Annotated in this window: 105 protein-coding genes, 1 pseudogene and 2 riboswitches (2 of these 108 only partly in view); of the genes and pseudogenes, 42 read left to right on the top strand and 64 right to left on the bottom strand. The window is 64.1% G+C overall.

The features are described 5' to 3' along the window. On the top strand, positions 1–312 hold the final stretch of the coding sequence (mmsB, locus tag ACF3ND_RS09465; protein ID WP_394059833.1) for a 3-hydroxyisobutyrate dehydrogenase. 579 nt of this gene lie to the left of the window's left edge; the window shows 312 of its 891 coding nt (coding positions 580–891); the start codon falls outside the window, past its left edge; the stop codon is at positions 310–312. Here mmsB and ACF3ND_RS09460 read toward each other — a convergent pair. Then, complete coding sequence (locus ACF3ND_RS09460; RefSeq protein ID WP_394059832.1) at positions 287–1,204, bottom strand: YgfZ/GcvT domain-containing protein; 918 nt, start codon at positions 1,202–1,204, stop codon at positions 287–289. The two genes, mmsB and ACF3ND_RS09460, sit on opposite strands and share 26 nt — an antisense overlap. 181 nt (positions 1,205–1,385) lie before the next feature. On the opposite strand from ACF3ND_RS09460, the gene mltG reads away from it, so the two are divergent. The 3 genes from mltG to ACF3ND_RS09445 all read left to right on the top strand — a co-directional run bounded on the left by mltG (position 1,386) and on the right by ACF3ND_RS09445 (position 3,831). Then, the gene (mltG, locus tag ACF3ND_RS09455) at positions 1,386–2,393 is read left to right on the top strand and encodes an endolytic transglycosylase MltG (protein ID WP_394059831.1); all 1,008 of its coding nucleotides are present in this window, start codon (positions 1,386–1,388) and stop codon (positions 2,391–2,393) included. Between the two features lie 110 nt (positions 2,394–2,503). Further along, a complete protein-coding gene (locus ACF3ND_RS09450; RefSeq protein WP_394059830.1) occupies positions 2,504–3,166 on the top strand; it encodes a hypothetical protein in 663 nt (220 codons plus the stop codon). Positions 3,167–3,177: 11 nt separating this feature from the next. Next, positions 3,178–3,831 (top strand): RES family NAD+ phosphorylase, encoded by a 654-nt coding sequence (locus ACF3ND_RS09445; RefSeq protein WP_394059829.1) that lies wholly within the window; start codon positions 3,178–3,180, stop codon positions 3,829–3,831. A 30-nt stretch (positions 3,832–3,861) separates the two neighbouring features. Here the strand turns inward: ACF3ND_RS09445 and ACF3ND_RS09440 are convergent, their stop codons facing one another. After that, positions 3,862–4,653: a deoxynucleotide monophosphate kinase gene (locus tag ACF3ND_RS09440; protein WP_394065812.1), complete on the bottom strand. Its 792-nt coding sequence runs from the start codon at positions 4,651–4,653 to the stop codon at positions 3,862–3,864. A gap of 123 nt (positions 4,654–4,776) precedes the next feature. Here ACF3ND_RS09440 and holB point away from each other — a divergent pair, with 123 nt between their 5' ends. The 3 genes from holB (at position 4,777) to ACF3ND_RS09425 (ending at position 7,618) form a co-directional block, all read left to right on the top strand. Next, positions 4,777–5,850 (top strand): DNA polymerase III subunit delta', encoded by a 1,074-nt coding sequence (gene holB / locus ACF3ND_RS09435; protein ID WP_394059828.1) that lies wholly within the window; start codon positions 4,777–4,779, stop codon positions 5,848–5,850. A 16-nt stretch (positions 5,851–5,866) separates the two neighbouring features. Continuing rightward, positions 5,867–6,637: a TatD family hydrolase gene (locus ACF3ND_RS09430; RefSeq protein WP_394059827.1), complete on the top strand. Its 771-nt coding sequence runs from the start codon at positions 5,867–5,869 to the stop codon at positions 6,635–6,637. A gap of 114 nt (positions 6,638–6,751) precedes the next feature. Continuing rightward, positions 6,752–7,618, top strand: a complete 867-nt coding sequence (locus ACF3ND_RS09425) for an ankyrin repeat domain-containing protein (protein ID WP_394059826.1) — start codon at positions 6,752–6,754, stop codon at positions 7,616–7,618. A gap of 65 nt (positions 7,619–7,683) precedes the next feature. Here the strand turns inward: ACF3ND_RS09425 and ACF3ND_RS09420 are convergent, their stop codons facing one another. Genes ACF3ND_RS09420 through ACF3ND_RS09410 form a run of 3 tightly spaced genes read right to left on the bottom strand, consistent with a single transcriptional unit; the run spans position 7,684 to position 9,693 of the window. Continuing rightward, on the bottom strand, positions 7,684–8,139 hold the full coding sequence (locus ACF3ND_RS09420; RefSeq protein ID WP_394059825.1) for a hypothetical protein: 456 nt from the start codon (positions 8,137–8,139) through the stop codon (positions 7,684–7,686). Between the two features lie 48 nt (positions 8,140–8,187). Continuing rightward, positions 8,188–8,982 (bottom strand): RsiV family protein, encoded by a 795-nt coding sequence (locus ACF3ND_RS09415; protein WP_394059824.1) that lies wholly within the window; start codon positions 8,980–8,982, stop codon positions 8,188–8,190. 12 nt (positions 8,983–8,994) lie between these two features. After that, positions 8,995–9,693, bottom strand: a complete 699-nt coding sequence (locus ACF3ND_RS09410; protein ID WP_394059823.1) for a glutathione binding-like protein — start codon at positions 9,691–9,693, stop codon at positions 8,995–8,997. 110 nt (positions 9,694–9,803) lie between these two features. Here ACF3ND_RS09410 and arsC point away from each other — a divergent pair, with 110 nt between their 5' ends. Continuing rightward, positions 9,804–10,148, top strand: coding sequence for an arsenate reductase (glutaredoxin) (gene arsC, locus ACF3ND_RS09405; RefSeq protein WP_394059822.1), 345 nt, complete (start codon positions 9,804–9,806; stop codon positions 10,146–10,148). 38 nt (positions 10,149–10,186) lie between these two features. Here the strand turns inward: arsC and ACF3ND_RS09400 are convergent, their stop codons facing one another. The 3 genes from ACF3ND_RS09400 to ACF3ND_RS09390 all read right to left on the bottom strand — a co-directional run bounded on the left by ACF3ND_RS09400 (position 10,187) and on the right by ACF3ND_RS09390 (position 11,947). Beyond that, positions 10,187–10,759 carry a YceI family protein gene (locus ACF3ND_RS09400; RefSeq protein ID WP_394059821.1) on the bottom strand — a complete coding sequence of 191 codons (573 nt, stop codon included), beginning with the start codon at positions 10,757–10,759 and terminating at the stop codon, positions 10,187–10,189. A gap of 61 nt (positions 10,760–10,820) precedes the next feature. After that, positions 10,821–11,384 carry a YceI family protein gene (locus tag ACF3ND_RS09395; RefSeq protein WP_394059820.1) on the bottom strand — a complete coding sequence of 188 codons (564 nt, stop codon included), beginning with the start codon at positions 11,382–11,384 and terminating at the stop codon, positions 10,821–10,823. Continuing rightward, on the bottom strand, positions 11,381–11,947 hold the full coding sequence (locus ACF3ND_RS09390) for a cytochrome b (RefSeq protein ID WP_394059819.1): 567 nt from the start codon (positions 11,945–11,947) through the stop codon (positions 11,381–11,383). The genes ACF3ND_RS09395 and ACF3ND_RS09390 overlap by 4 nt, the downstream gene beginning before the upstream one ends. Before the next feature lie 208 nt (positions 11,948–12,155). Between ACF3ND_RS09390 and ACF3ND_RS09385 the strand changes: the two genes are divergently transcribed. Further along, positions 12,156–12,737 (top strand): hypothetical protein, encoded by a 582-nt coding sequence (locus tag ACF3ND_RS09385; RefSeq protein WP_394059818.1) that lies wholly within the window; start codon positions 12,156–12,158, stop codon positions 12,735–12,737. On the opposite strand, the gene ACF3ND_RS09380 is transcribed toward ACF3ND_RS09385, so the two are convergent. After that, positions 12,730–13,113 carry a ligand-binding protein SH3 gene (locus ACF3ND_RS09380; RefSeq protein WP_394059817.1) on the bottom strand — a complete coding sequence of 128 codons (384 nt, stop codon included), beginning with the start codon at positions 13,111–13,113 and terminating at the stop codon, positions 12,730–12,732. The genes ACF3ND_RS09385 and ACF3ND_RS09380 overlap by 8 nt on opposite strands. 156 nt (positions 13,114–13,269) lie before the next feature. Between ACF3ND_RS09380 and xerC the strand changes: the two genes are divergently transcribed. The 5 genes from xerC (at position 13,270) to pap (ending at position 18,874) form a co-directional block, all read left to right on the top strand. Then, the gene (gene xerC, locus ACF3ND_RS09375; protein ID WP_394059816.1) at positions 13,270–14,379 is read left to right on the top strand and encodes a tyrosine recombinase XerC; all 1,110 of its coding nucleotides are present in this window, start codon (positions 13,270–13,272) and stop codon (positions 14,377–14,379) included. A gap of 81 nt (positions 14,380–14,460) precedes the next feature. Next, positions 14,461–14,919: a GNAT family N-acetyltransferase gene (locus ACF3ND_RS09370; RefSeq protein ID WP_394059815.1), complete on the top strand. Its 459-nt coding sequence runs from the start codon at positions 14,461–14,463 to the stop codon at positions 14,917–14,919. 391 nt (positions 14,920–15,310) lie between these two features. After that, complete coding sequence (gene sicP / locus ACF3ND_RS09365; protein ID WP_394059814.1) at positions 15,311–15,772, top strand: chaperone SicP; 462 nt, start codon at positions 15,311–15,313, stop codon at positions 15,770–15,772. Positions 15,773–15,811: 39 nt separating this feature from the next. Next, positions 15,812–17,233, top strand: a complete 1,422-nt coding sequence (locus ACF3ND_RS09360) for a type III secretion system effector BopA family protein (RefSeq protein WP_394059813.1) — start codon at positions 15,812–15,814, stop codon at positions 17,231–17,233. Positions 17,234–17,344: 111 nt separating this feature from the next. Further along, positions 17,345–18,874, top strand: coding sequence for a polyphosphate:AMP phosphotransferase (gene pap, locus ACF3ND_RS09355; RefSeq protein ID WP_394059812.1), 1,530 nt, complete (start codon positions 17,345–17,347; stop codon positions 18,872–18,874). 12 nt (positions 18,875–18,886) lie between these two features. Here pap and ACF3ND_RS09350 read toward each other — a convergent pair whose 3' ends face one another. The 5 genes from ACF3ND_RS09350 to ACF3ND_RS09330 all read right to left on the bottom strand — a co-directional run bounded on the left by ACF3ND_RS09350 (position 18,887) and on the right by ACF3ND_RS09330 (position 23,956). Continuing rightward, positions 18,887–19,345 (bottom strand): hypothetical protein, encoded by a 459-nt coding sequence (locus ACF3ND_RS09350; RefSeq protein ID WP_394059811.1) that lies wholly within the window; start codon positions 19,343–19,345, stop codon positions 18,887–18,889. Positions 19,346–19,359: 14 nt separating this feature from the next. Then, positions 19,360–20,562 carry a formate-dependent phosphoribosylglycinamide formyltransferase gene (purT, locus tag ACF3ND_RS09345; RefSeq protein WP_394059810.1) on the bottom strand — a complete coding sequence of 401 codons (1,203 nt, stop codon included), beginning with the start codon at positions 20,560–20,562 and terminating at the stop codon, positions 19,360–19,362. A gap of 210 nt (positions 20,563–20,772) precedes the next feature. Continuing rightward, on the bottom strand, positions 20,773–22,335 hold the full coding sequence (locus ACF3ND_RS09340; protein ID WP_394059809.1) for a multicopper oxidase family protein: 1,563 nt from the start codon (positions 22,333–22,335) through the stop codon (positions 20,773–20,775). Positions 22,336–22,453: 118 nt separating this feature from the next. After that, on the bottom strand, positions 22,454–22,795 hold the full coding sequence (locus tag ACF3ND_RS09335; protein ID WP_394059808.1) for a hypothetical protein: 342 nt from the start codon (positions 22,793–22,795) through the stop codon (positions 22,454–22,456). Positions 22,796–22,891: 96 nt separating this feature from the next. After that, a complete protein-coding gene (locus tag ACF3ND_RS09330) occupies positions 22,892–23,956 on the bottom strand; it encodes a DNA-binding protein (RefSeq protein WP_394059807.1) in 1,065 nt (354 codons plus the stop codon). Positions 23,957–24,175: 219 nt separating this feature from the next. Between ACF3ND_RS09330 and ACF3ND_RS09325 the strand changes: the two genes are divergently transcribed. Then, positions 24,176–25,366, top strand: a complete 1,191-nt coding sequence (locus ACF3ND_RS09325) for a tyrosine-type recombinase/integrase (RefSeq protein ID WP_394059806.1) — start codon at positions 24,176–24,178, stop codon at positions 25,364–25,366. A gap of 120 nt (positions 25,367–25,486) precedes the next feature. Beyond that, the gene (locus ACF3ND_RS09320) at positions 25,487–25,927 is read left to right on the top strand and encodes a YtoQ family protein (protein ID WP_394059805.1); all 441 of its coding nucleotides are present in this window, start codon (positions 25,487–25,489) and stop codon (positions 25,925–25,927) included. A gap of 94 nt (positions 25,928–26,021) precedes the next feature. Here ACF3ND_RS09320 and ACF3ND_RS09315 read toward each other — a convergent pair whose 3' ends face one another. The 4 genes from ACF3ND_RS09315 to ACF3ND_RS09300 form a co-directional block, all read right to left on the bottom strand. Next, a complete protein-coding gene (locus ACF3ND_RS09315; RefSeq protein ID WP_394059804.1) occupies positions 26,022–27,917 on the bottom strand; it encodes a bifunctional metallophosphatase/5'-nucleotidase in 1,896 nt (631 codons plus the stop codon). A 219-nt stretch (positions 27,918–28,136) separates the two neighbouring features. Further along, entirely contained in the window at positions 28,137–30,599 is a 2,463-nt protein-coding gene (locus ACF3ND_RS09310; protein WP_394059803.1) for a heavy metal translocating P-type ATPase, read from the bottom strand. Positions 30,600–30,768: 169 nt separating this feature from the next. Further along, positions 30,769–31,083 (bottom strand): DUF4148 domain-containing protein, encoded by a 315-nt coding sequence (locus ACF3ND_RS09305; RefSeq protein ID WP_394059802.1) that lies wholly within the window; start codon positions 31,081–31,083, stop codon positions 30,769–30,771. A gap of 168 nt (positions 31,084–31,251) precedes the next feature. Continuing rightward, positions 31,252–31,560, bottom strand: coding sequence for a DUF4148 domain-containing protein (locus tag ACF3ND_RS09300; protein ID WP_394059801.1), 309 nt, complete (start codon positions 31,558–31,560; stop codon positions 31,252–31,254). Positions 31,561–31,702: 142 nt separating this feature from the next. Between ACF3ND_RS09300 and ACF3ND_RS09295 the strand changes: the two genes are divergently transcribed. From ACF3ND_RS09295 to ACF3ND_RS09285, 3 genes are all read left to right on the top strand, one after another. After that, complete coding sequence (locus tag ACF3ND_RS09295; RefSeq protein ID WP_394059800.1) at positions 31,703–32,656, top strand: LysR substrate-binding domain-containing protein; 954 nt, start codon at positions 31,703–31,705, stop codon at positions 32,654–32,656. A 100-nt stretch (positions 32,657–32,756) separates the two neighbouring features. After that, positions 32,757–33,431, top strand: coding sequence for an ankyrin repeat domain-containing protein (locus tag ACF3ND_RS09290; RefSeq protein ID WP_394059799.1), 675 nt, complete (start codon positions 32,757–32,759; stop codon positions 33,429–33,431). A 51-nt stretch (positions 33,432–33,482) separates the two neighbouring features. Next, positions 33,483–34,679 carry a cyanate transporter gene (locus ACF3ND_RS09285; protein ID WP_394059798.1) on the top strand — a complete coding sequence of 399 codons (1,197 nt, stop codon included), beginning with the start codon at positions 33,483–33,485 and terminating at the stop codon, positions 34,677–34,679. A gap of 64 nt (positions 34,680–34,743) precedes the next feature. Here the strand turns inward: ACF3ND_RS09285 and ACF3ND_RS09280 are convergent, their stop codons facing one another. After that, positions 34,744–35,079, bottom strand: a complete 336-nt coding sequence (locus ACF3ND_RS09280) for a c-type cytochrome (protein WP_394059797.1) — start codon at positions 35,077–35,079, stop codon at positions 34,744–34,746. 251 nt (positions 35,080–35,330) lie between these two features. On the opposite strand from ACF3ND_RS09280, the gene ACF3ND_RS09275 reads away from it, so the two are divergent. After that, complete coding sequence (locus ACF3ND_RS09275) at positions 35,331–35,756, top strand: universal stress protein (protein ID WP_394059796.1); 426 nt, start codon at positions 35,331–35,333, stop codon at positions 35,754–35,756. A 174-nt stretch (positions 35,757–35,930) separates the two neighbouring features. Here the strand turns inward: ACF3ND_RS09275 and ACF3ND_RS09270 are convergent, their stop codons facing one another. The 7 genes from ACF3ND_RS09270 to ACF3ND_RS09240 are packed head-to-tail and all read right to left on the bottom strand — an operon-like array spanning position 35,931 to position 42,724. Further along, positions 35,931–37,112, bottom strand: a complete 1,182-nt coding sequence (locus ACF3ND_RS09270) for a PQQ-dependent sugar dehydrogenase (protein WP_394059795.1) — start codon at positions 37,110–37,112, stop codon at positions 35,931–35,933. Positions 37,113–37,116: 4 nt separating this feature from the next. Further along, a complete protein-coding gene (locus ACF3ND_RS09265) occupies positions 37,117–37,941 on the bottom strand; it encodes a slipin family protein (protein WP_394059794.1) in 825 nt (274 codons plus the stop codon). Positions 37,942–37,958: 17 nt separating this feature from the next. After that, positions 37,959–38,417, bottom strand: a complete 459-nt coding sequence (locus ACF3ND_RS09260; RefSeq protein WP_394059793.1) for an NfeD family protein — start codon at positions 38,415–38,417, stop codon at positions 37,959–37,961. Positions 38,418–38,456: 39 nt separating this feature from the next. Then, complete coding sequence (gene fumC / locus ACF3ND_RS09255) at positions 38,457–39,854, bottom strand: class II fumarate hydratase (protein WP_394059792.1); 1,398 nt, start codon at positions 39,852–39,854, stop codon at positions 38,457–38,459. A 51-nt stretch (positions 39,855–39,905) separates the two neighbouring features. Next, entirely contained in the window at positions 39,906–40,949 is a 1,044-nt protein-coding gene (locus ACF3ND_RS09250; RefSeq protein WP_394059791.1) for a type I glyceraldehyde-3-phosphate dehydrogenase, read from the bottom strand. 12 nt (positions 40,950–40,961) lie between these two features. Beyond that, entirely contained in the window at positions 40,962–41,750 is a 789-nt protein-coding gene (locus ACF3ND_RS09245) for an SDR family oxidoreductase (protein ID WP_394059790.1), read from the bottom strand. A 2-nt stretch (positions 41,751–41,752) separates the two neighbouring features. Continuing rightward, positions 41,753–42,724 (bottom strand): D-2-hydroxyacid dehydrogenase, encoded by a 972-nt coding sequence (locus tag ACF3ND_RS09240; RefSeq protein ID WP_394059789.1) that lies wholly within the window; start codon positions 42,722–42,724, stop codon positions 41,753–41,755. Between the two features lie 160 nt (positions 42,725–42,884). On the opposite strand from ACF3ND_RS09240, the gene ACF3ND_RS09235 reads away from it, so the two are divergent. Together ACF3ND_RS09235 and ACF3ND_RS09230 are read left to right on the top strand one after the other, a co-directional pair. Then, positions 42,885–44,825, top strand: coding sequence for an alpha/beta hydrolase family protein (locus tag ACF3ND_RS09235; RefSeq protein WP_394059788.1), 1,941 nt, complete (start codon positions 42,885–42,887; stop codon positions 44,823–44,825). Between the two features lie 72 nt (positions 44,826–44,897). Beyond that, on the top strand, positions 44,898–45,512 hold the full coding sequence (locus ACF3ND_RS09230; RefSeq protein WP_394059787.1) for a glutathione S-transferase family protein: 615 nt from the start codon (positions 44,898–44,900) through the stop codon (positions 45,510–45,512). 42 nt (positions 45,513–45,554) lie between these two features. On the opposite strand, the pseudogene ACF3ND_RS09225 reads toward ACF3ND_RS09230, so the two are convergent. The 7 genes and pseudogenes from ACF3ND_RS09225 to proC all read right to left on the bottom strand — a co-directional run. Next, positions 45,555–45,701: pseudogene (locus ACF3ND_RS09225) on the bottom strand (DNA-binding protein); the annotation flags it as partial. A 52-nt stretch (positions 45,702–45,753) separates the two neighbouring features. After that, the gene (locus ACF3ND_RS09220; protein ID WP_394059786.1) at positions 45,754–46,455 is read right to left on the bottom strand and encodes an ABC transporter ATP-binding protein; all 702 of its coding nucleotides are present in this window, start codon (positions 46,453–46,455) and stop codon (positions 45,754–45,756) included. Further along, positions 46,456–47,220 carry a high-affinity branched-chain amino acid ABC transporter ATP-binding protein LivG gene (livG, locus tag ACF3ND_RS09215; RefSeq protein ID WP_394059785.1) on the bottom strand — a complete coding sequence of 255 codons (765 nt, stop codon included), beginning with the start codon at positions 47,218–47,220 and terminating at the stop codon, positions 46,456–46,458. Then, the gene (gene livM / locus ACF3ND_RS09210) at positions 47,217–48,440 is read right to left on the bottom strand and encodes a high-affinity branched-chain amino acid ABC transporter permease LivM (RefSeq protein WP_394059784.1); all 1,224 of its coding nucleotides are present in this window, start codon (positions 48,438–48,440) and stop codon (positions 47,217–47,219) included. Before livM ends, livG begins: the two co-directional genes overlap by 4 nt. Next, entirely contained in the window at positions 48,440–49,369 is a 930-nt protein-coding gene (gene livH / locus ACF3ND_RS09205; RefSeq protein ID WP_394059783.1) for a high-affinity branched-chain amino acid ABC transporter permease LivH, read from the bottom strand. Before livH ends, livM begins: the two co-directional genes overlap by 1 nt. Positions 49,370–49,475: 106 nt before the next feature. Further along, positions 49,476–50,597, bottom strand: coding sequence for a high-affinity branched-chain amino acid ABC transporter substrate-binding protein (locus ACF3ND_RS09200; RefSeq protein WP_394059782.1), 1,122 nt, complete (start codon positions 50,595–50,597; stop codon positions 49,476–49,478). 419 nt (positions 50,598–51,016) lie between these two features. Next, positions 51,017–51,859, bottom strand: a complete 843-nt coding sequence (proC, locus tag ACF3ND_RS09195; RefSeq protein WP_394059781.1) for a pyrroline-5-carboxylate reductase — start codon at positions 51,857–51,859, stop codon at positions 51,017–51,019. A gap of 172 nt (positions 51,860–52,031) precedes the next feature. On the opposite strand from proC, the gene ugpB reads away from it, so the two are divergent. The 4 genes from ugpB to ACF3ND_RS09175 all read left to right on the top strand — a co-directional run bounded on the left by ugpB (position 52,032) and on the right by ACF3ND_RS09175 (position 56,381). Further along, positions 52,032–53,339 carry a sn-glycerol-3-phosphate ABC transporter substrate-binding protein UgpB gene (gene ugpB, locus ACF3ND_RS09190; RefSeq protein WP_394059780.1) on the top strand — a complete coding sequence of 436 codons (1,308 nt, stop codon included), beginning with the start codon at positions 52,032–52,034 and terminating at the stop codon, positions 53,337–53,339. A gap of 187 nt (positions 53,340–53,526) precedes the next feature. Then, positions 53,527–54,411 carry a sn-glycerol-3-phosphate ABC transporter permease UgpA gene (gene ugpA, locus ACF3ND_RS09185; RefSeq protein WP_394059779.1) on the top strand — a complete coding sequence of 295 codons (885 nt, stop codon included), beginning with the start codon at positions 53,527–53,529 and terminating at the stop codon, positions 54,409–54,411. Between the two features lie 21 nt (positions 54,412–54,432). Next, positions 54,433–55,275 (top strand): sn-glycerol-3-phosphate ABC transporter permease UgpE, encoded by an 843-nt coding sequence (ugpE, locus tag ACF3ND_RS09180; RefSeq protein WP_394059778.1) that lies wholly within the window; start codon positions 54,433–54,435, stop codon positions 55,273–55,275. Between the two features lie 20 nt (positions 55,276–55,295). Next, positions 55,296–56,381, top strand: coding sequence for a sn-glycerol-3-phosphate import ATP-binding protein UgpC (locus ACF3ND_RS09175; RefSeq protein WP_394059777.1), 1,086 nt, complete (start codon positions 55,296–55,298; stop codon positions 56,379–56,381). A gap of 79 nt (positions 56,382–56,460) precedes the next feature. Here ACF3ND_RS09175 and ACF3ND_RS09170 read toward each other — a convergent pair whose 3' ends face one another. The 6 genes from ACF3ND_RS09170 to ACF3ND_RS09145 form a co-directional block, all read right to left on the bottom strand. After that, positions 56,461–57,585: a branched-chain amino acid ABC transporter substrate-binding protein gene (locus ACF3ND_RS09170; protein WP_394059776.1), complete on the bottom strand. Its 1,125-nt coding sequence runs from the start codon at positions 57,583–57,585 to the stop codon at positions 56,461–56,463. Positions 57,586–57,709: 124 nt separating this feature from the next. Continuing rightward, a complete protein-coding gene (locus ACF3ND_RS09165) occupies positions 57,710–58,258 on the bottom strand; it encodes a Dps family protein (RefSeq protein WP_394065811.1) in 549 nt (182 codons plus the stop codon). 227 nt (positions 58,259–58,485) lie between these two features. Continuing rightward, positions 58,486–59,451, bottom strand: coding sequence for a LysR substrate-binding domain-containing protein (locus ACF3ND_RS09160; RefSeq protein WP_394059775.1), 966 nt, complete (start codon positions 59,449–59,451; stop codon positions 58,486–58,488). A 32-nt stretch (positions 59,452–59,483) separates the two neighbouring features. Then, positions 59,484–61,565: an ATP-dependent DNA helicase RecG gene (gene recG / locus ACF3ND_RS09155; protein WP_394059774.1), complete on the bottom strand. Its 2,082-nt coding sequence runs from the start codon at positions 61,563–61,565 to the stop codon at positions 59,484–59,486. Between the two features lie 13 nt (positions 61,566–61,578). After that, the gene (locus tag ACF3ND_RS09150) at positions 61,579–61,965 is read right to left on the bottom strand and encodes a Rid family detoxifying hydrolase (protein WP_394059773.1); all 387 of its coding nucleotides are present in this window, start codon (positions 61,963–61,965) and stop codon (positions 61,579–61,581) included. A 75-nt stretch (positions 61,966–62,040) separates the two neighbouring features. After that, positions 62,041–62,817, bottom strand: a complete 777-nt coding sequence (locus ACF3ND_RS09145; RefSeq protein ID WP_394059772.1) for a ferredoxin--NADP reductase — start codon at positions 62,815–62,817, stop codon at positions 62,041–62,043. 314 nt (positions 62,818–63,131) lie between these two features. Between ACF3ND_RS09145 and ACF3ND_RS09140 the strand changes: the two genes are divergently transcribed. The 3 genes from ACF3ND_RS09140 to ACF3ND_RS09130 all read left to right on the top strand — a co-directional run bounded on the left by ACF3ND_RS09140 (position 63,132) and on the right by ACF3ND_RS09130 (position 66,737). After that, positions 63,132–64,178: a Fe(3+) ABC transporter substrate-binding protein gene (locus ACF3ND_RS09140; protein WP_394059771.1), complete on the top strand. Its 1,047-nt coding sequence runs from the start codon at positions 63,132–63,134 to the stop codon at positions 64,176–64,178. Positions 64,179–64,272: 94 nt separating this feature from the next. Next, on the top strand, positions 64,273–65,931 hold the full coding sequence (locus ACF3ND_RS09135; protein ID WP_394059770.1) for an ABC transporter permease: 1,659 nt from the start codon (positions 64,273–64,275) through the stop codon (positions 65,929–65,931). Between the two features lie 2 nt (positions 65,932–65,933). Next, positions 65,934–66,737, top strand: a complete 804-nt coding sequence (locus tag ACF3ND_RS09130; RefSeq protein ID WP_394059769.1) for an ABC transporter ATP-binding protein — start codon at positions 65,934–65,936, stop codon at positions 66,735–66,737. Between the two features lie 4 nt (positions 66,738–66,741). On the opposite strand, the gene ACF3ND_RS09125 is transcribed toward ACF3ND_RS09130, so the two are convergent. From ACF3ND_RS09125 to ACF3ND_RS09090, 8 genes are all read right to left on the bottom strand, one after another. Further along, complete coding sequence (locus tag ACF3ND_RS09125; RefSeq protein WP_394059768.1) at positions 66,742–67,494, bottom strand: glutaredoxin family protein; 753 nt, start codon at positions 67,492–67,494, stop codon at positions 66,742–66,744. A gap of 146 nt (positions 67,495–67,640) precedes the next feature. Then, positions 67,641–68,228 carry a hypothetical protein gene (locus tag ACF3ND_RS09120; protein ID WP_394059767.1) on the bottom strand — a complete coding sequence of 196 codons (588 nt, stop codon included), beginning with the start codon at positions 68,226–68,228 and terminating at the stop codon, positions 67,641–67,643. Between the two features lie 343 nt (positions 68,229–68,571). Then, positions 68,572–69,984, bottom strand: coding sequence for a type I glutamate--ammonia ligase (gene glnA / locus ACF3ND_RS09115; protein ID WP_394059766.1), 1,413 nt, complete (start codon positions 69,982–69,984; stop codon positions 68,572–68,574). 225 nt (positions 69,985–70,209) lie between these two features. Continuing rightward, positions 70,210–71,424 carry a radical SAM family heme chaperone HemW gene (gene hemW, locus ACF3ND_RS09110; protein WP_394065810.1) on the bottom strand — a complete coding sequence of 405 codons (1,215 nt, stop codon included), beginning with the start codon at positions 71,422–71,424 and terminating at the stop codon, positions 70,210–70,212. A gap of 5 nt (positions 71,425–71,429) precedes the next feature. Beyond that, complete coding sequence (gene rdgB / locus ACF3ND_RS09105) at positions 71,430–72,041, bottom strand: RdgB/HAM1 family non-canonical purine NTP pyrophosphatase (RefSeq protein WP_394059765.1); 612 nt, start codon at positions 72,039–72,041, stop codon at positions 71,430–71,432. A 43-nt stretch (positions 72,042–72,084) separates the two neighbouring features. After that, positions 72,085–72,822: a ribonuclease PH gene (gene rph, locus ACF3ND_RS09100; protein ID WP_394065755.1), complete on the bottom strand. Its 738-nt coding sequence runs from the start codon at positions 72,820–72,822 to the stop codon at positions 72,085–72,087. Between the two features lie 33 nt (positions 72,823–72,855). Continuing rightward, complete coding sequence (locus ACF3ND_RS09095; protein WP_394065754.1) at positions 72,856–75,474, bottom strand: AAA family ATPase; 2,619 nt, start codon at positions 75,472–75,474, stop codon at positions 72,856–72,858. Continuing rightward, positions 75,464–76,582: an exonuclease SbcCD subunit D gene (locus ACF3ND_RS09090; protein ID WP_394065753.1), complete on the bottom strand. Its 1,119-nt coding sequence runs from the start codon at positions 76,580–76,582 to the stop codon at positions 75,464–75,466. Before ACF3ND_RS09090 ends, ACF3ND_RS09095 begins: the two co-directional genes overlap by 11 nt. Positions 76,583–76,718: 136 nt before the next feature. Between ACF3ND_RS09090 and ACF3ND_RS09085 the strand changes: the two genes are divergently transcribed. Then, on the top strand, positions 76,719–77,651 hold the full coding sequence (locus ACF3ND_RS09085) for a YicC/YloC family endoribonuclease (protein ID WP_394065752.1): 933 nt from the start codon (positions 76,719–76,721) through the stop codon (positions 77,649–77,651). A 54-nt stretch (positions 77,652–77,705) separates the two neighbouring features. Next, a complete protein-coding gene (gene nudC, locus ACF3ND_RS09080) occupies positions 77,706–78,476 on the top strand; it encodes an NAD(+) diphosphatase (RefSeq protein ID WP_394065751.1) in 771 nt (256 codons plus the stop codon). A 20-nt stretch (positions 78,477–78,496) separates the two neighbouring features. On the opposite strand, the gene ACF3ND_RS09075 is transcribed toward nudC, so the two are convergent. The 6 genes from ACF3ND_RS09075 to ACF3ND_RS09050 form a co-directional block, all read right to left on the bottom strand. Then, positions 78,497–78,952 (bottom strand): MarR family winged helix-turn-helix transcriptional regulator, encoded by a 456-nt coding sequence (locus tag ACF3ND_RS09075; protein ID WP_394065750.1) that lies wholly within the window; start codon positions 78,950–78,952, stop codon positions 78,497–78,499. A gap of 88 nt (positions 78,953–79,040) precedes the next feature. Continuing rightward, on the bottom strand, positions 79,041–80,183 hold the full coding sequence (locus tag ACF3ND_RS09070) for an FAD-dependent oxidoreductase (RefSeq protein ID WP_394065749.1): 1,143 nt from the start codon (positions 80,181–80,183) through the stop codon (positions 79,041–79,043). A gap of 11 nt (positions 80,184–80,194) precedes the next feature. Next, positions 80,195–81,193: a VOC family protein gene (locus ACF3ND_RS09065; RefSeq protein WP_394065748.1), complete on the bottom strand. Its 999-nt coding sequence runs from the start codon at positions 81,191–81,193 to the stop codon at positions 80,195–80,197. After that, positions 81,190–82,053, bottom strand: a complete 864-nt coding sequence (locus ACF3ND_RS09060) for an alpha/beta hydrolase (protein WP_394065747.1) — start codon at positions 82,051–82,053, stop codon at positions 81,190–81,192. Before ACF3ND_RS09060 ends, ACF3ND_RS09065 begins: the two co-directional genes overlap by 4 nt. Positions 82,054–82,057: 4 nt before the next feature. After that, positions 82,058–83,263 carry a nitrate/nitrite transporter gene (locus ACF3ND_RS09055; RefSeq protein WP_394065746.1) on the bottom strand — a complete coding sequence of 402 codons (1,206 nt, stop codon included), beginning with the start codon at positions 83,261–83,263 and terminating at the stop codon, positions 82,058–82,060. Positions 83,264–83,449: 186 nt separating this feature from the next. Further along, positions 83,450–84,586, bottom strand: a complete 1,137-nt coding sequence (locus tag ACF3ND_RS09050) for an MFS transporter (protein WP_394065745.1) — start codon at positions 84,584–84,586, stop codon at positions 83,450–83,452. Between the two features lie 96 nt (positions 84,587–84,682). On the opposite strand from ACF3ND_RS09050, the gene ACF3ND_RS09045 reads away from it, so the two are divergent. Together ACF3ND_RS09045 and ACF3ND_RS09040 are read left to right on the top strand one after the other, a co-directional pair. Next, a complete protein-coding gene (locus ACF3ND_RS09045) occupies positions 84,683–85,519 on the top strand; it encodes an AraC family transcriptional regulator (protein WP_394065744.1) in 837 nt (278 codons plus the stop codon). A gap of 18 nt (positions 85,520–85,537) precedes the next feature. Further along, positions 85,538–86,854 (top strand): M20 family metallopeptidase, encoded by a 1,317-nt coding sequence (locus ACF3ND_RS09040; RefSeq protein WP_394065743.1) that lies wholly within the window; start codon positions 85,538–85,540, stop codon positions 86,852–86,854. 126 nt (positions 86,855–86,980) lie between these two features. Here the strand turns inward: ACF3ND_RS09040 and ACF3ND_RS09035 are convergent, their stop codons facing one another. From ACF3ND_RS09035 to ACF3ND_RS09025, 3 genes are all read right to left on the bottom strand, one after another. After that, entirely contained in the window at positions 86,981–87,430 is a 450-nt protein-coding gene (locus tag ACF3ND_RS09035; protein WP_394065742.1) for an Hsp20/alpha crystallin family protein, read from the bottom strand. 169 nt (positions 87,431–87,599) lie between these two features. After that, on the bottom strand, positions 87,600–89,129 hold the full coding sequence (locus ACF3ND_RS09030) for a nucleobase:cation symporter-2 family protein (protein ID WP_394065741.1): 1,530 nt from the start codon (positions 89,127–89,129) through the stop codon (positions 87,600–87,602). 56 nt (positions 89,130–89,185) lie between these two features. Beyond that, positions 89,186–90,559, bottom strand: coding sequence for an 8-oxoguanine deaminase (locus ACF3ND_RS09025; protein ID WP_394065740.1), 1,374 nt, complete (start codon positions 90,557–90,559; stop codon positions 89,186–89,188). Between the two features lie 453 nt (positions 90,560–91,012). On the opposite strand from ACF3ND_RS09025, the gene fmdA reads away from it, so the two are divergent. From fmdA to ACF3ND_RS08995, 6 genes are all read left to right on the top strand, one after another. After that, positions 91,013–92,212: a formamidase gene (gene fmdA, locus ACF3ND_RS09020; protein ID WP_394065739.1), complete on the top strand. Its 1,200-nt coding sequence runs from the start codon at positions 91,013–91,015 to the stop codon at positions 92,210–92,212. Positions 92,213–92,271: 59 nt separating this feature from the next. Beyond that, a complete protein-coding gene (locus ACF3ND_RS09015) occupies positions 92,272–92,559 on the top strand; it encodes an FmdB family zinc ribbon protein (protein WP_394065738.1) in 288 nt (95 codons plus the stop codon). A 183-nt stretch (positions 92,560–92,742) separates the two neighbouring features. After that, positions 92,743–95,040: a TonB-dependent siderophore receptor gene (locus tag ACF3ND_RS09010; RefSeq protein WP_394065737.1), complete on the top strand. Its 2,298-nt coding sequence runs from the start codon at positions 92,743–92,745 to the stop codon at positions 95,038–95,040. A 220-nt stretch (positions 95,041–95,260) separates the two neighbouring features. Beyond that, positions 95,261–96,019: a sulfate reduction electron transfer complex DsrMKJOP subunit DsrO gene (gene dsrO / locus ACF3ND_RS09005; RefSeq protein WP_394065736.1), complete on the top strand. Its 759-nt coding sequence runs from the start codon at positions 95,261–95,263 to the stop codon at positions 96,017–96,019. A gap of 9 nt (positions 96,020–96,028) precedes the next feature. Then, on the top strand, positions 96,029–97,060 hold the full coding sequence (nrfD, locus tag ACF3ND_RS09000; protein WP_394065735.1) for an NrfD/PsrC family molybdoenzyme membrane anchor subunit: 1,032 nt from the start codon (positions 96,029–96,031) through the stop codon (positions 97,058–97,060). A gap of 35 nt (positions 97,061–97,095) precedes the next feature. After that, positions 97,096–100,221 (top strand): molybdopterin dinucleotide binding domain-containing protein, encoded by a 3,126-nt coding sequence (locus ACF3ND_RS08995; protein WP_394065734.1) that lies wholly within the window; start codon positions 97,096–97,098, stop codon positions 100,219–100,221. A gap of 90 nt (positions 100,222–100,311) precedes the next feature. Here the strand turns inward: ACF3ND_RS08995 and ACF3ND_RS08990 are convergent, their stop codons facing one another. The 4 genes from ACF3ND_RS08990 to ACF3ND_RS08975 form a co-directional block, all read right to left on the bottom strand. Continuing rightward, positions 100,312–100,827: a DUF6622 family protein gene (locus ACF3ND_RS08990; protein ID WP_394065733.1), complete on the bottom strand. Its 516-nt coding sequence runs from the start codon at positions 100,825–100,827 to the stop codon at positions 100,312–100,314. A 340-nt stretch (positions 100,828–101,167) separates the two neighbouring features. Continuing rightward, positions 101,168–101,917, bottom strand: a complete 750-nt coding sequence (locus ACF3ND_RS08985; protein WP_394065732.1) for an SDR family NAD(P)-dependent oxidoreductase — start codon at positions 101,915–101,917, stop codon at positions 101,168–101,170. Positions 101,918–101,996: 79 nt separating this feature from the next. After that, a complete protein-coding gene (locus ACF3ND_RS08980; RefSeq protein ID WP_394065731.1) occupies positions 101,997–103,292 on the bottom strand; it encodes an LLM class flavin-dependent oxidoreductase in 1,296 nt (431 codons plus the stop codon). Continuing rightward, positions 103,289–104,071 (bottom strand): 3-oxoacyl-ACP reductase, encoded by a 783-nt coding sequence (locus ACF3ND_RS08975; protein ID WP_394065730.1) that lies wholly within the window; start codon positions 104,069–104,071, stop codon positions 103,289–103,291. Before ACF3ND_RS08975 ends, ACF3ND_RS08980 begins: the two co-directional genes overlap by 4 nt. Positions 104,072–104,121: 50 nt before the next feature. Then, a riboswitch (TPP riboswitch) is annotated at positions 104,122–104,218 on the bottom strand. Positions 104,219–104,284: 66 nt separating this feature from the next. Beyond that, positions 104,285–104,484: riboswitch (TPP riboswitch) on the top strand. A 137-nt stretch (positions 104,485–104,621) separates the two neighbouring features. Between ACF3ND_RS08975 and ACF3ND_RS08970 the strand changes: the two genes are divergently transcribed. Next, positions 104,622–106,067 carry a sodium:solute symporter family protein gene (locus tag ACF3ND_RS08970; RefSeq protein WP_394065729.1) on the top strand — a complete coding sequence of 482 codons (1,446 nt, stop codon included), beginning with the start codon at positions 104,622–104,624 and terminating at the stop codon, positions 106,065–106,067. 64 nt (positions 106,068–106,131) lie between these two features. Here ACF3ND_RS08970 and ACF3ND_RS08965 read toward each other — a convergent pair whose 3' ends face one another. From ACF3ND_RS08965 to ACF3ND_RS08955, 3 genes are all read right to left on the bottom strand, one after another. Then, entirely contained in the window at positions 106,132–106,965 is an 834-nt protein-coding gene (locus ACF3ND_RS08965; protein ID WP_394065728.1) for a flagellar motor protein MotB, read from the bottom strand. A gap of 5 nt (positions 106,966–106,970) precedes the next feature. After that, positions 106,971–107,786, bottom strand: coding sequence for a motility protein A (locus ACF3ND_RS08960; protein WP_394065727.1), 816 nt, complete (start codon positions 107,784–107,786; stop codon positions 106,971–106,973). 88 nt (positions 107,787–107,874) lie between these two features. Beyond that, positions 107,875–108,261, bottom strand: coding sequence for a hypothetical protein (locus ACF3ND_RS08955; protein WP_394065726.1), 387 nt, complete (start codon positions 108,259–108,261; stop codon positions 107,875–107,877). 295 nt (positions 108,262–108,556) lie between these two features. Between ACF3ND_RS08955 and pbpG the strand changes: the two genes are divergently transcribed. Beyond that, positions 108,557–109,513, top strand: coding sequence for a D-alanyl-D-alanine endopeptidase (gene pbpG / locus ACF3ND_RS08950; RefSeq protein WP_394065725.1), 957 nt, complete (start codon positions 108,557–108,559; stop codon positions 109,511–109,513). Positions 109,514–109,979: 466 nt separating this feature from the next. Here the strand turns inward: pbpG and ACF3ND_RS08945 are convergent, their stop codons facing one another. Further along, entirely contained in the window at positions 109,980–110,528 is a 549-nt protein-coding gene (locus ACF3ND_RS08945) for a YdeI/OmpD-associated family protein (protein ID WP_394065724.1), read from the bottom strand. 166 nt (positions 110,529–110,694) lie between these two features. Between ACF3ND_RS08945 and ACF3ND_RS08940 the strand changes: the two genes are divergently transcribed. Then, positions 110,695–110,877, top strand: the beginning of a protein-coding gene (locus tag ACF3ND_RS08940) for an NRDE family protein (RefSeq protein ID WP_394065723.1). 675 nt of this gene lie beyond the right edge of the window; the window shows 183 of its 858 coding nt (coding positions 1–183); it begins with the start codon at positions 110,695–110,697; its stop codon lies off the right edge, out of view.

The raw sequence follows: 110,877 nt of genomic DNA, 5'->3' as shown, positions 1-110,877 counted from the left end.
GCCCATGGCCTGGATCCGCAGGTGCTGTCATCCATCATTGCGCGTAGCTCGGGGCGCAACTGGGCCACGGAGCTGTACAACCCCTGGCCGGGCGTCATGCCCGATGCGCCGGCTTCGCGTGAGTACGAGGGTGGCTTCGGCACGGCCTTGATGCTCAAGGACCTGGGCCTGGCCACGGATGCGGCCGTACGCCAGCACAGCGCCACGCCGCTGGGCGAGCTGGCGCGCAATCTGTATGCCCTGCATGCCGCGCAGGGCAATGAAAAGCTGGATTTCTCCAGCATTCTCAAGCTGTACCGGAATCGCTCCTGAGCTCGGGCAGCGGATAGGGCGGCGCCTGCAGATGCAGCACCTGCCCGTCTGGCAGGCAATAGGCGTCCCGGTCCAGGTCGGCCAGCTGCACTTCCAGCAGCACGTACAGGCGCGACTGGTCCGCCCGCCAGGCCCGGTTGACGATGCGGGCGGCCGGCGCGTCGTCCTGGCCGGACAGCAGGACGTCGGCGCCCTCCGCGGCGGACGGTTCCACCGCGAGCGCCGGGGTGGCGGCCGCCATCATGCGGCGCTTGAGCGTGCCCCGGTAATGACTGCGCGCCACCACCTCCTGCCCCGGATAGCAGCCCTTGCGGAAATTGATGGCGCCGATCAGGTCCAGGTTCAGGGTTTGCGGTATGAACAGATCCTGGGCGGCGGCGCCTATCCAAGGCAGGCCGGCCAGGATGTCCGCGCTTTCCCAGCGGCCTTGCGAGGCCAGGGCCTCCTGGCGCGCGGCGGCAATGCGCCATTGGCGCGTTGCGCCGTCCAGCAGGCCGGGCGCCTGGATCAGGGTGGCGCCGTCTTGCTGAATCACGTCCCAGTCGGCTCCGGCGCCGGCAGGGCCGCTGATGCCCTGCACGTGCAGTTCGCTCAGCGTGATGACGACCTGGCTGCGCAGCACGAACATGCGCAGGCGTTTGATCAGGCTCTCGGCCAGGTCGCGCCGCACCAGCGCCAGCACCATGTCGGCCTGGGGGCGCCAGAGCAGCAAAGTGGCCAGGGTCCGGCCCTTGGCGGTGCAGTAGGCGGCCGGGCAGGCGCGGCCTTCGGGCAGATGCTCCAGGTCGTTGGTGATCTGGGCGTGCAGGAAGGAGACGGCGTCGGCTCCCTGAAACTGGAGCACCGCCAGTTCAGGCAGATCAAAACATAGAGATGCAGGCGTTCCGGTCATGGTTGAACGAATAGAAAGAGACAAACTCTAATGATACTGCCGTGCGCGCCGCCGGGCCGGGATACCCTCAGTCCGGCCAGGGGATGGGCGGCGGCCCGCCAAACCCTGTTACCACTTGCACGACCATGGTCTTGCGATATTGCCCGACGGGCGGGCCCATTCTGTTTACAATACGCCTCGCATGAACAAGACCTTGAAAATTCTCTCCATTCTGGCCGGACTGGCCGTGGCGGCGGCCGGCGCGGCCGCCGGCGGCGCCTGGTACTGGGCCAAGAAGCAGCCGGTGCCCATGGAGGCCGAGCGCATCGATTACGTCGTGGAGGCCGGCGCGGGCCCGCGCGCCATCGCGCGCAGCATGAAGCAGGCCGGCATACATATCAACGAAGAGGCCTTCGTCTGGATGGCGCGCCTGTCCGAGCTGGACAAGTCCCTGCAGGCGGGTGCCTATGAGGCCGTGCGGGGCGACACGCCCTGGGTGGTGATGGAGCGCATGTCCAGCGGCAACATGCTGCAGACTCGCCTGACCATCCCGGAAGGCTGGACCTACAAGCGCATCCGGGAAGTGCTGGCCGCCAACGACAAGGTTCGCCAGACCCTGGCGGAAGTCAGCGACCAGGACCTGCTCAAGCGCCTGGGCGCCGAGCAGGAGCATCCGGAAGGCCTGTTCTACCCGGATACCTATGTATTCGTGCCGGGAACCGCGGATGTGGACATCTTGCGGCGCGGTTTCCAGGCGCAGCGGGAGCTGCTGGAGCAGCTCTGGGCCGACCGGGACGCGGACCTGCCCCTGAAGACGCCCTACGAGGCCCTGATCATGGCCTCCATCGTGGAACGCGAGACGGGCCACAGCCAGGACAGGGCGCGGGTGGCGGGCGTATTCATGAACCGCCTGCGGGCGGGCATGCCTTTGCAGACCGATCCGACCGTCATCTACGGCATGGGCGAGGCCTACACGGGCCGGATCCGCAAGCGCGACCTGACGACCGACACGCCCTGGAACACCTACACGCGCAATGGCTTGCCGCCCACGCCCATCGCCAGTCCCGGCAAGGCCTCGCTGCTGGCCACCCTGCATCCTGAAAAACACGACTTTTATTACTTCGTGTCGCGCGGCGACGGCACCAGCGAGTTTTCCACCAATTTGTCGGCCCATAATCGCGCCGTGGCCAAGTACATCCTGAATCGCTGAGGCGGACCCTGGGCCGCGTGGGGCAAAGCCTGTCCCTGTCCGGCCTTGAAATTGACCCTTTTGATCGACTGATTTAATATCTAATCAAATAGAGTCGCAGGAGGTGCGTCATGGGCAAGTCCGAAACCCTTACCTTGCAGGGCGAAGTGCTGACCGTGCAGCCTTATCGGGAAGGTCGCAGTCGGGCCGGCGGCCGGGCGTTCGTGCTCGAAGTGAGCAACGAAGCGGCCTCGGGCACCTTGCTGGCCTCCTTGTCCCTGCTCGATCGGCTGTTGTCGGAAAAGATCACGGCCGTGCGCGAACGGTGCCTGGAAGAAATGATCGATTTCATGGCGGCGCGCATGGTGGTCCCCAGCCAGGCCGAAACAGAGATGGCGCAGCGGCTGGCCGTCCGGCATGCCCGTGTGCTCAATGAATTCGGCTATTTCACCGCCGGGCAATTGGCCGACATGAACCATTCCCGTTCAGGCAACCGTTCGGCCTTGGCAGACAATTGGCGCAAGCGCCGCCAAGTCTTCGCCGTGCCTCACCCGGACCGCTCGGCGCGCGAGCGCGATGTCTTTCCCGCATTCCAGTTCGACCACGGCAAGCCGATCAAGCTTGTCCAGACGGTGCTGGAGATTTTCGACGGCCGCAAGACGCCCTGGAAACTGGCTTTGTGGTTCACGTCGAACAATGGCTGGCTGCCTGGCAACGCTCGGCCGGTCGATCTGCTGCAGGCCGATCCTCAGGCCGTCGCGCAGGCGGCGCGCCGGGAAGTCGAAGACGCCTAGCTTTGCTTGCCATGTCAGGCTTGTGCCGCGTCCCGCCCCAGGACCTGAACCCGCTGTTCGATGTGTGGCCGGCAGGGCGCGCGATCCACGTCCTTCACGATGCGGCCTATCCGCCGGAGAGCTTCAACCCGGGCGTGGACGGACAGGGGCGCTTGCGCAAGCCGACCCGTTTTGCGCCCATACGCGATGGCGCCGGCCGGGTCGTGCCTTATCTTTACGGCGGTTCGTCCCTGGACTGCGCCATTTTCGAGACCGTATTCCATGACGTGCCGCTCGATGCGGCGGACAAGTTCGTCGACCTGAGCCTTCATGCGCACCGCGGGCATGGGCAGGTCGTGCCCCGGCGCGACCTCAAGCTCGTGGACCTGACCAGCGAAGGGCTGCATCGCCTGAAGGTTCCCAAAAGCGAACTGATCGCCAGCCCGGCGCGAGCATACGAGTCGACGGCGCTCTGGGCGCAGGCCCTGCACCATCATTGTTCGGATGCGGACGGGCTGTTGTGGATGTCTCGCCAGCGCGACCGGGACCATGCCTTGCTGCTGTTCGGCGACCGCCTTGCCGGCATGTTGAGCGGTACGCGAATGGGCGGCGTCCTGGGGACGGATCCGGCCTTGCGCGATGCCGTGTTCACGGCCGGCTTGCGCGCGGGCATCGAGGTGGCTTGAGCCTGAGCGGCCGAGCGGAAACGGCCGTGTTCAAAGCAACCCGCGGCGCTCGCAGAATGCGCGCCATTGCGCGGCGACCCGCCGGGCCAGGTGATCCAGTCCGGCATCATTCAGAATCACATGGTCTTCCGGACGGCGGGCAATGCCCCATTCGGAGGAATGATCGCTGATGACGGGGTTGCCGGGCCGTTCTATGTGCCAGATCTCGCCGCCGTGGCGGCGGATGAAGTCGGCTTCGTTCTCGTAGCGCACGTCCTTGATCAACAGGCAGCGGGCCCGGCTCATGTCGGGCAGTTCATGGGTGGGCGGAGCCAGGGGGCGCTGGCGGCGGCGCCGTTCGAAATCCGGATAGGCGGCCAAGGCCAGGGCGCGCAGATGCTGGGCGGCCTGCCGGGGGCTGATGCCCCAGAAGGGGTCGATCTGATCGGCGCGCGCATCGCGCAGGGATGCAGGGTCCATGCCGTACAAAGGGGCCAGGGCCAGTTCCCAGACGCTGCCGGTCCGGATCCCGGCAGGCTCGGCCGGGCCGAACTCCAGCAGGTGCCGGGCGCGGCGCAGCCAGTGGTCGGGATCGCGCGCGCGCATCCAGTCCGTGCCCATCAATTGGAAGCACTGGCGCGGCGAGCGTCCCCACAGGGCGATGGGCGTCTCCTTCAGGCTGTCGTCCGTCCAGGCTTCGGCCCGCGTCAGGCCGAATACGACTTCGCAGGCCATCTTGACCGGATCGGCCAGGGCATAGGCGGCCAGCAGCGGGCTCTGGGCCAGCAGCAGGCCGGCGACCGTGTCTTTGCCCGAACGCGCCCGGGCGGCCAGGCCTATCATCAAACTCACGTCATCATCCTTTGGGGTGGAGGCGGCATTTTAACCGTTCATATTACAATGTGATGAGGCCTGCCTTCCTGATCGGTCCAGAAGTCCGGATCGGAAGGCGGGAGGTTTTTTGCAGTGCATTCCCGAGGCGACGACGACGTGTCCGATTGGCTGACTTTCCTTCCCTGGCAGACGAGCGCTGCGCAATCCTGGCTGGCCCGGCGGGAGCGCTTTGCCCACGCGTGGCTGATCCACGGCCTGCCCGGCACGGGCAAGACGCACTTCGCCCGCGCCGCCGCCGCCAGCCTGTTGTGCGAACAGCCGGTGCAGGGCCTGGCCTGCGGACAGTGCCAGGCCTGCCAGTGGGTGCGCGGCGGCAACCATCCCGATCTGCGCCTGTTGCGGCCCGAAGCCGTGGCGCTGGAGGAGGATGGCGCAACCGGTCAGGAGGGCGATACGGCCTCCGAGGCCGCGGCGCGCAAGAATCCTTCGCGCGAGATCCGGGTGGAGCAGTTGCGCCAGTTGCAGCACTGGTTCAATACCGCCACGCACCGCGGGGGATGGCGGGTGGCCGTGCTGTATCCAGCCGACGCCCTGAACCTGATTTCCGCCAACGCCTTGCTGAAGGTGCTGGAAGAGCCGCCTGCGCATACTGTGTTCCTGCTGGTGGCCGATGCGCCGGACCGGCTCCTGCCCACCCTGGTATCCCGCTGCCGGCGCTTGCCGCTGCCGGCGCCCTCCGCCGGGCAGGCGCGCGACTGGCTGGCGCAGCAGGGAGTCGAGCAGGCGGACCAATGGCTGCATGCCTGGGGCGGGGCGCCGCTCAAGGCCTTGCGCGCCAGCCAGAATATGGACGCCCCGTATCCGTCCTGGCTGACGGCCTGGCTGGACGGCGTCCTGCAGGCAGGCAGGCAGGCGGATCTGTCCCTGGCCGATGAGTTGGAGAAACTTCCTTCCCAGGGTTGGATCGAACATTGGCAGCGCCTGTTCATCGATCTGCAACTGGGCGGATTCGGCCAGCCGGCGCGTTACTATCCGTCCCTGCAGGGGCGCATCGACGAGCTGGCCGCCCAGGCCGGCCCGGCGGCGGTGGCGGAAACCTTGAAGTGGCTGGGCCAGCAAAAGGCCTTGGGCAACCATCCGCTGAACGCCAAGCTTTATATCCATCATGCGCTGGACAGGCTGCATCAGGCCTGCCGGCGCGCTTGAACATCGTATTCAAATCATGTTTGTCGATTCGCATTGTCATATCAACTTTCCTGAACTGGCCCAGAACCTGGACGAGATCCTGGCCAAGATGCGCCGGAATCAGGTGGGCCATGCGCTGGTGGTCAGCGTGAACATGGATGACTGGCCGGGCCTGATGGATCTGGTCCGCCCGCATCCCCATCTGTTCGCGTCCGTGGGCGTGCATCCGGATTACGAGGACGTGGTCGAACCTACCGTGCAGGATCTGCTGGACCGAGCCGCCGACCCCAAGGTCGTGGCCATAGGCGAGACCGGCCTGGATTACTATCGCCTGCAGGAGCCGCTGGACTGGCAGCGCGCGCGCTTTCGCACGCACATTCGCGCCAGCCGGGAATCGGGCCTGCCGCTCATCATCCATACGCGCTCGGCCAGCCAGGACACGCTGGCCATCATGGCCGAAGAAGACGCCGCCCTGGCAGGCGGCGTCATGCACTGCTTCACCGAAAGCTGGGAAGTCGCCCAGGCCGCCATGGCCATGAATTTCTATATCTCGTTTTCCGGCATCGTCACGTTCAAAAGCGCCGCGGAGCTGCAGGACGTGGCCCGCAAGGTGCCGCTGGATCGATTGCTGATCGAGACCGACTCCCCGTATCTGGCGCCGGTGCCGTTCCGGGGCAAGATGAACGACCCGTCGCTGGTGGTTCACGTGGCGGAAAAGATAGCCGAGCTCAAAGGAATTTCCGTCAAGGAGGTCGAAGAGGCCAGCACGGAAAATTTCTTCAATCTTTTCAAGAAAGTATTGGCCTGAGTTAATGTTGTTTATGCAATTTTTTCAGGGCTGGCGCCAAATGTCTGAGTTACGGCTCAAAGTTAAAGCAAAATTTCAATTAAAGGTTTTAACTGCATGATTATAAATAAAAAAATGTTTGGTTCTTCTGTGCTGTCCCTGGCCCTGGCGTGTACGGTGGTCTGGCCGCTTGCCGGCCAGGCCCAGCAGCAGGAACAGGAGAGCCGCAACTGGTATCTGGCCCTGGAAAACGACAGGTCGAACATCACGCAGCAGGAATTGGCTCGCGGGGCCGATCCGAATGCACGCGACGCGCAGGGCAATCCGTCGCTGATGCTGGCGATCCGCAACCAGTCCTGGAAGGTGGTCGATACCTTGCTGGCGAATCGGCGCACGGACGTCAACATCGAGAATGCCAGCCGCGAGACCCCCATGATGTACCTGGCCCTGATGGGGCAGACGCAGCGTCTGAAGGATCTGCAGGCCAGGGGCGGGCAGATCAACCGGGTGGGCTGGAGCCCTCTGCATTACGCGGCATCCAAGGGGCAGGTGGACACGGTGCGCTACCTGCTGTCGCAGAAGGCCATCGTGAATGCGCCCGCGCCGGACGGCACAAGCCCCCTGATGATGGCGGCGCTGTCGGGCAGCCGGCCGGTGGTGGATATGCTGTTGCAGGCCGGTGCGGATCCGCTCATGCAGAATGCGCAAGGGCTCAGCGCGGCGTCGTGGGCACGTTCCGCCAATCATGATCAGCTGGCGGACTACCTGGAGCAATTGGCTGCGACGCGCTCGGCCAGGGCGGGCGGACCGGTATCGGCGCCGGGCGTGCAGACGTTCGGCGTGCCCGAGTCGGCGGCGCCGGAGGATCCGGACCATGTTCATACGCTGATTCTGGAAAATGACAAGGAGCTCGAACCCGCTCCGGCGCCCAAGCCCGCCGTGAAGGGCGGCAATAGCGGCTACTTCGATCTGGAGCGTTTCGACCGTCCGGCCGAGCCTTGAAGGGCTCGTGTTCCTGGCATCAAAAAACCGGCTCAAGAGGCCGGTTTTTTGATGAAGTCGCATCGTCAGCGGGGATTGGTGGGCGTCACATTCAAACTGGACACGCTGCCGCGCAAGGTGGCCGGAAGGCAGGCGATATCGGCTATCTGTTCTCCATTCCGATGCACCATCACTCCGCCGTAGGTTTCGGGATGGTTCACCTCTTTTTCCGTCATGGGTTTCTGGCTCCCCTGATAGACCTCATAGGTGATGTCTTTGTTGGGGAACTCCACGGTGTCCGTCATATAGCGGCCAAATCCGTCCCAGACAACGCCGTTCAAGCCCTTGCGGGCGGCGCTGAGCGCCATTTCCGGCCGGGCTCCCGGCTTGCCGAAAGTGTAGTAGGCGGTGTCCGGGTCCGCGCAGATCCGGATCTCCTTCTTGCTCTTGGTGGCGCAGTAAAAGATTTCCTGACCGATCTCGCAGGCGAAAGTGCTGGATAGAGGCGCGGAGGCCGCGAAGGCCGACAGCAGCAGTGTCATCGTGTGTTTCATGGGAATGCGTTCCAGAAGCAGGGCGGGGCGCTCGGTTCAGCTTGCCGGCAGATAGTCCGGACGCAGAATGCCGCGCAGTTGCGCATAGGGGAGCAGCAATTCGGGCTGGCCCAGGGAATAGGGCGCGATCTCGTAGGCGTTGTACTTGACGACCACGCCCTTGTCGGTCAGCGCCGCATTGCTGGCCGGCTGGAAGGGCCACATGCGGGCCCAGCCCTGCGGGTCCTGCTGCGCATCGGGCAGGGTCTGCACCCAGGCTGCATGCGCCTGCCGGACCAATTCCTGGAATTGCCCCTGGCGGCCCGGCACCAGCAGGCGGTCCAGCGGCAGCGCCATCTGCAGGCGGTTGTCCCAATTCAGGAACTGGCTGGCGGCAATGCTGTGGGCGGCGCCGGTCATGTACAGCCAGGAGCCCAGCTCCACGACGGTCAGGTCGCGATTGCGGTAGCGGGTGCGCGCCGTCAGCTGCACCTTGTCCTTGCCGTTGGCGGTGGCCCAGTAGTAGTTCTCGAATTCTTTCAAGCCGCGGTAGCCGGGCTCGCGCTCGCCAAGAATGGTCATCTGCGCCAGGCTCCGGTCCACCAGCGCGGTCAGGGCCTGGTTGCCGGGGAAGATCAGGGATTTCACGTCCAGGCTGGGGCATTCGCCCGTGCAGCCCGGCTTGACGTGCTGGTAGTTCAGCGGCTGTGTGAAGACGCCGTCCTTCTGGGTCTGGTCCTCTGTCTGCGCAGGGATCAGAGAGATATCCGACCTGGGGGCGCTGGAACAGGCGGACAGCGCCAGCACGGCCAGGGGCAGCAGCAGAAAGCGGGAAGGGCGATTCAGGGTCATGGGCGCTCCGGCTTACTTGATGGTCTTGGCGTCCTGGCCGAACAGGATCTTGCGGGCCTGCTCATCGTGGGCGGCGGTGCTTGGATTGATGCTGTCCACCAGCGCGTAGGCGCGTTGCGTGGCCGGGCGGGCGGCAATGCGTTCGAACCAGCGCTTCAGGTGCGGGAAGTCGTTCAGATCCTGGCGCTGGCGCTCGTGGGGCACGATCCAGGGGTAGCAGGCCATGTCGGCGATGGAATAGTCGTCCGCGATGTAGTCGCGATCCGCCAGCTGCTTGTTCAACACGCCGTACAGGCGGCCGGTCTCGCGCACGTAGCGGTCGATGGCGTAGGGGATGGGCTCGGGGGCGTAGACGCTGAAGTGGTGGTTCTGGCCGGCCATGGGCCCCAGGCCGGCCATCTGCCAGTAGAGCCATTGCAAGGTTTCCGTGCGCCGGCGCAGGTCCTGGGACAGGAACCGGCCAGTCTTCTCGGCCAGGTACTGCAGGATGGCGCCGGACTCGAAAACGGAGATGGGCGTGCCGCCATCCCGGGGCGACTGGTCCACGATGGCCGGGATGCGGTTGTTGGGCGCGATGCGCAGGAATTCAGGCTGGAACTGATCGCCTTTGCCGATATTGATGGGGTGCACGGTATAGGGCAGGCCGGTTTCTTCCAGAAACAGGGTGATCTTGTGTCCGTTAGGCGTGGTCCAGTAATACAGGTCTATCATGCGGTGTCCTTTGGCGTTGGATAGGCCCCTGGCGGAGCCGTTGGCGCGTCGGCGGGCGCTCGGCTACTATAGCCTGCCCGAACATGCTTTACAGGAGGTCAGGTACTGACATGAGCAAAATCTATCATAATCCCCGCTGCAGCACGTCCCGCAATGCCCTGGCGCTGATGCAGGGAAAGGGGCTGGAGCCCGAGGTCATCGAGTACCTGAAGACGCCGCTGTCGCGCGGCGAGCTCAAGTCCCTGATTGCCGCCGCCGGCCTGCAGGTCCGCCAGGCCATGCGCGCCAAGGAAGCGGTGTATGCCGAATTGGGGCTGGATGATCCCGCCCTGACTGACGAGGACCTGCTGGCCGCCATCGAGGCCAATCCGGTGCTGCTGAACCGCCCCTTCGTGGTGACGGAAAAAGGGACGCGCCTGGCGCGTCCCCTGGAGGCCTTGAACGACATACTGTGATGCCGGCGCCCCGCCGTCCGGCGGGGGCGTGTCCAGGCTTACTGCTGGATGGCTTCCAGCGCGATGCTGATGGTGACCTCGTCGCCCACGTAGGGGACATTGGCGCCCATGTTGAACTCGGAACGCTTGACTTGCGTCTGGGCGTCGGCGCCCAGGGCGGGCTTGCCCAGCATGGGGTGCTTGGGCATGGTCAGGAAGGAGTCGATGGTCAGGGTGACGGGCTTGGTGACGCCCTTGATGGTCAGTTCGCCCTTGGCGGCCACGGGTTTGTCGCCTTCGAAGACAATGTCGGAGGACTTGAAGGTGGCCGTGGGGAACTGGGCGGTGTCGAAATGGTCCTTGCCCTGGATGTGTTCGTTGAACAGGGGAAAGCCCGTGTCCACGGAACGCGTGTCCACCGTCATGTCGATCTTGCCCGTCTTGGCTTCCTGGTCCAGCACCACCGTGCCCTGGATGGCGTCGAAGCGGTGCAGTTGCGTGCTCAGGCCCAGGTGCTTGTAGGCAAAGCGCACGAACGTATGGCTGGGCTCGACCTGGTAGGTCACGGGAGCGGCCTGGACGGCGAAGCTTGCGGCCAGCGTGGCGGACAGAACGATGAGCGGCTTGAACATGGTGTGTTTCCTTTGAAGCAATGATGGGCTTGGTCGGCCCGGAAGAATGCCGGAAGGCGCTTTAGCGCGTGGTCATCCGGAAATTGACGGTGATTTCATTGGCGACGACGTCATAGCTGGACCAGGACCCTTCGCCGATGGCGAAGTCGCCCCGCTTGATCTCGAAGCTGCCGGTGAAGACGGCGCTGTCGCCCTGCGGCTGCAGCGTGGCGCGGATCTGGACGGGCTGCTTGCGGCCCTTGATCTGCAACGTGCCCGCGACTTCGTATTGCTGCGGGCCTACCTCGCGTATCGCGCTGGAGGTGAACACCGCCTGTGGATGGGCATCTATGTCGAACCAGCGCACGTCCTGCAGCTCGTCGTCGGCTTCGGGCGAACCCGTATCCACGCTGTCCAGCGCGACCTTGAGCACGACCTTGGATTGATCCAGCGCAGCGGGATCGAAGTTCAGTTCGCCGTCGAAGCGATTGAACTGGCCATCGAGCTTGACGCCCATCTGGGAATACTCAAAGGCAATCTGGCTGTTGGCGGCATCCAGGGTCTGGTAGGCGGCGGCCTTGGCGCTCAGGCTGGCCGACAGGCCCAGGGTTCCGGCCAGCACGGCGGCGAGCAGGGTTTTGGTCATGCTTTTTCCTTGGTAGAGACGAAAGTGATGCGGCGCAGCAAGCCGTCGCGATCGATGAAGTGATGCTTGAGCGCAGCCAGGATGTGGAGGGCGACCAGCGCGATCAGCACATAGTTCAGGATGATGTGGACCTGCACCAGGGCTTCGCCCAGCGGTTTGTTCTTGGCCACCAGGTCGGGCAGGGGCAGCACGCCGAACCAGACTGTCTGGAATCCTTTGGCCGAGCTCATCAGCCAGCCGCTCAGGGGGATGGCGACCATCACCGCATACAGGGCGGCATGGCCGGCATGCGCCAGGCCGCGCGTCAACGTGGACATGGAGGCGGGCAGGGAGGGGGGGCGGTTGAGCAGGCGCCACGCCAATCGGATGATCACCAGGGCCAGCAGGGTGATGCCTATCCATTTGTGCCAGGAATAGACTTGCAGCTTCAGGGGCGACAGGGGCAGGGTCTTCATGGTGTAGCCCAGGATCACCATGCCGATCAGGGCCAGGGCCATCAGCCAGTGCAGCAGGCGGGCGACGACGGTGTAGGAGGCCGTGTCGGGGCGAGAGGAAATGCTCATTGATAATGCCTTTCATTTACGCAGCCAGAGAACTTTAACCTGTTTGTAAGCATCGACAAAGACCCCATGGTGCAACGCACTATTGCAGCGATGAAGGTAATCCTGGAGCGAGCGGACACATGTGCGTACAGGATGCCAATGCGGGGGCGGCTACACTAAGAGCTTGAACAGGTTCTAAGGTGTGCTTGAGGTATTGAAGGATGCGAGCATGAGAAATGCGGGATTGGCGCTGGTGATGGCAGTACTGCTGGCGGCCTGCCAGGATCCCAGGCAGGCCAACGAGGCCAATTTCGGCGCGGCGATCCAGTCCTACCTGGATACGCGGGACGGCCTGTGCGTGGGAGTGCCGGGCCGCCAGTATCCCTATCAGGCCGAACACGATTCCGAACTGGCTGTGCAGGACAGGCAGCGCCTGGCGGCTTTGGCCGAAGCGGGATTGTTGCGCGAGGTGGGCACGGTTGCCGCGCCGCGCTACGAGCTCAGCAGCGCGGGCGAGCCGTACCTGGTTCGAGGCGATGCGCAACGCCAGGGCCTGCATGACGCCTTTTGTACGGGGCGTCTGGTGCTGGACAGCGTGACCTCCTTCACGGAGCCTGCCGAGGCCGGCGGCCTGAAGGTGAGCCGGGTGAACTATGTCTACCATCTGCAGGACGCCGCCGCCTGGCTGCAGTGGTCCTCAGTGCAGAAAACCTATCCCGAATTGGCGCCTTTCATGGCGCCTGCCGTGCAAGGGCAAGCCTTGCTGATTCTGACCAGCAAAGGGTGGGTGCATCAGAATCAGTTCAGGTAGAGCAGGATTCTGCAGGCGTATGGTCGGGGAGGGGAGCCAGATTGGCCAGGGGGACCCAGCCGCTGGCGCCATCCAGGGGGCGGCGGCACCAACACCAGGCATTCAGTGTGCGTTCGCCCAGCACTTGGTCGCCGGGGTCTACATTCATTTCCCGCGCGCTGTAGTCTTCCAAGGCCCGGCCAGCGTCGCCCGGCAGGCGCTCGATGATCTGTTCGGGCACCCAGCCGCCCGGATGGCGCGACGTGGAGCAGAAAATCCAGTTGTCCCAGCCTTCCGGGCCTTCGTAGCGTTCTCCCACCGTCAATGCTTCGTATTGGAACAGTTCGAGCGGGTCAGGGTATTCGGATCGGTGAGGAGCAATGACAAGGTAGCGCATGATGGAGGGTTGTGGGTAATGGACAATATGGACAATAAGTTTTTGAGCGCGCTTTCGGGCTAGACCCGATACAGCCAGGGCCGGACCGTATCTGGCATAGCTTGAAAGCTGGTTCGTATACAATAAAATGCAATTAACGGAAAAAACATCACCACCATGAAAAGAAAGTCTACACGAGAAGAAGGGCAATTCGACCTGCCGATTCTGGGCTCGCAAGCCTGCGATATTCCGGCAGAGGCTTTGTTCGATACCTGGCTGCAGCATCAACGGCCGCCCATGCGGCCTGGGACGCAACGCGTCTATCGGACATTGTGGCGGCGGTTTGTCCAGGAACTGCAACTGCATAAAAAGCATTATGCGCAGGTCAGCCCGTCCGACATTCGTGACTTTCTGAGCGGACTGGATGAAGTGCGACGGCCGCAGCGGGAGCGTTACCAGCAAGTGATTGCGCGAGCCTACGAGGAGCTGTGCCGCCAGGCCGGACGCACCGAAAATCCAGCGATAGGCCCGGCCATCAACGATCCCTTGAGACAGGATTGGCGCCAGGCTCCGGACAATCAGGCGACTCGTTTCCTGTCCATGGCGCAACGAGATGATCTGATTCGCGCCTTGCAGAATCGCCTGCGTGTGCTGACGCTGGCCAGCGATATGACTGTTGCCGCTCGCTGGCGGGAATTCCGCGACATGACGATCGTGGCCCTAATGTTGGGCACGGGCTTGCGTCCGGTGGAGCTGGAAGTGCTGCCGCCTGCAGCCGTCGGCGCTGCGGCAGCGCGTCCTGGCCAGGATCTCGAGGAGGACGAGGACGTGCTGGAGACGCTGTGGCGGGACGGAAAGCTTCTGTTGAGCATTCCCGGCTCCGCGCGCCGCGAAGTGGCCGTTCCGATATGGTGCGAAGACATTGTCCGCGCATGGCTGGATCATAGCGGTCTGGCGGATGGGCGAACAGGAAGCAGTCGGCTGTTCCCGGGCAGTCGCAGGATCAGCGCTGCACGGCCGCAATCGCAGATGAATCCGGCTACTCTGGCGCGTATCGTCGCCAAATGGGGGTTGACGCACATGGACCTGATCATGACGCCGCAGCGATTGCGCAATACATTTGGCGCCGGCCTGATCGAACGCGGATACTCCTTGCCGGAAATCGAACAGATCATGGGTTATGCTCCCGGCGCCGCCAGCGCCTGGCGCCTGCAGGCGGCATGGCTGGCCTGGCTGGAGGCGCAGAAACCGACGCCGGCCGTTGTCCTGAATCCATCGGCGAGCTGACAGCTTATGGCTTCGCCTTCATCCAGTCGGCCATAATCAGACTTTGTGCCCGAATTTCACTATTGCTGGGAGCATAAGGCCATGTCCGAACCTGTTTTTCGTCGTGCCGAACAGTCCGATCTGGAAGCCATTGTCGCCATGCTGGCCGACGACGTGCTTGGCCGGCAACGGGAAGACACCCGCTTGCCGGCGGCCGATGCCTATGTTCAGGCTTTTCAGGCCATAGACGCCGATCCCAACCAGTTTCTGGCGGTCGCCGAGCTCGACGGCGCAGTCGTGGGCACCTTGCAGATCAGCTTCATGCCGGGCTTGTCGCACCAGGGCGCCTGGCGTGGAGAGATCGAAGCCGTGCGCATCGCCCGCACCGCGCGCGGCGCGGGCCTGGGCCGCAGAATGATGGAATGGGCCATTGAACAGTGTCGCGCGCGCAATTGCCGCATCGTGCAGCTGACGTCGGACCTGAAACGGACGGATGCGCACCGTTTCTACGAACAGGTGGGCTTTGTCAGCAGTCACAAGGGCTACAAGCTGGTGTTATGAAGCGGCCTGCCGATGGCTGGATTCTGGTCTGCTTGAAGCGGGCTTGCGGTCGCGTTTACTGCCAACCGGAACGAGATCTACAAAACGCATAATGTGTATTATGTAAAGTAACATGAAATAATTGGTGAGAAGGCCTTGCAGGCCGTTCACCAGCCTCGCCGCTCCTGACGAACCCGCAATGTGTCGAGGCGAAAGTCGGACACGCGGCTGTCCCCCGCCATAGCTGCTTTTAGCTGCTGCTTCTGCCCGCGTACGTTTGGCTAGATGCGGTCGGATCGCATTGCGCATGCATAGGAGAGTCCGAGCATGGAACCTTCGACAGCGAACTTGTCACTCAGTCACACGAACCGCGCTTGTAAACATGGAGTTTACTGTGAGAATGAGCGGATGCATGCACAGACTCAAAGTTTTCCCCTACTACAATCTACAACACGAGCGCATGAAAACGGGAAGAAGCGCAACCATGCATAACCATGACGTGATTTTAGCGGAGCTAGGAGATCGCTTAGGCCTTAGCTTGACGTTTGATGAAAACTCTCAATGTCTGCTGATATTGGATCAGAAGCTGATGGTCTCTATACGAAAGGAGACATCAGCGTGGCTGTTCTATGGTCTGATTGAAGCCGATGTCCAATGGAGAGAAAAGGCGTTTTGGCAAACTGCGCTGACAATCAATCTGGATCTGGTGAAAAGCGGCGGTGGGTCTATCTCTTATGAGCCTGATTCCTGTGCACTGATGTATGTGCATTGTTTGGAAATAAAACGTCTGGATGTTGATTCTGCCTATGCATTCCTTGAGAGCTTTGTTGATCAACTAGAAGGAATAGGAAAGCATCCCCTATTCCAGCAATAGGCCGGGCCTTCACCAGGTGTTGTTATATTGGGAGCGCATATGTTTAAGTTGAATGAATTTTCTCAATTGGCTAAAAATGGATGCAGGTTAGAGGTAGGTGCGGACAAAGATGGCAAACCTGTTCTCCAATCGGTATCGGTCGATTTTAAAGGAAGGGTTCTGGAGCTGTTGAGCTATGTTCCACTTGTGAGGAATATAGGCGTTATCGCCAGGTATGCAGAGAATGTAAGAGTAGGCAATGCCCGGGCATTAGAAGTTTTTCTTCGTGCACTGGCAAATGAGTATCAGCTCAGCGATGACTCGGCGCAGCAGCTGGTCAAAGAACATCATGTGGACTTGTCCGGCAGGACGCCGCTGACGAGCCGATCGATCGCCGTTATGGAAGATGCGGCATCCAGCATGTATTTGAGGCAGGCGACCAAGGCAGCGTTTGAAGGAAATCAGCAAGCCCGTCTCGGAGAAAGCGCGCCGGCGCCCAGCAGTTCCAAGGCCATAAGCATGTGTGGTTTCGAAAATCTTAACGAGACTTGCTATGCAAACTCCGTACTCAAGCTCTTGATACTTTCGGTCGGTTCCGAGCGCCTTCTCGACCATTTGAAGAAACTCGAAGAGACCAGCGGCAATCCTGGGCAGCGTAACTGCGCGAATGCGTTTGCGGCCTTGATCAGGAAATCCACCAGCCAGGCCAGCCCGATCAGCGAGGAGTTGGAAGTTTTTTTTGCACAATTGCAAAAACAGCCGCTTTTTAGAGGTCAGCATGAAAGCGGTGAATATCTGTTCAAGATAAAAGGTGTGCAGAACGATGCACAGGAGTTTCTGGCTAAATTAACAGAGCTGTTCGATTTGAATGATATCGCTGAGCATTCGATTTGCCTTGAAGAGCAGTTCGTTCATAATGACCGAAAACGAAATTCCGGTCACGAACGCAAACCTACTTTTTGTCAGGAAATTAATGTTCTTGACGAAAATATGGATTTGCAAGAAGTGCTGAAAAAGACCTATGAAACCGAGCGTGATATAGGGGTTAAGTGGGATAATGATGATGTTGAAAATGTGCTTGCCCAGAAAGAAAAAAGGTGGGCTGTGGATGATATCAGTAAACTGGACAGGTTCAATTTACATATCAACGCAATGAGCTTTGACCAGATGTCTTTAACGCCAAAAAAGTTACGGATGGGAAACATCGATTTCGATGGTTCCGTGCAGATCCCCGTATTTGACAAGCGCACCAATCAGATTTGGCAGGTATCGCTCGAGCCGCGCGACGTGGTGGTTCATGTAGGAAGGACAGCCGCGTCGGGACACTACTACATGTATTCAAGGACAGTAGAAGGTCAAGGCTGGATCAAGCACGATGATAGAAAGGTATCGTCGATGCAGTCGATTCCAGATGGTGAACAGGCGAAGCTGATCAGCTTTGCCGTCAAGGAAAAGTACCCAAGCTGGATGATGGCCCTCTGACGCCAGCCAAGCCCGTTATGGCTGGATTCTCCATGTAATCGCGTACGAGCAGGACAGCCGTGCTGCGGGCTGGGTATAGTGACGGCTTATCCTGACTCGGAGCGATTGATCATGGGCCATGTTTTCCAGTTTGCCGAACGCGATCCCGCCATGCCGGCCGACGAAGCAAAGAAGCAGATCGGGGCTTTGCGTCCCGCCCTGCTGCTCAGCCAGTACGAGCGCTTGCGCAAAGCGGAACAGACGCTCTTGATCGTGGTGGCCGGGATGGATGGCGTGGGCAAGGGCTCGGCCATCAATACGCTCAACACCTGGCTGGATCCGCGTCATGTCCACTCGCTGGCTTTCGGCGAACCGACTGAAGAGGAAGCCATGCGCCCGGCCATGTGGCGTTACTGGAACGCCCTGCCGGCCAAGGGCCAGACCGGCCTGGTGTTCGGATCCTGGTATGCCGCCCTGATGCGGGAGCTGGCCCGCAAGAAGCCTGACCCGGAAAAAGTGGATCTGTACACCCGGCTGATCAACCGGTTCGAGGCGCAGTTGGCGTACCAGGGCGTGCAATTGTTGAAACTGTGGTTTCATCTTTCGGCGCAGGCCCAGGCGGATCGTTGCTCCGCCCTGCTGGCCGATCCGGATACGGCCTGGCGCGTCAGCAAGGCGGACTTGAAAGTCCACAAGAAATTCAATCGCTTGCGCAAGGCGGGGCTGGAGACCATAGGTTTGAGCCATCGCCGTCATGCGCCCTGGGTCGTCATCCCCAGCGCCGATCCGCATCTTAGGGACGTGTCTGTGGCCAAGGCCGTGCTGCAGGCCATGCGTCAGCCCGTGCTGCCCCGCCAGGTGGTGGAGCCCCAGCCTTTTCCGGTCAGCCTGCGCCAGCCTTGCGCCTCCTTGCTGGATCCGCCGCCTGTCCAGCAGGTACAGGACTACGAATCCCAGTTGTTGCATTGGCAGGGGCGTTTGTCCAGGGCCGTGCGCGGCAAGGCGTTTCGCAAGCGCTCCATGGCGCTGGTGTTCGAAGGTCAGGATGCCGCCGGCAAAGGCGGCACGATACGCCGCGTGACTGCCGCGCTGGATGTGCGCAACTACGACATACACCCTATCTCTGCACCAAATGCAGTCGAGGCCGCCCGCCCCTATCTTTGGCGTTTCTGGCGCAAGCTGCCCCGCCGGGGCGACATCGCGATTTTCGACCGCTCCTGGTACGGACGGGTGCTGGTGGAACGGGTGGACAAACTCGTGTCGCTCGCTGCATGGCGTCGGGCTTACGACGAGATCAACGGCTTCGAGGCGCAACTGAACGCCAATGGCACGCTGGTGTTGAAATTCTGGCTGGCCGTGAGCAGGGATGAACAACTCAAGCGCTTCCAGGAGCGCGAAAATTCTCCCTTCAAGACCTACAAGATCACGGAGGATGACTGGCGCAACCGCGGCAAATGGAATGCCTATCGGACGGCGGCCCAGGATATGTTCGCCCATACCGATACGGAAACCGCCCCCTGGCACATCATACCCAGCGACGACAAGAAAGCGGCGCGCATCGAAGTGCTGAGGATCGTGGTGCAGGCGCTGGAGACGCTGGACAAGACCACGCTGGATCTGGTGGAGCCGGCATTGAAGGAGCAGGCCAGCGACCAGGTCTAGGTCGACTATCGCCTACAGGTCCTGGCGCGCCGCCAGGGTCAGGATGCGCGCCCAGCGCCGGCGATCGGCGGCGCGGTCCATGACCAGCAGCCACTCCTGGTCGGGATTGCGCAGCGTCAGCCGGACCGCGCCCCCCTGCTCCGCCGCTTCTGCGATGTCGGCGAAAATGAAGGCCCGCTCGCCCTGCCTGGTCCGCAGCAGGCCGCGCTTGTTCAAGGCGTCCACGTGGATATGGCCGTCCTGAAGCTCAGATTCCAGAACACGCTGTCCGTTGCGCTTGCGGCCGTGGATGGCGACATACCGCTTCCACAGCCAGACGAAAGGCGCGGCCAGCAGGCCGGCCGCCGTCAACAAGGCCAGAACCGCCGCCGCCAGGCCCGCGGACGCGGACACGAGTGCATACAATTGCATGCCGCCGTAGATCAGCCCTGCCACGACGGCTATGAACAATACCAGGACGATGACGGGCATGGCGGCCCTCCTTTTCAGCGGGCTTTGACGCTCACCAATGAAGCCGCCTTGCGGGCGTTTTCCCGCGCGGCGTCCAGATCGGCGTCGGCGGCCAGGGCCACGCCCATGCGCCGCTTTTCAAAGCTCTCGGGTTTGCCGAACAGGCGGATGTCGGTCTGCGGAATGCGCAAGGCCTGGTCCACATTCAGGAATTCGACTTCTTTTGCTTCCACGCCCCCATAGATGACGGCGCTGGCGCCGGGCACGCGCAAGGCGGTATTGACCGGCAGGCCCAGGATGGCGCGCGCATGCAGTTCGAATTCGGACTGCCACTGGGTGATCATGGTCACCATGCCGGTGTCGTGCGGGCGCGGGCTGACTTCGCTGAACCAGACCTGGTCGCCTTTGACGAACAATTCCACGCCAAACAGGCCCTGGCCTCCCAGATTGCCGGTGACGGCGCGGGCGATGTCGCGGGCGGCATCCAGCGCCTTGGGGCTCATGGGCTGGGGCTGCCAGCTCTCCACGTAGTCGCCGTCCACCTGCTTGTGGCCGATGGGGTCGCAGAACTGAGTTTCCACCTGGCCGTCCGCCCCCAGGGAGCGTACCGTAAGCAAGGTGATTTCATAGTCGAAATCGATGAAACCTTCCACGATGACGCGGCATTGGTTTACCCGTCCGCCAGCCATGGCGTAGTCCCAGGCCCGGGCCACGTCTTCAGGACCGCTGATTTTGCTTTGGCCCTTGCCCGAGCTGCTCATCAGCGGCTTGACCACGCAGGGATAGCCTATGCCGCCGTCGATGGCGGCCTGCAGGCTCTGCAGGGAATCGCAGAACTGATAAGGGCTGGTGGGTACGCCCAGGGTCTCCGCCGCCAGGCGGCGTATGCCTTCACGGTCCATGGTCAGGCGGGCGGCGCGCGCCGTGGGAATGACGCGCACCTTGCCCTGCGCCTCCAGCTCTTCGAGCACCGGCGTGGCGATGGCTTCGATCTCCGGCACCACCAGGGCTGGCTTTTCCTGCTCGATCAAGGCGCGCAGCTGCTCCGGATCGCTCATGGTGATGGTGCGAGCGTGATGGGCGACCTGCTGGCCCGGCGCGTTGTCATAGCGATCCACGGCAATGGTTTCCACCCCCAGCCGCTGCAGGGCGATCAGGACCTCCTTGCCCAGTTCGCCCGATCCCAGCAGCATGACTTTGTCTGACGACGATGTTAAAGGGGTGCCCAGCAGGCTCATGGCTTGCGCTCCGAAAAGAATATGGATAATTCTTTATTGTAATGCAGGCGGCGGCGCCTATTGGCCTGCCGGCACGCGCAGGCAGGCGCCGCCAATGCCTGGCTGGATTCGGCCGTGTGACGACGCATGCGACTGAGCCGGCCGCGGTCGGGCGGGCGGCCGGCTCATCGAAGCGTGGCGCGGGTGCTTCGCTCCCTCAGCCGGGGTGGATCATTCCACCATCAGTTGCGCCATCATGCCCAGGTCCTCATGCTCCAGGATATGGCAATGGAACATGCGCAGGCCGGGCCAGTCCTGGCGGAAAGCCAGGGTGATGGCCTCCTTGGGTCGCAGGTTGACGGTGTCCCGCCAGGCGCGGAATGGTTCCGGGGCCGCCTTGCCGCCGTTTTCCCGGGAGAGCACCTGGAACTGGGCGCCATGCAGGTGGAAGGGATGGTCCATGTGGGAGTCGTTGACCACCTGCCAGTGCTGCCACTGGCCCGCCGGGCAGCGCAGGTCGATCCGATCCATGTCGAAAACCTTGTCGTTGACCCGGAACATGCGCTGTAACGAAGCCATGTCGGGCATGTGGGCCATTTCTTGCGGCGACTCTGCGTGTTCGCCGCTCATGCCGTGCCCGCTCCTCTGCCCCGCCATGGCATGGTCCATTTCCATGACTTCACTGAATACCACGCGGGCTTGCGGCTGACCGGCGGGCACGGCGGCCATGGATCGCAACTGTTCCGGCAGGATCAGCGGATGCGCCTGTATGTCCAGGTCGGCCAGGGTCAAGGTGTGGGGCTCCTCCTGGACCATCATCTTCTGCCTGTCGTAGTACAAGGCCTGCAAAGGGGTCACGCCGGACTGCCCGGCCTCCAGGAAGAATTCCGCCCGCTCGGCGGGAGCCAGGAGCAGTTCGTCGGCGGCGGGTAGCGGTGCTTCCAGCAGGCCCCCGTCGGTGCCGACCTGGATCAGCCGGGCGCCCGGCACGTGCAGACGCAGGTATCGGGCCGAACAGGCATTCCAGACACGGATGCGCTCGCCGGTGCTGACCGTGATGCGCGGCTGCCGTTGGCCATTGACCAGGACGAACTGCCCTTCCCGGCCGTTCATCCAGTCCAGCGGGGTGTTGGCGGGGATGCGGCCTTCCGCGTCCAGCCGCAGGTCGCTGATCAACCAGTGCTGCTCCCGGGCCTGGCGCAGGGGATCGTCGGGCGCACGGACGATCAAGGCGCCGACCAGGCCGTGCGCCACCTGTTCGCCGCTCTTGCCGTGCGGATGGGGATGGTACCAGTAGGTGCCGGCGCACCCTTTGGGCAAGGTGAATTGGTAACGGCGGCTCTGGCCGGCTGGGACGGCGTCCTGCGGGTTGCCATCCTGGTCGGGCGGCACCGGCAAGCCGTGCCAGTGGATGGTGGTGGCCTGGTCGAGCTGATTGACGAACTCGATGTCGACTTCATCCCCTTCCGTCAGCTCGATCAAGGGACCGGGCAATTGGCCGTTGTACAGCCAGACCTCGGTCTGTTTGCCGTCCGCCAGGACGACGTGATGGCGGGCGGCCGTCAAACGCGCCTGGAAACGACCGGATCGCGTGGCGGCATTGGCCAGCGTCGGCAACGGGCGCAGCGGCTGCCCGCCGGGCATGCGATCCGCCGCCATCAAGGTTGGGTGACCAGACCCCATGTCCATGGTCATGGATCCGTGGTGTCCCATGCCCTGGGCAAAGGCGCGCCGGGGCAGGCTGTTCAGCAGGCTGGCGCCCAGCGCCAGTTTGAAAAGTTCGCGTCGTTTCATGGTTTTTCCTGAAAATCGTGGCAAGGCGATCATGCCGGCAAGGCACGATCCGGGCCCTCATGCGCCGGCCGGCGCATGGAGGTATCAGCATGCGGTGAGTTGGCGCCAAGGCGCCTGGTCAGGAAAGACGCGGAGGCGGCAGGGCCGGGCCGATCAGGCGCGAACGGAAACCGAGGCGACGTGGCGCCGGGGGGTAGTCCGCGTCGGCGGCGGCCAGACGAGGCAGGGAAGGATGAAACGGCATGCAGGGGCAGCACGTCACGTGTATGGGCGTAGCACAGTGCGAGCCGCCTGGGGAGCGATGCTGGGGGCTATCGACCTGGGAGTGGCGAGGGGCGGACGCATGGACCGGCCCAGTGCCGGCCTGGGCTTGCGCGGCAAAACCGACGTGCAGCGTCCAGGACATCATGATGATGCCCAGCGCCAGCAGCCAGCCTGGTAGAATCCGCCGCATCGTCATGTCGCGTATCCGTTCATATGCCCCATCGCGCAAGCTTAGCATGAGTGCGCTGCCAGGCAGATGTTCCGGAACCCTGGCGTATAAGACGCCCCTCGTTCAGTCCGTCTCGCCGGCGTTGCGGATGGGACGGCGTTTCAGGCGTACGGGGCGCTCCGCCTGGATCTGTTCCAGCTTGGCGCGCAGGGCCAGCACGTGGTCATGCAGGTCTTCTTTTTCGCGCTCCAGCAAGGCGCAGCGGGTACGGGTCAATTGCAGTTCGGTCTGCATTTCCCTGGCCAGGCCGTTGCTGAAATCCAGCGCCGCCTGCATGGCGCGCCGCTCGCCCTGCTCCTGCCCCAGATTCTGGCGCATGGCTTGCAATTGTTCCTGCAAGGCGCGTTGTTCGGCCTCGCTTTGCCGGCGCTGTTCGCGCTGCGCCTGTTCCGTTTGTTCCAACTGCTGGCGCAGCCGGGCCTGGACGGATCGTTCTTTGTCGATTTCGAGCAGCGCGCGTCGTTCGCTGGCTTGCGCGCGCTCCTCTGTCAGCTCCATGGACTTCTGCAGTTGTCCCAAGTCCTGGGTGAACTGTTCGCTTTGCCGGCGCAACTCCTGCTGGACGGCGGCCTTTTCATTTTCCAGTTCTTCCTGGCGCAGCGCGGCATGGCGCAAGTCCTGGCCCAGGGCGGCCAGTTCCTCGCGCAAGTCCTGGACTTGCTGCTGTTGCCGGGCCAGGGCCTGTTCGCTCGCCTGCCTGGCCTGCTGTTCAGCCTGCAGCGTTTTGGCGGCCTCCTGCGCTTGTTGCTGCGCCTGCTGTACGCGTTCGTCCGCCTGGGACTGATACGCCTGCAGTTCCAGGCGGGATTGTTCCAAGGCTTGCCGCCAGATTTTGCCCAGCAGTTCTCCCGTCAGGGTTTGCAATTCTTCCGGAATGTCGGCCAGGTCCAGCCTGACCCGGCTTTTTTCCCGTAAATCCTGCCAGAAAGCCTGCAAGGCCTCGGCGGGCGCGCTCATGCTGCCTTTGCGCACCAGTTGATACAGCTTGTTGGCCGTGGGCGTGATCCCGTAACGGAAAAACAGCAAGGCAGCCACTTCCCGGTACAGCGTCTGGGTATGGCTGAAGCGTTCGCGCAAATCGGCGACATCGGCCAGCAGCTGGCCTTCGGAAAGCGGGTTTGGGTCCATTTTCAGCCTGTTCAAGGAAATTTAATTAATAATACAACGTATTATATTAAATATTTAATAGTTTGTATTCTTAAATTTGACATTAGCTCTATAATGTCAAATATTGAGCACCAGCCAGCTGCTCACAGCTCCAAGTGCCGTCCCTGGGCATGTTGCCGATGCATGGAAAGATGGCTGCATGGTCTGCTTTCACGTTCCCGCTTCCACCTATTCTTAGTCATGAATTCGCCCCCTCCCCCGCCCTCCCCGGTCCGCGCCGATGGCATTTCCCAACTGCTGGCCCAATTCGACGGACGCAACGGTCTCAATCGGGCCCTGGGCGGCCGTGCCCAGATCGAGGCGCAGACGGATATCGATGCCTTGCGCGGATGGCTGGCCCGTTACGCGGGCAATCCGCGCACCTATGCCAACTACCGCAAGGAAGCGGAGCGGCTGCTGTTGTGGTCCGTGGTGGAGCGCCGCAAGCCGCTTTCGTCCTTGAGCCATGAAGACATCATGGCCTATCGGGACTTCCTGGCCGATCCTCAGCCGGCCGAGCGCTGGGTGATCCAGGGCGGGGGCCGGCCGGCGCGGCATCACCCTGCCTGGCGTCCTTTCGCCGGTCCCTTGTCCGATGCCAGCCGCAATCAGGCCATGCTGATCTTGAACGCCTTGTTTTCCTGGCTGGTACAGGCCGGCTACCTTGCCGGCAATCCCCTGGCGCTGTCGCGTCAACGCGGCAGCGCCCGGCCGGCGCGGGACGTGCAGCGCTATCTGACCGCGGAGCAATGGCGCTGGGTGCAGGACTGGATACGCGCTTTGCCCGAAGAGGACAGGGCCGCCCGGCGGCACAAGGCGCGGCTGCGCTGGCTGTTTTCAGTGCTGTACGGCGGAGCCTTGCGGATTTCCGAACTGGTCCAGGCCCGCATGGCCGATGTGTCCGCGCGGATCGATGCCCAGGGACGGGAGCAATGGTGGCTGCAGGTGCGCGGCAAGGGCGACAAGATCCGCCGCATACCCATGACGGAGGAACTGATGCAGGAGCTGTTGCGCTATAGGCAGGCCCATGGCCTGGAGGGGCCGCCGCATGCGCTGGAAACGCAGCCTCTGCTGATGTCGGCCGGGGCCTCGGGCAAGCACCTGAGCCGCGCCATGGCGCATGTGCTGGTCAAGCAGGTGTTCGTGCAGGCGGCCCAGGCCCTGCGCGAACGCCATCCGGAGCGCGAGGCGCAGGCGCGCGTGCTGGAGCAGGCGTCGGCGCACTGGCTGCGACACTCCGCGGGCTCGCACATGGCTAACCAGGGCATGGATCTGCGCGTCATCCGCGACACCCTGGGCCATGAGTCCATCGCCACCACCAATATCTATCTGCACGCCGACGAGGAGCAGCGCCATCGGGCGCTGGAGCAGGCTCATCACCTGGGCTGGTGATAAGCGCTATCAGGCGCGCGGCCTGTCCCGGGCCGGCGGGACGTGCTACTGTTGGCCGTGCTTGAATGCGCCGGGCGCCCCCTGACAGGGCCAACCCGGCTTTTTGTTACGGAGCGAAACATGAGCTTTACCGTCTACCTGTCCGGCGAAATCCACACCGACTGGCGCGAGCAGATCGCCAGGGGCGCCAAGGCCGCCGGACTGGACATCACGTTCACCGCGCCGGTTACGGACCATGAAGCCAGCGACGCCGCGGGCGACCACCTGGGGCCGGACAGCGTATCGTTCTGGCGCGACCACAAGTCCTCCAAGGTCAACGCCATCCGCACCAAGACGCTGATCGAGAAGGCCGATCTGGTGGTGGTGCGTTTCGGGGACAAGTACAAGCAATGGAACGCGGCCTTTGACGCCGGCTACTGTGCGGCGTTGGGCAAGCCCTACGTGACCCTGCACGCGGAAGACATCATCCACCCGCTCAAGGAGGTGGACGCCAGCGCCCAGGCCTGGGCCACCACTCCCGAACAGATCGTGGAGATCCTGCGATACATCCTCAAAGCCTGATCGGGCTTTCTCCCGGCTGCTTACGATATGCCCCCCCAGGGCGAAGCCGAAAGGCCCCGCCCTGCGGGTACGGCCTCGGAGCGGCTCTAGGCGTTCAGCGCCCCGCAGGCCCGATGAATGACTTGGTGCTGTACAGCGAATGATCCAGGCGTTGGATCGCTGGCAGTCCCGTGCTGTCAGGGGCCAGGGTATCGATGTAATTTTGAAGCACATCCGCGTCCTGCACCCCTACGTCGAAGCGACGTTCGGCGGGCACATTGGCCAGCGTCGCATAACCATCGCCCCCCGTGGCGTTGAAGCTCAACACGAACAAGTCATACATGCGGGCCTCGTCCAGCGGCAGCCAGGTTTTCGAATTGCGATCGAGCACTTCAAAGTTGCTGGCGCGCGAGCCCTTGGCTTGCCGGGCATCGACGTCCCAACGCAGACCGCCAGCATAGGGATAAGGCCCCGTGCTGCCGTTCGGCCCGAATACCGCTTCCAGGCCATCTTCGATCATGGCTTTGGCTTCGGCCCCGCTGATGCGGAGTTTCCAGAGCTTATTGTCGAAAGGAAGCACTTCGATGACCTTGGCCGCGGTGACGCGGCCTTCCAGCTGCACGCGCACTCCCCCGCCGCTCTGCAGGCTGAAGTCGGCGCCGCCGTATTGCTGGTCGGCGACGTCCAGGTAGGCCTGGGCGACGAGTTGCTGGATGTCGCCGCCGCGAACGCTGACGCTGCCTTCGGCGTTGCATATGGGTCCTGAGCGGCCATAGTCGACGGAGCCAGGACCGCCGGGGACGCGGCGCGTGCACAGCACGATGGGCGCATTGGCCACTTCGGTCTCTTTGTAGATCTCCACGCTTTCCTGATAAGGCTTCAGGATGCCGGCGGCTGCGGCGTCAGGGGCGGTGATACGCAGGAAACCGCTGGCGGCCACATCGGCCTGGATGGCGGCCAGGTCGGCGCCTTGAACGGCGGCGCCATCAATTTGGAAGTCGTCGCCAATCAGGACGTGCGGCGTGCCTCCGCAGGCCGTGACCCGGCCTTGCTCATCGAAGCTGACTTTGAGCTCTCCCACCACTTGCGAGTATTCCCAGGCCTGGGCGATACATACGGTTTCGCCGTCCCGGTTCTTGAGCGCTTCGCCGTAGGCGCCGCCCGGCGTGCCAATGCCATATTGGGTCAAGGCGTCGGGACCCAGCAAGGTGTGGGAGTCGCCGCCGATCAGCACGTCCACGCCGGAAAGCTGGGCCAGCACCTGTTTTTCGTAGTCGTAGCCCAGGTGGCTCAGCAGCACGATCTTGTTGACGCCTTGGTCGCGCAGCTTGTCGATGGCTTGCTGGGCGGCCACGACTTCATCTTCGAAGGTGGTGTCAGGATCAGGGCTGGATGAAGCCTTGGTCTTGCCGCCGATGGTCAGGCCCACGATGCCGATCTGCTGGCCGTCGCGCTCGATGATGATGTAGGGCTTGACCATGCCGTCGGCGCGGCGGGGGTTCAAGGCCGAGTTCTCGCCGAAGCGGACGTTGGCGCTAAGCACAGGCGTCTGGCATTGCTGGGAGTTCAGCAGTTCCAGCCACTGGCGAAGTTCCGTGTCGCCTTTGTCGAATTCGTGGTTGCCCAGCGTGAAGGCGTCAAAGCAGACGGTGTTCATCATGGCCGCATCCGGCTCGCCGATTTCCCCTGCCCGGCTGAAATACAAGGTGCCGGTCAGGGCGTCGCCCGCATGCAGCTTGAGCACATTCCCGGACTTCGCAGCCAGTTCAGCAAACGCGGCGGTGACTCGTGGAAAGCCCCCTGCATCCACCGATACGTTCACGCGCTCGTTGGAGGCGTTCAGCAGTTTCAGCGTCTTGCGTTGGCTGTCCAGGTTGGAGTGGTGGTCGTTGATGTGCAGGATGGTCAGTTCAAGCGGTCTGGCTTCAGGCTGACCGGGCTCGGCGAGCGTGACGCCGCTGCCGCCGGTGCCGCTGTCGCCACAAGCGCTTAAGGCGCCGGCGACGAGCATGGCGAGCGCTTTGGCGCGGAGACCGCCCGACGTCCAGGGCTTGCCTGCCAAAAGAGGTGACTTCCGAGATTCTTGCATGCTTGTTTCCATCAAAAGAGGCCAAGCGCACATCATCGTGCAGCTTTATGACGGTCTTATTAAGGTGGAAGTCAGGCACGGAAATACATTGGACAACGAGAAAAAACGCCTGCCCGCCCATGGCGAACAGGCGTTTCGTGCTTACCGCAGCGACGCGCGTCGCAAACGCAAGGCGTTGGTGACCACGAACACGCTGGACAAGGCCATGGCGCCGGCCGCGAATACCGGTGAGAGCAAGGGACCGCCAAAGGGGTACAGGGCGCCGGCCGCCACCGGAATCAGGGCCACGTTGTAGGCGAAGGCCCAGAACAGGTTCTGCCGGATGTTGCGCAAGGTGGCGTGCGAGAGCGAAATCGCCGTGACCACGCCGCGCATGTCGCCGGACATCAGCACCACGTCCGCCGCCTCGATGGCGATGTCCGTACCCGTCCCGATGGCGATGCCCACGTCGGCCACCGCCAGGGCGGGCGCGTCGTTGATGCCGTCGCCGACATAGGCCAGGTGCTGGTGCGCCTGGCGCAGCGATTCCACAGCCTTGACCTTGCCTTCGGGCATCACTTCGGCCACGACCTCATCGATGTTCAAGCGGCGCGCAATGGCCTGCGCGGTATGGCGGTTGTCGCCGGTGATCATCACCACCTTGATGCCGCGCGCATGCAGTTCCTCGATGGCCTGGGGCGTGGTGTCCTTGATGGGGTCGGCCACCGCCAGCAAGGCGACCACCTTGTTTCCGCGAGCCGCATACATGGGCGTCTTGCCTTCCTGGGCCAGCGATTCGGCCTGCTGCGCGAAGGCGGACAGGTCCGCCCCCAGCTGGGCCATCAGGCGGTCGGCGCCGACGTGCCATTGCTCGCCGCCGATGCGGGCGGCCACGCCCAGGCCGGTCAAGGATTCGAACTGCTCGGCCTGCGGCAGTTCCAGCCCCTTGCCGCGGGCGGCCGTGACGATGGCTTGCGCAATGGGGTGTTCGGAGTGGTTCTCCAGCGATGCGATCGCAGCCAGTACGGCGGATTCATCCTCTTCCTGGGCGCTGATGAAATCGGTCAGTTCGGGCGAGCCCTTGGTCAGGGTGCCGGTCTTGTCCACCGCCACGACCTTGACGTCGCGCAGCGCCTGCAAAGAGTCGCCCTTGCGGAACAGCACGCCGGCTTGCGCCGCCCGGCCGGTGCCCACCATGATGGACGTCGGCGTGGCCAGACCCATGGCGCAGGGGCAGGCGATGATCAGCACGGCCACGGCGTTGACCAGTGCGAAGCTGAGCGCGGGCGAAGGGCCGAAGATCAGCCAGACGATGGCGGTCAGCACCGCCAGCCCCATGACCGCGGGCACGAACCAGAGCGTGATCTTGTCCACGATGGCCTGGATGGGCAGCTTGGAGCCCTGCGCCTGCTCGACCATGGAGACGATGTGGGCCAGCACCGTGTCCTGTCCCACAGCCGTGGCGTCGAATTCCAGGGAGCCTTTCTGGTTGACGGTGCCGCCGATCAGGGAATCGCCCGCCGCCTTGGACACCGGCACGGATTCGCCGGTCACCATGGATTCATCGACGTAGCTCTGCCCGGACACGACCTGGCCGTCCACGGGGATGCGCTCGCCCGGGCGCACCACGACGTGCTCGCCGGTCTGCAGCTCCTCCAGCGGCACTTCCACTTCCTGGCCGTTGCGGCGTACGCGGGCCGTCGGCGGCTGCAGGCTGAGCAGGCGCTGGATGGCTTCAGAAGTGCGGCCCTTGGCGCGTGCTTCCATCAGCCGGCCAAGCAGGATCAGCGCCACGATGACGGCGGCCGCCTCATAGTAGACGTGCTGCGAGGCTTGCGGCAGCCACTGCGGGAAAAACGTCGTGACGATGGAGAACAGATAGGCGGCCAGCGTGCCTACGGCCACCAGCGAATTCATGTCGGGCGCGCCGCGCAGCAGCACCGGAATGCCTTTGGTGTAGAACTCGCGTCCCGGGAACAGGAGCACCAGACTGGTCAGCACGAACTGCAGCAGCCAGCTGTTCCGGGTGCCTATGGCCTCTCCCACCCAATGGTGGAAAGCGGGCACCATGTGTCCGCCCATCTCCAGGATGAATACGGGCAAGGCCAGCGCAGCCGCCAGCCAGAAGCGCTTGCGTATGGTGTCGTAGGTCTGCTGGGCGCGCTCGGCCTGGTCGTTGGCGGCGGCTGCGCTTGCCTGTCTGGCCGGATAGCCCGCCTTGCCCACGGCCTCGATCAGAGCGCCGGCCGCCACGCCTTGCAGACTCTGCACGTGAGCCTTGCCGGTGGCCAGGTTGACCGTCGCGGCCTGCACGCCGGGCACCTTCAGCAGCGCTTTTTCCACGCGGCCCACGCAGGAAGCGCAAGTCATGTCCTGCACATCCAGAACCACTTCCTGGGAAGGCACGTGGTAGCCGCCTTTTTCCACGGCCTGGATGATTTCCTGCACAGGCGGCGCTCCGTCGAAATCCACGGTTGCCTTCTGCGTGGCCAGATTCACCCGGGCCTGCCGCACGCCGGGGACCTTGGCGATGATCTTCTCCACCCGGCTGACGCAGGAGGCGCACGTCATGCCCTCCACGCCCAGCGTCAGGCGCGAGCCGTTGTCCGAAGTGCTTGTCGTCATGAGAATCACCTATGAGATGTCTTGGATGATTCCACTTTAGAGCTTGACCCGATGGGAAGGTCAACACCTATGAGAAAAAGCCGGAGGCTTTCTCTCAGACTGGGTGGACAGCAGAAAAACAGCGCCCCTTTCCTGGGCGCTGCGTGTGCCGGACCAGGCAGGTCTGGATTTAGTAGGCCACGAAGTGGTCGTGCCTGCCATGCCATTGCCTGGCCTCTGCCGCCACCTGTTCACGGCTCAGCGTGCCGCCCTGCGAGATCTGAGGATAATCGTTCATGGCGCCGGCCTCGAGCCGGCCTTTGGCGCGAGTGTCGGCCAGCTCCTGCATGACTTGCTGCCTGCTCTTGCTGGACGCCGTCTGCAGCACGGGGTAGTCCAGATGCTCGCCGACCTCCTGTCCTGCGCCGGCGGCGTGGGCGGCGCCCATCAGGGCGACGGCGCTCAGAGAAAGACCCAGGATGACGGAACGTGCAATGCTTTTCATGATTCACTCCAACTTCTTTAAGAAAGAAATTGCACTCTAGGGTTTGCTACCGTGGCAAGGTCAACACGTCAGGCAGGCAAGCGGGAGCGTCCTCTGGAGCAGATGGGCGGTGCAAAAAAACAGCGCCCCTTGCGGGGCGCTGTCGGAACCTGCGCAGGACCGTCTGGCTTAGAATGCCACGAAGTCGCCGTGAGTGCTGTTCCACTCGTTGGTCGAGGCCACGACTTGTTCGCGGGTCAGCTGGGTGCCTTGCGACAGTTGAGGATAGTCGTTCATGGCGCCGGCGCTGACCAGGCCCTTGGCTTGGGCGTCGGCCAATTCTTGCTGAGTCTGCTGGCTGCTCTGGGAGGCGCTTGCTGCGATGACGGGGTAGTCCAGCTGTTCGCCTTGCGGTGCGCTGGCGGCGTTGGCGGTGCCCATCAGGGCGGCGGCGCTCAGAGAAAGACCCAGGATGGCGGTGCGTGCGATGCTTTTCATAATTCACTCCAACTCTAACTATTCGTTTAAGAGAGATTCGGAGTCAGATCATTTCCGAATCGTTGGATGAAGTATGAGCTTTTCCGAACCTAGGAAAAACCCTTAATATTGCAAATATATTTCCATTCATGGAACAATTCCAATGAGCAGCAACATCACCGCCGGCCCCCTGCTGAACGATATCGCCATCTTCGTGGAAGTGGCGCGGGCGCGCCATTTCACCCGCGCCGCCGAGGCGCTGGGCATGCCGGTTTCCACCGTGTCCCGACGTATTCGCGAACTGGAAAAGGAAGTGGGCGTGGCCTTGCTCAAGCGCAGCACCCGCAATGTGGATGTCACCGAGGCCGGGCAGATCTACTTCGAGCGCTGTCTGGCCATCGTGGAGCAGGCGCGGCTGGCGCATGAACAGTTGCTCGACGTGGCCCAGTCTCCCAGGGGACGCTTGCGGGTCTCGATTCCCGCCAGTTTCAGCATTGTGTTCATGCCGCCCGTCATCCATGGCTTTCGCCAGAAATACCCGGACATCGAGCTGGACTGCGACCTGAACATCCGCCATATCGATCTGCAGTCCGACAACTACGACTGCGTGATTCGCGTCGGACCCCAGCCCGACTCCAATACCGTGGCCACTGCCCTGGGGCAGATCCACCTGGGCCTGTATGCGTCGCGCACCTATCTGGACCGCCACGGCCGCCCCAAGCATCCCTCGGAGCTGTCCGCGCATACCTGCATCTGCGCCAGCCATGACGAAAGCGACAAGGTGTGGACGCTGCGCGGTCCGAACCAGGAGCGTTACGATGCCGTGATCAGCGGCCCGGTCACCATCAACAATGCCATCATGATGCGCAAGCTGGCAGTGCGCCACATGGGCATCGCGGCCTCCTCCTTGATCGAACGCTACCTGGACACGGACGGCGCCCGCCTGGAACGGGTCTTGCCGGACTGGGAGTTCACGCCTTTTCCCATCATGGCCCTGCTGCCGTCGCGCATGATTCCCCAGAAAACGCGGGTGTTCGTGGACTATCTGCGCTCGGAGCTGGACCGGCTGATCAACAATCCCGAGCTGGACGGCGAAACCCAATCGTACCTCCTGTAATAGGACGTATGGCCTTTCACATATCGGGGTCGGAGGCGATCTGTGCTATTAATGGCCGGACAGATCCGAGTGTATTCACTGCAATGAACAGGAGTTCAACATGAACCGCATCGGCAGACGCGCACTTTGGGCGCTGGCGCTGGCCCTGGCCTTGGGCGGCGGCAGCGCCTGGTCGCAGACCGCTTTGCTGGAAGCCGTCGAACAGGGCGACAGCCCCAAGGTGCGGGAGTTGCTGGAGCGGCCGGACGGCCGCAAGGCGGTCAACATACCCGATCACCAGGGGCAGAGTCCCCTGCTGCGCGCAACCTGGCTCAACCATGTGGACATTGCGGCGCAACTGATACGCGCCGGCGCCGACGTGAACCAGACCGATGCCATTCATGACACGCCCTACCTGGTGGCGGGCGCTGAAGGCCGGCTGGAGATCCTGCGCATGACGCTGCAGAACGGGGCGGATGTGCGCAGCGTCAACCGCTATCGCGGCACCGCGCTGATCCCGGCGGCCGAGCACGGCCATGTGGAGGTGGTGCGCGAGCTGCTCAAGGCCGGCGTGGACCCCAACCACGTCAATCGTCTGGGCTGGACAGCCCTGCACGAGGCCATCGTCCTGTCCGACGGCGGGCCCGACCACCAGCAGGTGGTGCGCGATCTGATCAAAGGCGGGGCCGACGTGAACCTGCCCGACGGCCAAGGAGTCCGTCCCCTGTCGCTGGCGCGCCAGCGCGAGCAGCACGCCATGGCCGTCATCCTGGAGCAGGCCGGCGCAAGACCGTGATCCCCGAAGCGTGTACAGTACCGTTTTAATCAGTCTACTGACCTTTATTTCATGACCTCTTCCGTTTCACCCCGCGCCCAGGGACTCTGGCTGGCATTCGTCATTCTCGTCGGCCTGAACCTGCGGCCCTTCCTCACGTCCAGCGGCACCCTGGCGCGGGACGTGGCCGAGGGCCTGGGCATGGCCTTGGGCGACATGGCCTGGCTGACCTTGCTGCCCATGATGATCATGGGGCTGGGCGCCTTCTGCATGCCCTCGGTGCGCCGCGTGCTGTCCGTGCGCCATGTCGTCATGGTGTCGCTGATCATACTTTGCCTGGGCTGCGCGCTGCGCTGGATCGTGCCCAATGGCCTGAGCCTGATCTCCACGGCCCTGCTGTGCGGAGCCGGCGTGGCCATGTTGCAGGCCGTCATGCCCGGCATCATCAAGGAGCAGTTTCCCAACCATATCGCCCAGGTGACGGGCGTGTATTCCGCCACGCTGATGGGCGGCGGCGCCCTGGGGGCGCAGATCACGCCCCTGGTCAGCGCCTTGTCGGACAGCTGGCGCATCGCGCTGGCCTTCTGGGCTCTGCCCATCAGCGTGGCCTTGTGGATAGCCTGGAAGGTCGTGCCGCGGGCGGCGCGCGGCGCCGCGGGCGCCCTGCCCTCGCTGGAGCTGCTGCGCCGGCCGCGCACCTGGTCGCTGATGCTGTGCTTTGGCCTGATCAATGGCGGCTATGCGTCGCTGGTCACCTGGCTGGCCACCTTCTATCAGGACCATGGATGGAGCCTGGCGGCCAGCGGCACGCTGGTGGCCCTGCTGTCGGTGGCGCAGGCCGTGGCGGCCTTCCTGCTGCCTACCCTGGCCGCCAGGAACAAGGACAGGCGCGCCTGGATCTGGCTGGCGCTGGTGTTTCAACTGATTGGCTTTGCGGCTTTTGCCTGGATGCCCGATACGGCGCCCTATTGGTGGGGCGTCATCATCGGCATAGGCTTGGGCGGCTGCTTTTCGCTGGTGCTGCTGGTGGCGCTGGACCATTTCGGCGATGCCGCCCGCGCCGGCACCTTGAGCGCCCTGATGCAGGGCGGCGGCTTCCCGATTGCCTCGCTGTTTCCCATGATCAGCGCCTGGCTGCGCGAATACAGCGGCGGATTCAATGCGGCCTGGATGCTGCATTGCGTCCTGGTTCTGGCCGTGGCCGTGCTGGCCTGGCGCTTCCAGCCCGCCCATTACGCCCGCATCATGAAGGATGAGCGCAAGGCCTAAGGGCTTGCCTCCAAACGAAAACGGACACCAGAAGGTGTCCGTTTTCGTTTGTCCGGTATTGCTCTTACTGCGAGGCGCCGGCCATGATCCATTCCACGACTTTCTTGATGTCGTCGTCGGAAATGCCGGGGTTTGGCGGCATGGGCATGGGACCGTACACGTCCTTGCTGCCCTGGCGGATGTGCTGGGCCAGCAGTTCGGCATTGGCGGGGTCGCCTTTGCGCTTTTCGGCGACTTCCTGGTAGGCTGGGCCCACCACCTTCTTGTCCACGGCGTGACACGCCAGACAGGCGTTCTTGGTCAGGATGTCCTTGACGGACTCGAAGGTGGGCTCGGCAGCCTGCGCGCCGAAACCGATGGTCATCAGCGATGCACAGACCAGCAGGTGTTTCAATTTCATTGGGCATCTCCCTTGTAAAACAGGCGCAGGAACGGGCCGGGGCTCGTGTGAATGCTGCGCATGCGTCGTTTCCCACATAGATCGCTATGTGGCATTCACTTCGTGATGATACGGTTATGATAGAACAGCTTTGGGTAAATAAGCGTATGCATTGATGTCGATCAAGTATATCCAACTGCTTATTCGGTAATGTGCATATGACAACTGAGTGTTTCAGGCTTAAACAGTTAAAAACCAATCAAGAGGTGTCTATGCTGAATGTTCTCGTTCCGGTCGATGGTTCCGATGCTTCCACCCGCGCCGTCCAGGCCGCCGCGGCCATGCTGGCCCACAAGCCCGAAGCCACGCTGCACCTGCTGGCCGTGCCCACACCCATCGTGTCAGGCAATGTCAAACGCTTCTTTTCCGAAGACGTGCTGCAGGCCTATTACCAGGACGAAGGCAATAATGCCCTGATTCCGGCCCGCTCGGTGCTGGCCGACCAGTCCCTGCGCGTGAAGGAAAACATCATCGCCGGCAATGCCGCCCAGACCATCAAGGACTACGCGGAACGTCATGGCATCGACCACATCGTGATGGGCACCCGCGGCCTGAGCGCCCTGCCCGGCCTGGTGCTGGGTTCGGTGACCACCAAGGTGCTCAGCCTGGTCAACGTGCCGGTCACGCTGATCAAGTAAGCTCTGCATGGTTCCTGCGGCCCGGACCGGCGGCGCAAGCCGCTTGTCCGGGGCTTTTTCATGAGGATTGTCCAGGCGGACAGTCGATTTCGCGCTGCTAGTCCAGCCAGCCGTCAGGGAAGCAAACCCGCTGCCATGCACTGCCTGACGCCGCTCTGAAATAAGGCTGGGCTGTCAAGGCGCCGCGCGCACGCGCAGCAACTGGCCGTCGCTCTCGTCGGTCAGCACGTACAGCCAGCCGTCGGGCCCCACGCGCACGTCGCGGATGCGCGCCCCCAGGTCCTGGAGCAGGCGTTCTTCACCCACCACGCGGCCGTCTTCCTCGTCCAGTTGCAGGCGTATCAGGGCCTGTTCCTTCAAGGCCCCCACGAACACGCTGTGTTGCCAGGCCGGCACGCGGTCCGCATCGTAGAAGGCCAGGCCGCTGATGGCGGGCGAGACAGACCAATAATGAAAGGGCTCGACCAGGCCGGGCACGGGTTCCGGGCGCGCTTCGGGGATGGGCTGGCCGTTGTAGTTGATGCCGTGGGTGGCCAGGGGCCAGCCGTAGTTGGCGCCGGGCTGGATTCGGTTCAGTTCGTCCCCGCCTTGCGGGCCGTGCTCGGCCACCCAGAGCTCGTTGCTCCAGGGATTCCAGGCCATGCCTTGCGGGTTGCGGTGGCCGTAGCTCCAGATCTCGGCCCTTGCCTGGCGGTTGCCGCGGAAAGGGTTGTCCCTGGGCACGGAGCCGTCGGGCCGTATCCGCACCACTTTGCCTTGCAGATGATCGAGCTGCTGGGCCGTGGGCCGCTGATTGTTCTCGCCCAGGGCGATGTACAGGTCGCGGCCGCCCGGGTCGAAGGCCATGCGGGCGCCGTAATGCAATCCGGTGGACAGCGCCGGCTCCTGGCGGAAGATGGGCCGGAAAGCCTCGATCCGCGTCAAGTCCGAGGACAGTACGCCATAACCCACTGTGGTGGCCGATACCTGCTTGTCGCGCCGTTCCGCATAGGCCAGGTAGATGCGGCGGCTGCGGAAGAAGTCCGGCGCCAGGGCCACGTCGAGCAGGCCGCCCTGCCCCACGGCGTGGACTTTGGGCACGCCCGCGATCGGTTCGGACAGGCCTTTTCCCGCCGTCCACAGCCGCAGCCGGCCAGGGCGCTCGGTGATCAGGATGCCCTCGTCCCTGGGCAGGAAAGCCATGGACCAGGGGTGCTCCAGGCCCGAGGCCAGGACTTCGGTGGAGACGGCGGGACCCGCGATGGCAGGTATGGGAGCCGCCTGGGCCAGGACCGCGATCGGGGCGGCCAGGCAGGCCAGGCCCAGCAACGCGCCGGCCAGGCCCTGCCGGATGCTGAATGTTCTTCTTGTGCTCATAAAACTACGAAGGATTGATCGGAGGATCGGGATTCCTGTCCTGCTCCAGGTTGTTGTGGCCAGGTGTGGCCGTCTGGCCGCCCATCAGTCCCTTGAGCAACTCGACCGGCAAGGGGAACACAATGGTGCTGCTCTTGTCGCCGGCAATCTGGGTCAGGGTCTGCAGGTAGCGCAATTGCATGGCCGAGGGCTGGGTCGCCAGCACGAGAGCCGCTTCGCGCAGGGCTTCGGCCGCTTGCCGTTCGCCATCGGCATGGATGACCTTGGCGCGCCGTTCGCGTTCGGCCTCGGCCTGACGGGCGATGGCGCGCACCATGGTGTCGTTCAGGTCGATGTGCTTGATCTCCACGTTGGTGACCTTGATGCCCCAGGAATCGGTCTGTTCGTCCAGGATGCGCTGGATGTCAAGGTTGAGTTTTTCCCGTTCGGACAGCATGTCGTCCAGCTCGTGCTTGCCCAGCACGGCGCGCAGCGTGGTCTGCGCCAGCTGGCTGGTGGCGTTCAGGTAGTTTTCCACCTGGATGATGGCTTTCTCGGGCGCCACCACCTTGAAATACACCACGGCGTTGACCTTGACGGAGATGTTGTCGCGCGAGATGACGTCCTGGGCGGGCACGTCCATGGTGACCACGCGCAGGTCCACGCGCACGATCTGCTGCAGGAAGGGAATGACCAGGATCAGGCCGGGGCCGCGCACGGCGGTGAAGCGGCCCAGCGTGAAGACCACGGCGCGCTGGTATTCGCGCAGCACGCGCACGGACTTGATCAGGACGACGAAGATCAGGAAGAGGACCAGGACATAGCCCAGGCTGGCGTCGTAGTAGAACATGTGGTTCTCCTTGGCTATCAGTGACGCAGGCGCTGGACCTTGAGGGTCAGCCCCTGCACGGCAATGACTTCGATGCTCTGGCCGGCTTGCAGCGTGTCATTGGTTTCGAAGCGCCAGCGCTCGCCCTGCACTTCGGCGTAGCCCTGACCCGGCTTGTCCAGCACCAGGACCTCGCCCACCGCGCCCAGCAGCGCCGCGCGTCCGGTGACCGAACGACGTCGCAGCAGGCGCCAGGCCAGCACCAGCGTGATCACCAGCAGCACGAACAGGGCGGCCACCAGGATCAGGAAGGTGGTCGTGCTGTAGGTGCGCAGCACCGCATCGTCCACCCAGAGCAAGGCGATGCCGTTGAATCCCGCCAGCACGGCCACCACGCTCAGGGCGCCGGTGCCGCCCAGGCTGGCTTCGGCCAGCAGCGCAGCCAGGGCCAGGGCGAAGGAAAAATAGGCCAGCCATTGGTAGTCCAGGAACTGCATGGCGTCCTCCTTGGTCTGCAGCCCTGAGGATCTGGCCGATCAGCCAGGGTGCGTCATGTCCAGCGGAACGATCCAGTCGTCATATTGCTCGGCGCTGAGGTGGCCTGACTGCAGGGCCGCTTCGCGCAGGGTGAGCCCGTCGTGGTGGGCCCGCTTGGCGATGGCGGCGGCCTTGTCGTAACCGATATGCCGGTTCAGGGCGGTGACCAGCATAAGGTTTTGATCAAGATTATGCTGGATTCGTTCCATGACGGGTTCCAGGCCTTGAGCGCAATGTTCGTCGAAGGCCAGGCAGGCATCGCTGATCAGGGCGATGCTCTCCAGGACATTATGCACCATCACGGGTTTATAGACATTCAACTGGAAGTTGCCCTGGCTGCCGGCAAAGGCGACGGCGGCGTCGTTGCCGTAGACCTGCACGGCCACCATGGTCAGGGCTTCGCACTGGGTGGGATTGACCTTGCCGGGCATGATGGAGGAGCCCGGTTCGTTTTCCGGGATCTGCAGCTCGCCTATGCCGCAGCGCGGCCCGCTGGCCAGCCAGCGCACGTCGTTGGCCATCTTCATCAGCGCACCGGCCAGGGTGCGCAGCGCGGCCGACAGGTTCACCAGGGCGTCATGCGCGGACAAGGCGAAGAACTTGTTCGCGGCGGACTCGAATGGCAGGCCCGTCAGCTGGGCGATGTGGGCGGCGGCGCGCTCGCCGAACCGGGGGTGGGCGTTCAGGCCGGTGCCCACCGCCGTGCCGCCGATGGCCAGCTGGTAGATGCCGTCCAGCGCCTTGGCGACGGTTTCCAGGCCGAAATCGATCTGCGCCACCCAGGCGCCGATCTCCTGCCCCAGGGTGATGGGCGTGGCGTCCTGCAGGTGGGTGCGGCCGGTCTTGACGATGGCGGCGAACTGTTCGGCCTTCAGCTCCAGCGTGTCGCGCAGCTGGCGCACGTCCCGCATCAGGCGCCGGCGGCACTCCAGCGCGACGGCGATGTACATGGCGGTCGGAAAGGTGTCGTTGGATGATTGGCCGCGGTTGACGTGGTCGTTCGGGTGCACGGGATTCTTGCTGCCCAGCTCGCCCCCGGCCAGTTCGATGGCGCGGTTGGCGATGACTTCATTGGCATTCATGTTGCTCTGGGTGCCCGAGCCCGTCTGGAACACGACCAGCGGGAATTCCGTATCCCAGCGGCCGGCGATGACTTCGTCGGCGGCCTGCACGATCAGATCAGCCAGCTCGCCGGGCAGCTCGCCCAGCTCGCGGTTGGCCAGGGCGGCGGACTTCTTCAGGATGCCCAGGGCCTCTATCATGCTGCGGCCCCACTGGAAGCGATCGCGGCCGATGGGAAAGTTCTGGATGGAACGCTGGGTCTGGGCGCCCCAGTAATGCTGGGCGGGGACCTCGATGGGGCCCATGGAATCCTGTTCGACGCGTATGGTGCTCATAGGTGCTCCTTTGAAGTAAACGACGGTCCGCTCCGCGCCCTGCGCAGCGGCTCAGGCCTCGCGCATGAAGCGCGAGGCCCACACACAGGCGATGTCCAGCAGGCGGTTGGAAAAGCCCCATTCATTGTCGAACCACACCAGCATATTGACCAGACCGTCGCCATTGGTGCGGGTCTGGGTGCCGTCCACCACTCCTGAATGCGGGTTGTGGTTGAAGTCGATGGAGGCATGGGGCCGTTCCGAGTAGTCCAGGATGCCCGGCCAGCGCTGCGCGGCCTGGCGGAACAAGGCGTTGATCTCTTCCTGGCTGGTGTCGCGCCGCAGGTTGACCATCAGGTCGATGGCGGACACGTTCAGGATGGGCACGCGTATGGACTTGGCCTGCACCTTGCCCTTCAGCTGGGGCAGCAGGCGCTCCACGCCCTGCGCCAGGCCCGTGGACACCGGGATCATGGATTGCAGCGCCGAGCGCGTGCGGCGCAGGTCGTGGCTGTGGTAGCCGTCTATCATGGGCTGGTCGTTCATGACCGAATGCAGCGTGCTCAGGAAGGCATGGCGTATGCCGAAGGCCTCGTCCAGCTGCGCCAGGACCGGGATGATGGCGTTGGTGGTGCAGGAGGCGTTGGAGACGATGCGCTCCGTTCCCTGCAACTGATCGTCGTTGATGCCCAGGACGGCGGTGAAGTCCACATCGTGGGCGCTGTGGGCCGGGTTGGAGACCAGCACCCGCGGGCAGCCCGCGTCCAGGAAGGCCTGCAGGCCGGCGCGCTCGCCATAGGCGCCGCTGCATTCGATCAGGATATCCAGCCGCAGCGCCGCCCAGTCCACGGCTTGGGGGCGGGTTTCGTGCAGGACGCGGATGGGCCGGCCGGCGATGATCAGATGGTCGGCGTCGTGCTCCACCTTGGCGGGAAAGACGCCGTGGGTGGAGTCGAACTGCGTCAGGTAGGCCATGGTGGCGATGTCGGCCGGCTCGTTGATGGCCACCACGTCGAAATCGGCCTGCCGGGGCGATTCATGGATGGCGCGCAGCACGCAGCGGCCAATGCGGCCATAACCATTGATGGCGATACGGATGGGGCGGGACAGGGACATGCTTCGCGTGAATCAGAAAGTGATGGAGAAACCGCCGTCCACGACCACGATGTGGCCGTTGACGTAGGAAGCGGCCGGCGAGGCCAGGAACACGGCGGCGGCGCGGATCTCGTCCGGCCGGGCCCAGCGCCCCAGTGGATTGCGGCCCACCACCAGCGGGCCCTTGACCGGATCGGCGGCCAGCGCGGCATTGCTTTCGGTGGCGAAGGTGCCCGGGGCGATGCCGTTGCTGGTGATGCCCTGCCCGCCGAACTCCACGGCCAGCGAGCGCACCATGCCGGCCAGCCCTTGCTTGGCCACGGGGTAGATGGCGTCGCCCGGACGCGCCAGCGGCCCGGCGATGGATGTCAGGGTGATGATGCGGCCCGCATCCGTCTGCGCCCGCAGCATGGCCTGAGCAGCCAGTTTGGAGAGCTTGAGCGATGCCAGCAGGTCCACCTGCAGCAGATGCGCGATGTCGTCCCAGGCGGCGTCCTGCAGCCGGCTGCGCAGGCGTATGCCCACATTGTTGACCAGGATGTCGGGTGCGCCGCCGCGCGCGCAGAGCGCGTCGAAGGACGACTCCAGGCCGTCCAGGTCGGCAAGGTCCTGCACCCAGGTGTCGACCTTGGCGCCCGCGGCTTGCAGTTCATCGGCCAGGCCCTGCAGCTTGGCGCCGTCGCGGCCGTTCAGGATGAGGTCGGCGCCGTGGGCGGCGAAGGCTCGGGCGATTTCCAGCCCCAGGCCGGCCGACGACCCCGTGACCAGGGCGCGACGGCCGGTCAGGGAGAAATCGGCCTGATAGGAAGACAATGTGGGCATGGCTACAGGACGTTGCGGGGAACGCCGTCGTGAAAGGCGGCGATGTTGTCTATCAGTTGATCGGCCAGCGCCTGCATGGACTGCTCGCTGGCCCAGGCGATGTGCGGGGTCAGGATGTAGTTGGGCAATTCCAGCAGGCGCATCAGGATGTGGTCGGCCGGCGGCGGTTCGGGCACGCACACGTCCAGGCCCGCCCCGCCCAGCCAGCCCTGGCGCAGGGCCTGCTCCAGGGCCTGGTTGTCGATCAGGCCGCCGCGGGCGGTATTGATCAGCAGCGGACGGCGCGGCGCCATCAGCCGGAATTCCTCCAGGCCCAGCAGGTGCTGCGTGTCCGGCGTCAGCGGGCAATGCAGGGACAGGATGTCCGCCTGCGCCAGCACCTGCTCGAAAGGCAGGCGGTCCGGCTCGCCTGCCGCCTGCGCCTGTCCGCGCCGCTGCGCGAAGACGACCTTCATGCCCAGCGCCCGGCCCAGGGCGGCCACTGCCTGGCCCAGCGAACCCGAGCCGATCAGGCCCAGGGTGGAGCCCGCCAGGTCCCGGATCGGATAATCGAAGTAGCAGAACTGGCCGGACTGCTGCCAGCGTCCGTCCCGGACGGACTGCCGGTAGGCGGTGATGTTGCGGCGCAGGGCGAATATCAGGGCGAAGACATGTTCGGGCACGCTGCGCACGGCATAATCGCGGATGTTGCTGACCGTGATGCCCTGCTCGCGCGCCGCCGCCAGGTCGATGTTGTCGCTGCCGGTGGCGGCGATGGCGATCAGCCTGAGGTGCGGGGCCTGCGCCAGATGCTCGCGCCGCAGCGCCACCTTGTTGGTGATGACGATGTCCGCCGCGGCGATCCGTTCGGCCACCTGCTCCGGGCTCGTGCGGGCGAACACGAACAGTTCGTGTTCGAAGGGTATGGCTTTGAGTGTGACGCTGTCGGCCAGCGTGTCCCGGTCCAGAAATACGATGCGAATCGGTGGGGTCATGAGCGTCCTTGTTCTGCTGCGCCGGCCACTGCCGCCGGATCCGGTTTTCCGCGCCATGCTTTTCACATGGCCGGGACCATCATCCGATATAGTAATGTGATTGGCCGGGCCTTGTCCGCCGTCTTGCCATTACCTACCTGTTTTTGAGAGGTTCTTGCCCATGATTCTGTCTTTGTTGCTCTCCGTCGGCGCCCATGCCGTCGTGCCCGACAGTACGGCAGCCGATGCTGCGGCAGCCGACGCTGCGGCTGTTTCCACGCCTCCGCGCCGGTACGACATCCGGGATTTCTTCCAGAATCCCAGGCGCAGCGGGTTCCGGCTCTCCGATCATGGCAAGATGATAGGCTTCATGGAGCCGGCGCAGATCGACGGACATCCGGCGCGCCAGAACATCTTCGTACAGGAGCTCAAGGGCAGCGAGCCGGTCGGCCAGGCGCGCCGCATCACGGCGGAAAGCCAGCGCGATATCGCCGAGTACTTCTGGAAAGGCGACGATACCGTGATCTACGCCAAGGACGTGAACGGCGACGAAAACTATCACGTCATCGCCGTGAACGTGAGCACCGGCGAGGCGACGGATCTGACCCCGCTCGAGGGCGTGCGGGCCGGCGTGCAGGACGATCTGCCCGACGATCCGGACCATGTGCTGGTCGTGCACAACGGCCGCAATCCCGAAGTCTTCGACGTCTACAAGGTCAATGTGCGCACGGGCCGGAGCACTCTGGCGGCGCAGAATCCGGGCGATGTGCTGGGCTGGAGCACCGATCACGAAGGCCGCGTGCGTCTGGCGACGGCACTGTCGGGCGTGGATTCCGAGCTGCGCTACCGCGACAAGGAGACCGAACCGTTCCGCAGCCTGATCCGCACGGACTTCCGCACCGAAGTCTCCCCGCTGTTCTTTCATGCGGACAATCAGCGCTTCTACGCCTTGAGCAACCGCGGCCGCGACACCCAGGCCCTGGTGCTGATAGATCCGAGCACGCCCGACCAGGAAGAACGGGTGTTCGAACTGCCCCGCCATGACCTGATGGGCGCAGGCTTCTCGCGGCTGCGCAAGGTGCTCACGTCCGCCGATTATCATACCGACAAGCCGGGCCATCATTTCTTCGATCCGCTCAGCGAGAAGATCCATGAGGCCATCGCCCGCCAGTTGCCGGGCTACGAGGTGGCCTGGCAGGACATCACGCGCGACGAAAGAAAATTCATCGTCGCCAGCTACAGCGACCGCACGCCCGGCGCACGCTATCTGTATGACGCCGACAGCAACACCTTGCACAAGCTGGCCGACATCAACACCGCCCTGCCCGAAGCCGACATGGCGCCCATGCAGCCCATCCAGTTCACGGCGCGCGACGGCATGACCATCCATGGCTACCTGACGCTGCCGCTGGGGCGGCCGGCCCGGAACCTGCCCGTGGTGGTCAATCCGCACGGCGGCCCCTGGGCGCGCGACTATTGGGGCTTCAATCCGGAAGCGCAATTCCTGGCCAACCGCGGCTACGCCGTGCTGCAGATCAATTTCCGCAGTTCCACGGGCTACGGGCGGCGCTTCTGGGAGGCGGGCTTCGGGCAGTGGGGCCTGGCCATGCAGGACGACATCACCGACGGCGTGCAATGGCTGATCGATCAGAAGATCGCCGATCCCAAGCGCATCGGCATCTATGGCGCCAGCTACGGCGGCTACGCCACGCTGGCCGGCATCGTCAAGACGCCGGACCTGTACGCCGCCGCCGTGGACTACGTGGGCGTGTCCAACCTGCTGACTTTCATGAACACCATTCCCCCTTACTGGAAGCCCTTCCTGGTCAAGATGCAGGCCATGGTGGGCGATCCCGTCAAGGACAAGGCCAGGCTGGAAGCCAACTCTCCCGCCCTGCACGCCGACAGGATCGTCACGCCTTTGTTCATCGCCCAGGGCGCGCATGATCCGCGCGTCAACAAGGCCGAAAGCGACCAGATGGTGGCGGCCCTCAAGGCGCGCGGCGTGGAAGTGGAATACATGGTCAAGGACAACGAGGGCCATGGCTTTCACAACGACGAGAACAAATTCGAGTTCTACGAGCACATGGAGCGCTTCCTGGCGCAACACTTGAAGCCTTAATATTGTGTGTGGTGAGCGGCGCGGGCTCGTCCGCGCCGTCTTTTGTGCGGGACTATTTTCGAGAGGAATCCCATGAAACTGTATTACCTGCCCGGCGCCTGCCCTCTGGCCAGCCACATTGCACTGGAATGGATAGGCAAACCCTACGAAACCCATGCCGTCAGCCGCGATGAACTCAAGCAGCCGGCGTTCCTGGCTATGAATCCCCTGGGCGCCGTGCCTGTACTGCAGGACGAAGGCCTGACGCTGACGCAAAGCTCGGCCATCCTGGAGTATCTGGCCGAAAAGAACCCCGAGGCCAACCTCCTGGGCAAGACCATACAGGAGCGCGCCGAGACGCGCCGCTGGCTGGCCTTCGTCAATGCCGACATCCATCGCAACTTCGGCGTCATGTTCGGCGTGCAACGCTATGCCGACCAGGAATCCACCCAGGCCGAAGTGCGCGGCAAGACCGCCGAGGTTCTGAAGAAACTGTTCACCGTCGCCAACCAGCAGCTGGCCGGCAAGCAATGGCTGACCGGCACCCGTTCGGTGGCCGACGCCTATCTCTACGTGACGCTGCGCTGGGCGCACGTCATGAAGATCGACCTGTCCGGCCTGGACAATCTGGACGCCTTCTACCAGCGCATGGAGCAGGATCCCGCCGTGCAGACGGCGCTCCGTGCCGAAGGATTGGTGAAGGACTGATCGGCGCGGCTGCGCCAAGGGACTTCGGCGACGGAGTCCTTTTCAAACCAAGCGAATAGACGTGGATGAAGCGAGCGGCTGCACGGCCAGTCGCATGCCTATCGCCTTCAAGATAGCGGTCAGGCTGCTCAGCGCGGGATTGCCCTTCGGCGAAAGCGTGCGATAGAGTTGCGTCGGGTTCAGATGCGCCTACCAAAAAAAACCCGGCGCCAGGGCCGGGTTGCTGGGAAAAACAGTGGCTTTACGCGCCCAGGTAGGCCTTGCGTATGTCCGGGTTGGCCAGCAGGTTGGCGCCGGTGTCCTGCATGACCACACGGCCGGTCTCCAGCACATAGCCCCGGTCCGCCACCTGCAGCGCCTTGTTGGCGTTCTGCTCCACCAGGAAGACGGTGACGCCCTGGTCGCGGATGGTGCGGATGATGTCGAAGATCTGGGCGATGATCAGCGGCGCCAGGCCCAGGGTGGGTTCGTCCAGCAGCAGCAGCGAGGGCCGCGTCATGAGCGCTCGGCCAATCGCCAGCATCTGCTGTTCGCCGCCGGACATGGTGCCGGCGCGCTGGCCGGCGCGCTCCTTCAGGCGCGGAAACAATTCGTAGACGTGGGCCTCCCCTTCTTCGATCTGGCTGCGGTTCAGGAAGAAACCGCCCATCTTCAGGTTTTCGGACACGGTCAGGTCCGAGAACACGCGCCGGCCTTCGGGCGAGATGGCGATGCCTTTGCGCATGATGCGGTGCGTGTCGGCCTGGGTGATGTCCTCGCCGTTGAAGGTGATGGTTCCCGAACTGGCCCGCGGCGAGCCGCAGACCGTCATCAGCAAGGTGGTCTTGCCGGCGCCGTTGGCTCCGATCAAGGTGACGATCTCGCCCTTGTTGACCTCCACGCTGACCTGGTCGAGCGCCTGGATGGCGCCGTAATGGGTGGATACAGAGTCCAGCTTCAGCACTTATTCTTCCCCCAGATAGGCTTTGATGACGCGCGGATCGTTGCGCACCTCGTCGGGTTTGCCGGTGGCGATGGGTTTGCCGTATTCCATGACCAGAATGCGGTCGGACACGCCCATCACCAGGCTCATGTCGTGCTCGATCAACAGCACGGCCACGTCGAACTCGCGGCGCAGCTGGTCGATGAGGTGCTGCAGGTCGCGCTTTTCCTGGGGATTGAGGCCGGCGGCCGGCTCGTCCAGCATCAGCAGGCGCGGCTGGGTGATCATGCAGCGGGCGATTTCCAGGCGGCGCTGGTGGCCGTAGGCCAGATTGCCGGCTTCGCGGTTGGCCATGTCGGTCAGGCCCATGAAGTCCAGCCACTGCGCGGCGCGTTCCTTGGCCTGTTTCTCCGAACGCTTGTACTTGCCCAGGTTCAGCAGGCCCGCCAGGAATCCGGCGTTGAGCTGCTGGTGCTGGGCCACCAGCAGGTTCTCCAGCACCGTCAGTTTCTTGAACAGGCGCACGTTCTGGAAGGTGCGCACCAAACCCTTCTGGGCCACTTTGTGACTGGCCAGGCCGTGAATGGGCTGGCCGTCCAGAAGGACGGTTCCCGACGTGGGCTTGTAGAAGCCGCCCACGCAGTTAAAGACCGTGGTCTTGCCTGCGCCGTTGGGACCGATGATGGCGAAGACTTCGTCCCGGCCCACTTCGAAATCCACCGAATCCACGGCCAGCAGGCCGCCAAAGCGCATGCACAGGCCCGAAACACTCAACAATGAACTCATGCGCGCAACTCCACGTGAGGCCGTTTCACGGGCAGCAGCCCCTGCGGACGCCAGGCCATCATGACCACCATCACAACACCAAAAATCAACATGCGGTACTCCGCGAATTCACGTGCCAGCTCGGGCACCACGGTCAGCACGATGGCCGCCAGGATGACGCCCACCTGTGAACCCATGCCGCCCAGCACCACGATGGCCAGAATGAGGGCCGATTCGATGAAGGTGAAGGACTCGGGGTTGACCAGGCCCTGCCGGGCGGCGAAGAAAGCGCCGCCGAAACCGGCGAACATGGCGCCCATGGTGAAGGCGGACAGCTTGATCGTGGTGGGATTGAGCCCCAGCGAGCGGCAGGCGATCTCGTCCTCGCGCAGCGCCTCCCACGCCCGGCCTATGGGCATGCGCACCACGCGGCTGGACACGAACAGGGTGATGAGCGCCAGGGCCAGGGCCATCAGGTACAGGTACACGACCACGTCCTGGTTGCTGAAGGACCAGCCCATCAGGTCGTGGAATGTCGTCTGCCCCTCGGGGGCGCGGCGCATCATGGGAAAGCCGAACACGGTGGGCTTGGGGATGCCGGAGATGCCGTCCGGGCCGCCGGTGACGTTGTACAGGTTGATCAGCAGCAGGCGGATGATCTCCCCGAAGCCCAGGGTGACGATGGCCAGGTAGTCGCCGCGCAGGCGCAGCACCGGAAAGCCCAGCAGGAAGCCGAACAGGGCCGCCATGCCGCCGGCCAGTGGCAGCGCTTCCCAGAATCCCCAGCCCGCGTAGTGGTACAGCAAGGCGTAGGTGTAGGCGCCCACGGCGTAGAAGCCGACGAAGCCCAGGTCCAGCAGGCCCGCAAAGCCCACCACGATGTTCAGGCCCAGGCCCAGCATGACGTAGATGAGCACCAGCGTGGCGATGTCCACCTGGGCGCGGCCGCTGAAGAAAGGCCAGACCACGGCGGCCGCCACCACCAGGTACAGCAGGACCCGCTTGGTCCGCATGTTCAGTTGCGGCAGGGTCCAGCGGCTCTGGCGGCTCTTGCCTATCTTCAGGCTGGGCCGTATGAGCTGCGCCACGAACACGATGCCCATGCCGAGCAGGGTCATGTTCCAGTCGGTTTCTATATGGGTGTTCATGCCGGCGCGCACGATCTGCAGGCCGAAGACCGGCGCCACGATGATGCCCGCCAGGATGGCGGCGATGAATGCGTTGCTGAAACGATTGGCCATCAGACTTTCTCCACCTCGGGTTTGCCCAGCAGGCCCGTTGGACGGAACAGCAGGATGAAGACCAGCAGCAGGAAGGCAACGATGTCCTTGTACTGCGAAGAAATGAAGGCGGCGGCGAACGTCTCGGCCAGGCCCAGCAGCACGCCGCCCAGCATGGCGCCCGGGATGCTGCCGATGCCGCCCAGCACGGCGGCGGTGAAGGCCTTGATGCCGGCGATGAAGCCGATGAAGGGGTTGAGCTTGCCGATCGCGGTGGCGATCAGCACCCCGCCCACGGCGGCCAGCATGGCGCCGATGACGAAGGTGAAGGAGATGATCTTGTTGGTGTCTATGCCCAGCAGGTTGGCCATGCGCAGGTCCTGCGAGCAGGCGCGCGAGGCGCGGCCCAGGCGCGAATACTTGATGTAGAAGCTGAGCATGACCATCAGCACCACCGTGACCACGATGATCATGACGCGCGAGTACGGGGCGGTCACCACGAAGCCGTCCTGTCCCAGGGCGAACTGGAACGAGCCCGAGAGCAGCGTGGGCACGGCCATGTCGCGCGCGCCCTGGCCCAGGGCCACCCAGTTCTGCAGGAAGATGGACATGCCGATGGCGGAGATCAGCGGCACCAGGCGCGGGCTGCCGCGCAGCGGCGCATACGCGACCTTCTCGATGGCGTAGCCGTAGACGGCGGTCACCAGCACGGCGACCAGCAGCATGATGAGGATGATGAGCCAGATCGGCAGGCCCGAGCCTACGCCGATGGCGGTCAAGGTCACCAACCCCACGTAGGCGCCGATCATGTAGATCTCGCCGTGCGCGAAGTTGATCATTCCGATAATGCCATAGACCATTGTGTAGCCGATGGCGATCAGTGCATAGATAGCGCCCAACGATAGTCCGTTGAACAGCTGCTGCACGATCTGAGGGAGTAAATCAGACATGCTTTTTTGCTTCCGTTGAGTCCGTCATTCTTGTTTTGAGGCTTTGCGGGCGCCCAATGGCAATGCCCCCGTTCCTGGTGTCGAGCGGGGGCATCGCATACCGGATTTACCTGTTCACCAGACTGAAGTTGCCGTCCTTGTCCCACTTGAAAACGGCGAATTCAAAATGCTTCAGGTCGCCCTTGGCGTCGTATTCTACCTTGCCGATGGCGGTATCGAACGAATTGGCATGCATGTAGTCGGCCGCTTTGGCGGAATCCTCGCCCACGGCGTTGATGGTGTCGGCGATGATCTGCACCGCGGCATAGGCCGGGAAGGTGAAGGCGCCGTTCGGGTTGCGCTTGTAGGTGGTGAAGTTCTCCATCACTTTTTCATTGCCGGGCATTTTGGTGAAGTCCGTGGGCAGAGTCACCAGCAGGCCTTCCACCGCGGGGCCCGCGATGGCCACCAGATCGCGGTTGGCCACGCCTTCTGGACCCATGAACTGGTTCTTCAAGCCCTGCTCGCGCGCCTGGCGCAGCAACAGGCCCAGTTCGGCGTGGTAGCCGCCGAAATAGATCAGGTCGGGGTTGGCGCCCTTGAGCTTGGTGATCACGGCCGAATAGTCGCTGTCGCCCACGTTGATGCCTTCGAACATCACGATGTTCATGCCTTTTTTGGCCAGGGCGTCGCGCACCTGGCTGGCCACGCCCGAGCCGTAGGTCTGCTTGTCGTGCAGCACGGCGATGGTCTTGGGCTTGAGCACGTCGGCGATGTAATCGGCGGCGAAGGGACCTTGCTGGTCGTCCCGGCCTATGGTGCGGAAGAAGTAATGCGGCTTGATGGTGTCGGTGACCAGGGGCGAGGTGGCCCCGGGAGTGATGGCGACGATGCCTTCCTGTTCATACACATTGACCGCGGGCACCGTGGTGCCCGAGCAGGCGTGCGCCACGGCGAACTTCGCGCCCGAGTTGACCACGCGGTTGGCTGCGGGCACCGCCTGCTTGGGCTCGCAGGCATCATCGATCAGCAAAGGCTCCAGCTTCTTGCCTTTCACTCCGCCTGCCGCGTTGATGGCGTCGATTGCGGTCAGTGCGCCTGCCTGGATCTGATCTCCGTACTGGGTGGACGGGCCGGTCATGGGTTGCGGAATACCGATTTTGATGGTGTCCGCAGCAGAGGCGGTGCCCATGGCGAGGATGGCGGCCAGGGCTGCAATGCCAGGGGTAAAGCGTAGAGTCCGTTTCATACCTGCTATCTCCCGAAACCGGCGTGTAACCGGCAGTGGCTTGGAAAAATTATCGTTCTGTCGCGCGGGCTGGCTTCCGTTGCCCCTGCGTCAGGCGAACTCATTGTCGCGGAGTGCTACAAACACTGTCACTTCGGATAAGCCCTACTGCAGGCAGCCGCTGTCCGGGCATGCGGGGGAGGCAGAATGGCCGGGAAACCAAGTGCGTTTGAGTCCCGACCGTCGCTATGAAAGATCGGTTGCCGTGGTCAGCGCCTGCATATCTGAATATATCTGAATGTCAGCATTTGGTAACTAGGTTTTCTTAATGAAATCGTTTGCCAATAAAAAACGCAATATTTCAAAACATTCAATGAAAAACCCGGCTGTGAGCCGGGTTTTTAGGCGATTGCCGCCGCCGGGCGGCGGAGCATGAAGATTCAGGAGAATTCTCGAGCCAGTTCGGCGGCGCGCTCGCGCGCGGCGCGCACGGCGCGCTGCACCAGGGCGGGAAAGTCGCCCTGGCCAAGCACGTTCAGGGCCGCGGCGGTGGTGCCGCCTTTGGAGGTGACGCGTTCGCGCAGCACGGCGGGCGGCTCCGGAGACAGCGTGGCCAGCTGCGTGGCGCCATTGAGGGTGGCCAAGGCAAGCTGGCGCGCTTGTTCAGGAGTCAGGCCCTGCTCCACCCCGCCCTGGATCAGGGCTTCCAGGAAAAGAAAGACATAGGCCGGACCGCTGCCCGACAGCGCGGTGACCGCATCGATGGCCGCATCGTCCTGCACCCAGACCACTTCGCCGACCGAGCCCAGCAGCTGCTTGGCGATGGCCTTGTCGGCCTCGTCCACCTGCTCCATGGCCATCAGGCCGGTAATGCCGCAGCCGATGAAGGCTGGAGTATTGGGCATGCAGCGGATGACGCGGGTGAACGGCGCGTCCGGTTCGCCCAGCCATTGGGCGATGGCGGTGGCGGGAATGCCGGCGGCCACGCTGATGACCAGGGTGTCCGGTTGCAGGTACGGCTTGCAGGCCAGCACGGTTTCCTTCATGACCTGGGGCTTGACCGCGAAAACCCAGATGCGCTGGCCGGACAGGGCGGGACCCGGCTGGGTCGCCGTCCGGACGCCCTGCCTGGCCCAGGATTCCAGGGCCTGCGGGTTGATGTCCAGGGCCAGCACGTCCGCGCCGCCGCAGCGCTTGCCGATCAGGCCGGCCGCCAGTGCGCTGGCCATGTTGCCGGCTCCGATAAAAGCCAGCTTGAAGGGGGTGTCATGTGGATTCATCATTTCTCCATTATACGGGTCCGCCGGGACAGGCAGCCAGGCTCTTGAGGGTAAGTCGTCATTGACCCCCTGGGCTCCAGTGGGTACATTCACGCGATCGTCATATACAAGTCATAAACTTGGCACCCGATGACTGCTACATCCTAGCGGTACCTTTTATACAGGAGAAAGTTCGATGCGAACGAAACTATTTGCTCTGTCCCTGGCCGGACTGATTGCTTCCATTGGCACGGCCCATGCCGCCACGGAGATCCAGTTCTGGCACTCGATGGAAGGAGCCCTGGGCGATCGCGTGGACAAGCTGGTCAACGATTTCAACAAGTCCCAGTCCGACTACCAGGTCAAGGCCTCGTACAAGGGCCCTTATGGCGAATCCATGAACGCGGGCATCGCGGCCTTTCGCGCCGGCAATGCGCCCGACATCCTGCAGGTTTTCGAAGTGGGCACCGCCACCATGATGGCCGCCAAGGGCGCCATCCAGCCTGTGCAGGAAATGTCCGAGAAAGCCGGCAACCCCATCAACCCCAAGGATTTCCTGGGCGCCGTGGCCGGCTATTATTCTTCCAATGAAGGCAAGCTGGTCTCCATGCCCTTCAACAGCTCCACGCCGGTGCTGTACTACAACAAGGACGCCTTCAAGAAGGCCGGCCTCGATCCCGAGAATCCGCCCAAGACCTGGCAGGAACTGCAGGCCGCCGCCAAGAAGCTGCGCGACGCCGGCCAGGAGTGCGGCTACACCTCGTCCTGGCCGTCCTGGATCCTGCTGGAGAACTTCGCCGCCTGGCACAACATTCCTTTCGCCAGCGAGAACAACGGCTTCGGCGGCCCCAGCGCCCGCCTGAAGCTGGACAATCCCCTGTTCGTCAAGCACATGAGCTTCCTGGCCGACATGGCCAAGGAAGGCACCTTCACCTATGGCGGACGCGGCGACACGGCCAACGCCTTGTTCACGTCGGGCAAGTGCGGCATGTTCACCGGCTCCAGCGGCAATCGCGCCAACATCATCAAGACCGGCGAGTTCCAGTTCGGCACTAGCAGCCTGCCCTACTACAGCGACGTGCAGGGCGCGCCGCAGAACTCCATCATCGGCGGCGCCTCGCTGTGGGTCTTCGCCAAGAAGTCCGACGAGACCTACAAGGGCGTGACCGAGTTCTTCAAGTTCATCTCCAGCCCCGAGCAGGCGGCAGCCTGGCACCAGGATACCGGCTATGTGCCCGTGACCTCCGCCGGCTATGAAAAGACCAAGGAGTCGGGCTACTACGACAAGAACGTGGGCGCCGACGTGGCCGTCAAGCAGCTGGACGCCTCGACCACCGACAACTCGCGCGGCATCCGCCTGGGCTCCCTGCCCCAGATCCGCGACATCGAGGACGGCCTGATGGAACAGATCTTCGCCGGCAAGGTGACGCCGGAAGAAGGCCTGAAAGCCATGCAGAGCCGTGGCAACGAGTTGCTGGAGCGCTTCGAGAAGAGCGTGAAGTAAGCCCTGCCCGCTTCGGCGGGTGGTTTACAATCGGGCGTATGATTCTGGGACCATGGTCTCGCCTGCCTCCGTCATGAACATGGGGAGCGCACGCCGTGAAACATGGCAGATTCATACGCTCTTCTGTTTCCTGTCATGCCCCGGCTCGCGATCCGAGCGGCGGCCCCACCCCTCGCGTTGATATCCCATGGAAAAACGTGTCGTATTTCGCCACAAGACACTTCCTTACCTGCTGCTGGCCCCGCAACTGGCCATCACCGTGATCTTTTTTTTCCTGCCCGCCGGCCAGGCGCTCTGGCAGGCTTTCCATCTGGAAGATCCCTTCGGCCTGTCCTCCCAGTTCGTGGGGCTGGACAATTTCCGCGAGCTGTTCAGCAACGCCGAGTACATCGCCTCCTTCGAGACGACGGCGGTCTTCTCGATCGCGGTGGCCGTGGTGGGCCTGGCGGTTTCCCTGCTGCTGGCCGTCATGGCCAATCGCGTGGTGCGCGGCGCGCTGGCCTACCGCACCTTGCTGATCTGGCCCTACGCCGTCGCCACGGCCGTGGCCGGGGTGCTGTGGCTGTTCCTGTTCTCGCCGTCGGTGGGTATCGTGGCCGTGTTCCTGGTGGAGATGGGCCTGAAGTGGAACCCGCGCCTGGACGGCAATGACGCCATGATGCTGGTGGTGCTGGCCTCGGTCTGGAAGCAGATCTCCTATAACTTCCTGTTTTTCCTGGCCGGCCTGCAGGCCATTCCGCGCTCCCTGATCGAGGCCGCCGCCATTGACGGCGCAAGCCCGGCGCGGCGCTTCTGGAGCATCGTCTTCCCCCTGCTCTCGCCCACCACCTTCTTCCTGCTGGTGGTCAATGTCATCTACGCCTTCTTCGACACCTTCGCCATCATCGACGTGGTCAGCCAGGGCGGGCCGGGCGAATCAACCTCCATCCTGGTCTATCGCGTGTACAACACGGGTTTCCGCGCCCTGGACATCGGTTCTTCGGCGGCCCAGTCCGTGGTGCTCATGGCGGTGGTCATCGCCTTGACCATCATCCAGTTCCGCTACATCGACCGCAAGGTCAACTACTCCTGACGAGCGCCAAGGAAGATTGTCATGATTGAACGCCGTCCCGTCCTCGATTTCATCACGCACCTGATCCTGATTCTGGGCGTGGTGATCATCGCCCTGCCCTTGTACGTTACCTTCGTCGCTTCCACCCAGACCGCCGCCGAAGTGGCGCGTGCGCCCATGTCGTTGCTGCCGGGCTCGCATTTCATCGAGAACTACACCGTCGCCCTGACCGGCGCGGCCACCAACACGCCGGCCGTGGGCCGCATGCTCATCGTCAGCACCGTGATGGCCCTGGGCATCGCCCTGGGCAAGATCGCGATCTCCATGCTCTCGGCCTTCGCCGTGGTGTATTTCCGCTTTCCATTCCGCATGCTGTTCTTCTGGATGATCTTCATCACCCTGATGCTGCCGGTGGAAGTGCGCATCATGCCCACCTACAAGGTGGTGGCCGACTTGAACATGCTCAACAGCTATGGCGGACTGATCCTGCCGCTGATCGCCTCCGCCACGGCCACCTTTCTGTTCCGCCAGTTCTTCCTGACCGTGCCGGACGAACTGGTCGAGGCCGCCCGCATCGACGGCGCCGGCCCCATGCGGTTTTTCAAGGACGTGCTGCTGCCCCTGTCCAAGACCAGCATCGCCGCCCTGTTCGTGATCCAGTTCATCTATGGCTGGAACCAGTACCTCTGGCCGCTGATCATCACCACGCACGAAGACATGTACCCCATCGTGGTGGGCATCAAGCGCATGATTTCCGGCGGGGACAGCGTCACCCAGTGGAACGTGGTCATGGCCACCGCCCTGCTGGCCATGCTGCCGCCGGCCTTTGTCGTGATGCTGATGCAGAAATGGTTCGTCAAAGGTCTGATCGACTCCGAAAAGTAACCCCCAACAGGCTCAACTGAATGGCTACCTTAAGTTTTCAAGGCGTCAAGAAAACCTATCCCAATGGCGTCGCCGTCATTCACGGCATAGACATGGACATCCAGGACGGCGAATTCGTCGTCATCGTCGGCCCCTCGGGCTGCGGCAAATCCACCCTGATGCGCATGGTCGCGGGCCTGGAGTCCGTCACCAGCGGCGAGATCCGCATCGACGGCAAGGTCGTGAACGAACTGGAACCGGCCGAGCGCGACATCGCCATGGTGTTCCAGAACTATGCGCTCTATCCTCATATGTCGGTCTTCGACAACATGGCCTATGGCCTGAAGATCCGCAAGTTCTCCAAGGCCGATATCAAGCAGCGCGTGGACGCCGCCGCCGCCATCCTGGAACTGGGCCCGCTGCTGGAGCGCCGTCCCGCGCAGCTGTCAGGCGGCCAGCGCCAGCGCGTGGCCATGGGGCGCGCCATCGTGCGCGAACCCAAGGTGTTCCTGTTCGACGAACCTCTGTCCAACCTGGACGCCAAGCTGCGCGTGCAGATGCGCCTGGAGATCCAGAAGCTGCACCAGCGTCTGCGCACCACCAGCCTGTATGTCACGCACGATCAGGTGGAGGCCATGACCCTGGCCCATCGCATGGTCGTCATGAACCACGGCGTGCCCGAGCAGATCGGCACGCCGGCCGAAGTCTTCGACAAGCCAGCGTCCGTATTCGTGGCCAGCTTCATCGGCTCCCCGCCCATGAATCTGCTGCCCGTCCAGGTATCCGAAAAAGGACTGATCAGCGACGACAATGGCCAGCCGCTGCAGTTCGGCCCGGAACTGGTTCCGGCGGGCTTGTACGGCCACAAGGCGTTTCTGGGCATACGGCCCGAACACATACGCCTGCATGCCCCAGGCCTGACCACGCAGGTGGAAATGGTGGAGATCCTGGGTTCGGAGCAGTTGCTGCACCTGGCGCACGGGGACTACCGCCTGGTGGTGCGCTGCCCGGTGGAACAGACTCGCGACTACCCCATCCAGCTGGGCGAGACCATCCAGGTCGGCCATATGCCGCCTCATCCGCTGCACTGGTTCGACCGTGAAACGGGCCGGCGCATCGAGGCCTGATCTCCGGATCATGCGTGGATAAAAAAACCGGCCTCAAGGCCGGTTTTTTTATGTGGCGGACAGAGTCCGGCCGAGCGGCTTACTTGCCGTAGACCGTCTTGCTGCCGTCCGCATGCCAGGTGAACACATCGAACTTGAAGTTGTTCAGGTCACCCTGCTTGTTCCAGCTGATGTCGCCGATGGGCGTCTTCACGGTGTTGGCGTGCAGGTAGTCGGCGACCTTGACGGGATCGTCCACGCCGGCGCCCTTGATGCCTTCGGCAATCGCCTGGGTGGCGGCATAGGCCGTCAGCTGGAAGGCGCCGCTTGCATCGCGCTTCTTGTCCTTGAAGGCCTGGACGATGGCCTTGTTGTCCGGATCCTGGGTGAAGTCGGCGGGCAGCGTCAGCAGCATGCCTTCCACGGCCTTGCCGGCGATGGCGTTGATGTCGGGGTTGCCGACGCCTTCAGGACCCATGAACTTGGCGTTCACGCCTTGTTCGGCGGCCTGGCGCAGCAGCAGGCCCATCTCGGGGTGGTAGCCGCCGAAATAGACGAAGTCGGCGCCGGAGGATTTCAGCTTGGTGATGACGGCGGAGTAATCGCTGTCGCCCGCGTTGATGCCTTCGAAGATGGAAACGGTGGTGCCGGCCTTCTGCAGCTCGGAGCGCACCGCGGAGGCGATGCCCTGGCCATAGGATTGCTTGTCGTGCAGGACGGCGACGTTCTTGGGCTTGATATGCTCCAGGATGAACTTGGCGGCGGCCGGGCCTTGCTGGTCGTCGCGGCCGATGGTGCGCAGGATCATCTCGTAGTTCTTGCCGTCGGTGACCGCGGGCGCCGTGGCCGAGGGGGTGACCATCAGCACGCCTTCGTTGTTGTAGATATCGGTGGCGGCGATGGTGGCGCCGGAGCACACGTGGCCCACGACGTAGTGAATCTTGTCATTGACGATGCGGTTGGCCACGACCGGGCCTTGCTTGGGTTCGCAGGCATCGTCCACCGTGACGGCCTGGAGCTGTCTGCCCAGCACGCCGCCGGCTGCGTTGATCTGCTCGATGGCGGTATCCACGCCCTGCTTGACCATTTCGCCGTACTGCGTGACCGCGCCGGTGAAGGGGCCGGCGATGGCGATGCGGATGGTATCGGCATGGGCGGCGCCGGACAAGAGCAGACCCGTTGCCAGGCTCATGGCCGCTGCAACAGGAGTAAAACGAATTTTCATAGAAAACACCTCCGTGATTGTGCAAGAGAGCATACACCGAGAACGGCGGCGCATGCCCTCCTGCATCCGGCAAATCAGGGTTTTCTATAGGGTGTTTGAAAACCGCCGCACCCTGATGCCGGAATTACTGCAGCAGGCTGCGCAGCATCCAGGCATTCTTCTCGTGCACGTCCAGGCGCTGGGTCAGCAGGTCGGCGGTGGGCTGGTCGTCGGCCGCGTCGGCGCGATCGAAAGCCGTGCGCGCGGTGCGGGCCAGCGCTTCGTTGCCCTTGACCAGCAGTTCGATCATGGTGGTGGCGTCGGGTACGGACTTGGGCTGGGAAATGGAGGACAGCTTTTCGAATTCGGCGTACGTGCCGGGGGCGTAGTGGCCCAGGGCGCGGATGCGTTCGGCGATGTCGTCCAGCGCCTGCCACAGTTCGGTGTACTGCGTCATGAACAGTTCATGCAGCGTCTTGAACATGGGGCCGGTGACGTTCCAGTGGAAATTGTGCGTCATCAGGTAGACCGTGTACGAGTCGGCCAGCACCTTGGACAGCTCCTGGGCGACGGCGGCGCGATCGTTGGACGAGATGCCGATGTCGATGTTCAGGACGCTGCTGGAGGCGGCGGGCTTGGCCGGTTTGGCGGCGGCCTTGGCAGGAGCCTTGGCAGGGGCGCTGGCGGCTTTCACGGCCTTCTTGGCAGGGGCTTTCTTGGCGGGCGCCTTGACGGCGACGGCGGCCTTGTCGTCAGCGGCGGCGGACGCTGCTGCGCTGGTATCGGCGGGCTTGGCCTGGGTCGCCTTGGTAGCCTTGACGGATTTACTCACTGTTTTCACGGCTTTTGCCATAATGGACTCCTGTTGAACAGAGGGCTAAATAATACCTGGGGCAGAATAACACGCACAGGGCGTGCTGCTCAGGTTAATTCTGGATAGGGGAAACTGCCGCTGTATTCGACTTTCAGGTAGTTCACCCCAGCCAGCCCGCTTTCCATGATGCCACGGGTCAATGCGTCGATGGCGGAGGTGCGGGGAAAACTCTTACGCCAGATCAGGGCGATGCGCCGGTCGGGCACAGGTTTCTTGAACGGCACGTAGGCCAGCAGGTCGTTGGCCTGCCCTGGCGAGGACAGGGAACTGGCCGGCAGCACGGTCACGCCTATGCCGGTCGCCACCATATGGCGTATGGTCTCCAGCGAGGAGCCTTCGAAGGTGCGCTGTATGCCTTCGCTGGAGGCCGAGAAGCGCGAGAGCTCGGGACATACGCCCAGGACCTGATCGCGGAAGCAATGGCCCGCGCCCAGCAGCAGCATGGTCTGTTCCTTGAGCTCCTCCGGGTCCACCTCCTTGCGTTTGGCCCAGGGGTGATCGTGCGGCACGGCCACCACGAAAGGTTCGTCGTACAGCTCGCGTATCATCAGCCCGGTCTCGGGCAGCGGCAAGGCCACGATGGCGCAGTCGATCTCGCCCTGGCGCAGCAGCTCCAGCAGCCGCACGGTGAAGTTCTCCTGCAGCAGCAAGGGCATCTGGGGCGTCAGCTCGATCTGTTTGGGCACCAGCCGTGGCAGCAGATACGGGGCGACGGTGTAGATGATGCCCACGCGCAAGGGTCCGGCCAGCGGATCGTGGCCCTGGCGGGCGATCTCGCGCAGGTTGGCGCCCTCTTCCAGCACCTTCTGCGCCTGCGCCACGATGCGCAGCCCGATGGGCGTGATGCCCACCTCGGTGCCGCCGCGCTCGAAGATGACCACGCCCAGCTCATCCTCCAGCTTCTTGATGGCCACCGACAAGGTTGGCTGGCTGACGAAGCAGGCCTCGGCGGCGCGCCCGAAGTGGCGCTCGCGCGCCACGGCGACGATGTACTTCAGCTCGGTCAATGTCATGGCAATTCCTTGTGCAAAACCGAATTTATGATTCAACTGCGCAGCAATTCTTCCCTGCCCTTCATCCAGCGCTGCAGATGGGCCCGGGCGTGATCCGGATAGCGGCTGCGGAACTCCGCGACCAGCTCCTGGGCCTGCTCGATCAGGTCCTCGTCGGATTCCAGGCTGGCGAAGCGCAGCACGGCCTGCCCCGACTGGCGCATGCCCATGAATTCGCCCGGGCCGCGCTGTTCCAGGTCGCGGCGCGCGATCTCGAAGCCGTCATTGGTCTCGTACATCGCCCGCAAGCGCTGGCGCGCCACGGCCGACAAGGGCGTCTGGTACAGCAGCACGCAGACCGACTGCACCTGCCCGCGCCCTACCCGCCCGCGCAGCTGGTGCAGCTGCGCCAGGCCGAAGCGCTCGGCATGTTCGATGATCATCAGCGAGGCGTTGGGCACGTCCACGCCCACTTCGATCACGGTGGTGGCCACCAGCACGTCCAGTTCGCCGTCGCGAAAGGCGTCCATGACCTGCGCCTTGTCCGTGGCCGACAGGCGCCCATGTATCAGCCCGACGCGCAAGGGCGCCAGCGCCTGGGCCAGGGCCGCATGCGTATCCACGGCCGTCTGCAATTGCAGCGCTTCGCTTTCTTCGACCAGGGGGCAGACCCAGTAGGCCTGGCGGCCCTGCGCGACCTCGGCGCGCACGCGCGCCATGACTTCCTCGCGCCGGCTGTCTTCGGCGAGCTTGGTGATGACCGGGCTGCGGCCTGGCGGAAGTTCGTCGATGACCGAGACGTCCAGGTCGGCGAAGAAAGCCATGGCCAGCGTGCGCGGGATGGGCGTGGCGCTCATGTTCAACTGGTGCGGCAGATACGGGCGGCCCTGCTCGTCGACGGTGTCGCCCTTGCGGTTCAGCTCCAGGCGCTGGCCCACGCCGAAGCGGTGCTGCTCGTCCAGGATGACCAGGCCCAGGCGCTGGAAGCTGACCTGCTCCTGGATCAGCGCCTGGGTGCCTATCACCAGCTTGGCCTGCCCGGAGGCGATGGATTCATAGGCCTGGCGGCGCGCCTTGGCGCCCAGGCTGCCCGTCAGCCAGGCCAGTTCCACGCCCAGCGGCTCCAGCCAGCCGCGCATCTTCAGGTAGTGCTGTTCGGCCAGGATCTCGGTGGGCGCCATCAGGGCCACCTGAAAGCCGCTGGCGATGGCCTGGACGGCGGCCATGGCGGCCACGATGGTCTTGCCGCTGCCCACATCGCCTTGCAGCAGGCGGTGCATGGGATAGGAGCGCAGCATGTCTTGCCCGATCTCGGCGACGGCGCGCTGCTGGGCCCCGGTCAGCGTGAACGGCAGGGAGGCGGCCAGTGCGCGGGCCAGTTCGGAATCCTGCGCGGTCAGGGGCGCGGCGCGCTGCGCCTGGCGCGCGGCGCGCGCTTCCGCCAGGGACAATTGCTGCGCCAGCAGTTCGTCGAACTTGATGCGGTTCCAGGCCGGATGGCCGCGCTCGAAGAGGTCGTCGTAGCTCAGGTCGGGCGGAGGATAGTGCAGCAGCCGTATGGCCTGCGCGAAAGGCATCAGGCCATGCTTGCGGCATACGGCCTCGGGCAGCGTGTCGCTCAGATCGGCATGATCCAGTGCGTGGGCGATGGCCTTGCGCAGCTGGTCCTGGGACAGGCCGTCGGTGGTTGGATAGACGGGCGTCAGGGCGCGGGCCAGCGGCGCGCCGGCTGCCGACACCTTGGGGTGCACCATCTCCAGTCCGTGAAAGCCCTGGCGCACCTCCCCGCGCACGCGCAGGGGCTTGCCGGCTTGCAGCTGCTTGACCTGGCTGGGGTAGAAATGCAGCCAGCGCAAGGCCAGCTGGCCGGTGTCGTCGGCGATGCGGGCATGCAGCTGGGCGCGGGGCCGGGCTTGCACGTCCGTGCTGATGATTTCGCCTTCGATCTGGGCCATCTTGCCCGGATACAGATGGGCGATGGGCTCGATCCGGGTCTCGTCCTCGTAGCGCAAAGGCAGGTGCACCACGAAATCCGCCGGGTCGCGCAGACCCAGCTTGTCGAACTTCTGATCGAGGGAGACGGCCTTCCGGGCGGAGGGCCGTTTGGCCTGGCGAGCAGGCCTGTCTGCGATCATGGCTGCCGGGAGGTCAGAGGTGCAGGATGGCCTCGACCTCGAACTGAGCGCCCTTGGGCAGGCTGGCCACGCCGATGGTGGAGCGCGCGGGGAAAGGCTGGGGGATCAGCTCGGCCATGATGGCGTTGGCGCTGGCGAACTTGCTCAGGTCGGTCAGGAACAGGTTGAGCTTGACGATGTCGTCCAGGGAACCGCCGGCCGCCTGGACGACGGCTTCCAGGTTGGCGAAGGCCTGGCGGACCTGGCCTTCGAAGTTTTCGGAAACCAGTTCGCCCGTGGCGGGCTCCAGGCCGATCTGACCGGACAGGTAGACTGTCTTGCCGCCGGATGCGACGATTGCCTGGGAATAAGGGCCTACGGCGGCGGGAGCGGCATCGGTGAATACGACTTGCTTGGTCATGGTTAGAACCTCTGATGAGTGGTTTACTATCAGAGTTTAAGCGCCTATAGCTAAAATTAACAGTCGCCGACGCAATTATTTTTCGACGAAAGCGCGTTCGATGACGTAGTCGCCGGGCTGGCCCACGCCGGGCGAAACCTGGAAGCCGCGGCTGTCCAGCATGGCGCTGATGTCGGCCAGCATGGCGGGGCTGCCGCACAGCATGGCGCGGTCCTGGGCGGGATCCAGGGCGGGCAGGCCCAGGTCCTGGCACAGCTTGCCCGATTCGATCAGCTGGGTGATGCGACCCGTATTGCGGAAGGGTTCGCGCGTGACGGTGGGGTAGTACAGCAGTTTTTCCCGCACCAGTTCGCCGAAGTATTCGTTCTGCGGCAAGTCGTTCTGGATGAAATCCGAATAGGCCAGCTCGCTGACGTAGCGCACGCCGTGCACCAGCACGACTTTCTCGAAGCGTTCGTAGGTGTCGGGATCCTTGATGATGCTCATGAAGGGAGCAAGACCCGTGCCGGTGCCGAACAGGAACAGGTTGCGTCCCTGGCGCAGATCGTCGATCACCAGTGTGCCCACGGGCTTGCGGCTGACCAGGATGCTGTCGCCTTCCTTCAGGTGCTGCAGCCGGGAAGTCAGCGGGCCGTCCTGCACCTTGATGCTGAGGAATTCCAGGTTTTCCTCGTAGTTGGCGCTGGCGATGCTGTAGGCGCGCATCAAGGGCTTGCCGTCCACTTCCAGGCCTATCATGACGAAATGGCCGTTGTGAAAGCGCAAGGCGGCATCACGCGTGGTGGTGAAGGAAAACAGGGTATCGTTCCAGTGATGGACGCTCAGCACTCGTTCGGTATTGAAAGCTGCCATGGTAGTGTCGGTGTGGGTGGTCGGGAAATCCCGGGCAATTATGCAAAAACCTGTCCATTGTACCCAGTTCGCGGCGCAAATCCACGTGCAGACATCAGAAGGCCTTGATCGCAATCAGGATTTACCATCATATCTTGCAATCAGCGCCGTTCAGCTTGTTTTCAGAAGCCGGCGCCCTTATTCTAGTTGCCCTGCGGCTTCATTTCCGGGAGCGCCCTATTGTGAGACGGGACAGAAGCTGCTACCTTTGCGTTTGATAATCATTACTATTTGTGCCTATCTTATCGGTTCAACAGAACTCCGGAGTTCTTTCCATGAAGCGTTTCAAGCCGTCCGCCCGTTCCCTGATCCAAGCCCTGGTCCTGTCCGGACTGGGCGGTTTGTCCATGGCCGCGGTGGCCGCCGACGAGGTCAATCTGTACACCACCCGCGAACCGGGCCTGATCACTCCTTTGCTGGAGACCTTCACCAAGGACACCGGCGTCAAGGTCAATACGGTATTCGTCAAGGACGGCCTGATCGAACGCGTCAAGACCGAAGGCGACAAATCGCCGGCTGACGTGCTGATGACCGTGGATATCGGCAATCTGCTGGATCTGGTGGAAGCCGGGGTCACCCAGCCGGTCGAATCGGCCGCCCTGACCGAAGCCATCCCCGCCAACCTGCGCGGCGCCGACAAGCAGTGGTTCTCCCTGTCCTTGCGCGATCGCGTGGCGTACGTGGCCAAGGACGTGGACGTCAAGAGCATCACTTACGAGGATTTCGCCGATCCCAAGTGGAAAGGCAAGGTCTGCATCCGTTCGGGCCAGCACCCCTACAACACCGCCCTGGTGGCGGCCATGATCGCCCATGACGGCGCCGAGGCCACCGAAAAATGGCTGCGCGGCGTCAAGGACAACCTGGGCCGCAAGGCAGCCGGCGGCGACCGCGACGTGGCGCGCGACATCCTGGGCGGCATCTGCGACGTGGGCATCGCCAACGCCTACTACGTGGGCCGCATGAAGAACGCCGAGGAAGGTTCGGACGCCCGCAAATGGGGCGACGCCATCAAGGTGGTCCGCCCCACCTTCGCCAACGAGAAAAGCCAGGGCACGCATGTGAACATCTCCGGCGCCGCCGTGGCCAAGCATGCGCCCAACAAGGACAATGCCGTCAAGCTGCTGGAGTACCTGGTGTCCGACAAGGCACAGAGCCTGTACGCCAGGGCCAACTACGAATATCCGGTGCGCGCCGGCGTGGAGCTGGATCCCGTGGTGGCCAGCTTCGGCGAACTGAAGGTCGACCCCTTGCCCTTGACGGAGATCGCCAAGCATCGCAAGCAGGCCAGCGAGCTGGTTGACAAAGTTGGCTTCGACAACTGATCTATCCCGTCCCTTTTCCGCGACCGCCGGCTCCGAGCAATCGGGGCGGCGGTCGCCGCGCATTCAGGCGCCTGTAATTCAGCAGCATCGCATCATGTCTTTTTTCCGCCGACTGCCCGTCTGGCATGTGGCCGCCCTGCTGGTCGCCGTCCTGGCGGCCGCGCCCGTCCTCACCTTGCTGGTCCATGCCCTGGGAGGCAGCACGCAGCATTGGTCGCACCTGTTCCAGTTCGTGCTGCCCAATGCCTTGCGCAACACCGGCCTGCTCCTGCTGGGCGTGGGCGTGCTGGTCAGCTGCCTGGGCGTGGGCGCGGCCTGGCTGATCACCGCCTACGATTTTCCCGGACGACGCGTCCTGCAGTGGGCCCTGCTGCTGCCCCTGGCGGTGCCGACCTACATCGTCGCGTTCGCCTACCTGGACCTGCTGCACCCCATCGGCCCGATCCAGACGCTGATCCGCGAACTGCTGGGCTACAGCAGCCCGCGCGAATTCCGCCTGCCCGACCTGCGTTCGCTGGGCGGCGCCATCTTCCTGCTGGGCTTCGTGCTCTACCCCTACGTCTACCTGAGCACGCGCGCCATGTTCGCGACCCAGTCGGCCAGCCTGCTGGAAGCGGCGCGCATCATGGGCGAATCCGGACGCAGCGTCTTCTTCCGCGTGGTGCTGCCCATGGCCCGCCCGGCCATCGCCGTGGGCGTCAGCCTGGCCTTGCTGGAAACATTGAACGACATCGGCGCCTCCGAATTCCTGGGCGTGCAGACGCTCACCGTCTCCATCTACACGACCTGGGTCACCCGTTCCGACCTGGCGGGCGCGGCGCAGATCGCCGTGTCCATGCTCATCATCGTGGCCGGACTGATCACGCTCGAACGCTACGGACGCCGCCGCCAGGCCTATGCGGGCAACCAGCGCTCCGAACCCATACGCCCTGCCCGCCTGCGCGGCGCGTCCCGCTGGGTGGCGCTGGCGCTGGGCGCGGCGCCCGTCCTGATCGGTTTCGTGGCGCCGTCCCTGTACCTGCTCAACGAAACCATCAAGCACCTGGCCCAGGCCGGCGCCGTGTCCGAGCAGTTGCTGGCCAGCGCCTGGAACACCTTGCACATCGCCGCCCTGGCCACGGCGGCCACGCTGCTGTGCGGCCTGGTTGTTGCCTGGGCGGCGCGCGCCGTGCGCCACAGCCGCAAGCCCCGTTTCGCGCGCGCGCTGGCCGGGATCAGCAGCCTGGGCTACGCCATTCCGGGCACGGTGCTGGCCATCGGTCTGCTCACGCCGCTGGTCCTGTTCGATTCGTTCTACAACCAGGTGCTTTCCTGGTTCGGACACAAGCCGGCCGGGCTGCTGCTGATGGGCTCCACCCTGGCTTTGATGCTGGCGTATACCCTGCGCTTCCTGGCCATTTCCGTAGGCGGCCTGGATGCGGGCCTGGCGCGTATTCCCCCATCCCTGGAACAGGCTTCCCGCCTGCTGGGCGAAACTCCCGCCGGCACGCTCAGGCGCGTGCATCTGCCCTTGCTGCGGCCCGCCATGGGCGCGGCGGCGCTGCTGATCTTCGTGGACGCCATGAAAGAGCTGCCCGCCACCCTGCTGCTGCGCCCCATGAACTTCGACACCCTGGCCACCTGGCTGTACGCGGAAGCCGCGCGCGGCACTTATGAAGAAGGCGCCGTGGCCGCCCTGGCCATTGTGCTGGCCGGACTGATACCCGTCATCCTGCTGGCGCGCACCCAACTGACGGCCCATGGCCGACGCTGACCATGAATGCATTCCTGGACCTGCAGGCCATTACCCTGGCCTATGAAACTTCCAAAGGCTTCCGCCCCGTGGTGGACCAGTTGAACCTGCAATTGCCGCAAGGAGAAATCGGCTGTCTGCTGGGCGCCTCGGGCTGCGGCAAGACGACGGTGCTGCGCGCCATCGCGGGTTTTGAACCGCTGCGCAGCGGCCGCATCCTGCTCGATCAGCAGGTGCTCTCCACGGTTCAGCAGCAGGTGCCGCCCGAGCATCGCCATGTGGGGATGATGTTCCAGGACTACGCCCTGTTTCCGCACCTGACCGTGGAGAAGAACGTAGCCTTCGGGCTGCGCAAGTGGAACAAGGCCGAGCGCGAGGCGCGCGTGCGGGAGATGCTGCAGCTGGTGGACCTGGGCCCGCTCGCCCAGCGCTATCCGCATGAGCTCTCCGGCGGCCAGCAGCAGCGCGTGGCCCTGGCTCGGGCGCTGGCATCCAAGCCGTCCCTGCTCCTGCTGGATGAACCCTTCTCCAACCTGGACGTGGACACCCGCGAGCGTCTGGCCTTCGAGGTGCGCGACATCCTGAAAAGCGCGGGCATGACGGCCATTCTGGTCACTCACAACCAGGCCGAGGCCTTCGCCATTGCCGACCGCATCGGCGTCATGCAGGCCGGCAAGATCATCCAGTGGGATACCCCTTACGGCCTGCATCATCGCCCGGCCAATGATTTCGTGGCGGACTTCATCCGGCGCGAGGCCATCATGGCGCAACGCGCCCAGGCCTTCCTGCGCGGTGGCCAATCCGCCGAGCCAGTGCTGTATCACTAATGCGTCAGGCGGCCAGCTTGACGACCATCCAGATTGCCATGCCGACCATCATCAGGTTCTCGGTCAGCGATACGAAGCCCAGCGGCACATTGCTGTCGCCGCCGACGCAGGCGCATTTCAGTTCCTTCTTGTCAATATAGACAGCCTTGAATACTGAAATCGCGCCTATGCCGCCGATGAACAGCGCTAGAGGAATGGACAGCCACATCCAGATGCCGGCAATCATCAGCAAACCCGCCAATGCCTCCGCAAAAGGATAGAGCGTGGCGTAGCGCACCCAGCGCTGCGCCAACAGGTCGTAGTTCAAAAACATGGTGGAAAAGCCCTCCACGTCCTTGAGCTTCTGAAGCGCCAGCAGACACATTGCCATGGCAATAAACCATTCGGCCGCCTGAACAGTGAGCGCAGCGCCAAAGGCGGCCCAGCTTGCGGCCAGGGCCATCAGGGCGGCGATGGAGAAAAGCGCGATCACTGGAGTGTAGGAGACGGTATTTTTGTCCTTGGGCGTCCCGCCCAGGAAGCTGATCAGATCGTCATAGCCGCCGATCCGCCGGCCGTCGACAAAGACCTGAGGGGTCGTGTCGACGTGGTGCCTGGCTTTGAAGGCGTCGATCTCCTCACGGTTTCTCAACAGGTGATCATCGACTTCAAAGCCTTCGCGCTTCAAGAGGTCCAGCGCTTTCAGTCCATAGGGGCAAGTGTGCTCAGCCGTCACCATGCGGTGCAGTTCGGCGCGTTTCAGTGCCTGTGTCGCCATAGTCAACTCCTTTGACTTTACGATGTTGCGTTCTCGATTTCCCGCCCTGATTGTCGTATTGCGTCTTGTTCCTACACCCTACTCGATACCGCTGGCGGGGTATGTAACCAGCAGTACTGCCGCGACGGCGATGGCGGCGCCGCCTTTCATGGGCTGGAAAACGTGGTTTTCTTCTCTCGCTGCATGGTCAGCGGCAGCGTTGCAGCGAGGCTTGCCGCCACGATCAGCAATTTGTCCAGGCTGGCCCCGGACAGGACCGGATCACCCAGCACCAGAGACGGGACGGCTAACGCAGCGCAACTGGCCAGATGCAGCATGGCGGACTGCAGGGTCATGAATCGTCCTCGTTGCGTATCGGAGGGGGAGCCGGCGCTATACGAGCTGGCGCAAACCAGACGAACATAGGTGGCGGCCATGAACAGAACCATGAACAGCTCGGCATGCCCTCGTCCCCAAGACAGCAAGCCAAAGGAAACGCACAGCAGTACCGTCGCCCACAGGGCGACGCGCTTGTCGCCCCACTTTACGATGGCCAACGCAGCCATTTTGGATGCGGCCAGGGCGGCCATTCCGCCTGCAGCGAAAATGCCCGGCATCTGCCCCTTTTCGACACCATAGCGTAACGCCAGGACCGGAACCAGGACAGGGATCAGCAACAAGGGAGCAGCCTGGGCGACTGCTGGAACAGCGGCCCAATGCCAACCCTCGCGCGGCAGGAAAGCATGTGCCGTCACGGGTACAGAACCATCCAGAGGCGGCAGCCCGGTCTGTGCAACGCAAGGATATCAGCAGCACGGGCTTGGTCGGGGCCCGCGATACCCAGAAGCTGGCCAACAGCCCCGACAGGGCCGCTGCGCCCATATAGCCGGATGCGACATAGCCGGCATACACGGGCGGCACGCCCAGGTCCGTAGAAATCCAGAAGAACAGCGGTGTCAGCGCCATGAATTCCAGCGCGAGCATTTGAAAACACAGCGCAGCGCCTGGATACCGCCCGAACCGGACCAGGCATAAAAAAGAGCGGCCCTTGGGCCGCTCTGGTCGGGACAGCGCCAGCAGATGCCGGAGCAGGCCGTCTTAAAGGCTGTAGTACATGTCGAATTCGACCGGATGCGGCACCATGCGCAGACGGGTGATTTCGGCTTGCTTGAGCTCGATGAAGGCGTCCAGCATCTCGTTGCTGAACACGCCGCCGCGGGTCAGGAATTCGCGATCCTTGTCCAGGGCTTCCACGGCCTGTTCCAGGGAAGCGCAGACGGTCGGGATCTTCGCATCTTCTTCGGGCGGCAGGTCGTACAGATTCTTGTCCGCGGGGTCGCCGGGGTGAATCTTGTTCTGCACGCCGTCCAGGCCGGCCATCATCAGGGCGGAGAAGGCCAGGTAAGGGTTGGCCATCGGGTCGGGGAAGCGGGCCTCCACGCGGCGCGCCTTGGGGTTGCTGACGTAGGGGATGCGGATCGAGGCCGAGCGGTTGCGGGCCGAGTAAGCCAGCTTGACCGGGGCTTCGAAGTGCGGCACCAGGCGCTTGTAGGAGTTGGTCGTGGGGTTGGTGATGGCGTTCAGGGCGCGGGCGTGCTTGATGATGCCGCCGATGTAGAACAGCGCGAACTCCGACAGGCCGGCATATTCGTTGCCGGCGAACAGGTTCTGGCCGTCTTTCCAGATGGACTGGTGCACGTGCATGCCCGAACCGTTGTCGCCGACCACGGGCTTGGGCATGAAGGTGGCCGTCTTGCCGTATACGTGAGCCACGTTGTGGATCGTGTACTTCAGGATCTGGTTCCAGTCGGCGCGTTCGACCAGAGTGGAGAAGCGCGTGCCGATCTCCAGCTGGCCGGGAGCCGCCACTTCGTGGTGATGGATTTCCACGGGAACGCCCTGCTGTTCCAGCAGCAGGCACATTTCGGCGCGCAGGTCGGAGAAGGAGTCCACGGGCGAGACGGGCACATAGCCGCCTTTAAGGCCGGGACGATGGCCCAGGTTGTTGCCGTTGAACTCCACGCCGCGCGACCAGGGGGCTTCTTCGGAACGGATTTTCACGAAGCTGCCGGACATGTCGTCGTTCCAGGTGATGCCGTCGAACACGAAGAATTCGGGTTCGGGACCGAAATAGGCGGTGTCGCCCAGGCCGCTGGAACGCAGGTAGGCTTCGGCGCGCTTGGCCAGCGAGCGGGGGTCGCGGTCGTAGCCTTTCAGGTCGGAAGGCTCGACCACGTCACATGTCAGGATCAGGGTGGGTTCTTCGCGGAAAGGATCCATGCGCGCCGTCTTGGCGTCAGGGATCAGCAGCATGTCCGATGCTTCGATGCCTTTCCAGCCGGGCAGCGAGGAGCCATCGAAAGCCACGCCGGATTCGAAACGGTCCTCGTCCACGGCGTGGGCGGGCGTGGTCAGGTGGTGTTCGCGGCCTAGGGTATCCGTAAAACGGAAGTCCACAAACGCGATCTCGCGTTCAGCTATGATCTTCAGAACATCTTCGGGGGTGGACATGTTGACTCCAGCGTCAATGACGTAAACAAAGGGTGAAGGGGGTTCACGGCGGGTCCTTGTATGACCCGCTGTGGTAAATCCGGCGCACGCTTCCCCGGCAGGCCCGCCCTTCTTTGTCTGGTCCACTTGGATAAGAGAATTGTGACACTGGCTTTACCTGAAATCGATTGTAGAGCAATTGTGCATCTGCACAATAAAAAAATGACGTAATCCGGCAGTTTCTTGTCAGGAAGCCTCATCAGGCAGAAACGCTTCCTGCAAGTCATTGAGAAACCGCCACCCGAGCTCGCTGGCGCGGATGCGCATCGGGTCGGCCTCCAGCAGGCCTTTCTCGATGTTGCGCCGCAAAATGGGCAGGATTCTGGCCAGAGGCACGCCGGTGCGTTCCTGGAAATAGTGGGCGGGCACGCCTTCCTTCAGGCGCAAGGCGTTGAGCATGAATTCGAAAGGCAGATCGGCGGCCGGCACGCGTGCATTGTGCGCGTAATGACTGCCGTCGCGGCGCGGCGCCGATTCCATCCAGGAAGCGGGATTGCGCACGGTGGCCGTGCGCACGATGCGATCGTGGAAGGACAGCTTGCCATGGGCGCCGGGACCGATGCCGATATAGTCGCCGAATTCCCAGTAGTTCAGGTTGTGCCGGCTATGCCCGCCGCGCCGGGCGTAGGCGGAGATCTCGTACTGGATCCAGCCGCCGCCGGCCGTCAGTTCGATCAGCCTGTCCTGCATGGCGGCGCTCTCGTCGTCATCGGGCAGTGCGGGCGGATACTTGGCGAAGACGGTGTTGGGCTCCAGCGTCAGGTGGTAGAGCGACAGGTGTTCGGGGCCGAAGGACATGGCCTGCAGGATGTCCTGTTCGGATTGCGCGGGACTTTGGCCCGGCAAGGCGTACATCAGGTCCAGGTTCACTCTGGAGACGGCCTTCATGGCCATCTCGATGGCCTGGCGCGCCTGTCGGCCGTCGTGGATGCGGCCCAGCGCCTTCAGGGCCTGGTCATCGAAGCTTTGCACGCCCAGGGAGATCCGGTTCACGCCGCTGGCGGCGTAGTCCAGGAAACGGCCGGCTTCGGCCGTGCCGGGATTGGCTTCCAGCGTGATCTCGGCGTCGGGCAGCAGATTCAGGTGCGAGCGCAGCAGCGCCAGCATGCGATCCAGGGCGCGGGCCGACAGGAGGCTGGGCGTGCCGCCGCCGACGAAGACCGAGATCACCTGCCGTCCCCACACCAGCGGCAGGTTCTGCTCCAGGTCGGCCTGCAAGGCGTCCAGGTACTGCTCTTCAGGCAGCTGCTCGGGCGCTGCATGGGAGTTGAAGTCGCAATACGGGCATTTGCGCACGCACCAGGGCACGTGCACATAGACGGACAGCGGCGGCAGGCTGGGCAGCAGAGTGGCCGGACCGGATCCGGGACGGATGCGCACTTCAGGCGAGAATTCGCTCATGACGCTCACTCGCGCTCCAGCCGGGCCAGCAGGCTTTGCAGCGCCTGGCCGCGATGGCTGTGCCGGTTCTTGATTTCGGGGCTGAGTTGCGCGACGGTCTGCCGGAACTGCGGGATATAGAAGTGCGGATCGTAGCCAAAGCCATGTTCGCCTTGCGGCTGGTCGACGATCTCGCCCTCCCAGACGCCTTCGACGATGATGGGACGGGGATCGTCGGCGTGGCGCACGTAGACGAGCAGCGCCACGTAACAGGCGCGGCGATCGGCCCGGCCCTGCAGGCGACGCACCAGCAGCTCGTTGTTGGCGGCATCCGATTTTTCACCGCCCTGTTCCATGGCGGCGAAGCGGGCCGAATAGACGCCCGGCGCCCCGCCAAGGGCGTCCACGCACAGGCCCGAGTCGTCGGCCAGCGCGGGCAGCCCGGTCAGGCGGCTGGCATGGCGCGCCTTGGCCAGGGCGTTTTCCACGAAGGTGCCGAAAGGCTCGTCCGCCTCCGGCACGCCCAATTGCCCTTGGGGCACCATGGTGATGCCCGCCGCGGACAGGATGGCGGAGAATTCCTTGAGCTTGCCGGCGTTGTTGGACGCCAGGACGACTTGTTTGTGTTCAGTGTTCATGCACGTGTACGGACGACTGCGCGCCCGGTCGGAAGAAGATGAATCAGATTCCCAGAGCCTGGCGCTGCGCGGCCATCAATTGGCGTATGCCGCCTTCGGCCAGATCCAGCAGGCTGTTCAAGGTCGCGCGGTCGAAGGTCTGGCCTTCGGCCGTGCCCTGGACTTCCACGAAGTGCCCGCTGCCGGACATGACGATGTTCATGTCCGCGCCGCAGGCCGAGTCTTCTTCGTAGTCCAGGTCCAGCACGGGCGCGCCGTCGGCCAGACCGACCGATACGGCGGCCAGTTGATCGCGGATGGGGTTGCCCTGCAGCAGGCCCTGCTGCTGCAGGGTGCGCACGGCCAGCGAGGCTGCGACCCAGGCGCCGGTGATGCTGGCGCAGCGGGTGCCGCCATCGGCCTGGATGACGTCGCAGTCGATGTGCAGCGTGCGCTCCCCCAAGCCCTTCAGGTCGAATACGGCGCGCAGGCTGCGTCCGATCAGGCGCTGGATCTCCTGGGTGCGGCCGCTCTGCTTGCCGCGCGCCGCTTCGCGATCGGAGCGCGTATGGGTCGAGCGCGGCAGCATGCCGTATTCGGCCGTCACCCAGCCCTGCTCCCTGCCCTTCAGGAATGGCGGCACCTTGTCCAGGACGCTGGCGTTGCACAGCACGTGCGTGTCGCCCATGCGGACAAGCACCGAGCCTTCGGCATGGCGGGTGAATCCGGTCAGGAATTCAACGGGACGGCACTGGTCGGCGCGGCGGCCGGAGTGGCGCGCGGCAAGGACGGACTGGGACAAGGCGGGACTCCAAACGGGAAAAATGCAAAAACCCTATTGTACGCGCGGCACCGGCCGCAGAGGCACGCCCATGTCCAGCCATTTGTCGGCCTGGCAGGTGAACAGCAGGATCTGGTGGCGCCGGGCCGCGTCGTTGATGATGCGTTTCATGGCCTGCAGCCTGTCGTGATCGCTGTGGACCAGCACGTCGTCCAGGATCAGCAGCGTGGGCCGGCCGGCTTGTTGCAGTAGGTCCGCATAGGCCAGCCGCGCGATCAGGCCTATCTGTTCACGGGCGCCGAAGCTCAGGCCGTCGATGTCGTCGGCCATGGGCTCGCCGTCCTCGCGCTGCAGCCAGCGCGGCGCCAGGTGTTCGTCCAGTTCGACCGACGCTTTGCCCAGCAAGAGGCGCAGGTAGTGGTTGATGTGTTTCTGCAGGGGCTGATGCAACTGCTGAGTCAAGGCGCGACGCTGCTCGCGCAGCACCTGCACCAGCAAACGCAGGGCCGCCACGCGCCGTTCATACGCGGCGCAGCGGCGTTCGCTGTCCAGCAGGCGCGCCCGCACATCGGCGATCTGCTCTTCCAGGCCTTGCGCTCCCTGGGTTTCCAGCTTGGCCTGCACGAGCTGGGCGGCCACGCGGGCCTGGGCGTAGGCCTGTTCCTGTTGCCGGGCGCTGCGCTCCAGCCGTTCCACATCCTGTTCGAGAATGTCCACCGGCAAGCGTTCCAGTTGTGCAAGCAAGGTTTGCTGATCCCGGCGCAGCTGCTCGCGCCGCTCGCGCAATTCCGACCACAGGCGCTCCCGGTCGCGTTCAGCGGACTGGCGCTGGGGATCGGCCCACTGCTGTTCCACGCGCTGCGCCTCGGCCTGCGCCTGCTCGTGACGGGCCGCCAGAGTGGCCAGGGACTCGCGCCCCTGGCGCCATTCCGTTTCCAGCGCCTGCCATTGCTGTTCAGCCAGGCTGGCTTCCCGGACCATGCGCTCCAGGTCCGCCTCCTCCAGGGGTTCGCCTTGCGGCCGCACAGGCGGACTGCTCTGGCGGGCCGCGGCCAGCAGGCCCTGCAAGTGGGCCTTGCCCTTGGGCGCCAGTATCCTCATGGAGGCGCGCAGCACGGACTCGCGCTGTTCCTGCTGCCGACCCTGCTCACGGCGCTGCTCCAGTTCCTCCAGGCTGTTCGCACCCTGCTCTTGCAAGGCGAGTCGGAATTCGCGTTGCGCCTGTTCCAGCTGCTGCGCCAGGCCCGCCAGATCCTTGCCGCCGGGCACGATGCGCAGACGCCCAAACCCAGGCAACAGCACCTGCGTGCTGTCGGTCAACTGCAGCCGCGCCCGGCCGCGAATGTCCTTGCCGTCCACCTGGATGTGCATGCCCTCTTCCAGCTCCACCTGCATTTCCGTGGCGACCGACTCGAGCTGATGCTGAAGGCGCTGGACCTGCTGGCTGTGCTGGCGCAGGGCGGCCAGCGCCTCGTCTTCGACCCGCAGGCGCAGCACGGCGGCGCTGCATTCGGCCAGCTCGGTTTCGTGCCTGCTCAGCTCATCGAGCTGATCCTGGTACTGGCGAGCCTGCTGTTGGGCGCTCGCATGGGCGTCCTGTTCCCTGGCCCACTGCTGCCAGGCGCGGGCGCGTTCCTGTTCCTGGCGCATGCGGTCTTTATGGCTTCGAGCCTGTTGCAGCCGGCTCTCCAAAGCCAACAAGCCGCTCCGGGCGTTCAGCAGTTCGGCCTTCAAGGCTTCGGCCTGCGCCAGCCTGTCCTGCCGCTGCGCCGCCAGGGCGCCGTCCTGTTCCCGGGCCTGCTGATACAGGCGCTCCCGCTCCTGCAGCATGTCCAGTTGCTGTTTCAGCTCCAGGCTGCGCGCCTGCAGCTCCCTCGCCTGCTTCAGCTGTTCCGTGGCTGCGCGGGCCTGTGCGCGCAGGCGCTCCCAAGGCCGGTCCCGCTCGCCGTCCGCCACCTGATGGCGCGCCTGGGCCAATTCATCCACCCATTGCCGATACTGCCGCAGGTCCGACTCGAGACGCTCCAGGTCGGCCTGGAGCTCGTCCCGCTCGCGCCGGGCCGCCAGCCAGACGCCGCGCGGCTGGCCCTGCGCCTGGGTGACGTACTGGTCCAATTGTTGTTGCGCCTGGTCCAGTACATAGTCGCCGTCGGCGCTGGTCAGGTCGGACATCTCGGTGCCCAGGGCCTGCTGCAAGGTGGCGCCGGCATGCTGCACGGCGGCGCGCAGTTCCTGCCCCTGGCCCTGCTCGATCCACAACAGGCCGGGCACGCCCCAGTTGCGCGCCTGGCTGCCGCCGCGGGCGGCGTATTCGAATCCCATGCGGGAGGCCAGGTATTGTTCGGCTTCGTCGTTGTCGAGCTGCTCGCGGCCGATCAGCAGGTCGCAGCGCTTGCGCTTCAGGAAGCGCTTGCTCAGGCGCATGTCCTGCCCGTTCATGCTGAACTCCAGTTCCACGGCCGGAGCGGCCGAGGAATCGCCCCAGGGCAGGATGTCGTTCAGGCTGCTGGTGCTGTAGCGCTCGAAGAATACCGTGCGCAGCGCCTGAGCCAGCGTGCTCTTGCCGGCCTCGTTGGGCGCGCTGATGATGTTCAGGCCGGGATCCAGCTGGTCGAGCCGCACCGGTTCGCGAAAACGTTTGAACTGTTCAACGCGCAAGGATTTAACGTGCATGGCGATCCTCCTTGTCGCGCAGCAGGCCGGCCAGGATCAGCAAGGCGTCCTGCGCGGCCTGGCCGTCCGGGCCCTGGCGCATGTCCTGCAGTTGGTCGAGGGCGGCGCGCAGGTAGCCGTCGGCCTGCAAGGCGTGCAGATCGTCCTGCGTGGGCGCAAGCCCCAGGGCGTCGCGCCGGCAATCCCAGGCGCGGCAGCGCGCCTGCTCGCGGCCCAGCAGCGATTCCAGGCGGTCAAAGCCCGACAGGCTCAACTGGCCGGCCAGCTTGAGCTCCACCACGCTTTGCCCGGGCAGGGCCGACAGCTCGCGCTCCAGCAGATCCAGATCGGCGTCGCCGGACAATTCGTACGCCAGGCTGACCCAGCGGTGCCTGCCCGTGGGGACGGCGCGCACCGACGGCATGGCGCCGGGCGCTTCCAGATCGACCAGCAAGGCTTGTCCGGATGCGTTGTCGCGGAACCGATCCGGTTCGGGCGTGCCGCTGTAGTAGCAGCGCTCGTTGACTTTCAGGGTGCCGTGCCAGTCCCCCAGGGCCAGATAATCCAGCCGGGCCCGCGTCACGCGGTCCTGGTGGATCAGGTTGTGACTGTCTATGTGCTCCAGCAGTCCGCCCGCGCTGCCGTGGGCCAGGCCCACGCGCAGGTAGCCCGCGGGGCTGGGCGCATCGTCGAACCAGTCCGTCAGGTCCTGATAGGTCTGGCGCTGGGTCAGCGGCGCGGGCAGGATGGCCAGGCGCAAGTCGTCCAGGACCAGGGCTTGGGGTTTGTCCAGCACATGGACGTGACCGGGCACGCAGGCCAGCCGTTGCGCCCGGGTCCACACGCTTTCGCTCAAGGCGGCGTCGTGGTTGCCGGGCAGCAGCACCCAGGGTCCCGTAAAGCCGGCCATGGCGTTGAAGGCGCGCCGCAGGCTGCGCTCGCCCAGGGTCTGGGAATCAAAGACGTCGCCGGCCGCCACGATCACGTCCACGTTCTGGGCGGCGGCCAGTTGCGCCAGCGTCTCGATGGCCGCGAACCGCGCTTCGGCGAGCGCGGCTGCGTCCTCGAGCGCAAAACGCGAATACTGGCGGCCGATCTGCCAGTCCGCCGTATGCAAGATTCTTACCATGCCTGGAACCTCAAAAAAACTGCTTCGGTATCGAAGTCCTCCAGTGTATAGAACTTTGGCGGTGGTCGTGGATGCTGCCTGGCGCCAGCTCAGGAGTACAATGGAACGTTTTCCATAATCAGAAAAGTGACCAAAAATGATCCGTAGCATGACCGCATTTGGCAACGCCAAAGCCGAGTCCGAGGCCGGCGCCGTCAATATCGAGATGCGCAGCGTCAATAACCGTTTCCTGGACTTGAACCTGCGCCTGCCCGAGGAGCTGCGCTTCGTCGAGAACCCCTTGCGCGAACAGATCTCCCAGGGCGTGCAGCGCGGCAAGCTGGAAGTACGGGTCAATTTCACGCGCGCCGGCCTCGAGCAGCAGCGCAGCCTGGACATGGACGCCGTGCTGCGCGCCGCGGAAATGCTGCGGGTCGCCCGCGCCCACATTCCGGACCTGCCGGCTCCCGAGCTGCATACCCTGCTGAGCAATCAGAACGGCAATGCATCGGACATGGACCCCGAGGCCTGGCTGCCGCTGGTGCAGCAGGCATGCGAAGCGGCCCTGGCGGACCTGCAGGCCACGCGCGAGCGCGAGGGCCGGCGCCTGGCCGAGGTCATGCACGGCATCAGCCAGGAAATGAGCGCCATCGTGGACGAGGTCGAACGCCACATGCCCGCCATCCTGGCCGAACAGCAGAACAAGATCGCCACACGCTTGCAGGAAGCCCTGCTGCAGGCCAGCCCCGAGGGCTTCGCCCTGATTTCGGGCGCGGAGCTGTCCGCCCGGGTGGCCCAGGAGGCGTCCACCTTTTCCCTGCGCATCGACGTGGCCGAGGAACTGGCCCGCCTGCGCTCGCATCTGAGCGAGCTGCAACTGATCCTGAATGGCGAAGTGGGTGCAGCGGGCGGCAAAAAAGGGACTCGTCAGGGCAGCACCGGCAAGCGCCTGGATTTCCTGTTCCAGGAAATGAATCGCGAAGCCAACACCCTGGGCTCCAAGGCCGGCAGCGTGGACGTGACCCGCGCCTCCATCGACCTGAAACTGTTCATCGAGCAGTTGCGCGAGCAGACCCAGAACATCGAATAAAGATAATACCCGGCGCGGCCGGCCACGCGCCGCCGGACATTGTGGGGATTACGAGTGAATTTCATTTTCCGCGGCAACGAGATGCTGGTCGATGCGCGCAGCGAAGGGCTGGAACTGCCCGATGCGTCCGTGTGCGCCCGGATGGGCTTGGGCAAAGAGCGATTGCAGCCCTTGTGGCTGGATGCGGGCTGTTCGGATCACGCCTGCCACGTTGCGCCTGATGCGCCGCCGCCGCCCGGTTTCGAGTTTCGCGCATTGCGTTCCTTGCTGGCGCGACTGGACGAGAAAGCCGCGCTGGCCAGCCGCGCCTTCCAGATAGCCGAGTGGGCGCGGACGCACCGCTATTGCGGCGTGTGCGCCGCGGCCATGGTTCAATCGGCCACTGAACTGTGTTTTCGCTGTCCTTCCTGCGGTTTCTCCGCCTATCCGCGCATTTCTCCGGCCATGATGGTGCTGATCCGCGATGGCGACCGCATCCTGCTTGCCAGCCATTCCACCTATGCGACGGCACGCTACACGGCGCTGGCGGGCTTTGTGGAGGCCGGCGAGAGCCTGGAGGACGCCATCCACCGCGAGGTCTGGGAAGAAGTGGGCCTGAAGGTGAAGGACATCCGTTATTTCGGCAGCCAGTCCTGGCCTTTCCCGCATTCACTGATGGTGGCCTACACGGCGGAGTACGCCGGCGGCGAACTGCGCATCCAGGCCGAGGAGATCAACGACGCCCGCTGGTTCGGCCCTGGGGACGCCTTGCCGGAGCTGCCGCACACCGATTCGATCGCAGGCCGCCTGGTGCGCGCCAACCTGCCCGGCTTGCCGCGCCCCTGAACGTGCGCTCTGGCGCGCGGTCAGCCCGTCAGGTGCGTGGCCACGTTGCGCAGCATGCGGCCCAGATCGTCGCGCTCCTGAGGGCTGAGCACCGACAAGGCATCGTCTATCATCTGCTTGGCGGCGGGCCAGACCTGGGCGTAGCGTTCACGGCCGGTCCCGGTCAGATACACGCGCATGAAACGGCTGTCGTTCTCGTCGGCCCGGCGCTGCACCAGGTCGCGCTCCTGCATCTGGTCGATGACCCGGCTGAGCACCGGCTGGTGCACCACGATGGCCTTGGCGATTTCGCCGATGCTGCGTCCGTCCTGGTCCCACAGGTACTGCAGCACACGGAAATGCACATAGGTCATGTTGTGGTCGCGCAGCGTGGTGGAGCGCAGCGTCTGGTCCAGCTTGTAGATGATGTTGGCCATCTGGAAAGCCACGTTGGCTTGCACGCTGCTGTCGGGAATGGGAACGTGAGTCGAGTTCATGGTGCCTTGGAAGAGTCTGTCCTGCAGCGCGCGGCCCCGCTTGCCCGGGACCGCGGCCTGGCCATCAGTATACAGCCAGGCGCCGTGCTCAGAACGCACCGGTGGGCGCATGGCTGGCCGCCCGGAAGATCTGCTCGTAGCTCCAGGGATTGGCCATGGCCGAGCGCACCACCTGCGCGCGCACCTCATCGGGCAGGTAGCTGATTTCACCGTACAGGCAGGACCACTTCTGGCAATGCTCCACGATGGCCCGCTCGCTGTTCTCCCACGCCTCCAGTGCATCGGGTATCTCCCGAGGATCCTGGATGTCGCCCAAAAAGCTGGCCAGGGCCAGGCCGTTCTGCATGGCCATGCCGCCGCCCTGCCCCAGATTGGGCGGCTGGGCATGGGCGGCGTCTCCCAGAATGGCGGCGCGCCCGCTGGACCAGGCCTTGCAGCGCGTGATGCTGTAGCGGCCCCAGCTGACCGGGCCGTCGATGCGCTCGATCAGGTGCGCCCATTGCGGGAACAGCGCCGACCAGTACGCCTTGTCGATTTGCGTGTTGCAGGCGCGGGCATCGTCATGCGGACAAGTCAGGGCCAAATAGGTCTGCGTATCGCTGACGGGCGTGATCAGCAGGCGGTGCACGCCGTTCCAGTTCTCGATGTACTTCTTCGCGTCCTCGGGCGCGGTATCGTCGGGACGGCGTTCTATCATGGTGCGCAAGGCGCCTTCGCGCGTCTGCTCATGCAGGATCTCCAGGCCCAGGGACTGGCGCACCCGCGACCAGATGCCGTCGGCCCCCACCACCAGGTCGGCTCGCAGGCGTTCGCCCGAAGCAAGCTGCACTTCGCCGCGCGCGCTGGCGCCTATGGCCTCCACATGGGTGCGCACGCGCACTCCAGCCCGCTTGCCGGCCTGCTCCAGCGCCTTGAGCAATTGCGAGCGCATGATGGTGATCAGGCGCCGATCGGGCGGCGTGGGGCCGCTGTCGATGACGCGGTTGTGCTGGTCGCGCTGCTCGAAATGGCTGCCGTAGAAGGCGCCTTCGATGGCCTGATCGTAGGCGTCGATCGCCTTGAGCACGCGCAGTCCGTTTTCCCAGATATAGATGCCCGAGCCGTTGGCCCGCAGTTCCGGCTGGCGCTCCAGTACCGTCACGTCCCAGCCGCGCTGCGCCAGGGCCGCCGCCGTGGCCAGTCCGCCCAGGCCGCCGCCCGCCACCAGGGCGCTCAGTTTCTTGTCTGCCATGTGCGCTCTCCTCAGACCTGCGCCCACAGGGGCAACGTGTGGCGGCTGTCCAGAGTCCGTTCGCCTTCCAGCGGCACGTACCATTCGCTCAGCAGGCCGTCCGGGTCGCGCAGGAAGAAGGATCGCTTCCAGGGCAGGCGCACGTCATGCACCGGCGTGATACCCAGGGCCTGCAGGCGCTCCAGCGTCTGTTCCAGTTCCGCGACGCCGCCCAGCTCGAAGCTGCCGTGCGAAAAGGCGGCCTGCTCGTCGCCCACCAGGACCAGGCTGTAGTCGTAGTCGGACAGGCCGGCCTGAAGATAGGCCACGCCCTCTTCCTGGTGCACGACGCGCAAACCGCCGACCTGGGTGTAGAAATCCAGCATCCGAGCCAATTGCGCGGTGCGCAGCACCGCGTGGGTGACGCGCCGGGGCTGTACGGGCGCGCCGGCGACCGTTTCCAGGATGGGATCGGTGTCGTAGCGGCCTTCGGTGAACGGCTCCTGCGCGGCCGGATCCCAGCGGCTGGTCAGCAGCTCCATCGGGCCATTGAGCACGCTGCGCCAGTCCTTGATCGTGTCGCAGTAGAACTCGTTGTAATTACCGTCGGGATCGAACATATAGACGCTATGGGCCACCTGGTGGTCCACGGTCATGTCGATGTCGCGTTCCTGCTGGCGGGCCCGCTTCCAGCCTTCGACCAGTTCGGCTTCGTTCTCCAGCTCCCAGGCCAAATGGTTCAGGCCCGGGACCAGGCCTATGGTGCCCGGCAATTGCAGCAGGCCGTCGCGCCCATAGCGGTTCACGCCTTTGGTGGTTTCCATCATGCCCAGGTCGTGCGGCGTATGGCCGGTTCCCAGGAAGGTGGCGATCAGGTCGGGCTCGGTGAATTCCACTTTCAGTCCGCAGACCTGGCTGTAGAAGTCTTCCGCGCGCTGCAGCTCATCCACCCAGAGATTGACGTGGCCCAGTCGGCGGGGATGGAAGCAGGTCGCGACCTGCGCCGCGGCGTGCATGGTTTGGCTTGTCATGGTGTCTCCTCCTTGGCATGACAGTTCATGGTCTGGAGCACGGCCAGCGTCAAGGCGCTGTCGCCCTGCTCCAGATCCATCAGGACATTGAAATGGTTGCGTCCGGCAATCGCCATGCTGCGCACGGCGCAGCCGGCCAGGCGGCATTGCTGCGCGTAATGAATGCTTTGCGCCTGCATGACGGCGGGCTCGAGCGCGCCCCAGGCCACCAGCACGGGCGTGCCCGCGGCAGGCGGGTGCAGCGCGGGGCTGAATGCCTGGGCCAGGGTCTGGTCCAGCTTCAGCCAGTCGTTCACCGGCGTGTGCACCAGGGGATGCAGGTCCATGACGCCGCTGATCAGGCTGGCGCTGTGAATGCGGCGCTCGTTGCGCGCGGCATCGCTGGCCAGCAGCATGCCGGCCAGCTGGGCGCCGGCCGAACTGCCGCTGACATGGATGCGGTCCGGATCGGCGTTGAACCGCCCCGCATGACGCGCGATCCACTCCAGCGCACGCTCGCACTGGGCCACGATCTGCGGCAGCGTGTAGGCGGGAGCCAGGCCGTAGTCCAGGCAGGCCACGGCGGCGCCGGCGGCGTGCAGGCTGCGCGCCATCATGGCCGAATCTTCCCGGGCCAGCATGCGCCAATAGCCGCCGTGGATGAACAGGTACAAGGGCGAACCGGGCTCGCGGGCGGCATAGACGTCCAGTCGTTCGACCGGATCAGGCCCGTAGGCGTGGGAGCTGAAGAAGCCGGGCAAGGCGGCCCGGGACGCATCGCTGGCGCGGCGATAGGCCGCCATTTCCGCTGCAAAATCCGGCACCGAGGCCTGCAGCTGGTACTGTCCCAGGTCCGCATGGTCAAAGCGCAACTGGCTCATGGCTTCAGGCCTCCCGTGCCGAGGGCAGCAGGGTCAGGACGACGAATCCCAGCAGCACCAGCACCTCCACGGCCAGGAAGCTGCCAAACGCCCAGATGTAGGAACCCGTCAGGCTCAGCAGCAGCCCCAGCAGGGACGGCGCGACAAAAGTGGCGAATACGCCGCCCATTTCCGCGTAGCCGGCTGCACAAGGGCCCAGGTTCACGCCGTAGCGCTCGCCCACGTAGCTGAAGATCGCCCCGCCGTGAAAGACGCCGACGCCGCACAGGAACGCCACCGCCAGCAGGCCGGAATGCGGCAGCGGCTGCCAGGCGACCAAGACGCAGGCGAGAGCGGCCAGAATGGTCAGCAGCATGCCCAGGCGCATCACGCCCACCCGGGTGTAGCGGTCGCTGGCGTAACCGCCCAGCAGCAGGAAGAAGACTTGCGACAAGCCCATCAGCGTGCCGAACAGCGGAGCCTGCGCCGGCGCCATGCCTTGCACGTCGATGAAGGCGGGAATCAGCCAGGTGGCCGTGGCGGCGACCGAGAACAAGGCGCCGAAGATGGCCAGGACGCCCACCCAGATCCAGGGGCGGGAAGCGATCGCCCGCAGCACGCCGGCGTCGACCTGGATCTTGTCGTGCGGGTCCTGGTAGGGGCCGGGACGCACGATGATCTGGGTCAGCAGGCAGGCGCCCAGCGTCAGGCCGCCCAGCACGAAGAAGAAGGCGCGCCAGCCGTGCTCCATGGCGTAGGGCAGGCCCAGGGCGAAATCCAGCGTGATCGCCAGCGAATAGGCCGCCAGGATGATGCCCAGCACCAGGCCCTGGCGGCGCGGCGCGAACCATTGCATGACGATCTTCATGGAGCCGACCCAGACTGCCGAATCGAAGAAGCCGACCACCAGGCGCAGCAGGACCAGTTGCAGAAAATCCTGCGCCTGGGTCTGGGCCAGCATCAGCAGGCCGCTGCCGCCCAGACCGATCAGATAGAGGCGGGCCGAACTCATGTGCCGGCCGCGCGGCGCCCAGAACAGCATGCCCAGCGCGAAGGACACCCCGAAGGCGCCCTGCACCAGCCCTGCCTGGGCCTCGCTCAGGGCCAGGTCGGCGGACACGATCTTGATCACCGCCGCAAAGCCATAGAAATCGGCCGCCAGGCACATCTCGCCGGCAACGGCCATCAACAACATCAGCACCGCCACGCCGTTGCGCGGTGTGGCGCTCATGGACGGATTGCCCGTCGCCCCTTGTCCCATCATGTCATCCCCCATTTCTAGTGAATGTTCAAGCCGGGCGCTTGTGCAGCGCGCCCTTTCCATTTGCTTTAAACATGAAGGATTATGGAGATCCGGGCTAATTCATGTCAATACATATGTATTAGTATATTCCCTATGAAGGCAAGGCTTGCTTCGTCAGCCGCGCCGTTCGGAGGTCGTTCTTGGAACAAGCATGATCACGCCCGCAGCCAGGGCGCAGGCCATCGTTACCTGCGCCAATTCCCCCCACCAGGCGGAAATTCCCAGGCCGGTCCCCAGCAACAGGCTGTACAACAGGCCGAAGATGGCGCCTGCCCTGCCCGCGACCGACCGATAGCGGTGCAGAGCCCCGGCCAGCAGGTTGGGGATGGCCAGCGCATAGGCCAGCGAGACCAGCATTGTCGGCAGCAGGAACGCCAGGCTGGCGCGAGCCGCTTGCAGGCCCATGCCCGCTGCGATCAGGAAAAGAACGCCGCGCCGCACCAGCCTGTCCGCGGTCAGGCCGGCCGCCAGCCAGCGCCGATTCAAGAACGCGCCCGCCAGGGTGCCTACAGCCAGCAGCAGCCCGGCCGCCAGCAGAGGACGGGTGCCTGAGCCCAGGCCCTGCAGCAGGAACGGCGCCCATTGGTAGAAGGCGAACACTGCTGTATTGAACAGGGCCACGAGCATGGCGGATCGCCAGATGTCCGGATCACGCAGCAGGCGCCAGCCTACCTGCGCCATTGAGTCGCCCGTGGCGGGATACCGACGGGTTTCGGGCAGATGGCGCAGGCTTGCGCCCAGAAGCAGCAAAGCGAGGACGAACAGGCCCAGGAACACGGCCGTCGCGCCGCCGGCGGAAGCCAGCAACACGCCCATGGCCAGACCCAGCAAGGGGCTGAGCGCCAGGGCGACGCCCATCAGGCCGAAGATCCTCGATAGTTCTTCGGCCTGGTAGCGGTCCCGCAGCATGGTCTGCACGCCGATGGACCCGACGGCCGCGCCGAAGGCGCTCAGCATGCGCGCGCCCAGCAGCAGGCTGAATGTGGGACTGAACAGCGCTGCCAGGCAACCCAGTCCGTAGACCGCCAGGCCGGCCAGAACCGCGGGGCGGCGGCCGGCGCTGTCGCACAGCCAGCCCCAGAACAGCACGCCAGCGGCGAAGGCGGCGAAGTAGGCCGACAGGGTCTGGCCCGCCCGGCCTGCGGATACCGCATAGGCATCGGCGATCAGCGGCAGGGCCGGGCTATAGGCCGTTTCGACCACCTGGGGAAACATGATCAGGGCGATCATCAACAGGAGAAAACGAGTCATGGGCATACCTGTAAGTGGCAAAGACAGGCAGCATAGCCCTGGCAGGAATTCTCCATTACAAGTATTCTGAATAAAAATCCATGAAATCGGACATTGATGCCCTGGCTGACTGCTGACGATCCCTTTCCCGAGCTGGCCGGACGCCATGCGCTGGGCATTGCCGCCCGCTTGGTTCAGCACGACTCCGGTCTGCACCGCCACCCCTGGGGCCAGATTCTGTACACCCGCAGCGGCTGCATCAGCGTGACGCTGGATACGCAGCTGTGCCTGCTGCCGCCGGGCCGGCTGATCTGGATTCCCGCAGGCCTGCCCCATCGAGCACGCATGAGCCGCCATGTCGACTATCGCTCCGTGTACCTGGATCCCGCCCACTATCCCGACCTGCCCGCCCAGGTGCAGATCCTGGGCGCCAGCGAATTGCTGACGGCGGTGCTGGAGCGCGTCGCTCAGGCGGACCTGGATCAGGACTGGGACCAGGCGCCCGGCTTGCACCTGATGCGCCTGTTGCTGCATGAACTCGAGCTGGCGCCCCGCCAGGCCCTGTTTCTTCCCCTGCCCGCGGACGCGCGCCTGCGGCGGATTCCCGTGGACGTCCTGCCCCCCGCCCTGAACGTCCTGGCCAGCCGCCTGGGCGCCGGCCAGAAGACCATCAGCCGCCTGTTCAAGCGCGACACCGGCTTGACGTATCAGCAGTGGCGCCAACAGTGGCGCTTGCTCAAAGCCATCGAACAACTGGCGACGGGACTGAGCGTCACCCGCGTCGCCTCCGGGCTGGGCTTTGCCAGCGACAGCGCTTTCATTGCTTTCTTCAAGGATCAGATCGGCGTCACGCCCGGCCAGTACATCCGCCAGCGCGACGATTCCATGGAGGCTGGCGGCGAAAAACGGCAGACCGGGGCGCCGACGGTGCTACGATCGAGCACGGATTCATAAACAACGAGGGGACAATACATGACGCAACCGCTACGCCTGACTCTCCTGGCCGCCTGCAGCCTGATGGCCGGCGCCACCCTGGCGCAATCCGGCCAGAACTTGACCGAACAGGCCTTGCACAAGGCCGACGCCCTGGAGCAGCAGGTCATCGAATGGCGCCGCCATATCCACCAGCATCCCGAACTCTCCTACCAGGAGCAGAACACGGCCGCCTATATCCAGTCGGCGCTGGCCTCCATGCCCGGCTTCGAGGTGCAGACCGGCATCGCGCAGACCGGCATCAAGGCGGTCCTGAAAGGCGGCAGGCCGGGCCCGGTGGTGGCGCTGCGCGCCGACATGGACGCCCTGCCCGTCCTGGAGCGCAACGAGCTGCCGTTCAAGTCCACCGCCAAGGGACAGTGGCAAGGCAAGGAAGTGCCGGTTTCGCATGCCTGCGGCCATGATACGCACGTCGCCATGCTGCTGGGCGCGGCCAAGGTTTTTTCCAACATGCGCGCCGAACTGCCGGGCACCATCGTGCTGCTGTTCCAGCCCGCCGAAGAGCAAGGCCCGGGCACGCCGCTGAGCGGCGCCAACGCCATGATGAAGGAAGGCGTGCTGGACAAGCCCAAGGTGGATGTCATCATGGGCCAGCACATCGGACCCGGCTATCCGGCCGGCACCATAGGCTATCGCCAGGGCAGCATCATGGCCAGCGGCGATGTCTTCGCCATTTCCCTCAAGGGCAAGGGCGGGCATGGCTCCTCGCCCTGGAACGCCGCCTCGCCCGTGGTGGCCGCGGCGGAAACGGTGGTGGCCTTGAACAACATCATCGCCCAGCGCACCGATCCGCTGGACGGCACCACGGTCGTCACCGTGGGCATGCTGCAAAGCGGCAACCGGCCCAACGTCCTGCCTGAAAATGCGGAGATTTCGGGCACGGTGCGCTCGCTGTCCAAGAAGAACCAGGCCACAGCGCATGAACTGATACGCCGCTACGCGGACAATATCGCCAAGAATCATGACGTGCAGGCCTCGGTGCGCATCGACACCGGCTACGAGGTCCTGATCAGCGACCCCTCGGCCACTCAGGTCGTCATTCCCGCGCTGAAGCTGGCGGCCGGCGCGGATGGCGCGCGGGAGGTTCCGCCCGGCATGGGTTCCGAGGATTTCGGGGCGTTTTCCAAGAACATTCCCCTGGTGTTCTGGCGTCTGAATGCTTCGCCCTACCCGGACAAGGCTGGCGCGCCCAACCATTCGCCGGAATTCATGGTCGATGAAAAGGCCTTGCGCGTGGGCGTGCGCGCCCTGGTGGCCAGCGCCCTGACCTATATGACGCAGGCCGGAAAATCCTGATCAAGTTGAGCTTTTCAATAGAAAATGCGCGGGCTTCGCGCATTTTCTATTCCCGCTGTTGACGTATGGCGCGACTAAAAAAAACCGCGCCTTTCGGCGCGGCTGCTGTTTTCAAGCGCGACGCTGTCAGCGGATCTCCAGCTTTCTGGCGCCGGTCTCGCCTTTTTTCTTGGGCAAGGTCAGCTCCAGCACGCCGTTTTCGCACTTGGCGTCGGCCTGCGTGTCATCGATATCGTGAGCCAGACTGAAGCTGCGCGTCTGCACGCCATAATAGCGTTCGCTGCGCAGCACGGTCTCGCCCTGTTTTTCTTCCTGGTTGCGCCGGGTTTCCACGCGTATGGATACCACATTCCCATCGACGGTCACGTTCACGTCTTCCTTGTTGACGCCGGGAATTTCCGCCGTCACCCGGTAGGCGTCCTCGTCCTCGTGCACGTCCAGGCGGATGTGCTGGTGGCCTTGCCCGGCCAGCGACCCCACCACCGGCATGCGTCGGAACATGTCTTCAAAATCGCGGAAAGCGTCCAGGTTCGTCAATTCGCCAAAAGGATTGAAACGGGTCAGATTGTTTGCCATTGTTCATCTCCTGTTCGCAGTGTATGCCGAGCCCTGAGTGTTCAATGGGGCGCCGGGCTCTGTTCGCCTCCAGAAAATCATATGGCGGCCCGGCCGGCTTTTTCAAGCCAAAAAATCAAGGGCTTGCCCTGTGAGGACAAGCCCTTGCGATCGGTGGCTGCGTGCCTGATCAGCCTGCGGTGGCGGTGCGCGGCTGGCCGTCCAGCCCGGCTTGCAGCAGCGCCGGGTGATCGTCGGGCACGACCGGGATTTCCTTGCCTTCCTTGTCCACGACCTTGCCGTCGACGACGCGGTCGCCGTCATTGAGCAGGGCCAGGTCGGACTCGCGCAGGTAGCGGCCCGTGCCCGCCGCGAAGACCGATGGCTGGTCCGAGTTGCCGACGGTCAGGTGGTTGAACAGCAGGTTCAGGACGATGGCGACCAGCGCGGCCGAGCTGATGCCCGAGTGGAAGATGGTGGCGAACCAGACGGGGAAGTGTTCGTAGAACTTGGGCGCCACGATGGGAATCATGCCCGCGCCTATGGAGGTGGCGACGATGATCAGGTTCATGTTGTTTTCATAATTCACCTTGGCCAGGGTGCGGATGCCGCTGGCGGCCACCGTGCCGAACAGCACCATGCCGGCTCCGCCCAGCACCGACGAGGGTACGGCGGCGACCAGCCGGCCCATGATGGGCAGCAGGCCCAGCGCGATCAGGATCAGGCCGCCGAAGGCCACCACGTAGCGGCTCTTGACGCCGGTCACGGCCACCAGGCCCACGTTCTGCGCAAAGGCGCTCTGGGTGAAGGAGCCGAACACGGGCGCCACCAGGCTGGAGAGCATGTCGGCGCGCAAACCGTCGCCCAGGCGGCGCGAGTCCACCTTGGTGTCGATGATGTCGCCCACGGCCAGGATGTCCGCCGAGGTCTCCACCAGAGTGACGATGATCACGATGAACATGGAGATGATGGCGGCCGTCTGGAACGTGGGCATGCCGAAGTGGAACATCGAAGGCAAGGCGAACACGGGGCCGTCGCTGACGGCCGAGAAATCCGCCTTGCCCAGGGCCACGGCGATCACCGTGCCGATGATGATGGCCAGCAGGATGGACAGGCGCGAAATGGTGGCGCTGCCCAGCTTGCTCAGCAGCAGCACGATCAGCAAGGTGGCGGCGGCCAGCGAAATATTGCCCACGCTGCCGAAGTCCGGGGACTGGGCGTTGCCGCCCATGGCCCAGAAGGCGGCGACCGGCATCAGCGTCAGGCCGATGGTCGTGATCACGCAGCCGGTCACCAGAGGCGGAAAGAAACGGATCACGCGCGAGAAGATCGGCGTGATCAGCAGGCCGATCAGGGATGCGGCGATGACGGCGCCAAAGACCGCCGGCAGCCCGCCGCCGCCGCCCAGGATGGCGATCATGGTGGCCACGCCGGAGAAGGATACGCCTTGCACCAGCGGCAGGCGGCAGCCGAAGAAAGGCAGGCCCAGGGTCTGCAGCAAGGTCGCCAGGCCGCCCATGAACAGGCAGGCCGTGATCAGCAGACCGGTCTCCGACGGCGGCAGGCCGGCCGCCTCGCCGATGATGAGCGGCACGGCGATGATGCCGCCGTACATGGTCAGGACGTGCTGGAAACCGTAGGCCAGGTTGGGGCCCAGACCCAGGTTTTCGTCTTCAGGACGCTGCGCGGGAGCGGCGCCCGTGGAGGGTGTTGTCGTCACGTTGGTGTCTCCGAACAATAGGCAGGCAGGGCTCTGCGGCCCTGTCGTGAAGAAATTCAGACGGCGGCGGCGTCCAGCACTTTATCGCGCAGGCGGCGGGCGGCCTGCTGGTGGCGTTGCATCAGTTCTTGCAGATCGATGCCGCACGGCTGTCCGTCGATGACGCGCCATTGGCCGGCCACCATGACGCGGTCGGCGCGGTCGGCGCCGCACAGCAGCAAGGCCGCCAAGGGGTTCTCCGCGCCCGAAAAGCGCAGTTCGTCCAGGGTGAACAGGGCCAGGTCCGCCTGCTGGCCCACTTCCAGGCCGCCGATGTCCCAGCGGCCCAGGCAGCGGGCCGAGCCTTGCGTGGCCCAGCGTATGACGGCCTCGTGCGTCACCTGGCCGGGCGCGTAGCGCAGCCGGCCCAGCAGCATGGCCTGGCGCATCTCCTGCGCCAGATTGGAGTGATCGTTGGAGGCCGAGCCGTCCACCGCCAGCCCCACCGGCGCGCCGGCCGCTTCCAGTTCGATGGTGCGGCACAGGCCGCTGCCCAGGACCATGTTGGACGAGGGGCAATGCGCAATGCCGGTGCCGGCCTGCCCCAGGCGGCGAACCTCGTCATCATTGAAATGGATGCCATGGGCCAGCCAGGTGCGATCGCTGAGCCAGTCCTGCTCCTCCAGGTAATCCAGCGGACGCATGCCGAAGAGCTTTTCGCAGTACGCGGTCTCGTCTTCGGTTTCCGCCAGATGGGTGTGCAGGCGCACGTCCTCGCGCTGGGCCAGCGCCGCGCTTTCGCGCATCAGTTCCCGGCTGACGGAAAACGGCGAGCATGGCGCCAATGCGATGGTGACCATGGCGCCGTCCTCGCGCTGATGATAGCGGCGGATCAGGCGCAGGCTGTCGTCCAGAATGGTTTTTTCGTCCTGCACGACGCTTTGCGGCGGCAGTCCCCCCTGCTCGCGGCCCACGCTCATGGAGCCTCGCGTCAAGGCGGCGCGCACGCCCAGGCGCTGGGCCGTTTCCGCCTGGCAATCGATGGCCTGCCGCAAGGCGCCGGAGAAGACATAATGGTGGTCCGCCACCGTGGTGCAGCCCGATTGCAGCAGCTCCACCATGGCCAGCTCGCTGGCGATCTGCATCTGCTCGTCGTCCAGCCCGGCCCACACGTCATACAAGGTGGTCAGCCAGGGGAAAAGAGGCTTGTTCAGGGCCGGCGTATAGGCGCGGGTCAGCGTCTGGTAGAAATGGTGATGAGTGTTGACCAGGCCGGGCAGGAGCACGTGCCGGGACGCATCCCATGCCTGATCATAGGCCTGGCGCGGCTGGGAGCCCGCCGCCACTTTTTCAAGAATGCGGCTGCCTTGGATCAACAGGCCGCCCCGCGCGGCGGGGTCCGAACAGGCCAGTGGATCCCGTATCCACAAGACGGGGGAAGTGCGACTCATTGTGCTGTCTCCTGCGTTTAATTCTTTTTTTATTGTTGTCGCTTCGCACAGCGGCCTTATCAAGCTCAGGTGATAAGGATTATTCAGCCCGGGCCAGGTGCCCTGCCCTAAGCCGCCTGGCCCGGGCAGAAAACTCGCATCATAGTAAAAAGCGTATCTGATCCATACGAATTTTATTATGTCTGATGGTCTTGCACGAGTTGATTTCGAATCCGCAAAAACGGAATCTTCTCAGGACTTACCCTGTGGACAAAATCTTTATTCTGCTTTCGTTTTCACCCTTCAGCATATAAGCCTCTGGGCTATAAAGAAATTGCGCCGCGCCAAGCCCGACCAGACCTGAAAGAGCCCCGCCGCTGCATTTTTGAATCAGATCCGCGTCTCATGTTACTTGTCTTGCTACGCCTCATCGGCGTGCTGGCGCAGCTCGACAAATCATAACGAGGAGATCACATGCAGCACATCAAGATCAAACCCGGCGCTCCCCTGGCCGAACAGGCCGAGATCGGCCACAACCGCTGGCATCCGGACATTCCAGACCTGACCAGCGTGAAGCCGGGCGAGGAAATGATTCTGGAATGCCTGGATTTTCTGGACGCCCAGATCGAGAACACGGACAGCGCCAATGATGTGCGCGACGTGGACCTGACCCGCGCCCACCCCTTGACCGGTCCCATCCATGTGGAAGGCGCCGAGCCGGGCGACATCCTGGTGGTGGACCTGCTGGACATACGCTGCATCACGCCCGTGGGATTTTCAGGGATCTTCGCCAAGGAGAACGGCGGAGGCTTCCTGGCCGACCATTTCCCCCAAGCCGACAAGGCCATCTGGGATCTGCACGGCGTCTACGCCACCTCGCGCCACATTCCCGGAGTGCGCATTGCCGGCATGATGCACCCCGGCCTGATCGGCACCCTGCCATCGCACGATCTGCTGCGCGAATGGAACCGCCGCGAAGCCCTGCTGGTGCCCAAGGGCCACGCCAATCCGCCTTATGCCGATACCGCCGTGCTGCGTGGCGTCAAGGGCGCCGAGTTCGACCGCATGGCCGCCGAGGCCGCGCGTACCGTCCCGCCGCGCGAGCATGGCGGCAACCTGGACATCAAGAATCTGACCATCGGGTCGCGCATCTACTTCCCTGTCTACGTCAAGGGCGCGGGCCTGTCCATGGGCGATCTGCACTTTTCCCAGGGCGACGGCGAGATCTCCTTCTGCGGCGCCATCGAAATGGACGGCGCGGCCCATCTGGGATTCGACCTGATCAAGGGCGGCATGGCCAAGTACAACTTGACCGCGCCCATCTACGTGCCCGGCCGCCATGATCCGCGCTACGACCAATGGCTGCATTTCACCGGCATCAGCGTGGAGGAAGGCGTCAATCATTATCTGGACGCCACCGTCGCCTACCGCCAGGCCTGCCTGGCGGCAATCGACTACATCACCCGCGTGACGCAGCTCTCCCGCGCCCAGGCCTATATGCTGCTGACCGCCGCGCCGGTGGAAGGCCGCTACGGCGGCGTCGTGGACCTGCCCAACAGCTCGGCGTCCCTGGCCCTGCCCACGGGCATTTTCGACACCGACATCCTGCCGCAGGGGGCCCTGAACCAAGCCGCCCAGTTCGGCCGGCCCGGCACGCGCTGCACCTTGTCCTGAACCATGACGGCCGCGGGTTCGAGCAAGGATCCGCGGCACTGCTTTCCGGGAATAAGCCCATGCCTTTGTACGATTATCTTTGCAACCATTGTCTGACCCGCAGCAGCAGCCTGCGCAGCATCGCGGCCCGCAATGACCCGCAGACCTGCCCGGCCTGTCGCCAAGGCGTCTTGCTGCTGCAGTTGAGCGCGCCGCGCCGCCTCTTCAGCAAGGACGGCCCGTCGCGCGCCCTGACGCCGCAGCAGGCGCTGGCGGGCGCCGACGTCACCGGACCGGGAACGCGTTCCCGCAGCCGCAACTCCGTGCTGCATACCTGCATGGGGCCGGGATGCAGCGTCTGCGCTTAGCGCATCAATGCCGGCACGGCAAGCTGTCAGATTTGTCAGGACCTTGCTCCAAGGCCCGACCAGCCTGGGCAGGCCAGGCATGATGCCTACACGCTTGTGTTGACATTACAACAATAAGATACAAATACGAATCACTCCTGTCTATAATCGAGAATCAGTCTCATTAACAACAGGGTGGGTTTCATGTCTGTATCGCCGTTTCCCGCCGCTGCGCGCCATTCACGCAGCGGCCTGTCTTTTTTTGCTCTGACTGCTCTGGGCGCTGCACTGCATCTGGCTTACGGCACTTGCGCCCTGGCCCAGCAAGTGGACGAACTGGACCGCATCGTGGTCAAGGCCGAACAGGAGCTGAAGCAGACGCTGGGCTCGTCCATCATCACCCAGGACGACCTGCAGAAATCCCCGCCCGCCAACGATATTTCCGACGTGCTGCGCACCATGCCCGGCGTGAACCTGACCGGCAATTCAGCCAGTGGCCAACGCGGCAACAACCGCCAGATCGACATCCGCGGCATGGGCCCGGAAAACACCCTGATCCTGATCGACGGCAAGCCGGTCAGCTCGCGTTCCGCCGTGCGCTTTGGCTGGCGCGGCGAGCGCGACTCGCGCGGCGACACCAACTGGGTGCCGGCCGAGCAGATCGAGCGCATCGAAGTGCTGCGCGGCCCGGCCGCCGCCCGCTATGGCAACGGCGCGGCCGGCGGCGTGGTGAACATCATCACCAAGCCCACGACCGACAGATTCCAGGGCACGGTCTCGCTGTACGGCAATCTGCCCCAGCACAGCGAGGAAGGCGCCACGCGGCGCATGAATTTCGGCCTGAGCGGCCCCATCAGCGAAAGCCTGTCCTTTCGCCTGTACGGCAATCTGAACAAGACCGACGCGGACGATTACGATATCAACAAGGATCACGCTTCCAAGCGCGGCGGCAGCAATCTGGGCACCTTCCCGGCCGGGCGCGAAGGCGTGCGCAACAAGGACATCAACGGCCTGCTTTCCTGGCGCCCCGACAGCCGGCAGACCGTGGACCTGGAAGCAGCCTACAGCCGCCAGGGCAATATCTACGCCGGCGATACGCAAAACACCAATACCAACGACGAGGTCAAGCGCCATCTGGGCGACGAGACCAACACGCTGTACCGCCAGAGCTATTCCCTGACCCATAGGGGCGACTGGAACGACAAGACCAATTCCCTGGCCTATTTCCAGTATGAGAAGACGCGCAACTACCGGATTCTGGAGGGCCTGGCCGGCGGGACGGAAGGCGCCTTCAACGATCCTGCCCGGGCTCAGGACGGCGGCTTTGGCACCATAGACCTGAGCACCATGACGGCGCATGCCGAGGCCAGCCACCAGTTCAGGACGGGCAGCGTGGAGCAGTACGCCACGCTGGGCATGGAATGGGTGGGCCAGGAACTGAATGACAAATCGTCCGAGCTGGCCCTGCGCAACCGTTCCCGCATCCCCGGCGCGCCCACCGCCTACCGGGCCAAGTCGCGCGCCAACATCTATTCCGTGTTTGCCGAAGACAATATCTACGCCACCGACAGCACCACGGTGACCCCCGGACTGCGCTTCGACTATCACGACAAGCACGGCAGCAACTGGAGCCCTTCCCTGAACCTGTCCCATGCCCTCACCGACAACTGGACGGTCAAGGCGGGGATAGCCCGCGCCTACAAGGCGCCCAACCTGTACCAGAGCAACGACGGCTACACCTTGTACAGCCTGGGCAACGGCTGCTGGGGCAATACCGGCGGCCCGAACGATGCAGGCTGCTTCCTGCAGGGCAACTCCGACCTGAAGGCCGAGACCAGCATCAACAAGGAATTGGGCATCGAATACGCGGGCGATGACGGCGTGGGCGCCAGCCTGACCTACTTCCACAACGACTACCGCAACAAGGTGGAAGCCGGGCGCGTTGCCGTGGACAGCTTCAGCGCCATGAACAACCAGCAACTGGTTCTGCAATGGGAGAACATTCCCAAGGCCGTGGTATCGGGCCTGGAAGGCAACCTGACACTGCCCCTGGCCCCGGATTGGCTGTGGCAGACCAACTTCACCTATATGATCGAGTCCAAGAACAAGACCACGGGCGAAGCCTTGTCCACCATTCCCAAGTACACCATCAACAGCACCCTGGACTGGAACATCAATGCCGACTGGTCGCTGCGCGCCAAGGCGACCTTCTACGGTGAACAGAAACCGCCCAAGTTCGACTACTACGGGGTGCCGCTGGAAGGCTCGGCAACCGACAAGGTGCCGCCCTACGCCCTTTTCGGCCTGAGCACGCAGTACAGGATCAGCAAGCATTTCCGCCTCAATGCGGGCGTGGACAATATTTTCGACAAACGCCTGTTCCGTCGCGGCAACGCCATCGGCGTCAACTTGAATACGCCCAACTACATTTACGGCGCCGGCGCCTACACCTACAACCAACCCGGCCGCACTTTCTTCCTGGGCCTGACCGGCACGTTCTGATCCGTCCGGCTGAGCGGTCTGCGCAGCAGGGGCCCCGTCCTTCAAAGGACGGGGCCCCTTTTTCATCGCTTCAATCCCGACCATTTCAGTCGGGCATCAACATTTCAGACCTTAAACGATGGGCTTTGACTTCCATCAAGGATAAACCGTTGATTCCTTTATATGCTTATAACTGTAAATAATTTAAACGGGTCTTACCCAGGCATAAAGAGGTCAGAACATGATGCCCCCCGCCGCGCCCCAAAAGGGCAAGCGCCGCTTTCTCAAAGAGCTGCTGGGCCTGAGCGCCAGCGCCACCATCATCCCCATCCAGCCTGTCCAGGCCGCCATGAACAGCCAGCCGCCGCGGCGCGACGGCGGCAAGCCCGGCGCGCGCTACGGCATGGTGGTGGACCTGCGCAAATGCATAGGCTGCCAAGCTTGCACAGTCAGCTGTTCCATCGAGAACGCGCCGCCCATAGGCCAGTTCCGCACGACCGTGCTCCAGTACGAAGTGCTCGACGGCCAGCAGCAGGCCGCCATACTGAGCCTGCCGCGCCTGTGCAATCACTGCGACAACCCGCCTTGCGTGCCAGTCTGCCCCGTGCAGGCGACCTTCCAGCGCGAGGACGGCGTGGTTCTGGTGGACAACGAGCGCTGCGTGGGCTGCGCCTACTGCGTGCAGGCCTGTCCCTACGACGCCCGCTTCATCAATCACGAGACCCAGACGGCGGACAAATGCACTTTTTGCGAGCACCGGCTGGAGGCCGGCCTGCTGCCTGCCTGTGTGGAGAGCTGTGTCGGCGGCGCCCGCGTCATCGGCGACCTGAACGACGAGCACAGCGCCGTCTCGCGCCTGATGCGCGAGCACAAGGACGAGATCCGCGTCCTGAAGCCGGCCATGAACACCAATCCGCATGTGTTCTACATAGGCCTGCCCGATGAATTCGTCGATGGCGTGGACGGCCAGGCCAGCGTGCGCCTGACCACGCAATTCTAGGAGAATGCCATGACCATCATCGAACTGCTGACCCCTGCTTACGAAGTGGCCTGGCTGCCCTGGGCCGTACAGTATTTCTTCCTGGTCGGACTGGCCGCCGCCAGCGCCCTCTGGGTATGGCGCTGCGCCTGGTCGGGCGACGGCGCTTTGCGCGCGCTGGAGCCGGCGCTGATGATCGTGCTGCTGTGCAGCAGCATCGCCGCCCCGATATCCCTGCTGGCCGATCTGCACCAGCCGGGCCGCTTCTGGCATTTCTATGCCCATTTCACTCCCTGGTCCTGGATGTCGCTGGGCGCGGTGCTGCTCCCCCTGTTCGTGGGCCTGTCGCTGGCCAATGTGCTGGCCTGGTGGCTGGACCGCCGCGTCCTCTGGCGCTGGCTGAGCCTGGCCCTGCTCGCGTCGGCCCTGTCCATCCTGGTCTACAGCGGCGCGGAAGTCATGGTGCTGCGTTCGCGCCCCTTGTGGAACACCGTGTTCCTGCCCGTCAATTTCGCCCTGACGGCCGCTTTGGCCAGTCTGGGCGCCATCCTGCTGGTGGCGCGCTGGCTGCCCGGCGGCACGGCCGCCTTGCCGGCGGCGGCCCTGCGCCGCTGGGCCCTGGCGACCGTCCTGGCGCTGGTGGCCGGCGCACTGCTATGGATGGCCACGGGTTTGTTCGGCCACAGTCGCTCTTTCGAGACGGCCATGGAGCTGTTCCGGACCTACCCCGTCTGGCGTGTGAGCTTTCTGGGCTCGCTGGCCGCCGGCCTGCTGATCCTGTTCCTGCTGAGCCGCCCCGCCGCCGCCCTGCAAGGCCGCTTCCACAGCCTGTTGTGCGCCCTGCTGATGCTGGGTTCGGCCTGGGTGTTCCGCTGGATCATCTTCATGGCCGTGCAAGGCGTGCCCAAGTACGGCGCCGGCCTGTACCTGTACGCCATGCCGCTGGGCAGCGACGGCCTGCTGGGCATGCTGGGCGTGCTTGGCCTGTGCATCGCGCTGCTGTCCCTGAGCACCACCCTGCTCTCTCTTTTTCCGGCCCGCCGCCGCGTCCTGGCGGCCTGAGCCCGCGCTGACATCTTTGAATCCAGGTTTGAGCCATGAGCAAGAAAAACGAAACCACCAATCTGTCCCGCCGGCAGATGCTGACCCGCGGCGGAGCCGCCGTGGGCGGCCTGGCCGCTTTTGCCGCCGGCTATAGCGACACCGTCGTCAAAGCCGTGAAGGGCCTGGGCCAGGGCACCGCCGGCGCGCCTGCAGCGCATGCAACCCGCGGCAACTCTTTGCAGGCCGAATCCCGCATCGATCCCGTCACAGGCCTGCTGGACACCCAGCCCGGCCAGGTCGTCAGCCCGTCCAGTTGCCTGGGGTGCTGGACGCAATGCGGCGTGCGCGTACGTGTGGACACGGAACACGATGCCATCTTGCGCATCGCCGGCAATCCTTACCATCCGCTGGCCACCACCCAGCCGGCCGCCATGGATCAGCCCGTCCGCGAGGTCTATGCCATGCTGGGCGGCGAGAACGGCCTGGAGGGACGCGCCAGCGCCTGTGCGCGGGGCGCCTCCATGCTGGCCCAGCACGCCAGCCCGTACCGCGTCCTCTCTCCGCTCAAGCGGGTCGGGCCGCGCGGTTCGGGGCAATGGCAGCGTATCAGCTTCGGACAATTGCTCGAGGAGGTCTGCGAAGGCGGCGATCTCTTTGGCGAAGGCCAGGTCGACGGTTTGCGCGCCATCTGGGATCACCAGACGCTCATCGATCCCAAGAATCCGGAATACGGTCCACTGGCCAATCAGCTGTTGTTCACGGATTCGGCCAATGAAGGCCGCACGCCCTTGATCAAGCGTTTTGCGGAGCAAGCCTTCGGCACCGTCAACGTCAGCAACCACGGCTCGTACTGCGGCCAGAGCTTTCGCGTGGGCACGGGCGCGGCCATGGGCGACATGAAAGGCATGCCCCACGGCAAGCCGGACTGGAAGAACGCTCGCTTCGGCCTGTTCATCGGCGCGGCGCCGGCGCAGTCGGGCAATCCTTTCCAGCGCCAGGGCCGCGAACTGGCCGAGGCGCGTTCCCGGCCCGAGAACACCTTCCGCTACGTGGTGGTCTCCCCCATCCTGCCGACCTCCTCCAGCCTGGCCTCGGGCAGCGGCAACCGCTGGCAGCCCGTGCTGCCCGGCAGCGACCTGTCGCTGGTCATGGGCATGCTGCGCTGGATCCTGGAAGAAGAACGCTTCGACGCCGATCATCTGGCCCGTCCGCACGCGCCCGCCGCCGAGGACGAGCAGGCCGCTTCGTGGACCAATGCCACCCACCTGTTGATTGCGGAGCCCGGGCATCCGGCTTTTGGCCGCTATCTGCGGGCATCGGATCTGGGTTGGGAAACGGTCGAAGGCAGCGAACCGGCGTTCATCGTCGTGGACGAGCAGAACGAGCTGCGCGCCCATACCGAGCTGGATCGCGCCGTGCTGTTCGCTGAACGCACCGTGATGCTGGACGGCCAGGAAGTGCGTATCTGCACCGCCCTGCACATGCTGCGCGAGCGAACCCGGGAGCAGAGCCTGGCGCAGTATGCCGAGCGTTGCGGCATGAAGGAATCCGCCCTGGTGGAGCTGGCCCGCGAATTCACCAGCCACGGCCGTTACGCCGTGGCCGACGCCCACGGCGGCACCATGAACGGATCGGGTTTCTACACTGCCTATGCCATCGCCATGCTCAACACGCTGGTAGGCAATCTGAACCTGAAGGGCGGCCTGGTGCTGGACGCCGGCCCCTTTGGTCCATTCGGTCCCGGCCCCCGCTACAACTTCGCCCAGTTTCCCGGCAAGGCCGCCGCCAAAGGCGTGGCCCTGTCCCGGCACCGCTTCGCCTACGAAAAGTCCAGCGAATACCAGCGCCGCAAGCAGAACGGCGAATCCCCATATCCCGCGCCTGCTCCCTGGTACCCGGCCGTGGGCGGGCTGAGCAGCGAAATGATCGCCTCCGGCCTGAACGGCTACCCCTATTCGTGCAAGGTGTGGATCAACCACATGAGCAACCCGGTCTATGCGATTGCGGGCTTCAAGAACGCCATGCTGGACAAGCTCAAGGATCCGGCCGTGCTGCCGCTGTCCATATCCATCAACCCCTTCATCAACGAGACCAACGCCTACGCCGATTACATCGTGCCCGATACCGTCACCTACGAAAGCTGGGGCGTGTCCGCGCCCTGGGCCGACGTGATCGCCAAGTCCTCCACCGTGCGCTGGCCCGTGGTCCAGCCCCGCGTGGACCGCACGGCGGACGGCCGGCCCGTGAATCTGGAAAGCTTCCTGTTTGCCGTGGCTCTGCGCCTGGGCCTGCCCGGCTTTGGCAAAGGAGTGCTCAAGGACAAGAGCGGGCAGGCGCACGACCTGCTGTGCGCCGAAGATTTCTACCTGCGCGGCATGGCCAACATCGCCTATGGCGCGGGCCGTCCGGTGGGGGATGCCAGCGACGACGATATGCGCATGACCGGCGTGGACCGCCTCTTCCCTGAATTGCAGGCTCGTCTGCATCCGGAAGAGCAACGCAAAGTCGCCATGCTGCTGACGCGCGGCGGCCGCTTCGATCGCGTCGAGAACGCCTGGAAAGGCGAGCAGCTCAAGAACCGCTACGACACGGCCCTGCAGATCTGGAACGAAGACCTGGCCCGCATGCGCCACTCCATGACGGGCGAGCGCCTGAGCGGCTGCCCCAGCTGGTATCCCACGCGGCTGGCCGATGGCAGCGCGATGCGCGACCATTTTACGGAACAGGACTGGCCTTTCCTGATGAGTTCCTATAAATCCAATCTGATGAGCTCCATGTCCATAGGCATGGACAGGCTGCGGCAAGTGCATCCGCACAATCCCATCTCCCTGAACCAGGAGGACGCCGGCCGCCTGGGCATACGCAACGGGGACCGGGTGCGCGTCAGCACGCCGGGCGGTTCGGTGGAAGGCGTGGCCCTGGTGCGCGGCGGCATCATGCGCGGCGCCATCGCCATCGAGCACGGCTTCGGCCATACGGAACTGGGCGCGCGCGCCCATGCCATAGACGGCCAGCCCATGCCCCACCAGCCCGCCCTGGCGGCAGGCGTGAACCTGAACGAGCTGGGTTTTGCCGATCCGACTCGCGGCAAGGGCCAGGACAATGTCTGGATCGACTGGGTTTCGGGCGCCGCCGTGCGCCAGGGCCTGCCGGCGAAGGTCGAGAAGATCATGGCCTGACCGCCGCTGCCCGCCGTGACGCATCGCTTCGCCCTCATCCAGGGCGAAGCGCCCAGCCTTGCAAGCGGAACATCCGCTTGCAAGGCTTTTTCAATGCTGTTGCAGGCCCTTCTTGGGGCGAGTCCGCTCCAGCCGCGTGTAGCGGATTGCCAGATTGAGATTGCGGCCCACCGACATGCCGATGAACAAGGTCCATAGAGCTGCGGCGGCGATGGACAGCATCGGGTTTCTTGCCGAGACTGCGCCGGATTCGATGGCATAGTGAAGCGCGAACTCGAAAAAAAAGGTCGCAAGAATCACGACGAGCATCATTGCGTCGCCGGGAAGAGAAATGGTGTGCTTTGCTCGATCAGCGGCGATGGTCCAAGTGCGCACATGGTAAGTTCCGACCCCCAGCCCTATCACGCTTCCGACTATGCCCGCCAGAAGATCGAACAGGCCAACTGAAGAAAACAGCCCAAAGTAGCCTCGAGCGCCGAGAACCAGCATCAATGCGGGCATGATGAGCAGACGTTCGATCCGAATAGTCCGGGGATAACAGCGCGCCACTCCCATCCAGAGGAGCACAAGAAACAGGACGTAGACGTAGAGCGGTACGTGAGACATGGTTGATCTCCTCGATGTCAAGTACGATCCTGCTGCTGTCAGTATCCGGCCGCGGGAATTGCGGCGTCAAGGCGTGTGCCGTCAACCTTCAGACATTAAGGGCCCTTCTTTTGTTGGAGACTTTCTTTATGAAACAGGGAAATTTTTTCCGTTAATTGCATTTTTATATTCGCATAGTGTCTGGCCCGCGTACTGAGTTGGGATCTGGCATGAGGAATCCGCTTGGGAGGGCCTGCAGCAGCCTGCTTTCCCTAAGAATACGCATGGGCGCATACGACGCCCATGCCCTGTTTCTTACAAGCCGGACTTCACAGCGGCATTGACAGCGATGCAAACACCGTCAAGCGCTGCGATGCACGCTCAGGCCCGCAAAGCTCTGCGCCACCGGCATGATCTCGATGTAGTTGACGTTCATGTGCGCCGGCGCGTTCATGATCCAGCAAATCGTGCCTGCCACGTCTTCGGGAGTCAGCGCCTGCACGTTCTGGTAGACCGCGGCGGCCTTCTCCTCGCTGCCCAGGCGCACCTTGGAAAAGTCCGTGCCCGAACACAGGCCGGGCGCCACGGTGGAGACGCGCACCGCCGTACCCGCCAGGTCCGCCCTCAGGTTCTTGCTGAAATGGTGTACGAAGGCCTTGGTCGCTCCATAGACATTGCCGCCCGCATACGCATAGGCGCCGGCGGTGGAACCCAGGTTGATGACGTGTCCCCTGTTCTGCTCCACCATGCCGGGCAGCAAGGCGTGGGTGATATGCAGCAAGGAGCTGATATTGGTGCTGACCATGGTGTCCCAATGCTCCAGACTGGACTGCTGGGCCGGCGCCACGCCCAGGGCCAGGCCCGCATTGTTGACCAGCACATCGATGGACGGGAAGCGTGCGCGTATGTCGGCCAGCGCCGCTTCCACGGCGCTGCGGTCGGTCAGGTCCACGCTGACGGGCACGAAGCGCTCGCCCAGCTCGCTTGCCAGCTCCTGCAGCTTGTCCTTGCGGCGCGCCAGGCCGATGACGGTATGGCCTTCGGCCACCATCTGACGTGCAATGGCGGCTCCAAATCCCGACGAGGCTCCCGTGACGACTGCGGTTTTCATGATGCTCTGTTCCTGTATGCCCGCCGGCAGCGCCGGCGAGCGATTAAAGCATCAAGAATAGCAAAAAAGCCCGTCCAGGTCAGAGGCTGGCCGGCCGTTCCAGTCCCAGATGGCCGCGCAGGGTGCGGTGCTCGTAATCCTGGCGGAACAGGCCTCGCTTTTGCAGCACGGGAATGACCTGCTCCACGAAATCGCGGATGCCGCCAGGCAGCGACGGCGGCATCAGGTTGAAGCCGTCCGCGCCTTCGTTGCGCCACCACAGCTCGATCTGGTCCGCGATGGATTCCGGAGTTCCCACCATGGTGCAATGGCCGCCGCCCGCGGCCAGACGGCCCAGCAATTCGCGCACGGTGGGCTGCTCGGTCTGGATGATGCGCAGCACCGTGGCGTAGCGTCCTTTGGGCCCCTTGAAGCTTTCCAGAGGCGGCAGGGGCGGCACGGGCGCGTCCAGATCCCAGCCCATGCAATCCTGGCCCACGAACGTTCCAAGCTGACGCAGCGAGGTTTCCGCAGGCAGCAATTCGTCCAGTTCGCGCTGCTTGCGGCGCGCCTCCTCCATGGTGGAGCCCACATAGGTGACCAGGCCCGGCATGATGGGCAGGGGCACGCCCCGCCCCGTCGCCTGCACGCGCCGCTTCATGTCGCGGTAATAGGCCTGGGCGGACGGCAGATCGTAGGCCACGGCATAGATGGCCTCGGCCTTGCGGGCCGCCAGGTCGCGTCCCTGCTCGGAAGCGCCGGCCTGGAACAGCACCGGCTGCCCCTGGGGAGAGCGCGGCAGGGTCAAGGGCCCGTCCACCAGGAAATGCTCGCCTTGATGATGTATCTGGCGCACCTTGTCCACCCGCGCGTAATCGCCCTGGCGATTCATCGCCAAGGCATCGTCGGTCCAGGAATCGAACAGCTTCAGGGCCGTGTCCACGAACTCCTCGGCCCGGGCGTAACGCCAGGCATGGTCGGGCATGGCGGCATAGCCGTGGTTGCGCGCCTCCGCATCGAACATGGAAGTGACCACGTTCCAGCCCATGCGTCCTTGCGAAACATGGTCCAGCGAACACAGCATGCGCGCCGCCACGAAAGGCGTGTAGAAGGTGCTGGAGACCGTGCTGATCAGGCCGATGCGCTCGGTGGCCCGCGCCAGCGCGGACATCAGGGTCAAAGGCTCCAGGAACCAGCGCGGCCCGTCGGCCACATTGTCCGTGGACTGTCCGTCGGCAAAGAAGATGGCGTCCAGCTTGCCCTTTTCGGCCAGCTGGGTCAGTTCTTCGTAGAAGCGGGCGTCGCCCAGACGTTCCACCTGGGAATCAGGATGGCGCCAGGCGGCGCGGTGATGGCCGCAGCCGTGTATGAACAGGTTGAAATGCAGCTGTCTCATCCGTTTTTCACCAGTCCGCCATCCACGACCAGGTTCTGTCCCGTGACGGCGCGCGCCCAAGGACCCGCAAAGAACAGCGCCGCATCCGCGAATTCCTCGGGCGTGGTCACCCGGCGCAGCGGCGTGCTGGCGGCGATCAGGTCGAACACCGCTTCCGGCGTGGCCGCCGAGGCGTCCGTGGTGCGCAGCAGGCCGCCGGAGATCATGTTGACGGTGATCTGCTGCGGGCCCAGATCCTGCGACAGGGTGCGCGTCAGGGACAGCAGCGCCGCCTTGGCGGCCGTGTAGTCGTGATACGGCACGACGGGATTCTGGAACAGGTTGGTGCCGATATTGATGATGCGGCCAAAGCCGGCTTCCTGCATGCCCGCCAGGGCGGCCTGCGTCGTGTTCAAGGCTCCGCCCACCACGCCTTCCAGCTGCTGATGCAGGTCGGCCCAGCGCAGCGTGTCCGCATGCGGGCGCGCATCGCCGTTGAACTTGAAGGCCGGCAAGGCATTGTTCACCACCGTGGTGACGGGCGCGCCGAAATGCTGGCGCGCCGCGGCGAACATGGCCTGAACCGCTTGCGCGTCGGTCACGTCCGCCTGCACCGCCAGGCACTGGCCGGGAAACTCGGCCGCCAGGGCCTGCGCGCCCGCTGCGCTTGTCAGGTAATTGATGACCACCCGCGCGCCCTGGCGCGCAAAGGCGCGCACCAGGCTGGCGCCCAGGCCGCGCGCCCCGCCCGTGACGAGGACGACTTGCCGTGAGAGTTCCGAAATAGTGTCCAGAGACATGACATTCCTTCCAAAGATTCGGCGAGGATGTCAGCCCTGTTCGGACAGGGGAAATGAGGGTTCGACATCCCTTCGCCAGTATGAGCTGGATCAGGTTCGACGGGTTTTATCTCAGCCCTTTTGAAAAGGACACCCCGTGCCGCAGGGCAGACCATAGCACAGAACGCGCCTTCAGTCTTTATTGACTTTCAGGCCGCACGCTTCTAAGCTTTGCGCAGTTCCTGGGGGAGTCCTTGGAACGTGTTCATTCCACGGCCCGCAAGACGGCGACCAACCGCAGTCCTGGCGCGCGACGGCAAGGCCATGAAAAGACCATGAACACGTTCTTGACGGGCTGAGATTCCGCTCTCATGCGGTAACCCTTCGAACCTGATCCGGATCATGCCGGCGAAGGGAAGGAAACGCGGCCCATCGGCCTGCCTGCAGCCCGTCACGCTGCGCGCGCCGCCTCACACGCCCATTTCTATCCCTCCATTCTTGTCCGCCCTGCGCCCAACCGGGCCGCTGCAGGCGGGTTCGCGCCTGCCCTGGCAGGCTTTGGGGAGATATCATGCTGAACCAGAACGCCACGCTGCTGTGGCTGCTTGCCTTTTCAACCCTGTTCGCGGTGGCCGGGGTGCTGTACGCCCGGCGCCAGAACGGTTCCCTGGAAGACTTCGTGGTGGCGCGCAACAGCCAGAGCGCGCTGGCCACCATCCTGACCCTGCTGGCCTCGTCCCTGGGCGCGTGGATCCTGTTTTCCCCCGCCCAGGCGGCCACCTGGGGCGGCCTGTCCGCCGTGATCGGCTATGCGCTGGGCTCCATGTCCCCGCGCCTGGTCATGATCCCGCTGGGCAAGCGCATGCGCGAGCTGCTGCCGCGCGGCCACAGCCTGACCGAGTTCGTCATCGCCCGCTACGGCCGGCCCATGTATGCGCTCACCTTGCTGATCATGCTGTTCTACATCTTCATCGCCATGACGGCGGAAATCACCGCCATGTCCAAGATGATCACCCTGATCGCGCCCATTCCCTTGTGGGTCACGGCCAGCGTGGTGCTGGTGGCCACGCTGATCTACACCTCCTACGGCGGCCTGCGCGCCTCCATCTTCACGGACAAGGTGCAGATGCTGGTGATCGTGCCCATGCTGTTCCTGATCGTGCTGCTCGGCTGGCAGGCCGTGGGCGGCCCGGCGCAATTGCTGCGCACCGTGGAGCTGCAGGCGCCGCGCCTGGTGGAGCTGAGCGACCCGGTCGGCGTCAAGGCGGGCCTGACCTTTTTCGTGGCCATCCTGCTGACCGGCCTGTTCCACCAGGGCAACTGGCAGCGCATCTATGCCGCCCGGAGCGACAAGGCCATGCGCAACGGCTTTCTGCTGGGCGGCCTGTTCGTGGCGCCCTTCATCTTCCTGATGGGCTTGTTCGGCCTGGCCTTCGTGGGCCTGGGCGGCCAGGGCGACAGCTCCGTGGCGCTGTTCAACGTGATTCTGCCCCAGGCGCCCGTCTGGTTCCTGGTGCTGCTGATCCCGCTGGGCCTGTCGCTGGTCATGAGCAGCGCCGACACCGTCATCAGCGCCGTCTCCAGCCTGGTGGCCGTGGACCTGGGCCGGCTGATGCCCCAGCGCAGCACCGCCCAGATGATGCGCCTGGCGCGCTGGCTGGTGTGGCTGAGCGCCATCCCGGTGCTGGTGGCCTCCTCCCAGGGCTACAGCGTGCTGTACCTGTTCCTGCTGGCCGATCTGCTGTGCTCGGCCGCGGCCTTCCCGGTGTTCTTCGGACTGTACAGCCGCCGCTACGACGGCATCACGGCCACCCTCAGCACCGTGGCGGGCCTGGCTGCGGGACTGGCCATCTTCCCGCGCCCCGACGGTCCGCTGGACTATCTGCTGGAATCCTTCGTGCTGGCGGCCGTGGTGCCCGCGCTGGTCACCGCCATCATCATGCCCCTGCGCCGGCGCCTGCCTCAGTTCGACTTCGGCAAGCTGGCCGGCTCCACGCGGGTGCTGGACCAGAACTGAATTTGATCACGCACAGGCGCGCCGATCTCGCCATCAAGGACGGGGCCGGCGCGCAAGTACAGGATCAGGGCTGGATCTGCCCCTCAGGGGCCGTCAACAGAATCAGCTCCACGCGCCGGTTGCTGGCCCGCCCTTCGGAGCTCGCGTTGTCACCCAGAGGCCGCGTATCGGCATAGCCCACGGCGCTCAGGCGTTGACTGGCCACGCCATTGGATTCCAGATAGCGCACCACGCTGCCGGCGCGCGCGCCGGACAGTTCCCAGTTCGAGGGGTAGCGGTAGCTGCGAATGGGCACCGAATCCGTATGGCCTTCGATGACGATCTGGTGCGATGTGGAGTTCAGCACCGTCACCAGCTTGCGCAGCACGCCCAGGCCTTCCAGCCCCAGGTCCGCGCCACCCGAGGAGAACAGGATTTCGCTGTTGATGCGGAAACTGATGGACTTGTCGTTGACCACGATGTCGATATCGTCGCCCAGTCCGTCCAGCTGCAGGCCATGATCGCCCGCGCCCTGCCCCGGCGCCTTGCCGCTTTCGGGCAGCAGCCCCGCTCCGGCCGGCATCACGCCGGCGCCGGCGGCCCCGGCCTGGGCCACTGCCGCCACCCCGCCCTGCCCCGCGCCCGCTTCCGACTGGGCGCGCTTGCCGGCGAAGGACAGCATGACGATCATCAGCACCAGCAGCAGCGTCATCATGTCCAGATAGGTGGTCAGCCAGGACTCTTCTTCCTCGGGCGCGGCCAGCGCCGGCTCGTCCCAGCGGCGCCCCCGCCGCGCGGCGAGATTGCTGGCCAGCTGCTGCTCGGCCATGCCGCGACGCGCTTCTTCCAGCTCCTTCTGGACGGCCTTCTGGCGCTCCGCCAGTTCGCCCAGGGTGATGTCCTGCTCCTTGCGTGCCATGGCGATCAGCTCCGCTCGGGAGCCGGATCGGGATCGTCGTCTCGGCCGCCCCGGTCGTTGATTTCATCCTGATACTGAGCCATGAAGGAATTCAGGGTTTCACGCATCAGGGCCGGACCGCGCCGCTGGCTCATCATGGACACGCCCTGCATGATCATGTTCATCAGCACCACGCGCTGTTCGGTGCGGCGTTCCAGCTTGACGGCCACGGGCTTGAAGACCAGGTTGGACAGCAGCACGCCGTAGAAGGTCGTCATCAGCGCCAGCGCCATCTGCTGGCCGATGGACGTGATGTCGCCATCGCCCAGCAGGAACATCAGGTTCACCAGGCCGATCAGCGTGCCCACCATGCCGAAGGCGGGCGCAAAGCTGGCCATCAGGCGGAACAGCTGGGCCTCCGCATGTTCTCGCGCACGCAGCCGGCTGATGCGCCATTGCAGCAGATCCTGGATGTCTTCTTCAGGCGCCCGGTCTATGACCAGCTGCACGCCGGTCTTCAGAAACGGATTGGCCACTTTCTCCAGCGCGGTCTCCACCGCGCGTATGTCGCCCATCATCCACAGACGCGAGATGTTGATCAGCTCGTCCATGTCCTGCTGGGTATACAGGCGTTCGTTGCGCAGCACGGTGCCGATCAGCCCGAAGATGCGCACCACTTCGCTCAGGGGATAGCTGATGAAGGTGGCCGCCAGCGTGCCCACCAGCACCACGGCCAGGCTGGGCAGGTCCACGAACAGGGCGGGATTTTCAGCGGTAAAGAAAAGGATGACGGCGAACAGCAGCACGCTGGCCACGATGCCGATCAGGGTAGAGGGATTCATGCACAAGTCCTGGTTGCGGGCCCAACGGCCCTCAACCCTACATATCGGCCCTGCGAGGACTTTCTTTAGACGTGAAGATTGATCTGGATCAATCCGCGCGCTCGTACCAGACCTGGATGTCCGCCTGCACGCGCACCGGCGTCGTGCTGCCGGCCCAGCTCCAGACCTCGTGCTGCAGGACGAAGCCGCGCCGCGCGTCCTGGCCCGCGAAGACGCTGGTGTTCAATACGGCGCCGTTCATGTCCACGCAGGGGCCGCCGCCGTCCAGGCACAGGCGGCTTTTCAACACGGCGCGGCCGCCATGGCGATAGCTGACATGCACCTTGCGTATCGTGACCGCAGCGCTTGAACGCGCCAGCTCCGGCGGGGCCGGAAACGACTGGGTGGCGCGCGGCAGCCCGGTGGTGATCGCTGGTCCCAGTTGCTGGGTTCCCCACGACAGGGACGCTGCCTGCGCCGGCATCACTGCCGACATGGCGATAAATGCGCTTTGAATTAAAAATCTGTTTAAAAAAACAGTGAATTTCTTTTCCATGTCTGTTTCGTTTTCGTTTCACTGTATCTTTATACAGATAAAATAAGCGCCTTAACGAAAGCGGGGGCCCGACTTAAGTTTTTTTTCAACTTTTGCGCGTAAGCGACTAATATAGCTGGACATTTTTCTGGTAGCATTAGCGCACGGATCTGATTGAAGTTCTGTTTCTCGCCCACGGAAACCGAAGATGCAACAACACAGAAAAAAGAATTTTATATGCCTGGCGCTCAGCGTCTTGTTTTCAGTGCCCTTTTCCACCGCCGCCCTGGCCCAGACCGTCGCCCTGGCGCCCCAGGCCGTCACGGCAGAGCCCGCCTCGGCCGTCAGCTACAAGGCCCCGCACCTGGTCTTCAAGAAGAACCTGCAGCCGGTCACCTATACCGAAAACGACAGCCAGCGCGCCCTGAACAGCCTCAAGCACGACGCCTTGATCCAGAACGCCGCCCTGCGCTCGGAGATCGCCTTCGTCCAGGACCTGGAGTCGGCCACCGTGCTGTACCAGAAGAACAGCGACGCCGTGCGGCCCATCGCCTCGATCACCAAGCTGATGACCGCCCTGGTCGTGGCCGAGTCCGGCCTGCCCATGGACGAAATGCTGCAGATCATCGACGATGACGTGGACCGCGTCAAATATTCCAGTTCACGCCTGAGCGTGGGTTCCACCCTGAGCCGCGCCGACATGATGCATCTGGCCCTGATGTCCTCGGAGAACCGCGCCGCCCACGCCCTGGGCCGCAACTACCCCGGCGGCCTGGCCGCCTTCGTGCGCGCCATGAACGACAAGGCGCGCGCCCTGGGCATGCGCAACACGCATTTCGTCGAGCCCACCGGCCTGTCCAGCGACAACGTCTCCAGCCCGCGTGATCTGGTCAAGCTGCTGGCCGCCGCCAGCAAGCAGCCGCGCATCCACCAGTACACCACCAACGACCAATATTCCGTGCAGGTCGGCCGCGGCCGCCAGCTGGTGTTCAACAACACCAACCGCCTGGTCAAGAACGCCAACTGGGACATCCAGGTCTCCAAGACCGGCTTCATCAACGAAGCCGGCGAATGCCTGGTCATGCTCACCAAGATCGAAGACCGCGAAGTGGCCATCGTCCTGCTGAACTCCTCCGGCCGCTACTCCCGTATCGGCGACGCCGTGCGCATCCGCAATCTGGTCGAAAAATCGAATGGGCTGGCCATGCTGTGACGTAATGGCGGTTTGCCTTTGAACAAGAGATACCCCGCTTTGGCGGGGTATTTTTTTGCGCTTGAAGGCGATGAGGGTCACACCCCGGAATGACGACGTGGAGCATGAAATCAGGATCCCTCAGCTGCGCTTCGCCTTGACGAAATGAATTTCGTGCCACAACGTTATGGTTGCATAAGGCAATCAATATGGGGGGCAGCCATGTCGATACCTCTTCAATCCTTTGACGGCATACGATCGGCCTCCCGCACGATCACCCAAGAACTGGACGTCAGTTCGTCCGAGCCAGGACGAACTCCTCCCACATGGGATCCAAGACTGATCTACGCCGTCAGCGTTGACCATTGCTCCAATATCATAACTGCAGCTTCATAAGAAGTTGAGCGCGATGTATCGATGATCAGCCGCTGTTCGTGTTCGGCCAGATCTGAACACACGACTTCCATTGAGCTTCAACAAAAACCTGCTAGCCGGCCGCTTTCGGAGCGCTAAAGCTCTTGCTGTAATACCCCGACGAATCAAAGCAGCAGACCCGCTTCTCGCCCGAGGCGAGCATGTCGCAGGCGTTCTCGATGCGGCGTTGGCGGGTTTTGCTTTGCCTGGCGGACTCGATCCAGTGGATCCAGTCCAGGCGGGCGAGGGTTGTCGTGTCTTCCCAGCTTGCCCTGGCGGCCGGGTTCAGGGCCAGCGCTGCCCGCAAATCGTCGGGCGCCACGGGCTCGGGCTCCGGGTCGGCCGGGAATATCTGCACGGTAACCGTATCCCCTGGTTTTACCCCGGCGGCATCCTGAAGCTTCTTGCTGACTTTGAGCCAGTGGCTGAGCCGGCCGTCCGGCTCCAGCGTGGCTTGGAAAGGATGTCCATCAAGAACGCCGTCCACCGACGTTCTGCCGCGTCGGGGCAGCGTATCGCTCACGGCTTTGGGCAAGACGAGAAAAGCCCATGCGTCGTCCTCGCCCGGACTGGCCGGGCGCAGCAGTTCTGCCTCGAAGCTTGACGCTATTTTTTCTGCCATTTCAGAATCCCTTGGTCGCTCAGGCATGGGGAAATTCAAACATCGAAACAAATTTCAAGCGCATGCAGGCCAGCTTACTTCGTCCGCATGAAAGTCGCCAAGTCTCCCTGGCGTCAAAATCGCTGCCCAGCTATCCAACCCCATCCGCCCATCCTACAATTCCCCTATGTGCATCGCTTACATCGCCATGGGGGTCAATGCGGATTGGCCCCTGATCATTGCGTCCAACCGCGACGAATTCCATGCCCGTCCCGCACAGGCGGCGCGCCCGTGGGCGGAAGAACCCGGGATTCTGGCCGGCAAGGACCTGCTGGCCGGCGGAACCTGGCTGGGCCTGGATCCGGAGCGC

Origin of the sequence: Alcaligenes sp. WGS1538, assembly GCF_043187505.1 — a bacterium.
Classification (GTDB): domain Bacteria; phylum Pseudomonadota; class Gammaproteobacteria; order Burkholderiales; family Burkholderiaceae_B; genus Alcaligenes.
This window is presented reverse-complemented; position numbering and strand designations above follow the sequence as displayed.

What these genes read in the sequence shown, in the direction of transcription:
- ACF3ND_RS09460 (WP_394059832.1), bottom strand. Translation starts at nt 1,204, where the DNA reads ATGACCGGAACGCCTGCATCTCTATGTTTTGATCTGCCTGAACTGGCG.
- mltG (WP_394059831.1), top strand. Translation starts at nt 1,386, where the DNA reads ATGAACAAGACCTTGAAAATTCTCTCCATTCTGGCCGGACTGGCCGTG.
- ACF3ND_RS09450 (WP_394059830.1), top strand. Translation starts at nt 2,504, where the DNA reads ATGGGCAAGTCCGAAACCCTTACCTTGCAGGGCGAAGTGCTGACCGTG.
- ACF3ND_RS09445 (WP_394059829.1), top strand. Translation starts at nt 3,178, where the DNA reads ATGTCAGGCTTGTGCCGCGTCCCGCCCCAGGACCTGAACCCGCTGTTC.
- ACF3ND_RS09440 (WP_394065812.1), bottom strand. Translation starts at nt 4,653, where the DNA reads ATGATAGGCCTGGCCGCCCGGGCGCGTTCGGGCAAAGACACGGTCGCC.
- ACF3ND_RS09430 (WP_394059827.1), top strand. Translation starts at nt 5,867, where the DNA reads ATGTTTGTCGATTCGCATTGTCATATCAACTTTCCTGAACTGGCCCAG.
- ACF3ND_RS09425 (WP_394059826.1), top strand. Translation starts at nt 6,752, where the DNA reads ATGTTTGGTTCTTCTGTGCTGTCCCTGGCCCTGGCGTGTACGGTGGTC.
- ACF3ND_RS09420 (WP_394059825.1), bottom strand. Translation starts at nt 8,139, where the DNA reads ATGACACTGCTGCTGTCGGCCTTCGCGGCCTCCGCGCCTCTATCCAGC.
- ACF3ND_RS09415 (WP_394059824.1), bottom strand. Translation starts at nt 8,982, where the DNA reads ATGACCCTGAATCGCCCTTCCCGCTTTCTGCTGCTGCCCCTGGCCGTG.
- ACF3ND_RS09410 (WP_394059823.1), bottom strand. Translation starts at nt 9,693, where the DNA reads ATGATAGACCTGTATTACTGGACCACGCCTAACGGACACAAGATCACC.
- arsC (WP_394059822.1), top strand. Translation starts at nt 9,804, where the DNA reads ATGAGCAAAATCTATCATAATCCCCGCTGCAGCACGTCCCGCAATGCC.
- ACF3ND_RS09400 (WP_394059821.1), bottom strand. Translation starts at nt 10,759, where the DNA reads ATGTTCAAGCCGCTCATCGTTCTGTCCGCCACGCTGGCCGCAAGCTTC.
- ACF3ND_RS09395 (WP_394059820.1), bottom strand. Translation starts at nt 11,384, where the DNA reads ATGACCAAAACCCTGCTCGCCGCCGTGCTGGCCGGAACCCTGGGCCTG.
- ACF3ND_RS09390 (WP_394059819.1), bottom strand. Translation starts at nt 11,947, where the DNA reads ATGAGCATTTCCTCTCGCCCCGACACGGCCTCCTACACCGTCGTCGCC.
- ACF3ND_RS09385 (WP_394059818.1), top strand. Translation starts at nt 12,156, where the DNA reads ATGAGAAATGCGGGATTGGCGCTGGTGATGGCAGTACTGCTGGCGGCC.
- ACF3ND_RS09380 (WP_394059817.1), bottom strand. Translation starts at nt 13,113, where the DNA reads ATGCGCTACCTTGTCATTGCTCCTCACCGATCCGAATACCCTGACCCG.
- xerC (WP_394059816.1), top strand. Translation starts at nt 13,270, where the DNA reads ATGAAAAGAAAGTCTACACGAGAAGAAGGGCAATTCGACCTGCCGATT.
- ACF3ND_RS09370 (WP_394059815.1), top strand. Translation starts at nt 14,461, where the DNA reads ATGTCCGAACCTGTTTTTCGTCGTGCCGAACAGTCCGATCTGGAAGCC.
- sicP (WP_394059814.1), top strand. Translation starts at nt 15,311, where the DNA reads ATGCACAGACTCAAAGTTTTCCCCTACTACAATCTACAACACGAGCGC.
- ACF3ND_RS09360 (WP_394059813.1), top strand. Translation starts at nt 15,812, where the DNA reads ATGTTTAAGTTGAATGAATTTTCTCAATTGGCTAAAAATGGATGCAGG.
- pap (WP_394059812.1), top strand. Translation starts at nt 17,345, where the DNA reads ATGGGCCATGTTTTCCAGTTTGCCGAACGCGATCCCGCCATGCCGGCC.
- ACF3ND_RS09350 (WP_394059811.1), bottom strand. Translation starts at nt 19,345, where the DNA reads ATGCCCGTCATCGTCCTGGTATTGTTCATAGCCGTCGTGGCAGGGCTG.
- purT (WP_394059810.1), bottom strand. Translation starts at nt 20,562, where the DNA reads ATGAGCCTGCTGGGCACCCCTTTAACATCGTCGTCAGACAAAGTCATG.
- ACF3ND_RS09340 (WP_394059809.1), bottom strand. Translation starts at nt 22,335, where the DNA reads ATGAAACGACGCGAACTTTTCAAACTGGCGCTGGGCGCCAGCCTGCTG.
- ACF3ND_RS09335 (WP_394059808.1), bottom strand. Translation starts at nt 22,795, where the DNA reads ATGACGATGCGGCGGATTCTACCAGGCTGGCTGCTGGCGCTGGGCATC.
- ACF3ND_RS09330 (WP_394059807.1), bottom strand. Translation starts at nt 23,956, where the DNA reads ATGGACCCAAACCCGCTTTCCGAAGGCCAGCTGCTGGCCGATGTCGCC.
- ACF3ND_RS09325 (WP_394059806.1), top strand. Translation starts at nt 24,176, where the DNA reads ATGAATTCGCCCCCTCCCCCGCCCTCCCCGGTCCGCGCCGATGGCATT.
- ACF3ND_RS09320 (WP_394059805.1), top strand. Translation starts at nt 25,487, where the DNA reads ATGAGCTTTACCGTCTACCTGTCCGGCGAAATCCACACCGACTGGCGC.
- ACF3ND_RS09315 (WP_394059804.1), bottom strand. Translation starts at nt 27,917, where the DNA reads ATGCTCGTCGCCGGCGCCTTAAGCGCTTGTGGCGACAGCGGCACCGGC.
- ACF3ND_RS09310 (WP_394059803.1), bottom strand. Translation starts at nt 30,599, where the DNA reads ATGACGACAAGCACTTCGGACAACGGCTCGCGCCTGACGCTGGGCGTG.
- ACF3ND_RS09305 (WP_394059802.1), bottom strand. Translation starts at nt 31,083, where the DNA reads ATGAAAAGCATTGCACGTTCCGTCATCCTGGGTCTTTCTCTGAGCGCC.
- ACF3ND_RS09300 (WP_394059801.1), bottom strand. Translation starts at nt 31,560, where the DNA reads ATGAAAAGCATCGCACGCACCGCCATCCTGGGTCTTTCTCTGAGCGCC.
- ACF3ND_RS09295 (WP_394059800.1), top strand. Translation starts at nt 31,703, where the DNA reads ATGAGCAGCAACATCACCGCCGGCCCCCTGCTGAACGATATCGCCATC.
- ACF3ND_RS09290 (WP_394059799.1), top strand. Translation starts at nt 32,757, where the DNA reads ATGAACCGCATCGGCAGACGCGCACTTTGGGCGCTGGCGCTGGCCCTG.
- ACF3ND_RS09285 (WP_394059798.1), top strand. Translation starts at nt 33,483, where the DNA reads ATGACCTCTTCCGTTTCACCCCGCGCCCAGGGACTCTGGCTGGCATTC.
- ACF3ND_RS09280 (WP_394059797.1), bottom strand. Translation starts at nt 35,079, where the DNA reads ATGAAATTGAAACACCTGCTGGTCTGTGCATCGCTGATGACCATCGGT.
- ACF3ND_RS09275 (WP_394059796.1), top strand. Translation starts at nt 35,331, where the DNA reads ATGCTGAATGTTCTCGTTCCGGTCGATGGTTCCGATGCTTCCACCCGC.
- ACF3ND_RS09270 (WP_394059795.1), bottom strand. Translation starts at nt 37,112, where the DNA reads ATGAGCACAAGAAGAACATTCAGCATCCGGCAGGGCCTGGCCGGCGCG.
- ACF3ND_RS09265 (WP_394059794.1), bottom strand. Translation starts at nt 37,941, where the DNA reads ATGTTCTACTACGACGCCAGCCTGGGCTATGTCCTGGTCCTCTTCCTG.
- ACF3ND_RS09260 (WP_394059793.1), bottom strand. Translation starts at nt 38,417, where the DNA reads ATGCAGTTCCTGGACTACCAATGGCTGGCCTATTTTTCCTTCGCCCTG.
- fumC (WP_394059792.1), bottom strand. Translation starts at nt 39,854, where the DNA reads ATGAGCACCATACGCGTCGAACAGGATTCCATGGGCCCCATCGAGGTC.
- ACF3ND_RS09250 (WP_394059791.1), bottom strand. Translation starts at nt 40,949, where the DNA reads ATGTCCCTGTCCCGCCCCATCCGTATCGCCATCAATGGTTATGGCCGC.
- ACF3ND_RS09245 (WP_394059790.1), bottom strand. Translation starts at nt 41,750, where the DNA reads ATGCCCACATTGTCTTCCTATCAGGCCGATTTCTCCCTGACCGGCCGT.
- ACF3ND_RS09240 (WP_394059789.1), bottom strand. Translation starts at nt 42,724, where the DNA reads ATGACCCCACCGATTCGCATCGTATTTCTGGACCGGGACACGCTGGCC.
- ACF3ND_RS09235 (WP_394059788.1), top strand. Translation starts at nt 42,885, where the DNA reads ATGATTCTGTCTTTGTTGCTCTCCGTCGGCGCCCATGCCGTCGTGCCC.
- ACF3ND_RS09230 (WP_394059787.1), top strand. Translation starts at nt 44,898, where the DNA reads ATGAAACTGTATTACCTGCCCGGCGCCTGCCCTCTGGCCAGCCACATT.
- livG (WP_394059785.1), bottom strand. Translation starts at nt 47,220, where the DNA reads ATGAGTTCATTGTTGAGTGTTTCGGGCCTGTGCATGCGCTTTGGCGGC.
- livM (WP_394059784.1), bottom strand. Translation starts at nt 48,440, where the DNA reads ATGGCCAATCGTTTCAGCAACGCATTCATCGCCGCCATCCTGGCGGGC.
- livH (WP_394059783.1), bottom strand. Translation starts at nt 49,369, where the DNA reads ATGTCTGATTTACTCCCTCAGATCGTGCAGCAGCTGTTCAACGGACTA.
- ACF3ND_RS09200 (WP_394059782.1), bottom strand. Translation starts at nt 50,597, where the DNA reads ATGAAACGGACTCTACGCTTTACCCCTGGCATTGCAGCCCTGGCCGCC.
- proC (WP_394059781.1), bottom strand. Translation starts at nt 51,859, where the DNA reads ATGATGAATCCACATGACACCCCCTTCAAGCTGGCTTTTATCGGAGCC.
- ugpB (WP_394059780.1), top strand. Translation starts at nt 52,032, where the DNA reads ATGCGAACGAAACTATTTGCTCTGTCCCTGGCCGGACTGATTGCTTCC.
- ugpA (WP_394059779.1), top strand. Translation starts at nt 53,527, where the DNA reads ATGGAAAAACGTGTCGTATTTCGCCACAAGACACTTCCTTACCTGCTG.
- ugpE (WP_394059778.1), top strand. Translation starts at nt 54,433, where the DNA reads ATGATTGAACGCCGTCCCGTCCTCGATTTCATCACGCACCTGATCCTG.
- ACF3ND_RS09175 (WP_394059777.1), top strand. Translation starts at nt 55,296, where the DNA reads ATGGCTACCTTAAGTTTTCAAGGCGTCAAGAAAACCTATCCCAATGGC.
- ACF3ND_RS09170 (WP_394059776.1), bottom strand. Translation starts at nt 57,585, where the DNA reads ATGAAAATTCGTTTTACTCCTGTTGCAGCGGCCATGAGCCTGGCAACG.
- ACF3ND_RS09160 (WP_394059775.1), bottom strand. Translation starts at nt 59,451, where the DNA reads ATGACATTGACCGAGCTGAAGTACATCGTCGCCGTGGCGCGCGAGCGC.
- recG (WP_394059774.1), bottom strand. Translation starts at nt 61,565, where the DNA reads ATGATCGCAGACAGGCCTGCTCGCCAGGCCAAACGGCCCTCCGCCCGG.
- ACF3ND_RS09150 (WP_394059773.1), bottom strand. Translation starts at nt 61,965, where the DNA reads ATGACCAAGCAAGTCGTATTCACCGATGCCGCTCCCGCCGCCGTAGGC.
- ACF3ND_RS09145 (WP_394059772.1), bottom strand. Translation starts at nt 62,817, where the DNA reads ATGGCAGCTTTCAATACCGAACGAGTGCTGAGCGTCCATCACTGGAAC.
- ACF3ND_RS09140 (WP_394059771.1), top strand. Translation starts at nt 63,132, where the DNA reads ATGAAGCGTTTCAAGCCGTCCGCCCGTTCCCTGATCCAAGCCCTGGTC.
- ACF3ND_RS09135 (WP_394059770.1), top strand. Translation starts at nt 64,273, where the DNA reads ATGTCTTTTTTCCGCCGACTGCCCGTCTGGCATGTGGCCGCCCTGCTG.
- ACF3ND_RS09130 (WP_394059769.1), top strand. Translation starts at nt 65,934, where the DNA reads ATGAATGCATTCCTGGACCTGCAGGCCATTACCCTGGCCTATGAAACT.
- ACF3ND_RS09125 (WP_394059768.1), bottom strand. Translation starts at nt 67,494, where the DNA reads ATGGCGACACAGGCACTGAAACGCGCCGAACTGCACCGCATGGTGACG.
- glnA (WP_394059766.1), bottom strand. Translation starts at nt 69,984, where the DNA reads ATGTCCACCCCCGAAGATGTTCTGAAGATCATAGCTGAACGCGAGATC.
- hemW (WP_394065810.1), bottom strand. Translation starts at nt 71,424, where the DNA reads ATGAGCGAATTCTCGCCTGAAGTGCGCATCCGTCCCGGATCCGGTCCG.
- rdgB (WP_394059765.1), bottom strand. Translation starts at nt 72,041, where the DNA reads ATGAACACTGAACACAAACAAGTCGTCCTGGCGTCCAACAACGCCGGC.
- ACF3ND_RS09095 (WP_394065754.1), bottom strand. Translation starts at nt 75,474, where the DNA reads ATGCACGTTAAATCCTTGCGCGTTGAACAGTTCAAACGTTTTCGCGAA.
- ACF3ND_RS09090 (WP_394065753.1), bottom strand. Translation starts at nt 76,582, where the DNA reads ATGGTAAGAATCTTGCATACGGCGGACTGGCAGATCGGCCGCCAGTAT.
- ACF3ND_RS09085 (WP_394065752.1), top strand. Translation starts at nt 76,719, where the DNA reads ATGATCCGTAGCATGACCGCATTTGGCAACGCCAAAGCCGAGTCCGAG.
- ACF3ND_RS09075 (WP_394065750.1), bottom strand. Translation starts at nt 78,952, where the DNA reads ATGAACTCGACTCACGTTCCCATTCCCGACAGCAGCGTGCAAGCCAAC.
- ACF3ND_RS09070 (WP_394065749.1), bottom strand. Translation starts at nt 80,183, where the DNA reads ATGGCAGACAAGAAACTGAGCGCCCTGGTGGCGGGCGGCGGCCTGGGC.
- ACF3ND_RS09065 (WP_394065748.1), bottom strand. Translation starts at nt 81,193, where the DNA reads ATGACAAGCCAAACCATGCACGCCGCGGCGCAGGTCGCGACCTGCTTC.
- ACF3ND_RS09060 (WP_394065747.1), bottom strand. Translation starts at nt 82,053, where the DNA reads ATGAGCCAGTTGCGCTTTGACCATGCGGACCTGGGACAGTACCAGCTG.
- ACF3ND_RS09055 (WP_394065746.1), bottom strand. Translation starts at nt 83,263, where the DNA reads ATGAGCGCCACACCGCGCAACGGCGTGGCGGTGCTGATGTTGTTGATG.
- ACF3ND_RS09050 (WP_394065745.1), bottom strand. Translation starts at nt 84,586, where the DNA reads ATGACTCGTTTTCTCCTGTTGATGATCGCCCTGATCATGTTTCCCCAG.
- ACF3ND_RS09045 (WP_394065744.1), top strand. Translation starts at nt 84,683, where the DNA reads ATGCCCTGGCTGACTGCTGACGATCCCTTTCCCGAGCTGGCCGGACGC.
- ACF3ND_RS09040 (WP_394065743.1), top strand. Translation starts at nt 85,538, where the DNA reads ATGACGCAACCGCTACGCCTGACTCTCCTGGCCGCCTGCAGCCTGATG.
- ACF3ND_RS09035 (WP_394065742.1), bottom strand. Translation starts at nt 87,430, where the DNA reads ATGGCAAACAATCTGACCCGTTTCAATCCTTTTGGCGAATTGACGAAC.
- ACF3ND_RS09025 (WP_394065740.1), bottom strand. Translation starts at nt 90,559, where the DNA reads ATGAGTCGCACTTCCCCCGTCTTGTGGATACGGGATCCACTGGCCTGT.
- fmdA (WP_394065739.1), top strand. Translation starts at nt 91,013, where the DNA reads ATGCAGCACATCAAGATCAAACCCGGCGCTCCCCTGGCCGAACAGGCC.
- ACF3ND_RS09015 (WP_394065738.1), top strand. Translation starts at nt 92,272, where the DNA reads ATGCCTTTGTACGATTATCTTTGCAACCATTGTCTGACCCGCAGCAGC.
- ACF3ND_RS09010 (WP_394065737.1), top strand. Translation starts at nt 92,743, where the DNA reads ATGTCTGTATCGCCGTTTCCCGCCGCTGCGCGCCATTCACGCAGCGGC.
- dsrO (WP_394065736.1), top strand. Translation starts at nt 95,261, where the DNA reads ATGATGCCCCCCGCCGCGCCCCAAAAGGGCAAGCGCCGCTTTCTCAAA.
- nrfD (WP_394065735.1), top strand. Translation starts at nt 96,029, where the DNA reads ATGACCATCATCGAACTGCTGACCCCTGCTTACGAAGTGGCCTGGCTG.
- ACF3ND_RS08995 (WP_394065734.1), top strand. Translation starts at nt 97,096, where the DNA reads ATGAGCAAGAAAAACGAAACCACCAATCTGTCCCGCCGGCAGATGCTG.
- ACF3ND_RS08990 (WP_394065733.1), bottom strand. Translation starts at nt 100,827, where the DNA reads ATGTCTCACGTACCGCTCTACGTCTACGTCCTGTTTCTTGTGCTCCTC.
- ACF3ND_RS08985 (WP_394065732.1), bottom strand. Translation starts at nt 101,917, where the DNA reads ATGAAAACCGCAGTCGTCACGGGAGCCTCGTCGGGATTTGGAGCCGCC.
- ACF3ND_RS08980 (WP_394065731.1), bottom strand. Translation starts at nt 103,292, where the DNA reads ATGAGACAGCTGCATTTCAACCTGTTCATACACGGCTGCGGCCATCAC.
- ACF3ND_RS08975 (WP_394065730.1), bottom strand. Translation starts at nt 104,071, where the DNA reads ATGTCTCTGGACACTATTTCGGAACTCTCACGGCAAGTCGTCCTCGTC.
- ACF3ND_RS08970 (WP_394065729.1), top strand. Translation starts at nt 104,622, where the DNA reads ATGCTGAACCAGAACGCCACGCTGCTGTGGCTGCTTGCCTTTTCAACC.
- ACF3ND_RS08965 (WP_394065728.1), bottom strand. Translation starts at nt 106,965, where the DNA reads ATGGCACGCAAGGAGCAGGACATCACCCTGGGCGAACTGGCGGAGCGC.
- ACF3ND_RS08960 (WP_394065727.1), bottom strand. Translation starts at nt 107,786, where the DNA reads ATGAATCCCTCTACCCTGATCGGCATCGTGGCCAGCGTGCTGCTGTTC.
- ACF3ND_RS08955 (WP_394065726.1), bottom strand. Translation starts at nt 108,261, where the DNA reads ATGTCGGCAGTGATGCCGGCGCAGGCAGCGTCCCTGTCGTGGGGAACC.
- ACF3ND_RS08945 (WP_394065724.1), bottom strand. Translation starts at nt 110,528, where the DNA reads ATGGCAGAAAAAATAGCGTCAAGCTTCGAGGCAGAACTGCTGCGCCCG.